Origin of the sequence: Cedecea sp. VD22, assembly GCF_037150195.1 — a bacterium.
Lineage (GTDB): Bacteria > Pseudomonadota > Gammaproteobacteria > Enterobacterales > Enterobacteriaceae > Cedecea.
In genome coordinates this window covers 1-113,042 of sequence record NZ_JBBCPX010000014.1, presented here as the reverse complement: position 1 = coordinate 113,042, position 113,042 = coordinate 1, and the positions used below count along the sequence as shown (strand labels likewise).

Sequence of the window (113,042 nt, the reverse complement as noted above, 5' to 3'; positions counted from 1 at the left end):
GCGTTTATTTTTGCTTTCGTCTGACTGACTACCGGGTTGTGAAGCCGCTTTCGAAGCCGCTTCGCCGTGTCAGTGGAGGCGCATTATAGGGAGTTCTCAGAGCCTGACAACCCCTAATTTGAAAAAAACTTTCAAGCGTCGTTTTTTTACTCAAAACGGCACTAAAGTGCCAGTTTTTCGAGCCTTTCAAAGCCGTAACGTTGTAAAACGGGCATTAATTGCGCAGTTTCAGGCGTGAATGCCATACAATAGGCAATATTCGGATCTGCAGACGCCGCTTCAGGCGCTTCATGTTCCAGTAACCAAACGGTACGCCTTGCAATCGCGGCACCGGAATCGATCAGCCTCGTCCCCTCAGGTAACACTTCCAACAGTTCTTCCTGTAATAAAGGGAAATGCGTGCAGCCTAATACAACAGTATCCGGCGGCTCCGACATCCGTAACCACGGCCGCAGGATTTTACGCAGCTCGTCCAGCGGTACAGGCTCACCATGAAGCTTCGCCTCCGCCAGCTCCACCAGTTCGGCAGACCCCAGCATCTCAATTTTGCATTCGGTAGCAAATCGGGAGATAAGCTCGTGGGTATAAGGACGCTTGACCGTGCCGCGTGTTGCCAACAGACCCACAACCCCATTTGTCGTCAAACGCGCAGCCGGTTTAATCGCAGGCACAACGCCAACAACAGGGAAGTCGAACTTTTCGCGTAAAGCAGGGAGGGAAACAGTGCTTGCGGTATTACAGGCAATAACAGCGAGGGCTAAAGGATAATGCTGCTGGACAGCAGTCACTATTGAGACCACCCGGTCGACGATAAACTCTTCGCTCTTTTCGCCGTATGGAAACGCCACGTTATCGAAGGCGTAGATGTAATGAAGATCCGGCAGAAGCTGCCGAATCTCATTGTAGACGGACAGCCCACCAACGCCGGAGTCAAAAACCAGCACGGTGGGATGTGCATCAGAAGGTGTAGCTGCCAGACAAGTAGTATTCCCGTCCTGCAGTATGGTAGCCATAAACCGTCTCGTAATCTTTATCGAACAGGTTAGCTATTCTACCACGAACGGTCAGCTGTGACGTGACTGGATACGACAAGGCAACATCCCACAGGCTGACACCGCCCATTTTCACGGTTTGATAGGTATTGAAATCGGTGTCGTAGCGTGAGCCCAGGTAATGATAAGTTACGCTCCAGTCCAGATCGTAGAGCGCCCAGTCAAGCTGGTACTTCACCTGTTGCTTAGCGCGACGCGCCAGCGGTGCATCGGTCAGGCCATTGCGAGCGTCAACATAGTCATAGCTAACGCTGTGCTGTACTGGCCCGGTATCAAAGGAAGCCGTCCCTTCAATGCCTTTGATATTGGCCTTGCCTACGTTGTAATAGCTGTTCGTCCCGCTGTTGAAGTCGATCAGGTTATCAACAAGGTTGCGGTAACCCGAAACGCGCCAGTTCACACCGGAAGTTAACCCTTCAAATGCGCCTTCCCACTGACGGCTTTCTTCTGGATTCAGATCTCTGTTCCCGTAGAAGCCAAACAGCTGCCCCTGGTTTGGCGCCTTAAACGCCGTACCGTAGGAGGCAATAAAGCGATACCCCTCAACAAATTCCCATGCCGCACTACTCTGCCAGGTGCCGTGATTACCGAACTCTGAGTTGTTATCGTTACGCGCGGCGCCTTCAAAGGTGAAATCACCCAGCTTTTGCAGCGCTGTCAGATAGACGCCGGTATTACGCTGGTCGTAGCCGTCAGTTACATAGTTAGTACCCGGTTCAGTGCTTTGCTTCTGCCAGTCAACGCCCGCCCCAACATTTCCTGCACCGAGATCAACAGAGTTAGTCCACTGCAGGTTGTACTGCTTAATTTCATCCAGGGTAGCGCTTGAGTCGTAGCGCCCGAGGCGTGGATCGAAATTGTAATCTTTGCTGTGGCCGTAGCTGGAAATCAGCTGTGAGTGGAAGATATCGTTATTAAAGCGCAGTCCCGCGTCCCATGTCTGACTGTAGAGCTGACGGGTGTCCACCAGTTGGTTTGGCGTAAAGCTGCTATAAAGGCCGTCATAGGCCGTACGGTTATCGTAGCCGTAGCCACGCACAAAGCCGCTCCATTGCTCAGAAAAGCTGTGCTCAAGTGCTCCGTAAAGAGATTTACTCATAAAGCCGTCGCGATCGGGCTGACGCAGGCCGCCGGTATTACCCTCAGCCACAACGTCAAAACCTTTGGTGTACTCATAGTTGCCAGCCAGAGTCACGCGAGTGCTATCCCCCAGCTTTTGCTGCGTGCTGGCGTCATAGTTCTGGTAGCCGTTTGAGCCCACTCCCGCCGTCAGCGTTGTGCCGTCTTTATCTCGGGTGGTGATAATGTTGATGACACCGCCGATAGCATCAGAGCCATAGACAGCTGAACGAGGCCCACGGATGTACTCTACGCGCTGAACAAGAGAGACTGGAATCTGGCTGAGGTCGGAAGAGCCGGTCACGCCGGCCTGATTAAGGCGGATGCCGTCAATCAGCACCAGCACATGGCTGGAATTAGTCCCGCGAATAAACACTGAGGAGAGCTGACCAAGGCCACCATTTTGCGCAATATCTACCCCCGGCAGGCGGCGCATCACGTCAGTCAGAGATTTTGACTGCCAGCGATCGATATCTTCACGCGTGACCACCGAAGTCGGCGCCAGAACGCTATTCACCGGCTGCTGAAAACGATTCGCAGTCACTACCAGGGTATTGTCAGTGTTGCTGTCCTGCGCCCAAACTGAAAAAGCCGTTGCGGACAGAGCCGTCAACAGCGAAACCTTCTTTATCATCATTTATATAAGCACCCGCTTTCGACCAGGATGCCGCAGACATGGCAAATAGCACGCGATAGCCATATCACTTGCGACGTCGTTCCGGCAGGTCTTCGGGCTTGGGGGCTTAATTAAGATGAGGACTTCCCGCTTATATAAGAAAGCAGTGTCTGCTGAGTGCGTTCATCTTGCCGTTCCTTACCGCTGCGCGTCAGCCCCAGAATCACACTGGGTTCCCTTTTAACTCTCAGGAGGCCGGAAAAGCCATGCTACCGTTAGGCTTATACGGATGTCCAGACTTCCGGCCGAACTTCTTAAAGCGATCGGGCTGGACATCCCGGGTCGAATCCCTACAATCGCCGCGTAGTTTGTATTCATTGACCGACTGGATGGCTAGCCATGACCCCTGAACACCTCCCGACAGATCAGTACGACGCGCAACTGGCGGAAAAAGTCACTCGCCTCGAAGGCATGATGGCGCCTTTTGCCGCACCGGCCCCGGAGGTATTCCGCTCACCGGTAAGTCACTACCGCATGCGAGCTGAGTTCCGCATCTGGCATGAAGGTGATGACCTGTATCACATCATGTTCGATCAGCAGACTAAAAGCCGTATCCGGGTCAACAGCTTCCCGGCGGCCAGCGAGCTGATTAACGCCCTGATGCCAGCTATGCTGGATGGCGTCCGCGATATTCCAGCCCTGCGCCACAAGCTGTTCCAGATTGACTACCTGACTACCCTGAGCAATCAGGCCGTGGTGTCTTTGCTCTACCACCGCAAGCTGGATGATGAATGGCAGCAGCATGCCGAGGCGCTGCGCGACAGCCTGCGCGCCCGCGGCTTTAACGTGCATTTGATTGGCCGTGCAACAAAAACCAAGATTGAGCTGGACCAGGATTTTATCGACGAACGCCTGCCGGTTGCCGGAAAAGAGATGATTTACCGCCAGGTTGAGAACAGCTTCACTCAGCCAAACGCGGCCATGAACATTCAGATGCTGGAATGGGCGCTGAGCGCGACAGAAAATTCAAGCGGCGACCTGCTGGAGCTCTACTGCGGGAACGGCAACTTCTCGCTGGCTCTGGCCCGCAACTTCGACCGTGTGCTGGCGACCGAAATCGCTAAACCGTCCGTGGCTGCAGCGCAGTACAACATCGCAGCCAACAATATTGATAACGTGCAGATTATCCGCATGGCGGCGGAAGAGTTTACCCAGGCGATGAACGGCGTAAGGGAGTTTAACCGCCTGCAGGGAATCGATCTCAAAAGCTATCAGTGTGAAACCATTTTTGTCGATCCGCCTCGCAGCGGCCTGGATGCTGACACGGTAAAAATGGTTCAGGCCTACCCGCACATCCTTTATATCTCCTGCAATCCACAGACGCTGTGCGAGAACCTGGAAACATTATCCCAGACTCACAGCATTACCCGTCTGGCGCTGTTTGACCAGTTCCCGTACACGCATCACATGGAATGCGGCGTACTGCTCACGCGCAAATAGAAAAAGGACGCCTCGGCGTCCTTTTTGCTATTTATCGGGCTTACTCAGCCGCTTCTGATTTGCGGGAGCGAACTTTAAACAAAATCCAGAACAGCACAACCACCGACAGAATCGAAGGGATAAAGTTAGAGCCAATCGCCGGGTATTCAACGCGAACCACTGAACTATAAAGCAACACACCTAACACAAAACAGGCTGCAGCAAGGCTCGGTAACCCAACCGGCATCGTACGGTTCTGATAGCGCTGATGCAGGCAACAAACCGCCAGCACCAGAGCAATAATAGGAAATATCGAGAACGGAACAACCGAGCTGAACAGCGCAGCAAAAGATCCGTTAATCGACAGACCAGCGATTAACGCCAGCGCCAGCGTACCTCTATCTTGTAACTGTTTCATTGCTCGTTCCTTCACTCTTCGGATAAATGAGCCAGTGCCATTTTTTCTTGTTCCCGGCGATACCAGTAGTAAGCCCCTTTCGAGATCATGCGTAGCTGCAACACCAGTCGCTCTTCGAGCTGGCGACGCTGTTCAATATCAACGTCCAGCGCTTCGGCACCTGCACTAAAAACAATCGTGACCATCGCTTCCGCCTGCGCTTCGGTGAAGCTGCGAGGCATGCGATTTTCGAGTTCTAAATAGTCGGCAAGTTCCGCAATGAAGTGCTGAATTTCACGGGCAACCGCGGCACGAAACGCCGCAGACGTGCCTGAACGTTCACGCAACAACAGGCGGAAAGCGTTAGGGTTATTGCCGATAAACTCCATGAACGTTGACACTGAGGTACGGATCACGCTGCCGCCTTTGGCGATGCGCTGCCGCGCCTGCCGCATTAACTGCCGCAGCATCAGGCCACTTTCGTCTACCATTGTAAGACCGAGTTCATCAACATCGCGGAAATGGCGATAAAATGACGTTGGCGCAATACCGGCTTCGCGGGCAACTTCACGCAGGCTCAGGCTGGCAAAGCTTCTTTCGGCGCTTAGCTGGCTAAATGCTGCCTCGACTAAAGAACGCCTGGTTCTCTCTTTTTGTTGCGCTCTTACACCCATCATATTGCCTGAATCCTTCAAACAGAGCTGGAACTATATCAGAGAATCAAGCTACCGCTTTTATAGTGTATTGTGAATGATTGTTTACGGAACATTGACCTGCCCAGGCGGGAAAAAGCACAACGAGAATTGGGGAAATTCCTGGTTGATGTTACCATCGTGTTGCCTTTATGTATAAAAACAGGTAAGCCTTACCATGCCACAAACCTACGATTATGACGCAATAGTGATTGGTTCCGGTCCCGGAGGCGAAGGTGCCGCCATGGGGCTGGTGAAACAAGGAGCCAGGGTAGCGGTGATTGAGCGCTACCACAATGTCGGCGGCGGTTGCACCCATTGGGGCACCATCCCTTCGAAAGCCCTCCGCCACGCCGTCAGCCGCATTATTGAATTCAATCAAAACCCGCTATACAGCGACCACACTCACCTTCTCCGCTCCTCTTTTGCCGACATCCTGAACCACGCCGACAGCGTGATTAACCAGCAAACCCGCATGCGCCAGGGCTTTTACGAGCGTAACCGCTGCGAGATGCTGCAGGGCGATGCGCACTTTGTGGATGAGCACACTGTCGAGCTTCTGTGCCACGATGGGTCGGTCGAAACCTACACCGCCGAGAAGTTTGTCATTGCCTGCGGTTCTCGCCCTTACCGCCCGCCAGAAGTTGATTTTACCCACCCACGTATCTACGACAGCGACTCAATTCTCAGCCTGCATCACGAACCGCGCCACGTGATCATCTATGGTGCCGGGGTGATCGGCTGTGAGTACGCATCGATCTTCCGCGGGATGAACGTCAAAGTTGATCTGATCAACACTCGCGATCGCCTGCTGGCTTTCCTCGATCAGGAAATGTCGGATTCACTTTCCTATCACTTCTGGAACAGCGGCGTGGTAATTCGCCACAACGAAGAGTTTGAGAAGATTGAAGGCGTGGACGACGGCGTGATTGTCTCTCTGAAGTCCGGCAAAAAAGTGAAGGCGGATTGCCTGCTTTACGCCAACGGACGTACCGGGAATACGGATTCACTGGCGCTGGAAAATATCGGGCTCGAAGCCGACAGCCGTGGACTCATCAAGGTCAACAGCATGTACCAGACCGCGCTGCCGCATATTTACGCGGTGGGTGACGTGATCGGTTATCCAAGCCTGGCTTCAGCAGCCTACGATCAAGGCCGTATCGCCGCTCAGGCGCTGGTGAAAGGGGAAGCCACGGGGCATCTGATCGAAGACATTCCGACCGGCATCTACACCATTCCAGAAATCAGCTCCGTGGGCAAAACGGAACAACAGCTAACCTCGATGAAAGTACCTTACGAAGTGGGCCGGGCGCAGTTTAAACATCTCGCGCGGGCGCAAATCGTGGGTATGAACGTTGGGACGCTGAAAATTCTGTTCCACCGTGAGACGAAAGAAATTCTGGGGATCCACTGCTTTGGCGAGCGCGCGGCCGAAATCATTCACATCGGCCAGGCGATTATGGAACAGAAAGGTGGCGGTAACACCATTGAGTACTTCGTTAACACCACCTTTAACTACCCAACAATGGCGGAAGCCTATCGGGTAGCGGCGCTTAACGGCTTAAATCGCCTGTTTTAGCGCTGAGTCGAAATGGCCATCCATCTGCGTGCGGATGGCCTCTGCCAGCTGCTCATAGCGGCTGCGCAGCGGTGATCCCGGGCGATAAACCAGGCCGACGGTACGACGCGGTTCTGGTTTATAACACGGCAGATAAACTACGCCGTCTCGCTGGCGTTCATGCGGCACAGCGAGGGCTGGCAAAAGCGTGATGCCACTTCCTGCAGCCACCATGTTACGCAGCGTCTCTAAGCTTGTTGCCCGGAAATGGGTATCTTCATCCGCACCCGCTTCAAAGCAAAAGCCCATAGCCTGATCGCGCAGGCAGTGCCCGTCTTCCAGCATCAGCAGCTTTTCACCGGCCAGATCGGACATCGGCACGCGGTCACGGTTCGCCCACGGGTGATCCTGATAAACCGCCAGCACCATCGGCTCATCAAACAGCGGCACCTCGATAAACGCTTCGCTCTCTTTTACCAGCGCCAGAATGGCACAGTCCAGCTTGCCGCTGTCGAGCTGCGCCAGCAGCTGATGGGTCTGGGCTTCATGCAGATACATTTCCAGCTTAGGGAAAGTCTGATGCAGCATAGGAATAATTTGCGGCAGCAGGTAAGGCCCCACGGTTGGGATCAGGCCAATATGCAGCGGGCCGGACATGGCTTCGCCCTGCTGGCTTGCCATCTCTTTCAGTACTTTGACTTCACGCAGCACCGTCCGCGCCTGATCCACCAGCAGCAACCCCGCCTGGGTGAACAGCACTTTACGGCTGGTACGCTCCAGCAGCATAACGCCCAGTTCATCTTCCAGCTTGCGAATCTGGCCGCTCAGGGTCGGCTGGCTAACGTGACAGGCATCCGCTGCCCGACGAAAATGGCGGTGCTCGGCCAGCGCCACCAGGTATTCAAGATCTCGAATATTCATTCTCTATCCTCCTGCGCCACGATAGTTCATGGCGATAGATAGCATAGCAACGAACGATTATCCCTATCAAGCAATGTTGGTGAATAATAGCCAGCAACAGCAAGGCGCATCGCTCTGACTTACCCCAGAACGACGCGCGGCTGCAGAGACTCTCTGTTCTCTGAACCTGACGAATTATTAAAGCCAACGTGAACTTTTAGCGGACAGTATGTCCGCTTTTTTTTGTTCAAATTTCGAGGGGATTAGACCAGGCGCTGTTTCGCGTCGGCGATAGCCTGAGCAACCTGCTTAGGTGAAACACCGCCTTTCGCGGCGCGCTTGTCGAGGCAGGATTGCAACGACAGAATCGGATAAACGTCGTCGCCAATAACCGCGCTGAATTTCTGCAGGTCGGCCAGGGTTAAGGCTTCCAGCGCTTTACCTTGTTTAATTGCTTCCACGACAGCCTCGCCGACAATGTGGTGAGCTTCACGGAACGGCACGCCTTTAGCAACAAGGTAATCCGCCAGCTCGGTGGCGTTGGCATAGCCTTGCTCAGCGGCTTCCTGGCAGCGAGGACGTTTAACCTGAATGCCGTCCAGCACCAGCACGGACATATGCAGACAGTCAAGCCAGGTATCGAGGGCGTCGAACAGGCCTTCTTTGTCTTCCTGCATATCTTTGTTATACGCCAGCGGCAGGCCTTTGAGGGTCATCATCATGCCGGTCAGGGCGCCCTGCACTCGGCCGCACTTGCCGCGGATCAGCTCCAGCGCATCCGGGTTTTTCTTCTGCGGCATCAGGGAGGAACCAGAAGTCACGCGATCGGACAGCTCAACAAAACCGGCTTCCCCGGTGTTGAAGAAGATCAGATCTTCTGCAAAACGGGACAGGTGAACCATGCCGATAGAAGCGTTGGACAGCAGTTCCAGCACATGATCGCGGTCAGAAACGCTGTCGAGGCTATTGCGCGTCGCGGAAGCAAAACCTAACCAGCCGGCAAGCTGTTCGCGGTCAATTTCATAGGCGGTGCCTGCCAGCGCGCCGCTGCCCAGCGGGCTGACGTCCAGGCGCTGCAGAGTGCTTTGTAAACGGCTTTCATCGCGCGCCAGCATCTCGACGTACGCCAGGCACCAGTGAGCAAAAGTGACCGGCTGCGCGCGCTGCAGGTGTGTATAACCCGGCATCACCGCATCCTGATTGGCTTCGGCTGTTTCAATTAATGCTTGCTGTACCTGGCGGGTGGCAGCCAGCAGCTCGCTGATTTGCATTTTGCACCACAGCTTCAGGTCGGTGGCGACCTGATCGTTGCGGCTACGGCCAGTGTGGAGTTTTTTACCCAGCGCACCGACTTTATCGATCAGCTTGCCTTCCACCCAGCTGTGAATATCTTCCGCGTCGCTTTCCAGAATAGCCTGCGGGTTAACCTGCACTTCTTCCAGCAAGACTTTCAGGGCCTGCTCAAGCTGCTGTTGCTCAGCTTCAGTCAGCACGCCCACGGTGACCAACGCTTTGGACCAGGCGACAGAACCTACGATGTCTTGCTCAGCCAGGCGATAGTCAAAGCGTAAAGAGTCATTGAATTGCTTAAACCGTTGATCGGCTGCCTGAGTAAAACGCCCACCCCAAAGTGCCATAGTCATGCTCCATTCATCATATTGATATTCGTTTGCCCCTCACGCATTCCCGGCCTGGGAACACGTGAGGGTAAAAAATTACTTCTTAAGTTCGTTCAGCGCACGGATACGGGAAGAGAGCGAGAACAGACGGATAAAGCCGCCCGCGTGGCTGTGATCGTAAACTTCATCTTCGCCAAAGGTCGCAAACTCTTCGCTGTAGAGGCTGTTCGGGGATTTTTTCTGAATCGCCGTCACCTGGCCTTTATACAGCTGCAGCACAACTTCGCCGTTCACTTCTTCCGCCAGCGACTCGGCAGATGCCTGCAGAGATTTACGCAGAGGTGCAAACCAGCGGCCATCGTACACAACGTAGGACATTTCGAGACCCAACTGCTCACGCCATTTGAAAGAGTCACGATCCAGCACCAGTTGCTCAACGCCACGCAGAGCAGCCATCATAATGGTGCCCCCTGGGGTTTCATAGCAACCACGAGACTTAATACCCACCAGACGGTTTTCAACGATATCGATACGGCCAATACCGTGCCTGGCCCCGATAGCGTTCAGGGTTTCCAGACACTTGAATGGACTCATCGCTTCGCCGTTCACGGCCACAACCTTGCCGTGCTTAACGGTCACAGTGACCTGTTCAGCCTGATCCGGCGCTTCCTGCGGGTCAACGGTCCACACCCAACAGTCTTTGTTCGGGGCATTCCACGGGCTTTCCAGCACGCCGCCTTCGGTAGAAATGTGCCAGGCGTTTTCGTCACGGCTGTAGATTTTTTCCAGTGAGGCAGTCGTCGGGATATCACGCTCTTTCAGGTAATCGAGCAGCGCTTCACGGGAACGCAGGTTCCACTCACGCCACGGAGCAACAACCTTCAGATGCGGAGCCAGCGCGGCCCAGGTAGATTCAAAACGCACCTGGTCGTTACCTTTACCGGTTGCACCGTGGCACAGCGCATCTGCGCCCACTTTATTCGCCACATCCACCAGCGCTTTAGCGATCAGCGGACGCGCCATAGAAGTGCCGAGCAGATAGCTGCCTTCATACAGCGCCCCGGTCTGCAGCACAGGGTAAACATAGTCGCTGATAAACTCTTCACGCGCATCGACCACGTAGCACTCAGACGCCCCGGAGCGCAGCGCTTTTTGCTCAACGCCTTTCAGATCTTCACGATCCTGGCCGATATCCACCACGCAGGCGACCACTTCGCAGCCGCCGTAGTTTTCTTTCAGCCATGGAATGATGGCTGAAGTGTCGAGGCCGCCAGAGTATGCGAGAACGATTTTTTTGATGCCGTGATTTTGCATTGTCTTGTCCTTGTTAAAACTATTCTTTGTCTATGCCAGAATCCGGGTGCCGATAGCCACACCGTTGAATAAAGAGGGTAGCTGATCCGCGTGGCGCCATGAGGCAATATCCACCGGGCGTCCCAGGGTACGGGCCGCATCCAGCGCCGCGTTCACTTTCACAATCATGCCGTCGGTGATAATGCCTTGCTCAATCAGCTGTTCGGCTTTGGCCGCCGTCATCTCAGCGATGCGCTGACCTTTACCGTCCAGGATACCGCTCACGTCGGACAACAGAATCAAATCCGCGCCGAGCGTTGCGGCCAGCGCCGTTGCCGCCTGATCCGCATTGACGTTCATCAGCTCGCCTTCAGTGGTCACACCGATGGAGCTAACAATCGGCAGGAAGCCGTTTTCCAGCAGCGTATTAATCAGTTTTGGCGAACCCGGTTTAGCCAGGCCGACGTGGCCAAGCGCTTCGTCAAGCTGAGTCACCGTAACGCTATCCCCGTCCCCGAGGCTCAAGCCAACGCCGTTAATGCCATGCTTCTTCGCCCAGGCCAGCAGCGTCTTGTTGGCCGTGCCCGCCAGCGCACCGGTAATAATGTCAATCTGGTCGGCAGGCGTCACACGCAGGCCGTTTTTCTTTTGTACCGGCAGCGCCAGCTTCTTCATCAGCTCATCCACCAGGCAACCGCCGCCGTGAACAATCACCAGCGGACGCTGATGGGACTGGCGATAGTTCACCAGCGCGGTAAACAGGCGCTCCAACGCCTCTTCGCTATCCAGCAGCACGCCGCCCAATTTGATAATTAAAGGATTCATCATTTCACCCGACCGACGGTTAAATAAGGGACTGCGTTTCGGCGAAGCCAAAACGAATATTAAGACACTGTACTGCCTGAGCCGCGGCACCTTTCAGCAGGTTATCCTCGGTGGCAACAACAATTAGGTGCTCATCCTGCACGGCAAAGCCGATGTCGCAGAACGGCAGGCCAACCACATTTTTCAGCGCCGGAACGCCTTTTTCGTACAGGCGAACCAGCGGCTTGTCGCCGTAAGCCTGGCTAAACGTCTCCGCAATCTGCTGCTGCGTAACGCCAGCTTTCAGGCGACAGGTAATCGTCGCCAAAATGCCACGCGGGAAATTGCCGAGGTGCGGGGTGAAAATCACCGACGCGCCAAGATGGGTAGCGATTTCTGGTTGATGGCGATGATTAAACACGCCGTAAGGCTGCAGGCTAACTTCGCAGAAGCTGTTGGAAATCGCGGCCTTGCGCCCGGCACCGCTGACGCCGCTGGTGGCGTTGATCACCGGCCACTGGTTCAAATCCAGCAGATCGGCATCAATCAGCGGCTTCAGCGCCAGCTGAGACGCCGTCGGATAGCAGCCCGGCACGGCAATTAAATTGCTCTCTTTGAGCGCAGCACCCTGCCATTCGGCCAGGCCATAAACCGCTTTTTCCAGCAGCTCAGGATGCTGATGGGTAAAACCGTAATAACGTTCATAGAACGCCGGGTCGTTAACGCGGAACGCGCCTGAGAGATCGATCACCACGCAGCCTGCCGCCAGGAACTGCGGAGCCAGATCGTGGCTGACTTCGTGGGCGGTGGCGAGGAACACCACATCCACACCCTCGCTGAACTCGCTGATGTCGGACATCGCCTGCAGCGGCAGATCAACAATGCCCTTTAACTGCGGATGCAAATCAGATATCAATTTTCCTGCATCTGAACTTTGCGCTGAAACCGTCAAAGCGGTTATGTTCATATCAGGATGGCGATTCAAATAGCTTACAAGCTCTGCGCCTGCATAACCGCTTGCACCCACAATCAGCGTATTCAACATCTGGGTCGTTCACCTTGTCTTTTCGGTCTGCTCAGAGTGCCAGCCTGACGCTTTCACCCACGTCCGTTAGCGTGGTTTTTTATTCACCGGAACGCTTAACTGTTCCTTTACGCTCAACGTTATTGTATTTTTATTCACAATTAATGCATGAATATTGATACTATCCTAACCTAAGGCCTGTCAACAGTGAAGATGAAATTACCGCCTTTTATCGAGATCTACCGCGCCCTGATCGCGACACCTTCCATCAGCGCCACCGACAGCGCGCTGGATCAAAGCAATGAGTCTTTAATCAATTTACTGGCGGGCTGGTTCCGCGACCTCGGTTTTAACGTCGAAATTCAGCCTGTGCCAGGCACTCGCAATAAATTCAATATGCTGGCGAGCAGCGGCCAGGGCGCTGGCGGCCTGTTACTGGCAGGGCACACCGATACTGTGCCGTTCGACGATGGCCGCTGGACGCGGGACCCGTTTACCCTGACCGAGCACGACAACAAGCTTTACGGCCTGGGTACCGCCGACATGAAAGGGTTCTTCGCGTTCATTCTGGATGCCCTGCGCGACGTGGATGTGACAACCCTGAAAAAGCCGCTCTACATATTGGCCACCGCCGATGAAGAGACCACCATGGCAGGTGCACGCTATTTCGCTGAAACAACCTCGCTTCGCCCGGACTGTGCGATCATCGGTGAACCGACATCGCTACAGCCGGTACGTGCGCACAAAGGACACTTGTCTAACGCCATTCGTATTCTGGGGCAGTCCGGCCACTCGAGCGATCCGGCGCGAGGCGTTAACGCCATTGAACTGATGCATGATGCCATCGGCCACATTCTCACGCTGCGCAATACGCTGAAAGATCGCTATCACCATGACGCCTTCACCGTGCCGTATCCAACCCTCAACTTAGGGCACATTAACGGCGGCGACGCGGCAAACCGCATTTGTGCATGTTGCGAACTTCACATGGACATTCGCCCGCTGCCGGGTATGACATTAAACGATCTGAACGGTTTACTGACCGAAGCATTAGAACCGGTAAGCCAGCGCTGGCCTGGTCGCCTGACGGTCTCTGAACTTCATCCGCCGATCCCAGGCTACGAATGCCCGCCGGACCACCCGCTCGTGCAGGTCGTTGAGAAACTGCTCGGCGCGCAAACGGAAGTGGTGAACTACTGCACCGAAGCACCGTTTATCCAGACCGTATGCCCAACGCTGGTGCTTGGTCCTGGCTCCATCAACCAGGCTCACCAGCCGGATGAATACATCGATACCCGCTTCATCAAGCCAACCCGGGAGTTAATCACTCAGGTAGTGCATCATTTTTGTTGGCATTAATTAATCGCGGTAAAAGGGGGTTTTACCCCCTTTTTAATCTGGAATAATCAGTATTCCTATAAGAAATGCTTATATGCGAAGTTGGTAATTAAATTTCATAAATTCGCGTCATTTCCTCGTTTGCTGAAACGATTTCGTAGCAATTGACGAATGGTTTATGACGTGGCTTTATAAAAGGCGGTGTTGAACCTTCACGGGTGAAATTAAGTTACATAATAGATTGGGCTGGAGTCATATGAACGAACGCTATTCTGCTTTGCGAAGTAATGTCAGCATGCTCGGAAAACTGCTCGGAGATACCATCAAAGATGCGCTGGGAGAAAATATCCTCGACCGCGTAGAAACGATCCGTAAGTTATCCAAGTCCTCCCGCGCCGGTAATGAAGCCAATCGTCAGGAGCTGCTGAGCACGCTGCAGAACCTCTCAAATGATGAACTGCTCCCCGTCGCCCGCGCCTTTAGCCAGTTTCTTAATCTTGCCAACACCGCAGAGCAGTACCACAGCATCTCCGCGACGGGCGAAGCGGCCAGCAACCCAGAAGTCATCGCTAAAACGCTGCAAAAACTGAAAAGTCAGCCGGGCATCAGCGAAGCAGACATTCGGGCAGCCGTTGAGTCTCTCTCTCTGGAGCTGGTGCTCACCGCTCACCCTACCGAGATCACTCGCCGTACCCTGATTCATAAACTGGTCGAAGTGAACAGCTGTCTGAAGCAGCTCGACCACAGCGATCTCGCCGACTACGAGCGCAACCAAATCATGCGCCGCCTGCGTCAGCTGGTTGCTCAGGCATGGCATACCGACGAAATTCGTAAGCATCGCCCTTCCCCGGTCGACGAAGCCAAATGGGGCTTCGCGGTGGTAGAAAACAGTCTGTGGGAAGGGGTGCCAAACTACCTGCGTGAGCTTAACGAACAGCTCGAAGAGAATCTGAATTACAAACTGCCCGTGGACTTCGTCCCGGTACGCTTTACCTCCTGGATGGGCGGCGACCGCGACGGCAACCCGAACGTAACGTCCGAAATCACCCGTCACGTCCTGCTTCTCAGCCGCTGGAAAGCCACCGACCTGTTCCTGCGCGATATCGCGGTCCTGGTTTCCGAGCTGTCGATGGTGGAATGCACGGCGGAGCTTAGCGAACTGGCAGGGCCGGATGCGGGCCAGGAACCTTACCGCCACATCATGAAAGGCCTGCGCCAGCAGCTGCTCTCCACCCAGGCCTGGCTTGAAGCCCGCCTGAAAGGCCAGCGTCTGCCGAAGCCGGAAGGTCTGCTCATTCAAAACGAGCAGCTTTGGGATCCGCTCTACGCCTGTTATCAATCCCTGCAGGCCTGCGGCATGGGCATCATCGCTAACGGGCAGTTGCTGGACACCCTGCGCCGCGTGAAATGCTTCGGCGTGCCGCTGGTACGCATTGATATTCGCCAGGAAAGCACCCGCCACAGCGAAGCGCTGGGCGAAATGACCCGCTATCTTGGCATCGGCGACTACGAAAGCTGGTCAGAGGCTGATAAACAAGCCTTCCTGATCCGCGAACTGAACTCCAAGCGCCCTCTGCTGCCTCGCCAGTGGGAGCCAAGCGCTGACACTCAGGAAGTGCTGGAAACCTGCAAAGTGGTAGCCGAAGCGCCACGCGGTTCCATTGCTGCCTACGTTATTTCGATGGCCAAGACGCCGTCAGACGTGCTGGCCGTTCACCTGCTGCTGAAAGAAGCGGGCTGTACCTTCGCCCTGCCGGTTGCTCCGCTGTTTGAAACCCTCGACGACCTGAATAACGCCGACGACGTCATGACCCAGTTGCTGAATATCGACTGGTACCGTGGCTTTATCCAGGGCAAACAGATGGTGATGATTGGCTATTCCGACTCGGCGAAAGATGCTGGCGTGATGGCTGCATCCTGGGCGCAATATGAAGCGCAAGATGCGCTGATCAAAACCTGTGAGAAAGCCGGTATCGCCCTGACGTTATTCCACGGGCGCGGCGGCTCCATTGGCCGTGGCGGTGCGCCAGCGCACGCAGCTCTGCTTTCTCAGCCACCAGGCAGCCTGAAAGGTGGCCTGCGCGTCACCGAGCAAGGTGAGATGATTCGCTTTAAATACGGCCTGCCAGAAATCACCATCAGCAGCCTGTCGCTCTACACCAGCGCGATCCTTGAAGCTAACCTGCTGCCGCCGCCAGAGCCGAAGAAAGAGTGGATTCAGATCATGAACTCACTTTCTGCGACGTCCTGCGAGATGTATCGCGGCTATATTCGCGAGAACACAGACTTCGTGCCGTATTTCCGTTCCGCCACGCCGGAGCTGGAATTGGGCAAACTGCCGTTGGGCTCTCGCCCAGCTAAACGTCGTCCAAACGGCGGGGTAGAATCTTTACGTGCGATCCCGTGGATCTTCGCCTGGACCCAAAACCGCCTGATGCTGCCGGCCTGGCTGGGCGCAGGCGCGGCGCTGCAAAAGGTCGTGGAAGAAGGCAAGCAAAGCGAGCTGGAAACAATGTGCCGCGACTGGCCGTTCTTCTCCACTCGCCTTGGCATGCTGGAGATGGTGTTTGCCAAAGCCGACCTTTGGCTGGCGGAATACTACGATCAGCGCCTGGTGAAGCCAGAGCTGTGGAAACTGGGCAAACAACTACGTGACCAGTTGGAAGCCGACATCAAAGTCGTGCTGGATATCGCCAACGACTCACACCTGATGGAAGATTTACCGTGGATTGCCGAGTCGATTACCCTGCGTAATATCTATACCGATCCGCTGAACGTCCTGCAGGCCGAACTGCTGCACCGCTCGCGCCAGTCGGAAGAGAAAGGCGAAGCGCCTGATGCCCGCGTAGAGCAAGCCCTGATGGTCACCATCGCCGGGGTTGCCGCCGGGATGCGTAATACCGGCTAAGATTTTTTAGCTTCGTCATTTCCCCCGCAAACGCGGGGGTTTTTATTTCTAACTAGTGAAAACGCTCATCGCCACTCAACGTACTTAACACGTTTATTGCCCCCGCCATCTTCAACAAATAAACAACAAAAAACCAAAAGCATTGGCCGTATAAATATCCCCGGAACAAGCCTGAAATTACGCTGTCATTATTCCGACACATTTTCTATATTGTGCGCAAAAGTCATCCAGCAATGGGTGACTTTTTTCGTGAGTACAAGCCACCGTAGCGTTCATAACTAAGGCTTACTTAAGGTTTTCTCATTACGGTTAATGATAATTTAATAGCACAGGCAAGAGTATGCACTTCACATTGAAACAGTCTGAACGTAAGTTCAGCATTAAAGCCCTTGGATGGGTTTTACTCTACTTTTGGTATTTTTCCTCGGTTTTGCAGATTGCCATCTTAACAACAGGCTACAGCGGTACAACAGGGCTGCGTGACTCCTTACTGTTTAGCTCTCTGTGGTTTATTCCTGTATTTCTGTTTCCACAGCGTACGCGCATTATTGCCGCCTTTATTGGCGTTATCCTTTGGGCAGCCTCAATCGCCGCCCTGGGTTACTACGTCGTCTACGGGCAGGAGTTCTCGCAAAGCGTTCTGTTTGTGATGTTCGAAACAAACGCCAGCGAGGCCAGCGAATACCTGAGTCAGTATTTCAGCCTGAAGCTGCTGCTCATTGCGGTTGCCTATACGCTGGGTGCCATCTTTCTTTGGACCCGTCTGCGCCCGGTTTATATTCCAAACCCGTGGCGCTGGTTGGTTTCCTTCGCCATCCTGTTCGGCCTGGTGCTCAATCCGGTGGGTAAAGAGTGGCTTATCAACAAACGCAGCCTTGGCGAATCCTTCTCCAGTATTTCTTATCGCCTTGAGCCTGCGGCCCCCTGGCAGTTTATCGTCGCCTATACCGAATATCGCCAGCAGTTGGACAGCCTGAATAACCTGCTAACGTCCAACAATGCGCTGCCGCCGTTGGCTAACCTGAAAGACGCCTCTGGTAATGCGCCGCGCACTTTGGTACTGGTTATTGGTGAGTCAACGCAGCGTGGCCGCATGAGCCTGTACGGCTACCACCGCCAGACAACGCCAGAGCTGGATGAGCTGCATAAAACTGACCCGCAAATGACGGTGTTTAATGACGTCGTCACTTCACGTCCTTACACCATTGAAATTCTGCAGCAGGCGCTGACGTTTGCAGACGAGAAAGATCCGGACCTCTACCTGACTAAGCCTTCGCTGATGAACCTGATGAAGCAGGCCGGGTACAAAACCTTCTGGATCACTAACCAGCAGACCATGACCGAACGCAACACCATGCTGGCCGTATTCTCGAAGCAGACCGACAAACAATATTATATGAACCAGCAGCGTACCCAGAGCGCGCGCGAATACGACACGAACGTCCTCGCGCCGTTTAAAGAGGTTCTGGCCGACCCTGCACCGAAAAAATTCATTATTGTGCACCTGCTCGGCACACATATTCGGTATGACTTCCGCTACCCGGAAAACTGGAACAAGTTTGATGGTAAAACGGACGATTTACCGGCTGGATTAACCAAAGATCAGCAAGAATCCTACAACAGTTACGATAACGCCAACCTGTTTAACGACCACGTGGTTTCCACGCTGATCAAAGACTACAAGGCCAGCGATCCTAACGGCTTCCTGCTCTATTTCTCTGACCACGGGGAAGAGGTTTACGACACACCGCCGCATCAGACCCAGGGGCGTAACGAAAACAAACCTACGCGTCATATGTACACCATCCCGTTCATCGTCTGGACGTCACCGACCTGGCAGCAGGCCCACCCGCGTGACTTCTCGGGAGATATAAACCGCAAATACAGCAGCTCAGAACTGATTCATACCTGGTCTGATTTAGCCGGTTTAAGCTATGACGGCTACGACGCAACACGGGCCATCACCAGCCCGCAGTTTGTCGAAGCGACCCGCTGGATTGGTAACCCGTATGATAAAAATGCGCTGCGGGATTACGATGCGCTGCCTTACGGCGATAGCGGCAGTAATCAGTAACGCTTTTAGCCCGTAAAGTAAAAAGCCCCGCTCACAGTTGAACGGGGCTTTTTTTATGTGAAATCAATGTCTACAGCTTGGGTCGAACGCCTAAAGTGTGGCAGATCGCATAGCTCATTTCCGCCCGGTTAAGCGTGTAGAAGTGGAAATCCTTCACGCCTTCCCGGCTCAGGATTTTCACCATATCCATGGCAATGTTCGCGCCCACCAACTGGCGGGTTTCGGCATCGTTATCCAGGCCTTCAAACATTTGTGCCATCCACGACGGAATACGCACGTTAGTCATATCGGCAAATTTCTTCGCCTGCCGGAAGTTTGAGACAGGCAGAATACCCGGGATTATCTCGACATCAATGCCTGTGGCCGCGCAGCGATCGCGGAAGCGAAGATAGCTTTCAACATCAAAGAAGAATTGAGTAATCGCGCGGTTAGCACCGGCTTCAATTTTACGGCGCAGGCTGAGTAAATCCGCCTGGGCGCTTTTGGCTTCGGGATGGACTTCCGGATAGGCCGCAACGGAAATATCAAAGTCGCCGACTTCCTTGAGCAGCCCCACCAGGTCAGAAGCATACATATCCGGCTTACCGCTGCCAGGCGGTAGATCACCACGCAATGCAACGATATGGCGGATGCCGTTATTCCAGTAGTCCTGCGCAATCGCCTGCAGTTCATCTCGCGTTGCATCGACACAGGTCAGATGCGGGGCTGCTTCAAGGCCGGTACGCTCTTTGATGCCTTTGATGATGCTGTGGGTACGGTCACGCTCGCCGGAGTTCGCCCCGTAGGTCACGGAAACAAACGTTGGTTTCAGGATGCTTAGCCTGTCGATAGACTTCCACAGGGTTTGTTCCATTTCACTGCTGCGCGGCGGGAAAAACTCAAAGGAAACATGAATATGCCCGGCCACTTCGGCCAGACTCTGGTTCAGCGCTTCCCGCTGATTCGCGTGAAAAAAGCTCATACCCTTACCTCGTCAATCGCATCGTTATCGTGTGGTGGCGTTTTATTGCTATCCAGACGTTTAGACGTCCAGATAGAAAGATGACCGAAAAGGCGAAAGGCGTCAATGAAAATGTCACCACAAAATGTGGAGGAATTCTCACATAAGATGAATTTTTTTCAGGAGAAACGGAGAAAGGGACATGCAGGAAAACGCACTCTCTTCCAAAGAAAGAGAGTGCGGGAAAGAAACTACAGCAGTTGTGCCAGGCGGTTCAGATCGGACTGAATGGCCCCGGCGGTAACATCGCGCCCGGCGCCAGGCCCGCGGATCACCAGCGGGTTGTCACGGTACCAGCGGCTTTCAATCGCGAAGACGTTGTCACACGGCAGCAGAGCGGCAAGCGGATGCTCTGCCCGCACGGCTTCAACCCCCACGCGAGCCTTGCCGTTCGCATCAAACCGGGCCACATAACGCAGCACCAGCCCCATCTCCTGGGCCGCCTCGAGCCGCTGCAGCATTTGCTCGTTCAGCTCATCACCGTTTTCAAAGAAATGGTCAATGGAGCCGCCTTCACAACCTGCGGGCACCAGAGATTCCACACGAACCTGATCCGGCTCGATGTCATAACCCGCCTCACGGGCCAGGATCACCAGCTTACGCATGACGTCTTTACCGGACAGGTCCACGCGCGGATCTGGCTCGGTTAGCCCCTGCTGCCAGGCCTGATCAACCAGTTCTGTAAACGGCACTGTGCCGTCAAACTGCAGGAACAGCCATGAAAGCGTCCCCGAGAAAATACCGCTGATAGCCAGAATAGCATCGCCGCTGTCACGCAGGTCGCGAACCGTATGGTTAACCGGCAGCCCTGCGCCCACCGTGGCGTTATACAGCCAGTGCCGGCCCGTTTTCTCAAACGCATCACGAATCTGGCGATACTTCTGGCCGTTCCCTGCGCCGGCAAGCTTATTGGCGCTGATCACATGGAAGCCATGGCTGGCGAAGTCCAGGTATTGATCGGCGAGCTGCTCGCTGGCGGTCACGTCCAGTACCACTAAATCATCATACGGATGAGCCCGCATCCACAGGAACAGCGACTCTTCGTCCTGCTGAACTGCCTCATCATTGAAGAAGGCCAACGCGCGACTGGCATCCAGACCGTCGTAATTCAGCAAGCTACGGCTGCTGTCCACCACGCCAGCCAGCACAAATTCAAACCCGGTACGGGCGGAGAGAATTTCCTGTTCGCGGGCAAACAGCTCAAGCCAGCGGGAACCGATGTTGCCTTTGCCGAACAGCATCAGACCGATACGCTTCTCAGCACGAAACAGCGACTTGTGTAGCCCCTGAATCAGGCTTTCCGTTGGGCCTACGCGCAGCACGGCCACCAGGCTAATGCCGTCTTCCGACTGCCAGATAAACTCCACGGGATGATCTTTCAACTGCTGCCAGAAACGGTGGCTATGCAGCGGGTTACGGCAAACGCCGGCCCCGACCATTGCCACCAGCGCCAGGCCTTCACGCAGACGAAGCTCGCCCTGCAGGCTGGCATTCTGGAGAAGTTGCAGCACGCTGTTGGCGACTTCCGAGGTGTAGCAGAGCTGCAGCAAATTACGGTCGGGATGCACGCCAATCGACAGTGGACGCACCTGACCGCGCTTGAGGATCATATCCAGCTCTTTTTGCGCCAGCTTGAAATCCTGATGCGACGGCACCTGATATTCGATCAGGCAAACATCGTCGTGACTGGTGACAATCCGGGCACCCGTGCCGGACGCCAGAACGCGCTCAATACGGGTCGAACCTTGCTCTGGTGAATAGCTGCAGCGCAGTTGCAGGTCGATATCGCTGCCGGATACGGGCTGTAATGTACGAGCGTGTAGCACCGGCGCGGCAAGACGAGCCAGCTCGCTGGCTTCATCCAGGCGTAGCAGAGGCAACAGGCAGGCATCTTTCACTTTACGCGGATCCGCGCTGTAAACCCCGGCCACGTCGCTCCAGATAGTTACGCGAGAAACGCCAGCCAGCGCGCCAATCTGCGTCGCTGAATAGTCAGAACCGTTACGCCCCAGCAGCACAGTTTCACCCGCTTCATTGCTGCAGATAAAACCGGTCACAACCAGGCGTTTATTCGGGTGCTGGGCAAGCAAGTTTTGCAGCAGCGGCCAGGAACGGCCTTCGTCAACCTGTGGCTGGGCCGCACGTTCAGCACGCATAAAATCGCGGGCGTCCAGCCAGGCGGCTTCAACGCCCTGCTGATTCAGCACCGCAGCCATCAAACGCGCCGACCAGACTTCCCCGTGACCAACAACCTCTGCATAAACGGCATCGGTCATTTTACCGTCCAGCAGAACAGCAAGGCGCTCAAGGTCGTGGATAAACCCGGCAATCAGGCCATCCGCCACTTCCGGCGGCAATAAACCGCTAATAAGGTCGCTCTGATAGCGGCGCAGCGTTTGCTGAACCTGATGCGCGGAAAGCCTGTCGCTCTGGCTCAGCTTAAGCCAGTTAATCAACTGGTTAGTGGTACTGCCGGCGGCCGAAACCACCATCATGTCACCCGGTCTGGAATATTCGGTCATGATATCCGCCACGCGCAGGTAACATTTCACATCGGCAAGACTGCTGCCCCCAAACTTGTGCAGTTGACGAACCGGCGTCCCTGCTGGTGCTGAAACACTCATGCTTACCCCTCGGCAGCGACCCGGAAGGCATTTTCCAGATCAGCAATTAAATCTTCACTATCTTCTATACCTGTTGAAACGCGCAGCAGCGTTTCAGAAATGCCGGCGGCAGCTCGTGCCTCCGGCGCCATGCCCGCATGTGTCATGGTTGCGGCGTGAGAAATCAAGCTTTCAACGCCCCCCAGCGATTCCGCCAGGGTAAACAGCGACAGCGCCCCCAGGAAACGACGCAGCGTTTGCTCGTCACCGTCGAGCTCAAAGCTCAGCATCGCGCCAAACCCTTTTTGCTGACGGGCCGCAATCTCGTGGCCCTGGTTTTCCGGCAGTGAAGGATGATACAGCTTTTTCACCAACGGTTGCTGCTTGAGAAACTCAACAATGGCCTGAGCATTACGTTGAGCCACTTCCATACGTGGCGACAGAGTGCGCAGGCCACGCAACAGCAGGTAGCTGTCAAATGCGCTGCCGGTGACGCCAATGTTATTCGCCCACCATGCCAGTTCGGTGACCGTGGCAGGATCTTTTGCAATAACAACGCCCGCAACCACATCCGAATGGCCGTTGAGGTACTTGGTGCAAGAGTGCAGAACCAGATCGGCCCCCAGCGCCAGCGGGTTTTGCAGTGCCGGGCTCAGGAAGGTGTTATCCACCACGCTAATCGCACCCGCTTCACGCGCTGCGGCACAGATTTTCGCAATATCCACGACGCGCAACAATGGGTTACTTGGACTTTCTACCAGTACCAGCTTTGGTTTTTCCGCCAGCGCAGAGTTTAAAGCCTCTTCATCATTCTGATCGACGAATAAAACGCGGTAAGCCCCACGTTTTGCCAGACTATCGAACAGGCGGTAGCTGCCCCCATAGCAGTCGTGAGGCGCCACCAGCAGGTCGCCAGGTTTCAGGAATACGGTGGTGACCAGATGAATGGCCGACATGCCGGTATTGGTCATTACTGCCCCAGCCCCGCCTTCCAGCTCCGCTAACGCCCGCTGTACTACGTCGCGCGTTGGGTTACCCCGGCGTGAATAATCATGGGCACGCGGTTCATTAAAGCCGGTAAAGTTATAGGTGCTGGACAGGTGAATAGGTGGAACGACGCAGCCGTATTGCTCGTCATCATTCAAACCGCTACGAACTGCGATGGTTGCCTGTTTACGCGTCATGGTGTGCCCGATCCTTGCTGGTCGAATAAAAGTCAGGCCTCAGAGTAAACAACCGCAGTATAGACGTCAATACATCTGGACATCTAAACCTCTTTGCGTATAGATTGAGCAAAAGGCAAATAGCCGTTAAAATTATGCGTTTTAGAGTGTATATGTCTGAGTTTCGCGCTCAGGAAAGGGTTATCCTGTGCTGTACACTAAAAGAGATAATCGTCAACGCCGCGGATTTACCCGGCTTTGGCACGTTTTCATAGATTAAGAGGATTAAGGTATCTCATGGCTGAATGGAGCGGCGAATATATCAGCCCCTACGCTGAGCACGGTAAGAAGAGTGAACAAGTAAAGAAAATTACGGTTTCCATTCCTCTGAAAGTGTTGAAGATCCTCACCGACGAGCGCACGCGTCGCCAGGTGAATAACCTGCGTCATGCGACCAACAGTGAATTGCTGTGTGAAGCTTTTTTGCACGCCTTCACCGGCCAGCCGCTGCCGAACGATGCTGACCTGCGTAAAGAACGCAGCGATGAAATCCCGGAAGATGCGAAGGTCATTATGCGTGAACTGGGGATCGATCCGGATACGTGGGAATATTAAGATCTGATGTTAAGGCGTCTGCGGGCGCCTTTTCTTATTGCGTTACCGGATAACAGACACAAAAAAGGCGCCTTCAGGCGCCTTTCTCTTTCCAGAGTGCGAAACTTATTTCTTCGCGCCTGGTACGCTGAAGCGCTTGTTGAAGCGATCAACACGGCCGCCGGTAGCAACATCACGCTGTTTACCAGTGTAGAACGGGTGGCACTGACCACATACGTCCAGGTTCAGATCGTGACCTACGGTGGAGCGGATCTTGATAACATTACCGCAAGAGCAGTTTGCAGTAATTTCTTCGTATTTAGGATGGATATCTTTTTTCATGGTAAACCTCGGTAAAGGCCGCGTCGCTCTTCCAGCCCTAACGCCAGACACCACGCGATGTTAATAAATTAGGTTTTTTGATACCAAAACTGCGCATCAAAGGCGGCGAATCATACAGAAATTGCTCACCCGGTGCAAACTGATCCGCAATTTTGCAAGCGCTCAGTGTACACTAATACGTCATTTTTTTCAGCCTGGATGCTTTCATGCCCGTAGCCCACGTTGCACTGCCGGTTCCGCTGGCCCGTACCTTCGACTATCTGCTGCCAGAAGGCGTGCAGGTTAGCGCAGGCTGCCGCGTACAGGTGCCGTTTGGCAAGCAACGCGAAGCTGTCGGTATCGTCATGTCGGTCAGCCAGTCGAGCGATCTGCCGCTGGAAAAACTCAAGCCCGTTGGTGAAGTTCTCGATGGGCGCTCGCTGTTCACGCCGTCACTCTGGCGTGTGCTGCTGTGGGCTGCGGAGTATTATCATCACCCGATTTGCGAAGTGCTCTTTCACGCTCTGCCAATTCTTCTTCGCCAGGGGAAACCTGCGCACCATGCTCCGCTCTGGTACTGGTATGCTACGGAAGAAGGAAAAGCCGTTGATCTGAACAGTCTCAAACGCGCGCCTAAACAGCAGCAGGCACTGGCGGCGCTGCGGCACAATATCGTCTGGCGGCATCAAATCGGCGAGCTGGAAATCAGTGAGCCGGGGTTACAGGCGCTGAGAACAAAAGGCCTGTGTGATTTAAAAAGCGCGGCGCCTGCGGAAGAAGACTGGCGGGCAAGCTATGCCGTTGCCGGTGAGCGGCTGAGACTGAATACGGAACAGGCCACCGCCGTGGGGGCTATCCACAGCGAATCTGACCATTTCTCCGCCTGGCTGCTCGCCGGCATCACCGGCTCCGGCAAAACTGAGGTTTACCTCAGTGTGCTTGAAAATGTGCTGGCGCAGGGCAAGCAGGCTTTAGTGCTGGTGCCCGAAATTGGCCTGACTCCGCAAACTATCGCCCGCTTCCGGGAGCGTTTTAACGCGCCGGTTGAAGTCCTGCACTCCGGGCTGAATGACAGTGAAAGGCTCAGCGTGTGGCTAAAAGCACGCAGCGGTGAGGCGGCCATCGTCATTGGTACTCGTTCTTCTCTGTTCACGCCGTTCTGCCGTCTCGGCGTCATCGTCATCGATGAGGAACATGACAGCTCCTATAAACAGCAAGAAGGCTGGCGCTATCACGCTCGCGATTTAGCCGTTTATCGGGCGCATGCCGAAAACATTCCGATCATTCTCGGCTCGGCAACGCCAGCATTAGAAACTCTGCACAATGTTCAGGTGGGAAAATATCGCCAGCTACGCCTGACTAAACGTGCCGGAAATGCACGCCCGGCTCACCAGCAGGTTGTCGACCTGAAAGGGCAGCAGCTCAAAGCCGGCTTAGCCCCTGCACTGCTCAAAAAGATAGGCGAGCATCTTGCCGCAGATAACCAGGTGATCCTTTTCCTTAACCGCCGCGGCTTCGCACCTGCCCTGCTCTGCCACGAATGCGGCTGGATTGCGGAATGCGCACGGTGCGATCATTACTACACGCTGCACCAGGGCCAGCGCCATCTGCGTTGCCACCATTGCGACAGCCAGCGCGCGATCCCGCAGCAGTGCCCGCAGTGCGGCTCCACGCATCTGGTTCCGGTGGGAATGGGGACCGAACAGCTTGAACACAGCCTTGAGCCGCTGTTCCCGAACGTACCGATTTCCCGCATCGACCGCGATACCACCAGCCGCAAAGGCGCACTGGAACAGCAGCTGGCCGAAGTGCACCGGGGTGGCGCGAGAATTCTTATCGGCACACAAATGCTGGCTAAAGGGCACCACTTCCCTGATGTCACGCTGGTCGCCTTACTCGACGTAGACGGCGCGCTTTTCTCCGCAGATTTCCGTGCCGCCGAACGCTTTGCCCAGCTTTACGTCCAGGTTTCTGGTCGAGCGGGGCGAGCCGGTAAGCAAGGTGAAGTCCTGCTGCAAACGCACCATCCTGAACACCCTTTGCTGCAAACTCTGCTGACCAAAGGCTACGATGCGTTTTCCAGCCAGGCATTGAGCGAGCGCCAAACGGTATTTTTGCCGCCGTACACCAGCCATGTATTGATTCGGGCCGAAGATCAGAACAACCACCAGGCCCCGCTATTTTTGCAGCAATTGCGTAATCTGCTGGAGGCCAGCCCGCTGCGCGATGAGCAGCTCTGGATCATGGGGCCAGTTCCCTCGCTGCAGCCCAAACGCGGCGGGCGTTTTCGCTGGCAAATCTTGTTGCAGCATCCATCGCGCGGGCGCCTGCAAAAACTGGTCAGCCATTCACTCACGCTGATCAACACACTCCCCGAAGCCCGGAAAGTGAAATGGATGCTGGATGTTGACCCTATCGACGGGTAGCACAATCGGGCTGGTTATGCGAAGCCGATCGAAAAATCTAATACTCATCACATTTCTTGTGAAAAATTTGTAACCGCTTACAGCCAACTTCTGCTAAGAATGTGATGACTGTCAGACACACAGGAGTGTTGACGATAGCGGCGTGCATGTGAGGAGAAGAAGTGAAGCCGAAGAAACCGGTGGTGAATGCCACCATGAAAGATGTCGCCGTGCAGGCAAAAGTGTCTACTGCAACGGTATCCCGCGCCTTAATGAACCCGGACAAAGTTTCACAAAGTACCCGTAATCGCGTGGAACAGGCGGCGATTGAAGTGGGGTATTTGCCTCATTCTCTGGGGCGTAACATCAAACGCAGCGAATCACGCACTATTCTGGTCATCGTGCCGGATATCTGCGATCCGTTTTTCAGCGAAATCATTCGCGGTATTGAAGTTACCGCAGCTTCACACGGCTATCTCGTGCTGATTGGCGATTGCGCCCACCAAAATCAGCAGGAAAAAACCTTCATCGACCTGATAATCACAAAACAAATTGATGGCATGCTGCTGCTGGGCTCACGCCTGCCGTTTGACGCCAGCAAAGAAGAGCAACGCAATCTGCCGCCGATGGTCATGGCCAATGAGTTTGCCCCTGAGCTGGAACTGCCCACGGTGCATATCGACAATCTGACCGCCGCCTTTAACGCCGTTTACTATCTGCAAGAGCTCGGGCATCAGCGCATTGCCTGTATTGCCGGGCCTGAAGAAATGCCGCTTTGCCATTATCGCTTACAGGGATACGTTCAGGCGCTTCGCCGCAACGGCATCGTCGTCGATCCTCACTATATTGCGCGCGGTGATTTTACCTATGAAGCAGGCGCCGCAGCGCTGGCACAGCTTATTGCCCTGCCCGAACCCCCAACCGCCATTTTCTGCCATAGCGACGTGATGGCGCTAGGGGCGCTTTCTCAGGCAAAGCGCAGCGGGCTTAAAGTCCCGGAAGATTTATCGATTATGGGCTTCGACGATATTGCCCTGTCGCAGTTCTGTGACCCGCCCCTCACCACCGTCGCACAACCCCGTTTCGATATTGGTAAGGAAGCTATGCTGCTATTGCTGGACAACATGAACGGCCAAAACGTTAACAGCGGCTCACGCCTGCTGGACTGCGATCTTATTGAGCGAGGCAGCACTGCCGCGCCCGGCAGCAGAAATTGAGCCGTTTTTAAGACTGCATAAACTGGTCAAAGCCCCGCCCCTTAAGTAACATGGCGGACTGATAAACGAATAAAGACAGCGAAACGATAGTGGCACAACGAGATTATGTAAGCCGCGGGCAATCGGCAGGGACGCGGCGCAAAAAAAGTACACCCCGCAAAAAGCAACGTAGTCTGCCCTCCGTCTCTCCAACGATGGTTGCCATTGCGGCCGCAGTCGTGGTGGCCTTTGTCGGCGCTCTTTACTTTATTACTCACCATAAGAAAGAAGAGATTGACGCGCTCCCTGGCCACAAAGTGACCGGCAATGGCCTGCCGCCAAAACCGGAAGAGCGCTGGCGTTACATTAAAGAGCTGGAAAACCGCCAGCCTGGCGTACGTGCGCCTACCGAACCGACAGCCGGCGGCGAAGTCATGAATCAAAGCCAGCTAACCAACGAACAGCGCCAGTTGCTGGAGCAAATGCAGGCGGATATGCGCCAGCAGCCTACGCAGCTGAATGAAGTCCCGTGGAATGAGCAAACCCCTGCCCAGCGCCAGCAAACGCTGCAGCGCCAGAAACAGATTGTGCAGCAAACTCAGCCTGTGCAACAGCAGCAGTGGAACACGCAGACGCAGCAGCCTCGCGTTCAGCAGCGTGTAGCGGAACAGCCATACCAGCAGCCGCGTAACACGCAACAAACCACGCAGCCTTATCAACAGCCAAAAACTGTGCCGCAGCAACAGCCGAAAACCTCTACGGCAAATAATCAGCAGCCGTATCAGGATCTGCTGCAAACGCCACCGCACAGCCAGCAAAAAGCGCCACAGCAAACCAAACCGGTTCAGCGTGAAGCTCAGCCTGCACCAATTACGCGTGAGCCAGAAGTGGCTAAGCAGGCTCCTGCTGCTCAGGAGAAAAAAGATGAAAAACGCTGGATGGTGCAGTGTGGTTCATTTAAAGGCAGCGAGCAGGCGGAAACCGTTCGTGCTCAGTTGGCGTTTGAAGGCTTTGACTCCCGCATTACCACCAACAACGGCTGGAACCGCGTCGTTATTGGGCCAATCAAAGGTAAAGACAATGCCGATGGCACCATCAATCGGCTGAAGATGGCTGGGCATACCAGCTGTATTCGTCTTGCCGCCGGGGGTTGAAACCCCAAAATTGCCCCCCATTTATAATGGCATTAGGCCCTGCGCACCGCGCAGGGCTCCTGTTTAGCTGATGCAAAAGGGGTCCGATCGTGACAACAATAGTAAGTGTACGTCGTAACGGCCATGTGGTTATTGCCGGCGATGGCCAGGCCACGCTGGGTAATACCGTCATGAAAGGTAACGTCAAAAAAGTACGTCGCCTGTACAACGATAAAGTGATCGCGGGTTTTGCCGGCGGTACTGCGGATGCCTTCACGCTGTTCGAACTGTTTGAGCGCAAGCTGGAAATGCATCAGGGTCACCTGGTGAAAGCCGCCGTTGAGCTGGCGAAAGACTGGCGTACCGACCGCATGCTGCGCAAGCTTGAAGCGCTGCTGGCCGTGGCCGACGAAAGCGCGTCGCTGATCATCACCGGTAACGGGGACGTCATCCAGCCTGAAAACGATCTGATTGCCATTGGCTCCGGCGGCCCATACGCCCAGGCCGCAGCCCGTGCCCTTCTGGAAAATACCGAAATGGGCGCGCGCGATATCGCTGTGAAAGCGTTGGATATTGCAGGTGATATCTGCGTTTATACCAACCACTTCCATACCATCGAAGAATTACCGTCTAAAGCGTAAGGATCTCCCATGTCTGAAATGACCCCACGCGAAATTGTTAGCGAGCTGAATAAACACATTATCGGCCAGGACAACGCTAAGCGCTCCGTCGCTATCGCCTTACGTAACCGCTGGCGCCGTATGCAGCTTGATGAAGAGCTGCGCCATGAAGTTACCCCTAAAAACATTCTGATGATCGGCCCAACCGGCGTGGGTAAAACCGAAATTGCCCGCCGCCTGGCAAAACTGGCCAACGCGCCGTTCATCAAAGTTGAAGCGACCAAATTCACCGAAGTCGGCTATGTGGGCAAAGAAGTGGACTCCATTATCCGCGATCTGACCGATGCCGCAGTCAAAATGGTGCGCATGCAGTCTATCGAGAAGAACCGCTACCGCGCTGAAGAAATGGCCGAAGAGCGTATTCTCGACGTGCTGATCCCACCGGCGAAGAACAACTGGGGTCAGGCGGAAGCCCAGCAGGAGCCATCGGCTGCTCGCCAGTCGTTCCGCAAGAAACTGCGCGAAGGCCAACTGGATGATAAAGAGATCGAAATCGATCTCGCTGCTGCACCGATGGGCGTAGAAATCATGGCACCTCCTGGCATGGAAGAGATGACCAGCCAGCTGCAATCCATGTTCCAGAACCTGGGCGGCCAGAAGCAAAAGCCACGCAAGCTGAAAATCAAAGATGCGATGAAGCTGCTGGTGGAAGAAGAAGCGGCGAAGCTGGTGAACCCGGAAGAGCTGAAGCAGGACGCCATCGACGCAGTTGAGCAGCACGGGATCGTGTTTATCGATGAAATCGACAAAATTTGTAAGCGCGGCGGCAACAGCTCCGGCCCGGATGTGTCCCGCGAAGGCGTACAGCGTGACCTGCTGCCGCTGGTAGAAGGCTGCACCGTATCCACCAAGCACGGCATGGTAAAAACTGACCACATCCTGTTTATCGCTTCCGGCGCATTCCAGGTTGCGAGCCCGTCAGACCTGATTCCTGAGCTGCAGGGGCGTTTGCCTATCCGCGTTGAGCTGCAGGCGCTGACCGTAGATGATTTCGAGCGCATCCTGACCGAACCTAACGCCTCCGTGACCGTACAGTACAAAGCGCTGATGGCAACCGAAGGCGTGAACATCGACTTTACCGAGGACGGTATTCGTCGTATTGCTCAGGCTGCCTGGCAGGTAAACGAATCTACCGAAAACATCGGGGCACGTCGCCTTCACACCGTGCTTGAACGTCTGATGGAAGATATCTCCTATGACGCCAGCGAGTTAGATGGTCAGTCCATCCTGATCGATGCCGAATACGTCGGTAAACATCTGGATGAGCTGGTTGCAGATGAAGACCTGAGCCGTTTTATCCTATAATCCGGCTAACGCATTTTCTTCATTTGAAATGGAGGGCTTATGCCCTCCATTTTTTTATCTAAACTGGCAACCAAATAATGAGCGATTCGCAACCTACAAGTGTCACCCAGGCCTGGCTGGAAAGCCTTCGCCCACGCACGCTACCTCTGGCGTTTGCTTCAATCGTCTGCGGTTCGGCCCTGACTTACTGGCAAGGTGTCTTTGACCCGGCTGTGGCGCTGCTGGCGCTGCTGACCGCCGGACTTTTGCAGATCCTGTCTAACCTCGCCAATGACTATGGCGACGCGGTCAAAGGCAGCGACAAAGAAGACCGTCTCGGGCCACTACGCGGGATGCAAAAAGGAATGATTACTCAGGCGCAGATGAAACGTGCGCTGGTCATCACCGTCATCCTCATTTGTTTGTCGGGTCTGTCGCTGGTCGCCCTTGCCTGCCATACCTTCTCCGATTTCATGGGCTTCTTGCTACTTGGGCTGCTGTCTATCGTCGCCGCCATTACCTACACCGTCGGCACCCGTCCTTATGGCTACATGGGGCTGGGAGATATCTCAGTGCTGGTGTTCTTCGGCTGGATTAGCGTGGCGGGTACCTGGTATCTGCAGGCTAATTCGCTGGCGGCGCTGGTGATTCTGCCGGCCACGGCCTGTGGGTTACTCGCCACCGCAGTGCTGAATATCAATAACCTGCGTGATATCGATAGCGATCGTGAGAACGGTAAAAATACCCTTGCTGTACGTCTTGGGCCCATTGTTGCACGCCGCTATCATGCCGCTCTGCTCATCGGGGCTTTGGCCTGTCTCGCCCTGTTTAACCTTATCTGGCTCAAGAGCCTGTGGGGATGGTTATTTGTTCTGGCCGCGCCGCTGCTGCTCAAGCAGGTTACCTACGTCATGCGGGAGCAAGATCCCGTGGCGATGCGCCCGATGCTGGAACGCACCGTCAAAGCCGCGTTGCTGACGAATCTGCTGTTTGCACTGGGCGTCGTCCTCAGTACCGTTGTGTGATGACTGACAAATATCAATTAACAATTGATGATTTTGCCAACAGTTAACAGAACGCGATATACTGACAACTCCTGCAGCAAATGAACCTTAATCCTATGAAATACGATACTTCTGAGCTTTGTGACATCTACCAGGAAGAGGTCAACGTCGTTGAGCCGTTGTTCTCCAACTTTGGTGGCCGCTCGTCATTTGGTGGGCAAATCATCACGGTGAAATGTTTCGAGGACAACGGGTTGCTGTACGATCTGCTCGAAGAGAATGGCCGTGGGCGAGTCCTGCTGGTAGACGGCGGTGGTTCAGTACGCCGCGCGCTGATTGATGCGGAACTGGCTCGTCTTGCGCTGCAAAACGAGTGGGAAGGCATTGTGGTTTACGGCGCGGTGCGCCAGGTGGATGACCTGGAAGAGCTGGACATTGGCATCCAGGCGATTGCCGCCATCCCGGCTGGCTCCGCGGGAGAAGGCATCGGCGAAAGCGATGTGCGCGTCAATTTTGGTGGCGTGACCTTCTTCTCAGGCGACCATCTGTATGCCGATAACACCGGCATCATTCTCTCCGAAGATCCGCTGGATATTGAGTAATCCGGTCGATGAATAGCAAAACGGGCGCCTCAGGCGCCCGTTTTTTTGTCGGAAGCAGGAATTACACTTCTTCCATTTTGCCCAGCAGCGCGTGTAAACGCTCCTGCCAGACATGCTGTTGTTCTTTCAGGCTGCTGTTTTCACGCACCAGCTCTTCATGGTTGCTTTGCGCCTGCTGAACTTCCTGAGCCAGACCGTTATTTTTCTCTTTCAGCTCTTCGATTTCCATCTGTAACAACGTAATCGTGTCAACCGCCTGCTGAACTTTTGCTTCCAGTTTCTCAAACACTTCAAATGACATTTCGAACTCTCCTGAATGGCAAGGCGTTGATGGATGGCTATCCTCGTCCCGATTCTACGGCGACGCCTTTATGAACGTATGCACAACACGTAGCGTAACTCGATTGTAAGTAGCCCGGATGCCCGTGTCCAGCGGCTTACCGCGCTCTTTGCGTAACATGACGTTTTTCAGCCTATGCTGAAAGCCAGGGTTCACGGTCGATTCGAATTGTTAAAAAACACGTTAACAAAACGCGTAATTCCCCCTTCTTTCCCATGAGGCACCGCTCATTTTTTAGCGCGAAAACGCTCATTTTCTTGACGCACCACGCACATTTTAAGTTCGATATTTCTCGTTTGTGCTCGTTAACGATAAATTAACACCATGCCTACATGGCATAAAGGTGACAAGGATGCTCGACAACAATAATCATCAATTTGCCTTCAGGACCCCACTATGAGTCAGACCGCTACAACAACCTTAAAAGGCCAGTGCATCGCCGAATTCATGGGTACCGCGTTGTTGATCTTCTTCGGTGTGGGATGTGTTGCTGCATTGAAAGTGGCCGGTGCCACGTTCGGGCAGTGGGAAATCAGCATAATCTGGGGCTTAGGGGTGGCAATGGCCATCTATATGACCGCAGGGGTTTCCGGCGCACATCTTAACCCGGCAGTAACGATCGCACTCTGGCTGTTCGCTTGTTTTGACGGACGCAAAGTCGTGCCGTTTATTATTTCACAGTTCCTTGGCGCATTCTGCGCCGCCGCGTTGGTTTATGGCTTATATTACAATCTGTTCCTCGACTACGAACAAACGCACCATATGGTGCGCGGCAGCGTAGAAAGCCTGGATTTGGCGGGCATCTTCTCCACCTATCCGAACCCACACATTAACTTCGTCCAGGCATTCGCCGTAGAAATGGTGATCACTGCCATTCTGATGGGCGTCATTCTGGCGCTGACCGACGATGGCAACGGCGTGCCGCGTGGCCCACTGGCTCCGCTGCTGATTGGCCTGCTGATTGCGGTGATCGGCGCGTCCATGGGACCACTGACCGGGTTTGCGATGAACCCAGCGCGTGACCTTGGGCCGAAGACCTTTGCGTGGCTGGCTGGCTGGGGCGACGTCGCCTTCACCGGCGGGAAAGATATTCCTTACTTCCTGGTGCCGCTGTTTGCGCCTATTCTCGGCGCTTCCCTCGGCGCATTCGGCTACCGTAAATTGATTGGTCGCCACCTGCCATGCGACGTCTGCGTTGTCGAAGAAGACAAGCCGGACAGCAAGGTGACCTCTCAGCAAAAAGCACTGTAATACTGACTTCAGGACTTGATTATGACTACAGAAAAAAAGTACATCGTCGCTCTCGACCAGGGAACAACCAGCTCGCGTGCCGTCGTCCTGGATCATGACGCCAACATCATTAGCGTTGCACAGCGTGAATTTGAGCAAATCTATCCTAAGCCAGGCTGGGTAGAGCATGACCCGATGGAAATCTGGGCCACCCAAAGCTCCACGCTGGTAGAAGTGCTGGCGAAAGCCGACATCAACTCCGACGAAATCGCGGCCATCGGCATCACCAACCAGCGTGAAACCACAGTAGTTTGGGAGCGCGAAACCGGTAAGCCAATTTACAACGCTATCGTCTGGCAGTGCCGCCGTACCGCTGATATCTGTGAAGAGTTGAAGCGCAACGGCATGGAAGAATACGTGCGTCACAACACCGGCCTCGTGGTGGACCCGTACTTCTCCGGCACTAAAGTTAAATGGATCCTCGACCACGTCGAAGGCTCCCGCGAGCGTGCTCGCCGTGGTGAACTGCTGTTCGGTACCGTGGATACCTGGCTCATCTGGAAGATGACTCAGGGGCGTGTACACGTCACCGACTACACCAACGCTTCTCGTACCATGCTGTTTAACATCCACGAGCTGGACTGGGATGACCGCATGCTGGAAGCGCTGGACATTCCTCGCGCTATGCTGCCGGAAGTGCGCAAGTCTTCCGAAGTCTATGGCCAGACCAACATCGGCGGTAAGGGCGGCACGCGTATTCCTATTGCCGGGATCGCGGGTGACCAGCAGGCCGCGCTGTTTGGCCAGCTGTGCGTGAAAGAAGGGATGGCGAAGAACACCTACGGAACCGGCTGCTTTATGCTGATGAACACCGGTGAGAAAGCCGTGGCCTCCACCAATGGCCTGCTGACGACTATCGCCTGCGGCCCGAAAGGTGAAGTGAACTACGCGCTGGAAGGCGCCGTATTCATGGCGGGGGCATCCATTCAGTGGCTGCGTGACGAAATGAAGCTGATTGGCGATGCGTTCGACTCCGAGTACTTCGCCAACAAGGTGAAGGATACCAACGGCGTCTACGTTGTGCCTGCGTTCACCGGCCTCGGCGCACCTTACTGGGACCCGTATGCACGTGGGGCTATTTTCGGCCTGACCCGCGGCGTGAACTCTAACCACATCATTCGCGCCACTCTGGAATCAATCGCCTACCAGACCCGTGACGTGCTGGAAGCAATGCAGGCAGACTCCGGTATTCGTCTGCACGCGCTGCGCGTTGACGGCGGTGCGGTAGCCAACAACTTCCTGATGCAGTTCCAGTCCGACATTCTGGGTACCCGTGTTGAGCGTCCTGAAGTTCGCGAAGTCACTGCGTTGGGTGCGGCTTACCTGGCCGGTCTGGCCGTGGGCTTCTGGCAGAACCTCGATGAGCTGCAGGAGAAATCCGTCATCGAGAAAGAGTTCCGCCCTGGTATCGAAACCACCGAGCGTAATTACCGCTACGCCGGCTGGCAGAAGGCGGTTAAACGCGCCCTTGCCTGGGAAGATCACGAAGAGAAATAATCCCTACAAGGCCCCTGAAAAGGGGCCTTTCAGTCTCTGCCTTTCCCGCCCCTTTTCTCGCCTGTGCTAAACTCCCCGGCAATTCTGTTTGCTAAATGAGTCTGCTATGAAACGAGAACTTGCCATCGAATTTTCCCGCGTGACCGAAGCCGCCGCCCTTGCTGGCTACAAATGGCTTGGCCGCGGCGATAAAAATGTCGCCGACGGTGCAGCGGTAAACGCCATGCGTATCGTCCTTAACCAAATCAATATCGACGGTGAGATCGTCATTGGCGAAGGCGAAATTGACGAAGCGCCGATGCTCTACATTGGTGAAAAAGTCGGGACCGGGAAAGGCGACGCGGTAGATATTGCCGTTGACCCCATCGAAGGTACGCGCATGACGGCGATGGGCCAGGCCAACGCTCTGGCTGTGCTCGCGGTGGGAGATAAAGGCACGTTCCTCAATGCGCCCGATATGTATATGGAAAAACTGATTGTTGGGCCTGGAGCCAAAGGCGTCATCGACCTTAATCTCAGCCTCGAGGACAATCTTCGCCGCATCGCCGCTGCGCTGGAAAAACCGCTTAGCGAATTGACCGTAACCATTCTGGCCAAGCCACGTCACGACGAAACGATCAAAGAGATGCAAAAGCTTGGCGTGCGCGTGTTCGCTATTCCGGATGGCGACGTAGCGGCTTCTATTTTGACCTGCATGCCGGACAGCGAAGTGGATGTCCTCTACGGCATCGGCGGTGCGCCGGAAGGTGTGGTTTCAGCGGCAGTAATCCGCGCGCTGGACGGCGACATGCAGGGCCGCCTGCTGGCTCGCCACCACGTAAAAGGCGGCAGTGAAGAAAACCGCCGCATCGGCGAACAGGAACTGGCGCGCTGCAAAGCAATGGGCATTGAGGCTGAACGCGTGCTGAAGCTCGATGAAATGGCGCGTAACGACAACGTTATTTTCTCCGCTACCGGCATCACCAAAGGCGATCTGCTGGAAGGGATCACCCGTAAAGGCAATATGGCCACCACGGAGACGCTGCTGATTCGCGGTAAATCCCGTACGATCCGCCGCATTCAGTCTATTCATTATCTCGATCGTAAAGATACCGAGGTACAGAAGCATATTCTGTAACGTTTCTCGTTTGTTGGTTCGAGCTTTCCGGCTCGTTTGGGCTGGAAATGCTGCCACATTCTGGTGAAGATAGGTAAAAAGCAACGACGGGAGTACAACATGGCGGAGTGGGTTACAGGTAAAGTTACCAGAGTTCAAAACTGGACGGATTCTCTCTTCAGCCTGACGGTTCATGCGCCGGTGCATGCGTTTACCGCCGGGCAATTTACCAAGCTTGGGCTGGAAATTGACGGCGAACGCGTACAGCGTGCCTACTCCTACGTGAATGCCCCCAGTAATCCCGATCTCGAGTTCTATCTGGTCACCGTTCCCGAAGGGAAACTCAGCCCACGTCTGCATGCGCTCAAGCCTGGCGATGAAGTGCAGCTGGTAAGCGAAGCCGCCGGGTTCTTTGTTCTGGAAGAAATTCCTGAGTGCAAAACACTCTGGATGCTGGCGACCGGCACCGCGCTGGGGCCTTATCTTTCAATCCTGCAGGAAGGCAAAGACCTTGAACGTTTTGAGAATATCGTGCTGCTCCATGCGGTCCGCTATGCCAACGATTTAAGCTATCTGCCGCTGATGCTTGAACTACAAGAACGCTACCAGGGCAAACTGCGTATTCAAACCGTGGTCAGCCGCGAAACGGTCGCAGGTTCGCTCACCGGGCGTGTTCCGGCGCTGATAGAAAGCGGTGAGCTGGAGGCCGCCGTTGGTTTACCGATGGATATTGAAACCAGCCATGTGATGCTATGCGGTAATCCGCAAATGGTGCGTGACACGCAACAGCTCTTGAAAGATACCCGGCAGATGGCCAAACATCTGCGCCGCAGGCCTGGCCACATGACCGCCGAGCATTACTGGTAAATCAGCGGAATTTAACTTCGCTGGTCTCTTTCCCGAAACGGTTTTCACCCTGGGTGCCAACAAAAGCGCCCAGGTCCATCAGCACCATGACGAAAATCAGCGTCGGGATAAAACGCCCCAATCCCCACTGCCACAAGGTGCCAAAGGTTTCCCAGTTTCCCGCCACCAGCAGCCAGGCAGGAATAAAGAGCAACGCCCACCAGCCTTTTTTATCCCTGTCATGCAGGCGCTTCACAATCACCGCCGCGGTTGGAATCAGCGAGCCGGTGAGGAAGAAGCCCGCCGTGGAATACGGCATGATTTCGGCCCCGGCCAGGGTAAACAGAATAATCAGCCCGACTATCCACGCGCCGATCCAAATCCAAAAATCGCGGCGTCCAATACGCCCTTTAAAAGAGAACAACCATTGCTGTATGGTCATGGGTAAGGTCCTTATTATTTTATCGCGGCGTAGTGTACCCTGGTCACCGCCCGTTTTGACAAGCCAACGGATTGCCGATTTAATCGGGATGATGAACCCATCAGGAGAAGTGTGTCGATGAAATACCTGCTGCCTGCCCTCGTGCTGCTGGCGCTGCCTTTGGCGGTGAGCCGGGCAGATCCTGCGTCAGACGCAGTTTCTCAGCTTCCGGCGGCGCCTTATCTGCTGCCCGGCGCACCCACTTTCGATCTGACCATTACCCAGTTTCGTGGCAAATTTGATATTGATAATCCGTCGCTACCGCTGAACGAATTTCGCGCCGTGGAGAAGAGCCGTGACAAAGCCAATCTGACCCGCGCCGCTACCAAGATCAACGAAAACCTTTATGCTTCTGTGGCACTGGAACTCGGCACCCTAAAAATTAAGTCGATGCAGATAACCTGGCTCCCCATTCAGGGGCCGGAGCAAAAAGCCGCCCGTGGCAAAGCGCTGGAATACATGGCTGCGATCATCCGCAGCTTCACGCCAACGCTTTCCAAAGCGCAAAGCCAGCAGAAGCTGACCAAACTACTCAACGACGGCAAAAATAAACGCTATTTCGCGCAGAACGACGGTGCTATTCGCTATGTCGTGGCAGATAACGGCGAAAAGGGGCTAACTTTCGCCGTTGAACCGATTAAGCTAACGCTATCTGAGACGCTAAACAGCGGCGAATAAATGACAAAAAGCAAAGCCTTTCGCCCGCCGACTCTCTATACTGTTTCACAGACCAAGCTGCCCGACGGGCAGTGATTCTTTTTATTGCTTACCGCGTGGAGAATTAAAATGCGACATCCTTTAGTGATGGGTAACTGGAAACTGAACGGCAGCAAACACATGGTTAACGAGCTTGTTGCTAACCTGCGTAAAGAGCTGTCTGGCGTGGAAGGCTGCGGCGTGGCTATCGCCCCACCAACCATGTACCTGGACCTGGCGAAACACGCTGCTTCCGGTAGCCACATCATTCTTGGCGCGCAGAACGTAGACGTTAACCTGTCCGGCGCGTTTACCGGTGAAGTTTCTGCAGAGATGCTGAAAGATATCGGTGCTAAATACATCATCATCGGTCACTCTGAGCGTCGTACCTATCACGCTGAGTCTGATGAGTTCATCGCTAAGAAATTCGCCGTGCTGAAAGCAGCAGGCCTGGTGCCAGTTCTGTGCATCGGTGAAAGCGAAGCTGAAAACGAAGCGGGCAAAACCGAAGAAGTTTGTGCACGCCAGATCGACGCCGTGCTGAAAACTCAGGGCGCAGCAGCATTCGAAGGTGCGGTAATCGCTTACGAACCAATCTGGGCTATCGGTACCGGTAAATCTGCAACCCCAGCTCAGGCTCAGGCGGTACACAAATTTATCCGTGATCACATTGCTAAAGCTGACGCGAAAGTGGCTGAGCAAGTGATCATCCAGTACGGCGGCTCCGTTAACGATAAAAACGCTGCAGAGCTGTTTGCTCAGCCAGACATTGACGGCGCGCTGGTTGGCGGTGCATCCCTGAAAGCTGACGCTTTCGCGGTTATCGTTAAAGCAGCAGCTGAAGCGAAAAAAGCGTAATCACGCCAATAATATTGATGAACGGCTCCGCTTGCGGAGCCGTTTTTTTTTAGAGTTTGTGCAGCAGTTGGAACCAGCCATAGTCCAGCGGCAGCAAAATCGAAAACGTCACCACGGCCAGCGCCAGGCAAAGCTTCATCCCTTCCCTTGCCGGGACTTTTCCCAACCCCATCGCCACCACAATCGGCGACGCCATATACGGCAGAAGCGGCGTTGAGTAACCCAGCACCTGAATCATAATCACCGACAAAAGTGGAAAACCGGTCGCCTGTGAGAAGCTTTCGGCAAAAGTGGTATAGAGCGCCGGAACGCCGTTCGCAGTGACGATGAAGTTGAGCAGGCTGGTGATACCGGTTAGCGCGGCAAAGCTGGTGAACGGCCTGCTGGCCTCCAGGGGCATAATCGCCATTAGCTTCTCACCCACAAGTGCCCCAAGACCGATATGCGTCACAGTCGTGGCCAGCGCTAAAATGCCCGCCACATAGAAGCAGGTACGCACATTCACCCCGCTGGCAAACTCCTCGCCGGAGATAAACCCCACTCGCGGTAACAGCGTCATACAGGCGGCAATCAGCCCTATCCATGCAGGACCAATACCGTGCCAGCTTTCCGTCACCCACAGCCCGAGCACAACGACCAGCAGCCACGCCAGCCGTTTTTCTTCAGGGCTCATCGGTCCTGGACTCTCAATTTGCTTTGGCGGCTGCGGTTTGCCAGGAAATAGCCAGACAATCAGGCCTATCAGCACTAATCCTTTCAGAATGCCAAGCACCGGAGTGTGCAGCAGCAAATAAGGCAGATAGTTAAGATGCAGGCCATAAGACCCTTCCGCCGCTCCGCTCATCACCAGATTCGGCACATTCGCCGGTAAGATCGTCGCCGAGAGCTGGAAAGTGCCAAACCCCACGGCCAGCGCCAGACCGTACCAGGCGCGGGTGCCGTCGCCGATGGACGCTCTTTTCGCCATCGCCGCAACAATCGGCATCAACAGGGCAATGCGCCCCATATTTGAAGGCATAACAAATGCCAGCGCATAGCTTAGAAGCACGACGCTGCCGACCATATGTAGCCAGGAGTCGGTCAGCCGGGCGGACAGCGCCCGCGCAACTCGATCGGCCAAACCCGTTTTGCGAATCGCAATCCCCAGCACAAAACCGCTGAACACCAGCCAGAAGGCCGACGAGGCAAAACCACTAAAAATCACCTCGGCCGGGGCTATCTTTGCCACCATCGCCGCGGCAAAAAATAACAGTGCAGTCAGGTATTCCGGGAGGGCAGAAGTGGCCCAAAGGACAATGGTGATAAGGATAATAATGCCGGGCAGGATTAGAGGGTCCGACAACCAGAGCGACATACCTGTCTCCTGTAGAGTTTTTCAGCACTCTACGGGAAGATATTCTGCGAGTAAATGTCAGACCGTGGAAACAAAAATGGCCCCGTAGGGCCATTTAACGTTAACGCTTGCTGATTTGGTCGAAACTGCCGCCGTTGGAGAAGTGATCCTGCTGTGCTTTTGCCCAGCCGCCAAACTCTTCATCTATCGTGTAGAGCTTCAGTTTCGGGAATTCTTTTTCGTATTTCTTCGCGACTTCAGGATCGCGCGGACGATAGTAATTCTTCGCCGCAATCTCCTGGCCTTCAGGTGAGTAGAGATACTTCAGGTATGCTTCTGCCACGGCCTGAGTCCCTTTCTTCTCAACAACCTTGTCCACAACGGACACAGTCGGTTCCGCAAGAATAGATTCGCTCGGGGTCACAATCTCAAATTTGTCTTTGCCCAACTCATTGGTAGCCAGTAACGCCTCGTTTTCCCACGCAATCAGCACATCACCAATGCCGCGCTCAACAAAGGTGTTGGTCGAACCACGGGCACCGGAGTCCAACACCTCTACGTTTTTGAATAAGGCTTTTACGAAGTCCTGTGCTTTCGCCTGATCGTTATTGTTGTGGTGCAGCGCATAACCCCACGCCGCTAAATAGTTCCAACGTGCGCCGCCGGAGCTTTTCGGGTTTGGCGTGATGACAGACACACCCGGTTTGATCAGGTCGTTCCAGTCATGAATTTGTTTAGGGTTGCCTTTGCGCACCAGGAATACGATGGTGGATGTATATGGCGCAGAGTTGTCTGGCAGGCGCTTGATCCAGTTTTTATCAATGCGCCCGCGCTCGGCGATGGCATCAACGTCATAGGCCAGCGCCAGGGTTACGACGTCGGCTTCAATGCCATTAATGACCGACGTTGCCTGCTTCCCGGATCCGCCGTGCGACTGGCGCACGGTGACCGTATCACCGGTTTGCTGCTTCCAGTGAGCACTGAACGCTTTGTTGTATTCTTCATACAGTTCACGAGTCGGATCGTAAGACACGTTGAGTAACTGAATATCCTTCGCTAATACGCCACCAGAAGCCAAAAGTAATGTTAAACCCACGCCCCACTTGTTCATCGCACGCTCTCTTTATGAAGTTTGATGCGACCAGCCTGCCAGAAACTATTTCAAGGATTAAAGAATAAAAAAAGATTGGCTATAACTTTTGGCGATATAACAGGCAATAAAAAACCGGGCCATGCCCGGTTTTTACTGACAGCTATCTGGATTAATACAGCTTTTTAGCGCAATCCAGCCAGTCACCTTTGAACGGACGCTTCATGTTTTCAATCGCGTCGATGATGTCATGGTGAACCAGTTTTTCGTTCTGAATACCGACGCAGCGGCCGCCAAAGCCCTGTAGCAGCAGCTCGATGGAGTAAGCCCCCATACGGGATGCCAGAATACGGTCATACGCTACCGGGGAACCACCGCGCTGGATGTGGCCCAGAACGGTAGCACGGGTTTCGCGTTTGGTTTCGGTTTCGATGTATTTAGCCAGTTCATCAACATCGCAAATGTGCTCGGTAATAGCCACAATGGCGTGTTTCTTACCTTTCGCAATCCCGGCTTTGATTTCTGCCACCAGATCTTCACGGCTGAATTCAACTTCCGGCAGCACCACAAACTCACAGCCGCCGGCGATAGCCGCAGCCAGGGTCAGGTCGCCGCAGTAACGCCCCATCACTTCAACGATGGAGATACGCTGGTGTGAAGAGGAGGTATCGCGCAGGCGGTCAATCGCTTCAACCACGGTTTCCAGCGCAGTGAAGTAACCGATGGTGTAATCGGTACCTTTAATATCGTTATCGATGGTGCCCGGCAGGCCGATGCAAGGGAAGCCCATTTCGGTCAGGCGCATCGCCCCCATGTAAGAACCGTCACCGCCAATAACCACCAGCGCATCAATGCCGCGTTTTTTCAGGTTTTCGATAGCCACGGCGCGAATGTTTTCATCGCGGAACTCAGGGAAGCGAGCGGAGCCGAGGAATGTACCGCCACGGTTGATCATGTCGGACACGCTGTAGCGGTCCAGCTGCACCATGCGATCTTCGTACAGACCCAGGTAGCCATCATAGACACCCATGACTTCCAAACCTTCTGACAGCGCTGCACGCACCACACCGCGGATAGCCGCGTTCATGCCCGGCGCATCACCGCCACTCGTCAACACACCAATTTTTTTGATCATGACTACCTCTGAACTTTGAAAGCAAAATTAATCCTGTTGCCGGAAAACGCTGCGGGCAATCCGAAACTTCGACGCTGCCCAAATAGTATAACAACGGCTCCCAGCTGAATTGATTCAGGTCAGGCCAAATGGCGGTACATTATGCAAAAACTGCCAGTCAGCGCCAACTTTCCAACGTAAAACTAAAGCTCGAAATGCCCCTGCCGTCCCGTCGGAACAACAGAGCAAGGATCCTGGTGGATAATCACATCCGATCCTGGGAAACGCTGCAGAATCGCCTGCTCCACCTGTTCAGCCACAACATGCGCCTGAACCAGCGGTAAATTATCTTCCATCTCAATATGAAGCTGTATAAAGCGGGTCGGCCCTGACTGCCGCGTTCGGAGATCGTGAGCCCCTCTGACACCGGGCCACGCGTTCACGATATCAATAATAGCCTGACGTTCCTCGTCTGGTAACGCCCGATCAAGCAGCGATTGCACGGCTTCATAACCCATTCGCAGCGCGCTATACAAAATGTACACGCCAATACCCAAAGCAAACAGCGAATCAGCACGATGCCAACCGTACCAGGAAAGGGCCAGCGCAATAAGAATTGCGCCATTCATCATAACATCAGACTGATAATGAAGCATATCGGCCCGGACGGCCTGGCTTTGTGTTTTTCGTACCACCCAGCGCTGGAAGGTCACCAAAACTAAGGTGCTTATCAGTGCCACAATCGTCACCGCCACGCCAATGCCAGGATCTTTCATCGGTGAAGGGTCAGCCAGATGCTGAATACCGGTTAAAAACAGGAACAGGGCCGAGCCTGAGATGAACATGCTTTGTGCGAGAGCGGCCAGCGATTCCGCTTTGCCGTGACCGAATGTATGTTCTTCGTCTGCTGGCTGGAGTGAATAACGCACCACAAGCAAGTTCGTCAATGAAGCTGCGATATCGACCAGTGAGTCCACCAGCGCCGCCAGAATACTGACCGAGCCGGTATACCACCAGGCGAAAATTTTTATTAACAGTAGCAACGACGCCATGACGGTCGCCGCGATTGCAGCCCGGCTAACCAGCTGCCCATATTGTTGATTCATGGGGGCTCCCGCAGGTGAATGCCGGTAGTATAGCGGATCAGACCTGAGCGTCAGGCAAAAAAAACCCGCCTGGTGAGGCGGGGAAGACAGGGATGGTGTCTATGGCAAGGAAAACAGGGTTTGTTACTGGTTACTACGGGTACTGCTACTACTCATGGCCTGCAGCGAAACCCCCTGCTGCAGTTCCGACAGTTCACGGAGATGGTCCATGCGCTGCTGGTGTTTCTCATTTAAAGCGGCTTGCTGTTCAGGACTGAGTAAGTGGTACATTTGGTTGCGTACTTTTGCCATCTCGACCTGGCGGGCAACCTGTTCTTGTGCCATTTTTTCAGCCTGAGCTTTCACTGCCACTTCATCAAATTTATCGGCGGTGATCAGACGATGCATGATCTCCATTTCGCTAACATTAACGGGTGGGCTATCATGCCTTGCCCGGTGCATAAGATCTCGCATCTGTTGGCGCTGTTGCTCAGTCAAACTTATGCCGTCAAACATGTGGTTCTGAGCGTTGTTTCGTTTTGCCAGATTATCGCTTTGTGGCCAGTTAACGCCGGTCGGCAAATCATCGGCCGAGCTGGCTAAAGAGATAAATGCCAGTGTTGAGGCCATGACGACAGCGGTAACATTGCGCATCACTTGCTCCCGAAATCTGTGTGTGCTGCGATTCAACGAGAGCCAGTCTACGATTCCCGCTGCAAACTAGCGTCAGGGGGTGTAAAACAACGTAAAGTCATGGATTAGCGCGCCTTGATGACGTAATTTCTGCCTCGGAGGTAATTTCACAATGAATAAAATCCTGTTAGTTGATGATGACCGAGAGCTGACTTCCCTGCTAAAGGAATTGCTCGACATGGAAGGTTTTGACGTGATTGTTGCTCACGATGGTGAGCAAGCGTTGACGCTTCTGGACGACAGCATCGACCTGTTATTGCTTGACGTAATGATGCCCAAGAAAAACGGTATTGATACGTTGAAAGAACTTCGCCAGACACACCAGACACCCGTCATTATGCTTACCGCTCGCGGTAGCGAACTTGACCGTGTACTCGGCCTTGAGCTGGGTGCCGATGACTACTTACCAAAACCCTTTAACGATCGTGAGCTGGTCGCCCGTATTCGCGCCATCCTGCGTCGTTCACACTGGAGCGAGCAGCAACAAAACAGCGACAGCAGTTCACCGACGGTAGAAGTCGATGGGCTGAGCCTCAATCCAGGCCGCCAGGAAGCGAGTTTCGACGGACAAGCGCTGGACTTAACCGGCACAGAGTTTACGCTGCTGTATCTCCTCGCTCAGCATCTGGGCCAGGTGGTTTCTCGTGAACATCTGAGCCAGGAAGTATTGGGTAAACGCTTAACACCGTTCGACCGCGCCATAGACATGCATATTTCCAACTTGCGTCGTAAATTGCCGGATCGCAAAGACGGTCATCCGTGGTTTAAAACCTTACGTGGTCGCGGCTATCTGATGGTTTCCGCTTCATGATAAGTAGCCTTACCGCGCGCATTTTTGCCATCTTCTGGCTGACACTGGCTCTGGTACTGATGTTAGTTTTGATGCTGCCGAAGCTGGATTCACGCCAGATGACCGAGCTGATGGAAAATGAGCAACGTCAGGGCTACATGATTGAGCAACACGTCGAAGCTGAACTGGCAACCGATCCACCGAATGATTTGATGTGGTGGCGGCGTCTGTTCCGCGCCATCGACAAATGGGCACCTCCAGGCCAGCGTTTGCTGCTGGTCACCAGCGAAGGGCGCGTCATTGGCGCCCAACGCAACGAAATGCAGATCATCCGTAACTTTATCGGCCAGTCCGATAACGCCGATCATCCCCAGAAAAAGAAATATGGGCGAGTTGAGCTGGTTGGCCCATTTTCGGTGCGAGATGGTGAAGATAACTACCAACTTTACCTGATTCGCCCGGCCAGCAGCTCTCAATCTGACTTTATCAACCTGCTGTTCGACCGGCCTTTACTACTGCTAATTGTCACCATGCTGGTAAGTTCTCCGCTATTACTTTGGCTGGCCTGGAGCCTCGCGAAACCTGCCCGCAAGCTCAAGAATGCAGCAGATGAAGTCGCCCAGGGCAACCTACGCCAGCATCCAGAACTCGAGGCTGGGCCACAGGAATTCCAGGCCGCGGGCGCGAGCTTCAACCAAATGGTGACTGCGTTGGAGCGAATGATGACGGCGCAGCAGAGGTTGTTGTCGGATATCTCCCATGAACTCCGCACGCCGCTGACCCGCCTGCAGCTTGGAACCGCGCTACTGCGTCGCCGCAGCGGTGAGAGCAAAGAGTTGGGGCGCATAGAAACAGAAGCCCAGCGCCTGGACGGCATGATTAATGACCTGCTGGTGATGTCGCGCAATCAGCAAAAAAATGCGCTGGTCAGCGAAACAATGAAAGCGAACCAAATCTGGGCAGAAATGCTGGATAACGCTGCGTTTGAAGCCGAGCAAATGGGTAAGTCGTTGGAAGTCACCTACCCGCCGGGTCCGTGGCTGATGTACGGTAACCCAAACGCCCTGGAAAGTGCGCTGGAGAATATTGTTCGCAATGCTCTGCGTTACTCGCACACCAAGATAGCTGTGAATTTCTCCGTCGATAATCAGGGCATTACCGTCACCGTTGACGATGACGGTCCGGGTGTCAGCCCGGAAGACAGAGAGCAGATTTTCCGTCCTTTTTATCGTACGGATGAAGCACGCGATCGCGAGTCGGGGGGGACAGGTCTCGGTCTGGCTATCGTGGAAACCGCCGTGCAGCAGCATCGTGGCTGGGTAAAAGCTGACGACAGCCCGCTGGGCGGCCTGCGCCTGACGCTCTGGCTGCCGCTTTATCACCGCTGACAAACAGGATAAACATTCGCAATACCAGGCTCTACGGAGCCTGTTTTCATTTCTGCTCAGGCGCTATTTTGCTATTCTGCGCCCCTAGTTGATGGGGGTTGTATGTTAAATATCGTTTTGTTTGAGCCAGAAATTCCGCCCAATACCGGGAACATTATCCGCCTGTGCGCCAACACTGGTTTCCGCCTGCACATCATCGAGCCAATGGGCTTTCCCTGGGATGATAAACGCCTGCGTCGCGCCGGGCTGGATTATCACGAATTTACGACAGTGCTGCGCCATCGCGACTATAACGCCTTTCTGGAAGCCGAAAACCCTCAGCGCCTGTTTGCTTTAACAACCAAAGGAACACCCGCCCACAGTGCTGTGAGCTATCAGGCTGGAGATTATTTGATGTTTGGCCCGGAAACTCGCGGGCTACCCGCTGAGATACTGAACGCCATGCCGCCAGAACAAAAGATTCGCATTCCCATGATGCCGGACAGCCGCAGCATGAACCTCTCTAACTCGGTGTCCGTAGTGGTCTATGAAGCCTGGCGCCAGCTAGGGTATCAAGGCGCTGTTCTCAGAAGCTAAATGCCGTCGCCGTATTCAAAGCCTGCGCCGTTGAAGTGCTGATCCATATCTATCGCTGGCTTGTCACTTCCCGGCGTACCCACGATTCGCGCCGGCACGCCAGCTGCCGTTGTATGCGGCGGAACAGGCTGTAGCACGACGGAGCCTGCGCCAATTTTTGCGCCGGTTCCAACCTCAATATTGCCGAGGATCTTGGCACCCGCACCAATCATTACGCCTTCGCGGATTTTCGGATGGCGATCGCCACTGGTTTTACCGGTACCGCCCAGCGTGACTGATTGCAGAATAGACACATCGTTTTCGACGACCGCAGTCTCACCAATGACAATCCCGGTGGCATGGTCAAGCATAATCCCGCACCCAATTTTTGCCGCAGGGTGAATATCAACCTGGAAAGAGACGGAGACCTGGTTCTGCAAGAAGATAGCCAGCGCCTGTCGCCCCTGCAGCCAAAGCCAATGGCCAATGCGATACGCCTGCAGCGCATGGAAGCCTTTAAGATAAAGCAGCGGCGTTGAATACTTGTCTACCGCAGGGTCACGCGTACGCACCGCCTGGATGTCGCAAGCGGCAGAGGCAATCATCTGCGGATCGGCAGCGTAGGCCTCTTCAACCACTTCGCGAATGGCAATGGCCGGCATAATCGGTGAAGCCAGCTTATTGGCCAACATGTAGCTGAGCGCGTTTCCAAGATTATCGTGCTTGAGGAGCGTCGCATGATAAAAACTGGCCAACATGGGTTCACAATCCGCAAGCGCTCGCGCTTCGGCTTTAATATTGCTCCACACCAAATCCAGTTCTTCAGACGACATTGCTCTCTCCAGACAGAAAAACAACGCCCGACACCAGGGTCGGGACGTTTCAGTTATTGCGGTGTATTAGGCGATCCTTCATTTGCCGCTTCGTTCATCCTTACGAGTACGACCAAGCAACGTTAATGCTGCCTCGCGCGCATTTTTTCCGCAATACAATACCTGATAAATTTCCTCGGTTATTGGCATTTCGACGCCTACCCGAGCCGCCAGCTCGCGAACTTCTTTGGTATTGCGATAGCCTTCAACCACCTGGCCAATCTTTTGCTGTGCTCCATCTACATCCATTCCCTGACCGAGCATCATGCCAAAGCGACGGTTGCGGGACTGGTTGTCGGTACAGGTCAGTACCAGATCGCCCAAGCCGGCCATGCCCATAAAGGTTTCCGGCGAAGCACCGAGCGCGCAGCCAAGGCGAGTCATCTCCGCGAGACCACGGGTGATAAGCGCGGTACGCGCATTGGCGCCAAACCCGATGCCGTCCGACATCCCTGCGCCAATAGCGATAACGTTTTTAACCGCACCGCCAAGCTGAACGCCGATGAAATCAGGATTGCTGTAGACACGGAAGCTTTTACCGCAGTGCAGAAGATGTTGGAGGTCATCCGCAAACTGGTCATCGGTTGCCGCAAGCGAAATCGCCGTCGGTAAACCTGCTGCCAGCTCTTTCGCGAATGTTGGGCCAGAAATGACGGCCAGGGGAACATCATCCCCCAGCGCCTCACGGGCAACATCCTGCAGTAGACGACCCGTTTCAGCTTCCAGCCCTTTTGTCGCCCACACAATACGTGCATCCGGGCGCATCAGCGGCTTGATTTGGCGCAACACTTGCCCAAACACATGGCTCGGTACAACCACCAGAATATTACGGCTGGCGGCCAACGCTACGGCTAAATCACTCTCAAGATGTAAAGTGTCGGGAAAAGGGACATCGGGCAGGAAAGCCGCATTGCAGCGATCGGCCTGCAGCGTGGCAATATGTTTGGCATCATGACCCCACAACACAACGTGGTGGCCATTTCTCGCAAGGGTGATTGCGAGAGCGGTGCCGTAAGAGCCGGCACCGATAACAGTCATTGAAGCATTAAGGCTGTTCATCAGGCATCCTGATGGTTTTCAGCACCTTCGCCAGCTTGCTGCTGCAGATAATTCATGAACAACGCATCGAAGTTAACCGGTGCAAGGTTCAGCTGCGGGAAAGTGCCGCGAGAAACCAGGCTAGTGATACATTCACGCGCATATGGGAACAGAATGTTCGGGCAGTATGCGCCCAGGCAATGCGCCAGCTGCGTGCCTTCGATACCGTCAACGGAGAAGATACCCGCCTGCTGAACTTCACACAGGAAAGCGGTGTCTTCACCCAGCGTAGCGGTCACGGTTACGCGCAGCACAACTTCATAAACATTTTCAGCCAGTTGGCTGGATGCAGTATCCAGATCCAGTTTTACTTCCGGCTGCCAGTCTTTCTGGAAAACGTGCGGTGCGTTAGGTGCTTCGAAAGAGACATCCTTGGTGTAAACACGCTGAATCTGGAAACCCATTTCTGTATTGTTTTGTTCTGACATTGTTAACCCTTAAATTTAAACGTCCTTACTCTGCGATACACGGCAGACAAACCGCACTAGCTCAGCAGGGGATCGAGTCCACCACGCGCATCCAGTGCGTACAAGTCATCGCAACCGCCAATGTGCTGTGCGTCAATAAAAATCTGCGGTACCGTGGTGCGACCACTGCGTTTGATCATCTCTTCCCGCTTAGCGGCATCACCATCAATAGGTAATTCCTGAAACGCCACGCCTTTTTCGTTCAGCAGGGCTTTTGCACGGTGGCAAAAAGGACAAGTCGCTTTGGTATAGATCTCAATATTCGCCATGGTTTACCTCAGTTTTCCAGATTATTTACCGCGAACCAGCGGCAGGTTTTCCCCGCTCCAGCCGGCAATACCTTCTTTTAGCAGCGCAACCTGCTCAAAACCAGCCTTGTGCAACAAAGCCGCTGATTCTTGTGAAGAAACACCGTTAGCGCATACCACAATAATGGGCTTCGCTTTATGCTTTTCAAGTTCACCCAAGTTGCCGTTTTTGATTTCAGTTGGCAGCACGTTCAGTGAATTTGCAATGTGGCCTTTACGGAAGTCGTCACGCTGGCGCACATCAACCACCACCGCATCTTCTTTGTTAATTAAGCGAGTAGCTTCACCACGAGTGATCACTTTAACTTTAGAGGCCAGGCCTTTAAAGGTCATGAAAAGTACCGCGGCCAGCAGGCCAACCCACGCCAGACTAAGTATGGGGTGGCGACCAACGAATTGCATAATTTCTTGCATGGGGGGTAATAACTCCCGACTAAGTAATGATGAGAAAACCAGGTGGGGAGTATACCTTCGCGTTGTGGCAATTACAGCCAGTCTGAATAATGTTATGTGGATTCTGCGGGCTGTTACGGAAAAAAAGAACCAGACTGATGAAATCCGATCGCCATCCAACCTCTTTCTTTGATCTTCTGCGGCTATTCGCCCGGATCGGCTGTAGTAAAATTACGCAAATTTTGTCTTAGACTCAGAGGTTGTTGCAATGTCGGTTACTAAAAAACCTATGGTCCTGGTCATTCTCGATGGCTATGGCCACCGCGAAGAGCAGCAGGATAACGCGATTCTTAATGCTAAAACGCCGGTGATGGATAGCCTGTGGGCCCAGCGCCCGCATACCCTGATCAACGCATCAGGCCTGGAAGTCGGCCTGCCAGACGGGCAAATGGGTAACTCCGAAGTGGGCCACGTCAACCTCGGTGCCGGCCGCATCGTCTACCAGGATCTGACTCGCCTGGACGTTGAAATTAAAGAACGTGCTTTCTTTGCTAACCCGGTCCTGACCTGTGCGGTAGACAAAGCCGTTGCCGCCGGTAAAGCGGTACATATCATGGGTCTGGTTTCTCCCGGTGGCGTTCACAGCCATGAAGACCATATTCTGGCGATGATCGAGCTGGCGGCCGAGCGAGGCGCTGAAGCTATTTATCTGCATGCTTTCCTTGATGGCCGTGACACGCCGCCACGCAGCGCAGAGTCTTCCCTGAAGAAATTTGCCGACAAGTTCGCTGAGCTGGGCAAAGGCCGCGTTGCCACCCTGATTGGCCGTTACTACGCTATGGACCGCGACAACCGCTGGGATCGCGTTGAGCTGGCTTACGACCTGATGACTCAGGCCAAAGGGGAATTCCAGGCAGACAATGCGGTTGCTGGTCTGGAAGCCGCTTACGCTCGTGACGAAAACGATGAATTCGTTAAGCCAACCGTGATTCGCGCCGCAGGTGAAGCCGAATCTGCTATGAACGACGGCGATGCATTAATCTTCATGAACTTCCGTGCTGACCGTGCCCGCCAGATCACTCGCGCCTTTGTTAACGGCGATTTCGACGGCTTCAGCCGCAAAAAAGTGGTGCAGTTTGGCGACTTCGTGATGCTGACTGAATATGCCGCAGACATTAAAACGGCCTGCGCTTACCCACCAGCGTCACTGACCAATACTTTCGGTGAGTGGATGGCGAAACACAATAAAACTCAGTTACGCATCTCCGAAACCGAGAAATACGCTCACGTGACCTTCTTCTACAACGGCGGCGTTGAAGAGCCGTTCGCGGGTGAAGATCGCGTCCTGGTGAATTCTCCGAAAGTGGCGACCTACGATTTGCAGCCTGAAATGAGCTCTGCTGAACTGACCGATAAGCTGCTGAGTGCCATCAACAGCGGCAAGTACGACACCATCATCTGCAACTACCCGAACGGTGACATGGTTGGCCACACCGGCGTCTATGATGCTGCGATTTCCGCCGTTGAAGCCCTCGACAACTGTGTCGCTCAGGTGGTTAAAGCCGTTGAGGCCGTTGGCGGTCAGCTGTTGATCACTGCAGATCACGGTAACGCTGAGCAAATGCGCGACCCGGCTACCGGCCAGGCCCATACCGCGCACACCAGCCTGCCGGTCCCGCTGATCTATGTGGGTGAAAAAAACCTGAAAGCTGTCGCTGGCGGCAAGCTTTCGGACATCGCGCCAACCATGTTGAGCCTGATGGGAATGGAAATCCCGCACGAGATGACTGGCAAGCCGCTGTTCATCGTGGAATAATCCCTCCCCATGAGGGGAAAGGCGATTTTTTCAAAGACATGGGCTGTGAAGCCCGTTATCTACGCCAGCGTGTTTAGCGCTGGCGTGTTGTTATGGCCTTTTTCCAGCCACGCTGACGACAAGCAGCAGCTGCAATCCATTCAACAGGATATCGCTGCCAAAGAGCGTGCGGTGCGTCAGCAGCAGCAGCAACGTTCCGTTTTACTCGCTCAGCTCAAAGCTCAGGAAGAAGCGATTTCCGCGGCCAGCCGTAAGCTGCGCGAAACCCAGAACACCCTCGCCGATTTAAACAATCAAATCGCGACGCTGAACAACTCCCTCGCCAAACTGCAAAAACAGCAGGCAACCCAGGAACGTAACCTGGCTGCTCAGCTAGATGCGGCGTTTCGTCAGGGTCAGCATACTGGTATTCAGTTGATTCTTAGCGGCGAAGAAAGCGAGCGTGGCCAGCGCCTGCAGGCCTATTTCGGTTACCTTAATGCTGCGCGTCAGCAGACTATCGAAGCGTTAAAACAGACCAAAGCAGAAGCCGCACAGCAGAAAACCGAGCTGGAAAGTAAGCAAAGCGAGCAGCAAACCTTGCTGTATGACCAGCAGGCGCAACAGGCCAAGCTGGAGAGCGCCCGCAACGAACGCAAAAAGACGCTGGCAGGCCTGGAATCCTCCATTCAGCAGGATCAGCAGAAGCTGAGTGAGATGCGCCAGAACCAGACGCGCTTACAAAATCAGATAGCCCGTGCAGAAGCAGCGGCAAAAGCTCGAGCCGAGCGTGAGGCACGCGAAGCAGAGCAGGTTCGTAATAAACAGCAGGAAGCCTCCAACAAAGGCACAACATACAAGCCAACCGAAAGCGAACGTTCATTAATGTCGAGAACAGGTGGCCTGGGTGCGCCACGTGGGCAGGCATACTGGCCGGTTCGCGGTTCGTTACTGCATCGCTATGGCGAACAGCTGCAAGGTGAACTACGTTGGAAAGGTATCGTTATTGCGGCGTCAGAAGGCACAGAAGTTAAAGCCATTGCCGACGGACGCGTGATCCTTGCCGACTGGCTTCAGGGCTATGGTCTTGTTGTCGTCATTGAACACGGTAAAGGCGATATGAGTCTCTACGGCTACAACCAGAGCGCGTTGGTCAGCGTCGGCACCCAGGTACGTGCCGGACAACCTATTGCACTGGTCGGTAGCAGTGGCGGCCAGGGCCGTCCGTCACTCTATTTCGAAATTCGTCGCCAGGGCCAGGCAGTGAATCCACAACCGTGGTTGGGAAGATAAGTTTTGCCTCAGTTCCGCACCGTTTTTTTCGCCGCCGCCAGCGGGCTAATGCTGGCAACCTCCGCGTGGGCCGGTAAGCTCTCAATCGTCATCGACGACTTCGGCTATCGTCCTCAACAGGAAAACCAGGTTCTGGCCCTGCCGACTAACGTCTCTGTCGCCGTGCTACCCAACGCACCACACGCTCGCGAAATGGCCACTAAAGCCCATAATGCCGGGCACGAAGTTCTGATCCATCTGCCGATGGCGCCACTTAGCAAACAACCGCTAGAGAAAGATACGCTCCGCCCGGACATGAGCAGTAGCGAAATCGAGAGAATTATCCGCGACGCGGTGAACAAAGTCCCTTATGCAGTTGGGATGAATAACCATATGGGCAGCGCGATGACCTCCAGCCTGTTCGGTATGCAAAAAGTGATGCTGTCGCTGGAGCAGTACAATCTCTATTTCCTGGACAGCATGACCATCGGTAACAGCCAGGCCACGCGCGCCGCGGCCGGCACTCGCGTCAAAGTGATTAAGCGGAAAGTATTCCTCGACGATACTCAGAACGAAGCGGATATCCGCTTTCAGTTCAATCGCGCTATCCAGCTTGCTCGCAAAACCGGGTCAGCAATCGCCATCGGTCACCCCCATCCTTCAACGGTTCGTGTCCTCCAGCAGATGGTGTACAACCTGCCGCCGGACATCACGCTGGTGCGGCCGAGCAGCCTGCTTAATGAGCCACAGGTAGATACCTCAACGCCGAATAATACTCAGCCGGGGAAACTGCCACCGCCGCGTAACCCGTTCCGTGGCGTGAAGGTGTGTAAACCGAAACAGCCTCTTGAGCCGGTGTATGCCACCACCTACTTTAAAGTCATCAGTGAAAGTATTGCCGAGAGCGCGCTGGTGAAGTATCTCCAGCATCAGTGGCAGGGTTGGCCTAAACAGGCCTGATTGAAAAACCAGAGGGCGCGATGCCCTCTGGTTCAATGATTAATCCCAGCTCAGGATAACTTTGCCTGACTGCCCGGAGCGCATCGCGTCAAAGCCTTTCTGGAACTCATCAATAGAGAAGCGGTGGGTGATAATCGGGGACAGATCCAGGCCAGACTGAATCAGGGCGGCCATCTTGTACCAGGTTTCAAACATCTCGCGGCCATAGATACCTTTAATAAACAACCCCTTAAAGATAACTTTGGTCCAGTCGATAGACATATCTGACGGCGGGATCCCCAGCATCGCAATACGGCCACCGTGATTCATGGTGTCAAGCATGGTGCGGAACGCCGGTGGTGCGCCGGACATCTCCAGACCCACGTCAAACCCTTCGGTCATCCCCAGCTCGCTCATCACGTCCTGCAGGCTTTCTTTGCTGACGTTGACCGCACGAGTGATTCCCATTTCACGCGCCAGCTCGAGGCGGTATTCGTTCACGTCGGTAATCACTACGTTACGCGCACCGACATGCTTTGCTACTGCCGCCGCCATGATCCCGATAGGGCCCGCGCCGGAGACCAGCACATCTTCGCCCACCAGGTCGAACGAAAGTGCCGTGTGCACTGCGTTGCCGAACGGGTCGAAGATGGAAGCCAGGTCGTCTGAGATATTGTCCGGGATCTTGAACGCATTAAACGCCGGGATAACCAAATACTCAGCAAAACAGCCAGGGCGGTTCACACCCACGCCGGTAGTGTTACGGCACAGGTGGGTACGCCCACCACGGCAGTTACGACAGTGTCCACAGGTGATGTGCCCTTCGCCGGAAACGCGATCGCCAATCTTGAAGCCTTTCACTTCCTGGCCTATGCCGACCACTTCACCCACGTATTCGTGGCCCACAACCATAGGAACAGGAATGGTTTTTTGCGACCATTCGTCCCAGTTGTAAATATGGACGTCGGTCCCGCAAATCGCCGTTTTACGAATTTTGATCAGCAGATCGTTATGACCCATTTCCGGCTTGGGAGCATCCGTCATCCAGATGCCTTCTTCCGCCTTCAGTTTTGCTAATGCTTTCATGACCGCTCCCTTAAGCGATAACGCCTAATTGCTTACCGATGCGCGTAAACGCATCTACCGCACGTTCAATTTGCTCAGGAGTATGCGCCGCCGACATTTGGGTGCGAATACGCGCCTGACCTTTTGGCACCACCGGGTAGAAGAAACCGGTGACATAAATACCTTCTTTTTGCAGCTCGCGCGCAAAGTTTTGCGCCACAACTGCTTCACCAAGCATCACTGGAATAATGGCGTGATCTGCACCTGCAAGCGTAAATCCGGCAGCGCTCATTTTTTCACGGAACAGACGAGCGTTTGACCACAGACGCTCACGCAGCTCTTCGCCTGACTCCAGCATTTCCAGTACCTTGATAGAGGCGGAAACAATGGCTGGCGCGAGTGAATTTGAGAAAAGGTAAGGACGGGAACGCTGGCGAAGCCATTCGATAACTTCTTTGCGACCTGCGGTATAGCCACCAGAAGCACCGCCCAGCGCTTTACCCAGCGTGCCGGTAATAATATCAACCCGGTCCATGACATCGCAGTATTCGTGCGTACCGCGCCCATTGGCACCAACAAAGCCCACGGCGTGGGAGTCATCGACCATAACCAGCGCATTGTACTTATCCGCCAGATCGCAAACGCCCTGCAGGTTGGCAATCACACCGTCCATTGAGAACACGCCATCGGTGGCAATCATCACATTGCGAGCACCGGCCGCACGAGCCTCTTTCAGGCGAGCTTCCAGTTCCTGCATATCGTTGTTGGCATAGCGATAACGCTGTGCTTTACACAGGCGCACACCGTCGATAATTGAGGCATGGTTCAGTGCGTCAGAAATGATGGCATCTTCCGGCCCGAGCAGCGTCTCAAACAGGCCGCCATTGGCGTCGAAGCAGGAAGAGTAAAGAATCGCATCGTCCGTTCCCAGGAAATCGGCCAGCTTGCTTTCCAACTGTTTATGGCTGTCCTGAGTACCGCAAATAAAGCGGACCGAAGCCATCCCAAAACCGTGTTTATCCATCCCCTGTTTAGCCGCTTCAATCAGCTGCGGATGGTTAGCAAGACCCAGATAGTTGTTGGCGCAGAAGTTAATAACGTGGCTACCGTCCGCGACGGTGATGTCCGCCTGCTGGGCGGAGGTGATAATACGTTCTTCTTTAAAAAGCCCTTCTGCTCGAGCGGTTTCGAGTTGGGAAGTCAGCTGTTGGTAAAAATCTTCGCGCATCGCGATTCTCCAGGCATGGCAAGTTTTGGCACATCTTACCCAAACCTATATCACCAGGCGAGATGACGCTTCAGGGATTCTTAATTTTGCAGGATAAATCACGCTAGAATGCGAGGCGGACAGGGGCTTTAAGCGGTATGAAGACCGTGCAGGAATTATCATTAACACATTGAATAATAATAAAAATATTGAAATCATTAAAATCCTGACAGGTCAGATAGATTCCCGTATATCTGACCTGTTGAAATCATCTTCAGATGATTTATTCCCTCAGCAGGGGCTACTTCCTCGAGAGAAAAATTCTAAGCGCCTGCAGTCTGGCGCCTAAAGCGGAGTGCCTGAAGCAACGGAACAGGTCGAACCATTTTCCTTTCCCAAGATAATTCAGGGTGAATAATTCAGGGCGTTTGTAATAACAGAGAACAAATATACCCTGATCATCATCCACGATATTATTTTTCAGCGTAATTTTCTGGCTTTCCGTTACCAGAGAATAAAACTCTTGCCATTTACTCTGAGAACCGACAATAGCACCGCCGATAATATAAACATGGTTGCCAATCATAAAGTCAAATGCCTGTTTCAACGACGTAACATTTAGCCCTTTCTTGATGGTAAAAAGATGCATGGTATTTTTATTAAATGGAAAATCCCACACTTTTAAACCACGAATTACTTTAGATTCCCGGCAATAGCCAAAATCAACCCATGCAACCAGTGGTGTTTTTATTAACCCATCATTAATGGCTTTGTTAACAAAGTAGGATTTTAAATTACAGACTAGCACGTACTCTGGCGACCAATATTCAGGGTTTTTTAACTGATGGGTCTCTAATTGATTGATAAAACTCTCGTCCTGCTGAACCCTCTCAATAAGACGCCGAATATGTTTAAATTTGTTTTTTATATCAATGGCAATAACCGTAGTAGGCTTTCCCTGTCGAATGGCTTCAACTCTTTCCTTGAGATCGGGTGAAGTGAATACCACCATATCATTTTCTAAAGCGGCCAATCGCTCGAAGTAATTAAAATAAACATCTACAGAGCGGGCAAGATTATCACGGAACCCTTTATTAGCAGTCCACTCCCCTCTACCGAGGTCAAAATAAGCCGTTACAATTGTGGTAGATGATTTCATCGCTAATAAAAACCATTAATATAAATAAATATTATATCACAATCATTTACCTTCTGTACACAGTACGCTTTGCGTTCAGTTCGGCCTTAACGAATACAATAATTCCCCGGCAAACATTAAAATAAAAATAATATGAAATTAAATAGCAGGTAAACCCAGGAAAAGTCAATCGGGCTTAAACCACCTGGATGACAAACCTGGCGCATTGTGTAAATGGCTGAAGCGATGCAAATGTAATGGTATGATTATGCACATTCATGTCTGAGATTGTCTCTGACTCCATAATTTTAAGGCTACAGTTATGATCATCGTTACTGGCGGCGCCGGCATGATCGGCAGCAACATTGTTAAGTCACTGAACGAACAAGGCTATCGCGATATCCTGGTGGTAGATAACCTGAAGGATGGGACTAAATTTGTTAACCTGGTTGATCTGGACATCACCGACTACATGGATAAGGAAGACTTCCTGATCCAAATTATGGCCGGGGAAGAGTTCGGTGATATCGACGCCATCTTCCATGAAGGGGCCTGCTCGTCCACGACCGAGTGGGACGGCAAGTACATGATGGACAACAACTATCAGTACTCTAAAGAAATCCTGCACTACTGCCTGGAGCGCGAAATTCCGTTCCTGTATGCCTCTTCTGCCGCCACCTACGGCGGGCGCAATGCAGATTTCATCGAATCCCGCGAATATGAACAGCCGCTGAACGTGTACGGTTACTCAAAATTCCTGTTTGATGAATATGTTCGCCAGATCCTGCCAGAAGCAAACTCTCAGGTGACCGGCTTCCGCTACTTTAACGTCTACGGGCCGCGCGAAGGCCACAAAGGCAGCATGGCGAGCGTGGCATTCCATCTCAATACTCAGTTGAATAACGGTGAGAACCCAAAACTGTTTGAAGGCAGCGACGGCTTCAAGCGTGACTTCATCTATGTGGGTGATGTTGCCGCCGTTAACCTCTGGTTCTGGCAAAATGGCGTTTCCGGTATTTTCAACTGCGGTACCGGTCGTGCGGAATCCTTCCAGGCCGTGGCAGACGCAGCGCTGGCGTATCACAACAAAGGCAGCATCGAGTACATTCCTTTCCCGGAAAAGCTAAAAGGTCGCTATCAGGCTTATACTGAAGCTGACTTAACCAATCTGCGCGCTGCGGGTTACGACAAGCCGTTCAAAACCGTTGCCCAAGGGGTTGCGGAATACATGAAATGGTTAAATCGCGACGCATAAGCTGCACAGGAAAAGCATGAAAATTCTGGTGATTGGCCCGTCATGGGTGGGCGACATGATGATGTCGCAAAGTCTTTATCGCACGCTCAAGGCGCGTTATCCCCAGGCGATCATTGACGTGATGGCACCCGCGTGGTGCCGTCCGCTATTATCGCGTATGCAGGAAGTGAACGAAGCCATCGCCATGCCTTTGGGCCACGGTGCGTTGCAAATCGCAGAGCGTCGTCGCCTTGGACGCAGCCTGCGGGACAAACGCTATGACCATGCGTACGTTCTGCCAAACTCGTTTAAGTCCGCGCTGGTGCCTTTTTTTGCCAACATACCTCACCGTACGGGTTGGTTGGGCGAGATGCGTTACGGCCTGCTGAATGACAGCCGTAAGCTGGACAAACAAGCCTGGCCATTGATGGTAGAGCGCTACGTCGCCCTGGGTTATGAAAAAGGCATAATGCAGTCGGCTAAAGACCTCCCGCAGCCGCTCCTGTGGCCTCAACTACATGTTAGTGAAGGTGAAAAAACACAGACTTGCGCTGCTTTTAATCTTGATCCACAGCGTCCGATGATTGGTTTCTGCCCTGGAGCAGAGTTCGGCCCGGCAAAACGTTGGCCGCACTATCATTACGCCGCGCTCGCAGCAAAACTCATCGATGCGGGCTATCAGGTTGTGCTCTTCGGCTCAGCCAAGGATAAGGACGCAGGTAAAGAGATTCTTGCTGCTCTCACCACTGAACAGCAGGCATGGTGCCGTAACCTTGCCGGGGATACCCAGCTTGAACAGGCCGTGATATTGCTTGCCGCTTGCGAGGGTGTGGTCACCAATGATTCCGGCCTGATGCATGTCGCAGCTGCGCTCAACCGTCCTCTGGTCGCACTTTATGGTCCCAGCAGCCCGGATTTCACCCCACCACTTTCCCACAAAGCGAGAGTTATTCGCTTGATCAGCGGCTACCATAAAGTGCGTAAAGGCGATGCTGCTGAGGGCTATCATCAAAGCCTGATCGATATCACACCAGAAAGCGTGCTGGTTACATTGACTGAACTGCTAACCAGCAGCAAGGAAGACTAATGCGCGTCCTTCTCGTTAAAACGTCTTCGATGGGCGATGTTCTCCACTCTCTTCCTGCGCTTACAGACGCGATGCTGGCAATGCCGGGAATTTCGTTCGATTGGGTGGTAGAAGAAGGTTTCGCACAGATACCAGGCTGGCACCCCGCCGTAGATAAAGTGATTCCCGTCGCGATCCGTCGCTGGCGTAAAAGCTGGTTCTCCGCTGAAACCCGCGCGGAACGAAAAGCTTTTTATTATCAGCTTGAAGCAAGAAAGTACGACTGCGTCATTGATGCTCAGGGCCTGGTAAAAAGCGCAGCGTTGGTGACTCGAAAAGCACATGGCATCAAGCATGGCATGGACTGGAACAGTGCCCGTGAACCTCTGGCAAGCCTGTTTTATAACAAACGCCATAATGTGGCCAGGCAGCAGCACGCCGTGGAACGTACTCGTGAACTTTTTGCCAAAAGTTTGGGTTACGCAAAACCGCAATCTCAGGGTGATTATGCGATTTCAGGGCATTTTCTTACTAATCCGAAAGAAAGTGCGGAAAAGTATGCGATATTTTTACACGCAACAACTCGAGATGATAAACACTGGCCAGAAGAAAATTGGCGGGAGCTGATTGAGCTATTGAAGGCAACCGGACTGCGGATAAAACTCCCTTGGGGGGCACCGCACGAAGAAGAACGAGCCAAACGACTGGCGGCAGGATTTAGCTTTGTGGATGTTCTGCCAAAATTAACGCTTGAAGAAGTCGCCAAAGTTCTGGCGAATGCCAAATTTGTGGTTTCTGTTGATACAGGATTAAGCCATCTTACGGCAGCATTGGACCGACCGAATGTGACGCTTTACGGACCTACAGATCCGGGCCTCATTGGCGGGTATGGAAAAAATCAGGTCGTGTGCCGCGCACCGGGTAACAGACTTGAAAATTTGACTGCCTTTACAGTCTTGAATCAACTTACGACAAGCCTGTAAGTACGCGAATTTCGATATCGGAGAAGAGATGGCCCTCACATTATTTTTTTCTAATGAGAAAAAAAACTGGACCTTATACTGGAATAGAACGCTTGTATTCTTATTTATTGCCACTTATTTTTTAGGTGGCATAACGCGTTATAAACACCTCATTGTTATATTGATGACGCTCACAACTCTTGTATATCTGTGTAAGCAGCCTAGACAATTTCTGCCAGAATTCAAAAATTTTCTATTTTTTAGCATAGCTGTTTTGACTTTCGCCGTGTTTCTTTCGCTGTTTCAGACACCTGATTTCAAAGCAACCCTGAAGGAAATCAGCAAGTCTGTCCTGGAAAACACTCTTTTATGTACAATTTCCATTCCCGTACTGCTGAGAAATGAAAGCAAAGAGTTAATTTCAAAAATAATTTTCTTTTCATTTATTACAGCGCTGAGTCTACGTTGCATATCAGAGATCGTGCTTTACTACCAAGAGTACACACAGGGTGTCATGCCATTTATCGATTTCAGACATCGTGGTATATCCGACTCGTTGGTATTCCTTTTCCCTGCCTTATTGAGCATGTGGTTAATAAAATCTGTTAAGTATAAGGTTGCCTTTGTTCTGCTAAGCGCGGTCTATCTGTTTCTTATTTTAGGCACACTTTCCCGTGGCGCTTGGCTTTCTGTATTAACTGTTGGCTTACTGTGGGTTGTGTTAAACCGGCAATGGAAATTATTGATTGCCGGGATTTTAATTTCTACCTTGACACTCGGCGCAATTTTGACGCAAGAAAAAATACCAACAACTTTAATGACTAAACTTCAGCAGACAGACAGCTCCAATCGTTATTCAAATGGTGTGCAAGGTAGCGCAATGAATCTTATCATGGAAAATCCTTTGCTGGGATACGGCTTTGGAAATACAGCCTATAAAGATGTCTATAACAAACGTGTGGTTGATTATCCCAACTGGACCTTTAGAGAGTCTCCCGGGCCACACAACCTGGCATTGTTTGTCTGGTTTGGCGCCGGCTTACTCGGATTCGCAGGCCTGCTACTCACCTATGCAGCGATAATTAAAGAATGTACTTCCAACGCCTTCAAGAAAAGCTCGTCCTTCCCGGTAAATGCACACATGATAATCTTGTTATCATTTATCGGCTATTTCCTCATTCGAGGAAATGTTGAACAAATACAGCTAGACCTGCTTGGCGTATTGGTTGGGTTATTGATAGCACTGAATAAAAAATAACAAAAAAAAGGCTACATCACGTAGCCTTTTTTATGCTTAAACTAAAGCAAGTATGTAAGAGAAATTTTAGTTAGTGAAACCAATTATTAATCACGTCTTCAAATCTCTGAGTGACTCCGGCCCAACTAAAATGATTATAAACAAAGTGTTGCCCACATTTTGCCATGTCATTTATATCCGGACTTTGCAGTGTGCTCATGATATCTTGAGCAATAGAGTCTGCAGTCATGGGCTCTCGCAGATGAAAACCTGTCTCTTTTTCCCTGACGAATTCAACCATGCCGCCACGGGTGCTGACCAATACCGGCTTGCCTGCCCCCATTGCCTCAATAGCCACCATGCAAAATGGTTCCTGAAACTGAGAAGGAATGACAACCAGGTCAGCCAGAGGATAGTAACGGTGCATATTTTCCGGCGCTATGCTTCCTAACATAATACATCGCCCCTGCAAACGCTCGGCAATCTCTCTGACCTCACGCTGATAAGCGCCATTATCCGCTTTGTTCACCTCCAGGTGATCGCCAACCACTACGAGTTTCATATCGTCATGTTCTCTGGCCAACTTTTCAAACGCCTGCATGAGCAATAAAATCCCCTTATCCGGAACAATACGCCCCGCATAGAAGAGGACTTTATCATTCTCAGAAATGCCCAGATCTGCTTTAGAAACAGGGGTATAAGCAGATTGATAAACATCCAAATCAATGCCATTAGCAACCACTTTAATATCGGCTTTCGGCAAAAGATTCTGATAAAAATCTCTTAAGAAATTGCTCGGCACAATCATTTTTACATCCTGGTCCAACCCTTTGGGTTCGAACGCATTATGCATATGGATGACGATTTTCTGCTGAGGAGCACGTTGTCTGATTTGCCGATAAAGCTTCATGCTGTTATGCACAACGACAATGCTGTCATCCGTAATATGAAAATCTTTCGCAATATTCAGTATTCGCTGCGAATACGGCAGTGGATCAAGGCGAGTCCACTTCTGGAAGATGCGCTTATAAATGCGGCTGAATCCAATGCGATGGATACTACAGTTATCGTTTACAGGGGTAAAATCTGTATACCCTTCATTTTTAATGCATACCAAGCGATTGGGAATAGACGTTCTCTGTGCGACCTGGTACATCCACGTTTCAACTGCAGCGGCACCGCGCGGAGGAATAGAAAATATAGGTGTGACAGTAAATATAATTTTATCAGCCATATAATTTTCAACCCTGCATTAAATTATATTTAATCGCAGCGCAAAGGCCACCAAAAACTTTGCCTTGATAAAGCAAATGTTTATATTTCTCTCTATACTCATGCTTTTTAACTGCACTTTGATAAGGTATATTCTGCCACGGGGAAACATCATAAACGTTACGGAAAAACTGTGCTGACGGATAATTAGCCCAGTCATGCCAGGGTTTTGTCACGCCCGTATAATGTATAAACACCGTGCTTTCCTTAATGAACTCACTGTAATATTTACTGTTTTTATTCTCAAACTCAGATTTTAGAGAGTAGATGGTATTGTATTCCCGGGGCAGTATTCTTGCGTGATGAAGGAATATAATATTAAGAATATCCTGGTCCGGATACTTTAATTTTCCAACCACACTCTCATCTGAAAGTAAGTTGAAAAATCTTTCCGTTAAGCTTGATTTTAGCCATTGATTTAAGTTTATGTACATTACCCCAGAATTGAAGTAATTCCCTTCGAATTCTGGATTTTGTAGACGCACAGCACTTTTCTTTTGCATAGTGTCAACATCAATAACCACTGCGCCGTACTCTTCATTAAATTCTAAAGAAGCTAAAGATTGCAATGAGCCTTTACATATAACATCGGCATCCAGATATAAAAGACTATCAAGACGCTCAGAGAAATAATCAAAAGAAAGCAAGCGATAGTATATTGATACTGGCCAAATGTTTGTTTTCGGCAAAGACCTTAGCGGGGCAGAATCAATGTGATAGATTTTTATAACCGTCTTATATTGCTCGGCTAACTGTGTTAAAAGCTCAACATACTCATTATCTAAGTAATCAGCGATAATATGAAAGGTAAAATCAATATCACCCTTTTTATTATTCTCAAGAATGGAAGCAATCGATATCGCGGCACCTATCTGATAATTTTTATCGATACCCCATGAAATATTGAATGTTTCCCGATCATCACACTTTACAAGGCGCCGATCCAGAACAATGATTTCGTTAAATTGTGTGATTTGTTTAAAGTTCAATGTCAATTACCTTCCATCACCATTAGTCGTGTAGCATGATTATTTTCATAATATCCCATGCCAGCAATACTGTCGCGAGCACAACTATTCTTTAAATTTAGCCACATAATAGTTAAAGTAGTTCGATAGCCCCTGCAGATAAAGCTTTTGATTGAACTTATGTTTTGCAGAGTATCGATATTGGTGACTATTAATTGGCTTTAGAAGTTCGACATTACGCCAGGGTGAAGCCTCTTTCGCCGTTAAGAAGCTCTGAGAGACGGGATAAGTGCCCCAGTCATGCCACGGTTTTGTCGGACCGACATAATGAATAAAAACAGTTTCATCATTGACAGGATTCACTACGTTGTCTTTAAGCTCATAATTAATACTGAAACGAGTGTTATATTTCCCTTCAATGAATTTAACTTTCCCTACCAGCAAGACATTCAGCACATCCTGGTCAAGGTGAGTGATTTTTTCTGCCCACTGAGGATCCCGCAGCATCTCGATTGCTTTATAAGAAATATTGTTGATATTCCATTCATTGATGTTTATAAGCAAAAAACCCGCATTGAAGTAACCAGACACTAACTCCGGTGTTGAAAGTGTTGCAGCCCGGTTCGACCACCACTCAATGTCCCTTTCCACAACCACAGCGGCAATTTCGTTCTCTGCAAAAACATAATCAACTAACGGCTGAATACTTCCTTTGCAGGCGATATCCGCATCCAGATAAAGAAGTTTATCAACTTTGTGATACAGATAATCTGCAATAATAAAACGGAAGTATGTCGCGTAACTCCAGTTTTTTGTACTCGGTAATGATTTTAGCTTCTCACAGTTAATGACATAGATATTAATATGTGTTTTATATTGTTTAGCTAATGCTTCGAATCGAGCCTTATCGGCTTCACTGAATGAATCAGTGAACACATGAAACTCAAAAGATGCAGATGCATTACTCAACAAGACTGAGGAGATAGCAACGCCACAGCCGAAAAGGAAATTCTTATCAATACCAAATGCTATATTGAGAACATTGGCAGCTTTCTTTTCCTGGTAGTTAAAATCGAAAACAGAGAGGATGATATCTTCATCACTGAATTGAGACATGTTGATTCTTATCCGACTAAGATGAATAGACGACTGTAACCGGCAATGATGCCCCTTACAGGCTACTACAACGATTTTCTAATCGTTCGTTCTTTGATTTTTTCCGCTTTATCTTCTGCTTTAGCCAGCAATGCATGTTCCGTTTCTAGCACACCTCTAAGTGGCTGATTAGAATACGTCATCATAAAGCGCCAAATATCACGCTGTGTCAGCCCAATGTTCATCGATGAAAAATAGAGTCCAATGAGATCTTTATCCCGCCAGCGTCGAGGAACTTTTGTTCGAATCTGCGCACGATGCAGGTCAATCACCGAAACCTTCAGTTCGCTTTCCCGACCAGAAAAGGGGAGATGCAATAAGAAATGGCAAATATAACAATCCCGATGATTTACGCCACCACCGTGCATTTTACGTACCATTGTGGCTACACGCTCAATCAGCATCCGCTTGATTTTTACGTCAGGTGGATTCGTCGCCCAATCAGCACAGTAATCTTCGAGACTGATCGTAGGCGTTAAATCTTCAGTAATGATGAACGACGTTTTGTTGATTGGGTTTAACCCCTTTTCACCAAAACCAACGCCCTGCATCGTGTCGACATCCAGAGTTTTCAGCCGGTGAATCGCCTTCCACTCGCGATCGGCCCCTAAAACCGGCATTCGCAGCGAAATAAGATTTTTTATCACTTCGTTGATAGACGTTCCCTGGTGCCATTTTAAGAAATAGCTTTTTCCTGCGGCCTCGAAACGTAGCGTGCGGCGTGTTTCCAGTTCGCGGAAAATTTCCCCCTGAAGTTTTCTGACTTCAGCAAAAACGTCCTTTCCTTTCCAAAGAGAGGTAAAAGGTTCTTTTAACTCAACCATGCGGCTCTCCCACAATGATATCTGCTGCCTTTTCGGCCAGGCTATAAATATCCTGGGTTGAGGCATAATGACGAGCGTGACTCGCCCAGCTCAGGCGCTGCTCTGCATTACCCAGAACGTCAGATAAAGCCGCATTAAGCGATGTCTGGCTAAACGGTTCTTTGATAACAACCCCACACTCAGCGTCTGCAATATAATGTGCATAGCCGCAAACTTCCGTCACAAGGATTGGCAATCCGGCAGCTATCGCCTCAAGCAAGACAATACCGGCAGCTTCCTGGTAGGCAGGATGAATCAAAACATCCGCAGCCATCATCAGTTCAGAGACGTCATCTCTTCCGGAGAAGAAACTAACCCGGCTCTCTACGCCACGTTTCTGCGCTAATGTCTTAAACCGCCCGGGTTTATCCTGCCCGACAACAAACAAAGTGGTTCGACTACGGATGGCCTCAGGCAAAGCAGCCAACGCTTCAATAGAGCGATCAACGCCTTTACGCGAGAAATCGGAGCCTACCTGCAAAACGAGGTAGTCATTCACACCAATGCCGTTTTTTTCTCTGTAACGCTCCCGGCTACCCTGCGGATGGTTGTCGAATCGACGATCGGGGTAAATACCTGGAGGCAGGATCAGAAAACGCGAAGATTCCGTACCATAGTGTTTTTCAAAATCAGCAATTTGCTTATCAGTCAGCATCAGCAACTTGGTTGATTTTCCTTGCTCGAATGTGGCTTTTTCAAACTGTGAATAATGCCGATATCGGGCGGTCAGGCGATAAAAGAAACCTTTCTCTTGTGCTACTTTTTCGGCGTAACAAACGTCTGCTGCATAATAAACATCGAGACCCGGCATTTTATTAAAACCCACTACGCGGTCTACCGGATGCTGACTCAGATGAGCCTTCACCCATTGATAATATTCAGCATTACGACCGTGGTTCGTTTTTGACCGCACAGGAACGATGACGATATCAAAGGCATCAGGTTTCTCGCCCTGCCAGGACTGCACATAAACCCGGACGTTATGCCCACGCGATGCAACAGCCCCGGCAATACGCATAAAATCGCGCTGCAGGCCGCCAAAGGGAAAATATTTATACAGACAAAAAGCAACTGTCATCATGCTTCGTCTCTTGGTGATAGCGCCGCAGCGGCAGGAAGCATTTTAGAAATGGCGGTAATCACATCCTCAGCAGGGATCACCGACATATATTTTTTATTGCGGTCGAGTTGAGCACGGGACGGCATAGATTGATAGTTACCTGCCCAGAATTGCGTAATTTGCTCTGTCCATGGACGCCAGTAAACATGGTCCGTTGCACCAAACAGGCTAATGACAGGCGTTTTTACCGCCGCAGCAATATGCCCAGGCGCTGAGTCCACCCCAATAAACAATGCTGCATGATCGATTAAAGCGCCCAACTCCGGGAAGGTTGTTTTGCCGGCAAGCGCCACAACGGGCATTATTTTGCATCCTTGAGCTATCTCATTAACGCAGGCGAGATCGTCCCGACCCGGTCCAGAGGTCAATACAACCGGAAATCCTTCATCCTGCAAGTAATCAATGATCTGAGAAAACTTATCGTTGTCCCAACACTTAAAGAGCTGTCGGGCCGTGGGCTGAATGACAACATACTTGTCAGCAACGCTTTCAGCATCAAGCACTTCACGGATCTTTTGCCAATCGGCCTCAGTGTAGTACAGCGTTGTTTCTGTAAAAAAATCCGTAATTCCTAAAGGAGAGAGCACTGAGAGGCTAGCTTCAACGACATGCTTACCAACGACAGGGGCAACGTGAGTGAAGCTTTTTTTCCAGAATGAAGACTGCCGGTGAGCGTAATCCTGGGAAATTTTTACTGTCGGCCCAAGGCAGCGAACCATCCATGCCACGCTCCGCTGATCGGTCAGATTAACAATCAGGTCATAATGATTGCTCCGCAAGCGGCGAATCAAGGAAAGAAAATTACTGATTTTCTTTCCTGTTTTAACGCCTTTGTTGCTTATACCGTAGCGCGCATTTATTTCTGGATTTCCAGAAAGAATGGGAAGGGTATCCTGATACTGCAGGACATCTATTTTTGCTTCAGGATAGTTGCGCTTAAGGGTACTGATCACAGGCGTTGTCAGCAACATGTCGCCGTGAAAGCGCATTTTAATCACTAAAATTCTTTTAAATGTCGTATTCACCGTCAGCTCTTAATATCAGCAATACCGAAAAATAAAAAACACGCTACCGCCCCAGGCTCCACAGCTACCTGTTCACTGACAACGTGTTCATTTTTACGTGTAGTGTACCACTTATCGCTCCCATTCCGAAGGATACGCAAGCCAAGACAATTCATTGATAAATATATGAATTAAAATAATTTATTTTCCTTAAACTCAAAGACCATTCACTTTTGACTTTTGCACAACTGCTCAATCCAACCATTGCCTGGCAATACATACCTTTGATGCACGCCATCAACTTGGTTTTCGCCCAATTTCCGCAAAAGTAATGGCAAAGCTCAGGTTAAATACATAGAATCCCCAGCACATTCATAATGCCAGCCGTGTCCTATGCTCCAATTGCTTTACACCGTACTGCTTTACCTCATACAGCCACTCATCTGGCTGCGATTATGGGTGCGCGGTCGTAAAGCTCCTGCATACCGCAAACGCATTGGCGAGCGCTACGGTTTCTATAAAAAGCCGCTCAAGCCAGGTGGTATTATGTTGCATTCGGTTTCCGTTGGGGAAACTCTGGCCGCCATACCTCTGGTTCGCGCGCTTCGCCACCGCTATCCAGAATTGCCGATTACCGTCACGACAATGACACCAACCGGCTCAGAAAGGGTCATGTCCGCTTTCGGAGAAGACGTCCAGCACGTCTATCTGCCTTACGATTTGCCGTGTGCGCTCAACCGCTTCCTGGATAAAGTCGATCCAAAGCTGGTGCTTATTATGGAAACCGAACTTTGGCCAAACCTGATAGCCGCGCTGCACAAACGCTATATCCCATTAGTGATTGCCAATGCCAGGCTTTCCGCACGCTCGGCAAAGGGCTACGCAAAACTTGGTGACTTTGTCAGAACGCTGCTGCAGCGCATTACGCTTATCGCCGCACAGAACGAAGAAGATGGTGAACGCTTCATCTCACTAGGTGCAAAACGGAGCCAATTGACGGTTACCGGTAGCCTTAAGTTTGATATTTCGGTGACACCACAGCTGGCCGCTCGAGCCGTGACGCTGCGCCGGCAGTGGGCGCCGCACCGCCCGGTCTGGATAGCTACCAGCACGCACGAAGGCGAAGAAAGCATCGTCGTGCAAGCTCATCAGTCGCTTTTAAAGCAGTTTCCTAACTTACTGCTGATCCTTGTACCACGCCACCCGGAACGCTTCCCGGATGCCATCAATCTGGTCAGAAATGCTGGATTAAGCTACATAACTCGCTCTTCTGGAGAGGTACCGTCTTCCAGTACGCAGGTCGTCATTGGCGATACTATGGGTGAGTTAATGTTACTGTACGGGATTGCCGATCTGGCTTTTGTTGGCGGCTCGTTAGTTGAGCGTGGTGGCCATAATCCCCTCGAACCAGCCGCACACGCTATTCCAGTGTTAATGGGTCCACATACCTTTAACTTCAAAGATATCTGCGCGCGCCTGTCGCAGGCAGATGGCCTAATCACCGTGACGGACGAGCAGTCATTAGTAAAAGAGATTGCGTCTTTGCTCACAGATGAGGATTATCGTAACTTCTACGGGCGCCATGCTGTGGAAGTGCTTTACCAGAACCAGGGTGCATTGCAGCGCCTGTTACAGCTACTGGAACCTTATCTCCCCCCTAAAACACACTAAGGTCAGATATGCAAAAGCGGGCAATCTATCCGGGGACTTTCGATCCCATCACCAACGGCCATATTGATATCGTTACCCGTGCAGCCAGTATGTTTGACCAGGTGATCCTTGCGATTGCAGCAAGCCCCAGCAAGAATGCCTTGTTCACCCTGGATGAACGCGTTGCGCTGGCGCAGCAGGCACTTGCGCATTTACCCAACGTTCAGGTTCTCGGTTTCAGCGATTTAATGGCAAGCTTTGCACGTAACCAGCAGGCGAACGTGCTGGTGCGTGGGTTGCGTACCGCGGCTGATTTTGAATATGAAATGCAGCTGGCCCACATGAACCGCCATCTCATGCCTGAACTGGAAAGCGTGTTCCTGATGCCATCTAAAGAGTGGTCGTTTGTCTCTTCTTCCCTTGTCAAAGAAGTGGCGCGCCATCACGGAGATGTCGCCCACTTCCTGCCAGAGCATGTCTGTAAAGCGCTTATCGAAAGGCTTAAATAGCTATCGCTGACAGCGGCGACAATAGTAAGTGCTACGCTGGGCGTGCTTAGCAGCGGAAATCGGCGTACCGCATACCCTGCAAGGCTCTCCTTCCCGGCCATATACCTGCAGCTCCTGAGCAAAATAGCCGGGTTTGCCATCGGACTGAAGGAAGTCTTTTAAAGTGGTTCCACCTTGTTCTATTGAGCGTTGCAATACAGCTTTGATAGCTGCGACCAGAGTTTCAGACTCTTTTTTTGATAGCGACTGCGCGCTACGGTCGGGATGGATCCCCGCTGCGAACAAGGATTCGCTGGCATAGATATTCCCCACCCCAACAACCAGTTTGTTATCCATTAGCCAGGGCTTGATAGCCGTTTTCTTTTTGGCCGATTTTTCGCGCAGGTATTCTGCACTGAATGTGTCGCTCAAAGGCTCCGGACCAAGGTGAGACAATACATTGCTCCCTTCCAGCTCTTTGACCCACAGCCAGGCGCCAAAGCGGCGGGGATCGGTATAGCGCAGAACTTTGCCGTTACTCATGATCAGATCGACATGATCGTGCTTTTCCGCAGGAAGTTCTTCCGCGAGGATCCTCAGGCTGCCGGACATTCCCAGATGAATGATGATCCAGCCATCCGGTAGCTCCAGCAGCAAATACTTCGCCCGCCGCTGTACGCTCAACACCGGCTTATCGCTCAGAGCATGTATTTCATCAGAAACCGGCCAGCGCAGTCGAGCATTGCGCACAACGGCATACAGGATGGTTTCACCCACCAGGTGCGGCTCAATACCGCGACGACTGGTTTCTACCTCTGGTAATTCAGGCATCTCTCCTCCGGGAAGCAGGCATAAAAAAACCCGGCCTGAGCCGGGTTTCTTCAACAAAGTTACCAGAATTATTTAATTTTGGCTTCTTTGTATACAACGTGCTGACGGACAACTGGATCGAACTTTTTCAGTTCCAGTTTTTCCGGCTTAGTACGTTTGTTCTTCGTGGTGGTATAGAAGTGACCAGTACCAGCAGAAGAAACCAGCTTGATTTTCTCACGAATACCTTTAGCCATGATTTATTTCCTCTAAGTACTTAGTACTTTTCGCCACGGGCACGCAGTTCGGACAGAACTGTATCGATGCCTTTCTTATCGATTACACGCATACCTTTAGCAGATACACGCAGGGTGACAAAACGCTTCTCGCTCTCAACCCAGAAACGGTGAGAGTGCAGGTTCGGCAGGAAACGGCGTTTAGTCGCGTTCAGTGCGTGGGAACGGTTATTACCGGTCGCCGGACGCTTGCCAGTAACTTGGCAGACTCGGGACATGTCTATTCTCCAAAAATCAAATTAGCTCGAGCTTCGTATAGGGTTAGGCGCCTCGTCAGGCTGCAAGCCTGGTCCCTGGCGGTTCAATGTGAACCACAGTGCCAGGCGCATAATGCCAAACCCGAGATTCTCAAAGGTGGCGTAGTATACGCTGTGTGAGGCATGTGCTCAAGTCCCGAACAGACAAAGATCCCAATGGATCGCGCCTGATGGCTTAAATCCACCCTCGTTCAGCGAAAGAAACGTATTCTCCGTGACCAATAACCAGATGATCAAGCACTCGAATTTCCATAAACAGGCAAACTTTCACGATGCGTTCCGTAATAGCCCGGTCTGCTTTACTGGGTTCGGCCTTACCTGACGGGTGGTTGTGCGCCAGTATAATGGCACCGGCGTTGCATTTCATCGCTTCACGGACAATTTCTCTCGGGTGAACTTCAACGTGACTTAGCGTTCCGGCAAACAACCGCTCACATTTAATAACCTGATGCTGATTATTCAAAAATAGCACCATAAAGATTTCACGCTGCTCGGTCGTCAACTGACTCTGCACATACTCCCGCACCTTTCCAGGCGTAAGCAATGAGAGTTCTTTGATACCCTGAGACGAGTAATAACGCCTCGCCAGCTCGGCAATCGCGTTTAGTTGAGTGTATTTCGCTTCACCAATCCCCTTCACGCCCTTGAAATGGGAATAATCTGCCGACAACAAGCGGTGCAGGGAACCAAACTCACGCAGCAGCATATTGGCAAAAACCAAAACGTGCATTCCCTGGTGGCCCGTACGTAAAAAGAGCGCAAGCAGCTCAGTATCGGTGAGAGCACCCACACCGAATTGCAGCAGCTTTTCCCTGGGTAAATACGCGTTTTCAATCTCATTATCCCTGTCCATCGCACCTCTCCCTCTCTTAATACTCTCATGATGCGGCCTTTTTTATTATCAGGCGATGAGCGGGTTTTGGTCTTGCGTAGTGCCTCGCAAACTGCAAAAAGTCGCCTGTCAGGGATTGTGATAAAATGGCCATTCGACTGTGACTTCCAACGGATAAAAATCATGATGGGACTTTCCGGCAAGAAAATTGTTCTTGGTGTGAGCGGCGGTATTGCTGCCTATAAAACACCTGAGCTGGTTCGTCGTCTGCGCGATCGCGGAGCGGATGTACGAGTGGTAATGACCGAGGCGGCGAAGGCCTTCATCACGCCACTAAGTTTGCAAGCAGTGTCCGGTTATCCTGTGTCCGACAGTTTGCTAGACCCCGCAGCAGAAGCCGCCATGGGCCACATCGAACTCGGCAAATGGGCAGATTTAGTGATACTCGCACCTGCGACAGCAGACCTGATTGCGCGCGTGACTGCAGGCATGGCAAACGACCTGGTCAGCACTATTTGCCTGGCAACCGCCGCACCGGTTGCCGTTGTTCCGGCAATGAACCAACAAATGTTCCGCGCGGCCGCCACTCAACATAATTTGGACGTGCTAAGCGCTCGTGGTCTCCTGATTTGGGGCCCGGATAGCGGAAGCCAGGCCTGCGGCGATACTGGACCAGGCCGAATGTTAGATCCGCTAACGCTGGTTGATATGGCCGTTGAACATTTCTCCGTAGTCAAAGATCTGCAACATCTGAACGTCATGATTACCGCCGGCCCAACGCGCGAACGCCTGGATCCCGTCAGATACATTACTAACGACAGCTCAGGAAAGATGGGGTTTTCTATAGCCGCCGCAGCGGCAGCTCGCGGGGCAAACGTAACCCTGATTTCAGGCCCGGTAAATCTGCCTACTCCGGCATGGGTCAACCGCATTGACGTCACTACGGCGCTGGAAATGAATGAAGTGGTCCAAAAACGCGTCACCGGGCAGCATATATTCATTGGCTGTGCCGCCGTTGCCGACTATCGAGCAGCCGTGGTTGCTGACGAGAAAATTAAAAAGCAAGGCGATGAAATTACGCTAAAAATGGTCAAAAACCCGGATGTTGTTGCGGGTGTTGCGGCGCTTTCTGAAGGACGTCCCTATGTAGTAGGGTTTGCCGCCGAAACAAATAATGTGGAAGAATACGCCCGGAAAAAACGTGCCGCTAAAAACCTGGATCTGATCTGCGCTAATGACGTATCTCAGAATAATCAAGGGTTTAATAGCGATAATAACGCATTGTACCTTTTCTGGCAGGAGGGAGACAAAGTCTTACCGCTTGAGCGTAAAGCACTCCTTGGCCACCTTTTACTGGACGAGATCGTTACCCGCTATGATGAAAAAAATCGACGTTAAAATTCTGGACCCGCGAGTTGGTCAGCAATTCCCGTTACCAACTTACGCCACCTCCGGCTCTGCCGGTCTTGACCTGCGCGCTTGCCTGGATGACGCCGTAGAACTTGCACCTGGTGCAACAACGCTGCTGCCAACCGGCCTGGCTATTCACATTGCTGACGCCTCTCTGGCAGCGGTCATCCTGCCTCGTTCCGGCCTGGGCCACAAACACGGTGTTGTGCTGGGTAACCTGGTGGGGCTGATTGACTCCGATTATCAAGGCCAGCTGATGGTTTCTGTCTGGAACCGCGGCCAGGACAGCTTCACCATTCAGCCCGGCGAACGCATTGCGCAGATGGTCTTTGTACCTGTTGTGCAGGCCGAATTTAACCTGGTTGAAGATTTTGACGCCAGCGACCGTGGCGAAGGCGGATTTGGTCATTCAGGCCGCCAGTAATACCGTTTTATCAACGTAACCCTACCGCGTAGATAACGTTAAAACAGACCGCAAACCAAGCGTTTGTGGACGCGGTTCGGTGCTTGCCTGACAAGGTATTTTTCAGGGGTATTTTAGAACATGGCAGAAAAACAGACCGCGAAAAGGAATCGTCGCGAGGAAATACTTCAGTCTCTGGCTCAAATGCTCGAATCCAGCGACGGCAGCCAACGCATTACGACCGCTAAACTAGCGGCAACCGTTGGCGTATCCGAAGCCGCACTTTATCGGCATTTCCCCAGCAAAATGAAAATGTTCGATAGCCTGATTGAGTTTATCGAAGACAGCCTGATTACCCGCATTAACCTGATTCTAAAAGATGAAAAAGACACGCTGGCCCGCCTGCGGTTGATCGTACTTTTGGTGTTGGGTTTTGGTGAACGGAACCCTGGTCTGACGCGTATCCTCACCGGGCACGCGCTGATGTTTGAGCAAGATCGCCTGCAGGATCGCATCAACCAGCTTTTTGAACGCATTGAGGTTCAGCTGCGCCAGGTTATGCGTGAAAAGAAAATGCGCGAAGGCGAAGGGTTTAGCACCGATGAATCCTTGCTGGCGAGCCAGCTACTGGCTTTCTGTGAAGGAATGCTGTCACGATTTGTGAGAAGTGATTTCCGCTATCTGCCTACGGATGATTTTGATACCCGCTGGCCGCTCATTGCTGCTCAGCTTTACTAGTCAATAAGGGCCGGAAGGCCCTTATTTATTTTCCGACTTAGACGCCGAACTCTTCGCGATATTTACGCACTGCAGCCAGCTTGTCCGCCATTTCTGGCTTCTCTTCCAGGTAAGAAATCAGGTCTTTGAGCGTAATGATCGAAATGACTTTGCACTGATAGTCGCGCTCAACTTCCTGAATGGCGGAGATATCCGCACGGCCACGCTCCTGTCGGTCGAGAGAAATAAGCACCCCGGCAAGGCTCGCACCGTTCGCGGCAATGATCTCCATTGACTCACGAATAGCGGTCCCAGCCGTTATCACGTCGTCCACCAGCATAACGCGGCCCTGAAGCGCACTGCCCACCAAATTACCGCCTTCGCCATGATCTTTCGCTTCTTTGCGGTTAAAGCAGTAAGGCACATCGCGCTCGTGATGCTCAGCCAGTGCCACCGCGGTCGTTGTCGCGATAGGAATACCTTTATAAGCCGGGCCAAAGAGCAGATCAAAATCGATGCCGGAGTCCATCAGAGCGGCAGCATAGAAACGCCCTAATAACGCCAGATCGCGCCCGGTATTAAACAGCCCGGCGTTGAAGAAATAGGGGCTAGTGCGCCCGGATTTCAGCGTGAATTCGCCAAACTTGAGTACCTGTTTGTTAAGCGCAAACTCAATAAACTGGCGCTGATACGGTTTCATGGATTTGCTCCTTAGCATTGTGACACGGACATAAAAAAAGCGACTTCTCAGTCGCTTTTAAAAAATTAATTTTCTAACGCCGCCTTCTGCGACGCGATGATGGAATCAATGCCCCCTCGAGCCAACGCCAGTAGCGCCAGTAACTCTTCGTGGGAGAACGGCTCACCTTCCGCAGTACCCTGCACCTCAATCATGCGCCCGTCTTCCATCATGACAACATTCATGTCGGTTTCGGCTGCCGAGTCTTCGACATATTCCAGATCGCAGAGAGCTTCACCGTTGACGATACCAACGGAAACCGCCGCAACCATCCCTTTCATAGGATTAGTTTTCAGTTTGCCAGAAGCGACCAGACCGTTTAACGCATCGGCCAGCGCTACACAGGCACCGGTGATGGACGCGGTGCGAGTGCCGCCGTCGGCCTGCAGAACGTCGCAGTCCAGGGTGATGGTGAATTCACCCAATGCTTTTAGGTCCACCGCTGCGCGTAGTGAACGGGCGATGAGACGTTGAATCTCGAGAGTACGGCCACCTTGTTTGCCTTTTGCCGCTTCACGGGCATTACGGCTATGGGTTGCACGCGGCAGCATGCCGTATTCAGCGGTGATCCAGCCCTGACCCTGGCCTTTCAGAAAGCGAGGCACGCCTTCTTCAAGGGTCGCGGTGCACAACACTTTGGTATCACCGAACTCGACAAGCACGGAACCTTCAGCGTGTTTAGTGTAATGACGGGTCAGGGTAACTGGGCGCACTTGTTCGGCGCTACGACCTGATGGACGCATGGGCTTTTCTCCGGCTAAAACGAATGTGGCTGCGCATTATACGGACTTCAGGCGCTTATTCCTATCCTGCAAGACCCCTGATGGCTATAATCCCCCCATACATTAGCTGAAAACGGGTACGTACTATGATCCGCAGTATGACCGCCTACGCCCGGCGTGAAGTAAAAGGTGAATGGGGCTCCGCCTCCTGGGAATTACGCTCGGTAAACCAGCGCTATCTCGAAACGTATATCCGCATGCCGGAACAGTTCCGCAGTCTTGAGCCTGTTGCTCGTGAGCGAATTCGCAACCGCCTCACCCGCGGAAAAATTGAGTGCAACCTGCGCTTTGAGCCCGATGCCCGTTCACAAGGATCGCTGATTCTTAATGAAAAGCTGGCTAAGCAGCTGGTTGAGGCCGCTAACTGGGTCAAAATGCAAAGCGATGAAGGTGAAATCAACCCGGTTGATATTCTACGCTGGCCAGGCGTGATGGCCGCTCAGGAGCAGGATCTTGATGCGATTACCGCTGAAATCCTTTCCGCCCTTGATGGCGCCCTGGACGACTTTATTGTTGCCCGTGAAACCGAAGGTCAGGCCCTGAAAGGGCTGATTGAACAACGCCTGGAAGGCGTCAGCGCCGAAGTGGTTAAAGTCCGTGCTCAAATGCCAGAAGTAGTGAAATGGCAGCGCGAGCGCCTGGTTAACAAGCTGGAAGAGGCCGAAGTTCAGCTTGAGAACAACCGCCTTGAACAAGAACTGGTGCTGATGGCACAGCGCATTGACGTCGCGGAAGAGCTGGACCGTCTGGAAGCCCACGTCAAAGAGACCTACAACATCCTGAAAAAGAAAGAAGCCGTTGGTCGTCGCCTCGACTTTATGATGCAGGAGTTTAACCGCGAGTCGAATACTCTGGCCTCCAAGTCTATCAATGCCGACGTGACCAATTCAGCTATCGAGCTGAAAGTTCTGATCGAGCAGATGCGCGAACAGATTCAGAATATCGAATAGCGTGACATAAGCCTGCGTTCAGCAGGCTTTTTCTTTTGATGCGTACTAGGTATACGCCAATAGCTGCTCCGCAGTGATAAGCCTCATCTTTTCAAGCTGAATAGCTACCGCTCTCGGAGAACGTTCAAACTCATCCCCCAGGGTTTCGATAGCGCCAGTTTGCTCAAATCGCTCTGCAAGAATCAGTTTCTCTTCTTCGGCCCAGGGAAAGTGAGACTTAGCCGGACGTCCTTCGGCAAGGTTACGCTGCTGTCTCTCCTCAGGGGTTAGCCTGGGCTTTTTCTGTTTTTCCGGGCTCACCGACAGCTCCTCAGCCAGGGCAAACAGCGCTCTTATCGCTTCCGGCTTATTGGCTGTTGATTTAGCGCCAAGCACCTCTCCAGTTTCTGGATTGACGCCATTTGCTAGCGCTTTTAACATCGCCGATATTTTCATTGCGCCTCCTTAAATACTTCTACTAATCCATTTAATTTGAAAAGAACCTGACAACCCATAAATATAAAGGACAAGTTTTATATTTTGGATAAATAAAACTAATCCATATTCATTCAGCTTAGAAAATCTCAATCGTGACATAGTGCACAAAACGTTACCCTCTGCCGGTATTCTGAGGGGACAAATATGCTTCTACACATTCTTTATTTGATTGGTATTACGGCGGAAGCCATGACCGGGGCCCTGGCCGCCGGGCGTCGTCGCATGGATACGTTTGGCGTCATTATTATCGCCACTGCCACGGCGCTGGGCGGCGGTTCTGTTCGCGATATTCTGCTGGGCCACTATCCCCTCGGCTGGGTGAAACACCCTGAGTACGTAGTGATTGTTGCCGTTGCGGCAGTACTCACAACCATCATGGCTCCCGTAATGCCGCACCTACGCAAACTCTTTTTGGTACTGGATGCGCTGGGTCTCGTTGTCTTTTCTATTATCGGTGCGCAGGTTGCTTTGGATATGGGCGAAGGCCCAATCATTGCGACCATTGCCGCCGTTGTCACCGGCGTCTTTGGCGGTGTGCTGAGAGATATGTTCTGCAAACGAATTCCCCTCGTGTTCCAGAAAGAACTGTACGCTGGTATCGCCTTTGCTTCAGCCGTGCTGTATATCGCGCTGCAGCACTACGTCAGCAGCCATGACGTCGTGGTTATAGCAACCTTATTGTTCGGCTTTAGCTCTCGGCTACTGGCACTGCGTCTGCGGCTTGGTCTACCTGTATTCCATTACAAACACGCCGATCACTGATGACCAAAACCCGGGATGTTATGCTGGCCAAGGAAGGCGGCCAGGGCAATCACCTGTGGATGCTTCATAAAATCGACTAACTGACTTGCCCGCTTAGCTCCCACACCGGGTAAAGTTTGCCATCGGGATTGATCCCAGTCGCCAAGCTGCTGCCAGTGCTTGTCTTTAAGAACGGCATGCGAACTTCGCGGCAGCGGCATCCCTAAGGCCAATACCCAGCGGATAAACGGCTGTTTTCGGGACAGAGAAAACTGATGCCATAACAGCTCGGCTTTTTTCACTGAAATTCCCGGTAAACCAGACAGAATTGTCTTGTTCAAATCCAGCCATGAAAAAACGTGCTGAAAGCGTGACGTCATGTGTAAATGGCGCCAGGTGCTTTGACTAACGCCAGCCAAATCCAGAACTTGCTTTTGGCTCATCCCCGTCAGACGGGCAATAAATTGTTCTGCGCATTCAGATGAAGCATAAAGACAAGTCACCGGTGTAAAAGCCACCATTTCCGGTATGGATGAGTCTCGCTGGCTGACGCGCCAGACGACTTCGTCTATCCGAGGTATTCCCTGTCCCGCCAGACTTATTTTTACTTTATCACCGGCCACAACATCCCATTCCTGCCAGCGCTTTAGTGAACCGATATTCACTCGTCGAACACGTTTATCGTCGAGCTGAACCTCTTCCAATTCAAGCACGACGGACACCTTACCCGTTCGCCCTACGGCAAAATCAACGTTATGGACCACGGCGATTTGCTCAGCAGGAGGATATTTCCACGCGATGGCCCACTCCCCCTGCCCCGGCTGCCAGAATTTAGCCTCGGGTTCACGTTCCTGACGAATCACAATGCCATCCGTGACAAAGGGAAGAGACTGGCGAAACCACCCCTCACGTAAGCGGGCAATTTCATCAATGTTTGTTACAGGCCGGGACCATAGAGCCGTCAGAGAAAACCCGGCATCACGCAATATACTGCCTTTTTCAGCATGGCTTTTGGGGCCATCTGGCCATGCCCAGATAAAAATGCCCAGCGCGTCTGGATCGCTAACCACCCCGGTACGAAGCATTTCCCCGGCAACTTTAGATCTCGCATTCACACCTCCAGCCAGGCTTTGAATATGGCCTTCCCGTTTCAGGAAAAGCTCGCCTTGCAGCACGCTGTTCGCAAGAGGTCCGGCAAGATGAAGGGGTATGGCATCAATACCGGCAGCTTTATGCGTCCAGTCCTCTCCTTTAATGCCATTGCCACGGCTTAGCATTTTCACCAGCCGCCCTTGTTGATAGACCAGTGTGATAGCCACCCCATCTACTTTGGGCTGTACCCATAAGTTCTGTCGGCCTGCAGCCCATAGCTCGACTGCACGTTTATCCGGTAACTTTTTCAGCCCTGTATGCGCAACAGGATGAGACGAGTTTCCTGCTGCTCCCATCCTTGCAGACTCTGCCTCTTGCCCCTGTTTAATGCAGCGCCTCCAGACAGACAGTGTCTCCTTTAAGTCATCGTAAACGGCATCGCTCACCAAACTTTTTCCCCGCTGGTAATAGGCGTCATCCCAGAGGGATAGCTGGTGCGTAAGGCGTTCAATCTCCTTCTGTGTTCTGACATCAGACCATGCTGGACACGATGCCATTACCGTTGATGAAACCCCCAGTAAAATGACAAAAACTGCTAACGCGACCCCTTTCATACCACCCTCCATTTCCTTTCTCCGGGGAGGTATAACCGTGTCCAGCATCAATCGCGAGCATGAAAGATCCTGCGTACGAGATACGTCCCTAAAAACTAATCTCGTTGCATCGAGAATGACAAAAAGGTGGAAAACATCGCGTAAAACACGAGAAAAAACGTACCTGGCAATGACAAAACCTACGTACTGGGGCAGCGGTGTGTATAATATGCCGGTAGACGCTCTTCCCTTTATGCATACCGATTAAGTTAGAACTCATGGCTCAAGGCACGCTTTATATTGTTTCCGCTCCAAGTGGCGCGGGTAAATCCAGCCTCATCCAGGCTTTGTTAAAGACGCAACCGCTGTATGACACCCAGGTTTCCATCTCGCACACCACTCGCGGTGAACGCCCAGGTGAAAATCACGGGGAACATTACTTCTTTGTCAGCAAAGACGAATTCCAGCAGATGATCGCTGAAGACGCTTTTCTTGAGCACGCGGAAGTATTTGGTAACTACTACGGTACATCCCGCCAGGCGATCGAAAATGTGCTGGCGACCGGCGTAGATGTGTTTTTAGATATCGACTGGCAGGGTGCAGAGCAAATTCGTAAGAAAATGCCGCAATCCCGCAGTATCTTTATTCTGCCGCCGTCAAAAGACGAGCTGGACCGGCGCCTGCGTGGTCGCGGTCAGGATAGCGAAGAGGTGATTGCAAAACGCATGGCGCAAGCCGTTGCAGAAATGAGTCACTATGCGGAGTATGATTACCTTATCGTTAATGATGACTTCGACACTGCCCTGTCTGATTTAAAGATAATCATTCGTGCCGAGCGTCTACGAATGGGTCGCCAAAAGATGCGACATGACGCTTTAATCAGCAAACTATTGGCAGACTGACACCAGTTTCAGTATCATGCCCAGTCATTTCTTCACCTGTGGAGCATTTTAATTATGGCACGCGTAACCGTTCAGGACGCTGTAGAGAAAATTGGTAACCGTTTTGACCTGGTACTTGTGGCCGCGCGTCGCGCTCGTCAGATGCAGGTTGGCGGTAAAGATCCGCTGGTACCGGAAGAAAACGATAAAACGACCGTTATCGCACTGCGTGAAATCGAAGAAGGGTTGATCACCAACCAGATTCTCGATGTTCGTGAGCGCCAGGAACAGCAAGAGCAGGAAGCCGCAGAACTGCAGGCCGTGACTGCTATTGCTGAAGGTCGTCGTTAATTAGCCTGCGGGTAGCCCTTGTATCTGTTTGAAAGCCTGAATCAGCTGATTCAAAACTATCTGCCAGAGGAGCAAATTAAGCGCCTCCGGCAGGCATACCTTGTCGCACGTGATGCTCACGAGGGACAAACACGTTCAAGCGGTGAACCCTATATCACCCATCCCGTCGCCGTTGCCTGTATCCTGGCCGAGATGAAACTCGACCATGAAACGCTAATGGCAGCGCTTCTGCATGACGTGATTGAAGACACCCCGGCCACCTACCAGGATATGGAACAGCTGTTTGGCAAAAGCGTTGCCGAACTGGTGGAAGGGGTTTCTAAGCTAGATAAACTGAAGTTCCGCGATAAGAAAGAGGCTCAGGCCGAAAACTTCCGCAAAATGATCATGGCGATGGTGCAGGATATTCGCGTCATTTTGATCAAGCTTGCCGACCGCACGCACAATATGCGCACGCTTGGGTCATTGCGCCCAGATAAACGCCGCCGTATTGCCCGTGAAACCCTCGAAATTTATAGCCCACTCGCTCACCGTCTCGGTATTCATCACCTGAAAACCGAACTGGAAGAGCTTGGCTTTGAAGCGCTTTATCCGAACCGCTACCGCGTTATTAAAGAAGTGGTAAAAGCGGCGCGAGGTAACCGCAAAGAGATGATTCAAAAAATCCTCTCTGAAATCGACGGGCGTCTTCAGGAGGCAGGCATTGCCTGCCGCGTTAGCGGTCGCGAAAAGCACCTTTACTCCATTTACTGCAAGATGACGCTCAAAGAACAGCGTTTCCATTCGATCATGGATATCTACGCGTTTCGCGTCATTGTCCATGACATGGATACCTGCTATCGCGTCCTCGGGCAGATGCACAGCCTCTATAAACCTCGTCCAGGGCGGGTGAAAGACTATATCGCCATCCCGAAAGCGAACGGCTATCAGTCCCTGCACACCTCAATGATTGGGCCGCACGGCGTCCCGGTTGAAGTGCAAATCCGTACTGAAGACATGGATCAGATGGCGGAAATGGGGGTTGCTGCGCACTGGGCTTATAAAGAGCAAGGCGAAAGCAGCACGACGGCACAAATCCGCGCTCAGCGCTGGATGCAAAGCCTGCTGGAGCTACAGCAAAGCGCCGGTAGTTCATTTGAATTCATCGAGAGCGTAAAATCCGATCTGTTCCCGGATGAGATTTACGTTTTCACCCCGGAAGGCCGCATTGTAGAGCTGCCCGCAGGTGCAACGCCGGTGGACTTCGCCTACGCGGTACATACCGATATCGGTCACGCCTGCGTAGGCGCTCGCGTCGATCGCCAGCCTTACCCGCTTTCACAGTCGTTGACCAGCGGGCAGACTATCGAAATCATCACCGCACCCGGGGCGCGTCCAAACGCCGCATGGCTTAATTTTGTTGTCAGTTCCAAAGCTCGCGCCAAAATTCGCCAAATGCTGAAAAATCTGAAGCGTGATGATTCCGTCAGTTTAGGGCGTCGCCTGCTCAACCATGCGCTCGGTGGCAGCCGTAAACTGGCTGAAATTCCTGCCGAAAATCTCCAGCGTGAACTGGACCGCATGAAGCTTGCGTCACTTGACGACCTGCTGGCCGAAATTGGCCTCGGGAACGCAATGAGCGTCGTCGTGGCGAAAAACCTGCAAGGGGAATCACCGGTTGCTGCTCAGTCAGGCACAGCGCCTTCAGCAAATCACAGCAACTTGCCAATCAAAGGTGCAGACGGCGTTCTGATTACCTTTGCCAAGTGCTGCCGCCCAATTCCGGGAGATCCTATCGTCGCTCACGTCAGCCCAGGTAAAGGGCTGGTTATCCACCATGAGTCTTGTCGAAACATTCGTGGCTACCAGAAAGAGCCCGAGAAGTTTATGGCCGTGGAATGGGATAAAGAGATCGAGCAAGAGTTTATCACCGAGATCAAGGTGGACATGTTTAACCACCAGGGTGCGCTGGCAAACCTGACCGCGGCAATAAACACTGCGGGCTCTAACATCCAGAGCCTGAACACCGAAGAGAAAGACGGCCGCGTATACAGCGCCTTCATTCGCCTGACAGCCCGGGATCGCGTCCATCTGGCGAACATCATGCGCAAGATTCGCGTGATGCCGGATGTGATTAAAGTGACCCGCAACAGAAACTAGAGTTATGAATCCTCAACGTTATGCGCGTATTTGCGAGATGCTCGCCAGACGCCAGCCGGACCTGACCGTTTGTATGGAGCAGGTGCACAAGCCCCATAACGTCTCCGCCATCATCCGTACCGCCGACGCCGTAGGCGTGCATGAAGTGCACGCCGTTTGGCCAGGAAGCCGTATGCGCACCATGGCGTCTTCCGCCGCAGGAAGTAATTCCTGGGTTCAAGTCAAAACACACAAAACTATCGGCGAAGCCGTCCGGCAGCTCAAAAGCGGCGGCATGCAAATTCTGGCGACTCATCTTTCCGATAAAGCCGTCGACTTCCGTGAGATAGATTACACTCGCCCCACCTGCATTCTGATGGGTCAGGAAAAAACCGGCATTACCGAAGAGGCGCTCGCGCTTGCCGATCAGGACATCATTATTCCTATGATCGGTATGGTGCAATCCCTGAACGTGTCCGTCGCCTCGGCGCTGATTTTGTACGAAGCCCAGCGCCAGCGCCAAAACGCAGGCATGTATCAGCGTGAAAACAGTACGTTACCGGAAGCTGAGCAGCAGAGACTGCTGTTTGAAGGTGGTTATCCTGTGCTGGCGAACGTTTCCCGCCGGAAAGGCTTACCGTACCCACATGTGAATCAGCAGGGTGAGATAGAAGCTGATGCCGCATGGTGGGCCACGATGCAGTCGGCGAAATAAGCCATGAAAGGCCGCCTGCTGGATGCCATACCGCTAAGCACGCTTGCCGGAGTAGGCGCCAGCCAGAGCGGAAAGCTGGCCAAAATAGGCCTGCATACCATCCAGGATCTGCTGCTGCACCTGCCGCTTCGCTACGAAGACCGTACCCATCTTTACCCCATTAACGACCTTCAGGCGGGCCTGTACGCCACGGTGGAAGGCGAAGTGCTGAACAGCAATATCACCTTCGGCGGACGCCGGATGATGACCTGCCAGATTAGCGACGGCACCGGCATTCTCACGATGCGTTTCTTCAATTTCAACGCCGCGATGAAAAACAGCCTTTCTGCCGGCAAGCGCGTGCTCGCCTACGGTGAAGCCAAACGTGGCAAATACGGTGCCGAGATGTTCCACCCTGAATACCGCATTCAGGGCGACCTCAGTACGCCGGATCTGCAGGAAACGCTCACGCCGGTTTACCCGACGACCGAGGGAATCCGCCAGGCTACGCTACGTAAGTTGACCGATCAGGCACTCGAGCTGCTGGATACCTGCGCAATTACCGAACTTCTGCCCGCCGAACTGAGTCAGGGCATGATGAGCCTGCCGGAGGCATTACGCACCTTGCACAGGCCGCCGCCGGACATGAAACTGGCCGATCTGGATACCGGTAAACACCCGGCTCAGCAGAGATTAATCCTCGAAGAGCTACTTGCCCATAATCTGAGTATGCTGGCGCTACGAGCCGGGGCACAGCGCTATCATGCGCTACCGCTGGTTAATCACGACGCACTAAAAAACCAGTTACTTGCTGCCCTGCCCTTTAAGCCTACCGGAGCTCAGGAGCGAGTCGTCGCAGAAATAGAACGAGATATGGCGCTGGACGTACCTATGATGCGTCTGGTGCAGGGCGACGTAGGTTCCGGTAAAACGCTGGTTGCCGCCCTGGCAGCCCTTCGTGCTATCGCACACGGTAGGCAGGTTGGCCTGATGGCCCCCACAGAATTGCTGGCTGAGCAACACGCCAATAACTTCCGTCAGTGGTTTGAACCATTAGGTATCGAGGTAGGCTGGCTGGCCGGGAAGCAAAAAGGCAAAGCCCGGATTGCGCAACAGGAAGCCATTGCCAGCGGCCAGGTTTCGATGGTGGTTGGCACTCACGCTATTTTCCAGGAGCAGGTTCAGTTTGCCGGGCTGGCGCTGGTTATCATTGATGAGCAGCACCGTTTTGGCGTGCATCAACGCCTGGCGCTGTGGGAAAAAGGTCAGATTCAGGGCTTCCATCCTCATCAGCTGATCATGACCGCAACGCCGATTCCACGCACGCTGGCGATGACTGCCTATGCTGACCTCGATACCTCAGTCATCGATGAATTGCCGCCGGGACGAACGCCAGTCACTACCGTGGCAATAGCGGACACCCGCCGCAGCGAGATAATTGAGCGAGTACGCAACGCCTGCCGCGACGAAAAACGTCAGGCATACTGGGTTTGTACGCTGATTGAAGAGTCTGAACTGCTGGAAGCCCAGGCTGCGGAAGTGACCTGGGAAGAGCTAAAAACCGCCCTCCCGGAGCTTAACGTTGGTCTGGTACACGGACGCATGAAGCCACAGGAAAAACAGGCGGTAATGCAGGCCTTCAAGCAGGGCGAACTGCATCTTCTGGTCGCCACCACGGTGATTGAAGTCGGCGTGGATGTGCCCAACGCCAGCCTGATGATCATCGAAAATCCTGAGCGTTTAGGGCTTGCGCAACTCCACCAGCTCCGCGGCCGTGTTGGCCGTGGCGCCGTGGCCTCTCACTGCGTGCTGCTGTATAAATCCCCGCTATCCAAAACGGCACAGCTTCGCCTGCAGGTGCTGAGAGACAGTAATGATGGTTTTGTGATCGCGCAAAAAGACCTGGAGATCCGCGGGCCTGGCGAGCTGCTAGGAACTCGCCAGACGGGTAACGCAGAATTCAAAGTGGCCGATCTGCTGCGGGACCAGGGAATGATCCCGCAGGTTCAGCGCCTGGCGCGCCACATCCACGAACGCTATCCTGAACAGGCTAAGGCGCTGATCGAACGCTGGATGCCGGAAACCGAGCGTTACTCCAACGCTTAAGCAAACAGCGGTAGCATCAGGAACAGCTTGATCACCACCGCATTCACGATGTCGATAAAGAACGCCCCCACCATCGGCACCACCAAAAATGCCATATGCGACGGACCAAATCGCTCGGTAATCGCCTGCATATTAGCAATCGCCGTCGGTGTGGCGCCCATGCCAAAACCACAGTGACCGGCGGCCAGCACCGCCGCATCGTAGTTTTTGCCCATCAAACGCCAGGTAACAAAGATAGCGTACAGCGCCATAAACAACGTTTGTACGGCCAGAATAGCCAGCATCGGTAACGCCAGAGAGGCCAGTTCCCAAAGTTTAAGGCTCATTAACGCCATTGCCAGGAACAGCGAAAGGCTGACGTTGCCCAGTACGGAAACCGCCCGTTCGAAGACACGATAGAAACCCACGGCCGCGAGCAAATTACTGAGAATCACGCCAATAAACAGCACGCAGACAAACGTCGGCAGCTCAAAAGGTGTGCCCTGCAATAACCCAGCAACGACACGCCCTATCGTCAGGCAGATAGCAATCAGGGCGATGGTTTCAATCATCACCAAAGAGGTAATGACCCGCCCGACATCTGGCTTTTCAAACGCGCCTGGGATCTCGTTGTCTTCAGGCGCACCATTCGGCGTAGACGAATGTTTAACCAGGTAGCGGGCAACCGGGCCACCAATTAAACCGCCCAGCACCAGGCCAAAAGTCGCACAGGCCATAGCGACTTCCGTCGCATTCTGGAAACCATAGCGTTCGGTAAAGAGTTTGCCCCAGGCTGCACCGGTACCGTGCCCGCCGGACAACGTTATCGAACCTGCCAGCAGCCCCATCAGCGGATCGAGCCCCAACATGCTGGCCATACCGATGCCAATGGCGTTCTGCATGACCAGTAGCCCAACGACGATAAACAGGAAAATCCCCACCACTTTCCCGCCTTTGCGCAAACTGGCGATATTCGCATTCAGGCCGATTGTGGCAAAGAAAGCGAGCATCAAAGGATCTTTGAGGCTCATATCAAACTCAATTTCCCAGCCCATGCTCTTTTTCAGGACAAGCAGGGCTATCGCCACCAGCAGCCCACCGGCCACGGGTTCAGGAATAGTGTATTTTTTGAGGAAAGGGACCGAGTGGACCATTTTACGCCCCAGAAGCAGCACTAACGTGGCGGCCACCAGGGTAGAAAGGGTATCAAGATGAAACATTGCAGGGCTCCTTTTATTGCGCATCCATCATTCGCGCTTAATTATCCTTCGCTGTTATTTCCTTCATGGATGAAATCAGCCGGCGCATTTTAACCAAAAAATGCGCCTTCGTTATAACTAATGCTCAATTCATGACATTTCGCTCTTATCCCATCAGGCTAGCAATCGTTTGCTTTTGCCGTTCAGTCCGTTAAAATCAGCGCTTTTCCAGCCATGAGATCGTCACTGATGTCCGTGAATGCCGTAGAGTCAGATAATGCGCAACCGGTTGCGCAGACTCGCCCGAGCGAACTAATTTATCGCCTTGAAGACCGCCCGCCGCTGCCACAAACCCTTTTTGCCGCCTGCCAACACCTGCTGGCGATGTTTGTGGCTGTGATTACACCGGCATTGTTAATTTGCCAGGCGTTGGGGTTACCGGCATCGGACACACAGCACATTATCAGCATGTCTTTGTTTGCCTCTGGCGTGGCTTCGATTATTCAAATCAAAGCCTGGGGTCCAGTAGGTTCAGGTTTGCTGTCGATTCAGGGCACCAGCTTTAACTTTGTCTCTCCGCTGATTATGGGCGGCATGGCGCTGAAAAATGGCGGTGCGGACGTGCCGACGATGATGGCGGCACTCTTTGGCACGCTGATGCTTGCCAGCTGCACGGAAATGCTGATTTCACGCGTGCTGCATCTTGCTCGTCGTATCATCACTCCTCTGGTTTCCGGCGTGGTGGTCATGATTATCGGTCTGTCCCTGATTCAGGTTGGGCTGACCTCTATCGGCGGTGGCTATGGCGCCATGGCCGATCACACTTTCGGCGCACCGAAAAATCTGCTGCTGGCAGGCGCAGTTCTGCTGGTTATTATCCTGCTGAACCGCCAGCGTAATCCTTACCTGCGCGTAGCGTCCCTGGTCATCGCGATGGCCGTGGGCTATCTGCTCGCCTGGGCTCTGGACATGCTGCCAGCCACGACTCAGGCCGCGAACACCGACCTCATCATGGTTCCTACGCCGCTGTATTACGGACTTGGCATCGACTGGAGCCTGCTGATCCCGCTGATGCTGGTGTTTATGGTGACTTCGCTGGAAACCATCGGCGACATCACAGCCACCTCCGACGTCTCCGAACAGCCCGTTTCCGGCCCGCTGTACATGAAACGCCTGAAGGGCGGCGTACTGGCTAACGGTCTGAATTCCTGCGTTTCTGCCGTGTTCAATACCTTTCCGAATTCCTGCTTTGGCCAGAACAACGGGGTTATTCAATTGACCGGCGTTGCCAGCCGCTATGTGGGCTTTGTTGTCGCCCTGATGCTGATCGTGCTGGGCCTGTTCCCGGCAGTAAGCGGCTTTGTACAGCATATTCCTGAACCTGTTCTCGGCGGCGCAACGATTGTGATGTTCGGCACCATTGCCGCTTCCGGGGTGCGTATCGTCTCCCGCGAGCCGCTGAACCGCCGCGCGATTATGATCATCGCCCTGTCGCTCGCCGTTGGCCTTGGCGTGTCCCAGCAGCCACTGATCCTTCAGTTCGCGCCTGACTGGCTGAAAACCCTACTCTCTTCGGGCATTGCTGCCGGTGGGATCACGGCCATCGTGCTTAATCTGATTTTCCCGCCAGAAAAAGAGTAACGCCCATACGCGCCGGCAATGATTTTTTGCCGGCGCGAAATCTCCTTTGACAATCCCCTCCTTGAGCTACAGCGGTAAATCGGGCATAACACCCTTAGCGAAACTGAAAGGGGTGGAAGGCAATGAAATTCCTCGGAAAGCTGGTTCTTATCCTGTTGGGCCTTGTGATACTGGCGCTGGTTGCCTTTTACATCCTGCTGCAAACCCGCTGGGGCGCGGGCCAAATCAGCAGTTGGGTGAATGAAAAAACGAGCTACCACCTCTCTTTCAATGAGATGGCGCATGACTGGTCTTCGCCCACCCATCTGGTGTTCCATAACGTTACTTTTGGCCGCACCGGCCAGCCCGCGACTCTGGTCGCGAAGAGCGTGGATATTGGCCTGAGTACGCGCCAGTTTTCTCAGCCTCTCTATGTCGACACTATTTTGCTCCAGCAAGGGACGTTAAATCTCAGCGCAAATGCGGTTCCACTCCCGCTTGAGGCAGATAAGCTGCAGTTGCAGGATATGGCGATTAACAGCCCGGATAGCGAGTGGAATCTCAGCGCCCAGCGCGTTGAAGGCGGCGTGGCCCCCTGGCTGCCGCAGGCCGGAAAAGTGCTGGGTAACAAGGCCACTATCGCTTTCAGCGCAGGTTCTCTGACGCTCAACGGGATTAACGCCAGCAACGTCCTGCTGCAAGGGACGCTGGATAATGAACAGGTCACGCTGACCACTATCGGGGCGGACGTTGCTCGCGGCTCGCTGACGGGTAATGCCCACCGCAACGCCGACGGCTCATGGCAGGTGGGCAGCCTGCGCCTCAATGACATTCGCCTTCAAACGGCAAAATCACTCACCGATTTTCTTGCGCCAGTAACATCTGTTCCCTCGTTAACTATCGATCGCCTTGAAATAACCGATGCACGACTGGAAGGGAAAGAGTGGGCGGTAAGCGACCTTGCCCTTAGCCTGCGGAATCTGTCGCTGGCGAACGGGGGATGGCAAAGCGATGACGGCCAGCTGTCGATGAACGCCAGCGAATTCATTAACGGTTCGCTGCATTTGCAGGATCCGATCGTGAACGTCGATTTTGCCCCGGCAGGTGCCACGCTCCGGCAATTTAGTTCGCGCTGGGAGGGAGGCCTGGTTCGAGCTTCCGGGCAATGGTTGCGCGACGGTAATCAAGCGGTGATGGATGAAGTGGTCGTAGGCGGGCTGGAATACACGCTCCCGTCCAACTGGAAGGCCCTGTGGATGGAGAAACTGCCTGACTGGTTGAACAGCGTTACGGTGAAAAAGTTTTCGGCAAACCGTAATCTGGTTATCGATATCGACCCAGACTGGCCATTCCAGTTCACCGGGCTGGATGGCACCGCCACGAATATCCAGCTGGCACGAGATCATCAGTGGGGTATTTGGTCCGGCAATGCCTCGTTTAATGCCGCGGCGGCCACCTTTAACCGCATTGACGTGCGGCGCCCGTCGCTGTCGCTGACGGCGAACCAGAGCCAGATCGCGATCACGGAGCTAAGTGCGTTCGCGGGTGAAGGCTTACTGGAAGCCAGGGCAAACGTAAGCCAGACGCCTCTGCGTGCGGTGAGCGTTAGCCTGAAGGGCCAGAGCGTGCCGGTGAATGTGTTGCACGCCTGGGGCTGGCCTGCTCTGCCGCTCGAGGGGAACGGAAATCTGCAGCTTTCGGCGACCGGGCAGGTGGCCGCAGGCACTGCGCTGAAGCCCACCGTAAATGGCACCTTGCAGGCCACCAGCGCCAGTGGGCAACAGATTCAACAGACTATGCGTAACGGAGATGTGCCCGGCGCGTAGCTTGTATCCTAACCTATTCCTCTTCGTTTCCGCCCTCTTCCAGAGGGCCGAACGGCTTAGCTGGCAGCACCAGATAGACGCCTTCAAACACCGCGCCGGGCGTGTCATTGCCGTAAAGCTCGACTTCAAGCGCTACGCGAGCTTTGCGGCCCCGGGCCAGCCTGTCCAGATCGCCACTCAGCGACCCCAGGTCAGCCGTAGCCCCCGGTTTTCCGGTGATCGGTTTGCTATAACGGATATGGGCATCGGCCAGAATAATCGTCCCGCCGAGATGCCGCTCACGCAGCATCAGCCAGATAAGCCCCCAGCCGGTTAACGTGGCCAGCGAGAACAAACTCCCCGCGAAGAGCGTGTGGTGCGGGTTTTGGTTGCCCGTTTCCGGCATCGTGGTGATAAATTTTTGCCCAGTGTACTGCTGAATACGCACGCCCATTTTCTCGCTCAGAGGAATATGTTCGTACCAGGCCTGTTGAAGCTGCCCGCACCAGTCGCCCCGATGCAAGATGTCATCAAGCGTAGCGACCGGCTTAATCATCAGGAAGTGGCGTACCGGCGTGGTTTGCGGGGTGGTGATTTCCCCTTGATTCACAAAGCCAAGCTTGGCAAAAAATGGAACGGCATCTTCACGTGCGCTACAGGTCACGCGCTTAACGCCTTCCTGGCGCGCCACGGACTCCAGCGCCATCGCCACCAGCGTCCCTAAGCCTTTATCCTGAACCGACGGGTGCACCGCCATAAAGCGAATCGCGGCTTCGTTATCGGCATTGATATAGAGGCGGCCCACGGCAACGGTATTGCCCTCTTCATCGACCACCATCTGATGATGCGCCATTGCATCCCAGGCATCGCGCTCGGAACCTTTTGGCTGATGCAGCGGTTTGCGCAACATTTCCCAGCGGAACTGGTAATAACGATCTAGTTCTTCTTCTGTTTGTGGCACACGAAGGTGATACATACATTGTTCTCTCGTTGCGCGAGCCGGATGGCGAGGGTTACACCTGCAGCCAGAACGTCACCGGCCCGTCATTAATTAGCGAAACCTGCATATCGGCGGCGAAACGCCCGGTTGGGGCGTCGATACCTTGTTGTTTGCAGCGCTCGACAAAATATTCATAAAGGGCTTCAGCCTGCTGTGGCGCTGCGCCACCGGAGAAGCTCGGACGCATCCCGCGTTCCGTGTCCGCCGCCAGCGTAAATTGAGACACCACCAGCAGGCTGCCGCCCGCCTGCTGGACGTTCAGGTTCATCTTGCCCTGCTCGTCGCTGAAAATTCGATACCCTAATACACGCTCGCACAGGCGATTGGCTTTCTGTTCGTTGTCTTCTTTTTCGACACCCAGCAACACCAAAAGTCCGGGACCAATTTCACCCGTCACTTCACCCTCCACGGTGACGCTGGCACGGGTAACACGCTGAATTAATGCAATCATTGTTCTTCCAGTTCTTCCTGCTCTGCAGCCTGTTGCAATTTACGGTAGTCGCCCAACGAAGCGGTGATTTCCGCCCCCAGCAACACGATACACCAGGTCCAGTAGACCCAGACAAATAATATGGGGATCACCGCCAGCACGCCGTAAATCAACTGGTAAGAGGGGAACATGGTGATATAGAGGGCAAACCCCTTCTTACCCAGTTCAAACAGCAGCGCGGCAACCAGCGAGCCTATCATGGCGTCCTTTGCCCGCACGCTGGTCGTCGGCACCAGGCTGTAGAGCAGCCAGAACGCAAGCCAGGAAAGCAGCAGAGGAAAAATACGCAGGACTTCATCAAGCATGCTGTTGAGTTCTGAGGCCCAGCGTAGAGAAAGGAGGTAAGAGCTTATCGCCAGGCTGGCCCCGGCCAGCAGCGGCCCGAGCGTCAGGATCATCCAGTAAATGGCAAAGGAGTACACCTTTGGCCTCGCGCGCTTACTGCGCCAGATAGTGTTCAACGCGCTATCTACCGCATACATCAGCAGTAGCGAGGTGACGATCAGACCAATGGCCCCCACCGCCGTCATTCTGTTGGAGTTCGCGACAAACTGTTCGATGTAGCGCTGAATTACATCGCCAGTGGCGGGCATAAAATTGGCAAAAATGAAGTGGCGCAGCTGAACGCTGATATCGGCAAACATCGGGAAGGCGGCAAACAGCGCAAAGACAACCGCCACCAGCGGCACCAGAGACAGCAATGACACATAGGCAAGGTTACCCGCCAGGGTCGTCATGTTGTCCTGGTCGATACGCTGCCACAGCAGTTTGCCCCAGGCCCAGAGAGGCCTGAGGCGATGCACAGTTTTACGGGGCACGCTTTTAATCATCCTTGTTTAGCAAACCAGTCGGGGATAGTTTGCTTGTCGATCACCTGAATGCTGGTGATGCCCAACGCTCGTGCACCGTGAATATTGTCGGCATTATCATCGAAGAATACGGCCTGATCGGCAGAGAAGCCTTCTTCCTCTAGCACCTTAAGGTAGATTTCCGCGTCCGGCTTGCGCATCCCCATTTCCTGGGAGAGGTAGATTTTATCGGCCGACTGCGCCACTTCCGGGTATTCATCAGGCCAGAAACCCGTATGCAGGCGGTTGGTGTTGGAAAGCACCACCACGCGATGCCCCTGCTCGCGCAGCTTCTGCATGACGCCAATGGTCTCTTTGCGCAGGCCAATGAAAATCGCCTGCCAGCCCGCGGCAAACTGCTCGTAGCTCAGCGCCACGTCCATCTCGTGGCATAAGCGTTCGGCAAACACTTCGTCCGTTATCTGCCCACGTTCATGCTGATGGAAGGTTTCTCCCATCGCGAAACTTTTCTGCAGGTTGGCTAACGGCACCCGGCTGTAATCGCTCCAGACGCCGAGCACGCGATTAAAGTCGATATCAACGATGACGTTACCTAAATCAAAGATATACAGCATGCGCACCTCCTTTCCGACATGGAGAAATAACTGTAGCGGGAAAGGCTGACTTTGACTATCAGAGGAAGGCGAGGTTGCGCATTCTAAGGCAGAAATAAAAAAGCCCCGCCTTTACAGGCAGGGCTTCAGCAGACTGCAGAAAAGAAACTTAAGCTTCTTTGCTACCACGACCCGCACGTTTACGGTCGTTTTCAGTCAGGTGGCGCTTACGGATACGCACGGACAGCGGGGTCACTTCAACCAGTTCGTCGTCATCGATGAACTCCAGAGCTTGCTCCAGGGTCATTTTCTGCGCAGGAACCAGGGTGGTCGCTTCGTCAGTACCGGAAGCACGCATGTTGGTCAGCTTCTTACCGGTCAGGCAGTTTACGGTCAGGTCGTTAGAACGACTGTGAATACCGATGATCTGGCCTTCGTAAACTTCAGCCCCGTGGCCCAGGAACAGCTTGCCGCGATCCTGCAGACCGAACAGCGCAAACGCAACCGCTTTACCCTGACCGTTGGAGATCAGTACGCCGTTCTGGCGCTGACCCACTTCGCCCTGACGAATATCGTCATAATGGCTGAAGGTGGAGTACAGCAGACCGGTACCGGAGGTCATGGTCATGAATTCGTTACGGAAGCCGATCAGACCACGGCTTGGGATAACGTAGTCAAGACGCACGCGACCTTTGCCGTCTGGATTCATGTTTTTCAGGTCGCCTTTACGCTCACCGAGCGCCTGCATCACGGAGCCCTGATGCTGCTCTTCGATATCCAGCGTCACGTTTTCGAACGGCTCTTGTTTACGGCCGTCGATTTCGCGGAAGATAACTTTCGGACGGGATACCGCCAGCTCGAAACCTTCACGACGCATGTTTTCGATCAGAACGGAGAGGTGCAGTTCACCACGACCGGAAACGCGGAATGCGTCCGCATCTTCGGTTTCTTCAACACGCAGCGCAACGTTGTGAACCAGCTCTTTGTTCAGACGATCCAGAATCTGACGAGAGGTCACGAACTTACCTTCTTTACCGCAGAACGGAGAGGTGTTGACGTTGAAGAACATGGAAACGGTTGGTTCATCAACGGACAGCGCCGGCAGCGCTTCAACATTTTGCGGGTCGCAAATGGTGTCGGAGATGTTCAGCTCGCCCAGGCCGGTGATAGCAATGATGTCGCCAGCTTCAGCTTCGGTAGACTCGATACGCTCCAGACCCAGGTGGGTCAGCACTTTACCGACTTTACCGTTACGGGTTTTCCCTTCGCTATCAATGATAGTGATCTGCTGGTTTGGCTTCACTTTACCGCGTTTGATACGGCCGATGCCGATAACACCAACGTAGTTGTTGTAGTCCAGCTGGGAAATTTGCATCTGCAGTGGACCGTCGAGGTCAACGTTCGGTGCCGGTACGCGATCGACAATGGCCTGGTACAGTGGCGTCATGTCCGCCGCCATATCATTGTGATCCATACCCGCGATGCCGTTCAGTGCGGATGCATAGATGATTGGGAAGTCGAGCTGTTCGTCGGTCGCATCAAGGTTAACGAACAGGTCGAAGACCTGATCCACAACCCAGTCAGGACGCGCGCCAGGGCGGTCAACTTTGTTGATAACCACGATCGGCTTCAAACCATGGGCAAACGCCTTCTTGGTTACGAAGCGCGTCTGCGGCATTGGGCCATCCATTGCGTCAACCACCAGCAGAACGGAGTCAACCATTGACATTACGCGCTCAACTTCACCACCGAAGTCGGCGTGTCCTGGGGTATCAACGATGTTGATACGATAGTCATTCCATTTGATGGCGGTGTTTTTAGCGAGGATGGTAATCCCACGCTCTTTCTCCAGGTCATTGGAGTCCATCACGCGTTCAGTGGCTTCAGCACGTTCGTTACTGAAAGTACCAGATTGCTGCAGCAGCTTATCAACCAGGGTAGTTTTACCATGGTCAACGTGCGCGATGATGGCGATATTACGCAGATTTTCGATCACAACTTTGCCTCAGGCATTAGAAATAGCGCGTTATTGTACACGTATTAATCGAAGGACAGAACAGGATCACAAAGAACCTTTACAAACAATGCAGAAAGTAAGGGTTTGTGATCGCTTTCACGGAGCTAAAAAGGGAGCCATAACGTAAATTGCACCAATATGGTGCTCAGGTTTCACACTGAAGCACTATATTGGTGCAAATTATTCATCCTGGTGCAGCCCTTTTGCACTATGGTGCGCATGATAGCGCCTTTTTAGGGTGATTTAAAAGTTGGCACAGATTTCGCTTTAAACATTTTATGGCGAAAAGCCACATTAAGAAGTGTTTGATTACCTCGTTACCACGACGACTACACCAATCCGGGAGAGTTTAAGTATGTCCGCTGAACACGTTTTGACGATGCTGAATGAGCATGAAGTTAAGTTTGTTGATCTGCGCTTTACCGACACTAAAGGTAAAGAACAGCACGTCACTATTCCTGCTCATCAGGTAAATGCTGACTTCTTCGAAGAAGGCAAAATGTTTGACGGCTCCTCGATTGGTGGCTGGAAAGGTATCAACGAATCCGACATGGTGCTGATGCCAGACCCAACGACGGCGGTAATCGACCCGTTCTTCGCGGACTCTACCCTGATTATCCGCTGTGACATTCTCGAGCCAGGCACTATGCAGGGCTACGACCGTGACCCGCGTTCTATTGCAAAACGCGCTGAAGACTACCTGCGCTCTACCGGCATCGCAGACACCGTTCTGTTCGGGCCAGAGCCAGAATTCTTCCTGTTCGACGACATTCGCTTCGGCAGCTCTATCTCCGGCTCCCACGTAGCTATCGATGATATCGAAGGCGCATGGAACACCGGCACCAAATACGAAGGCGGTAACAAAGGCCACCGTCCAGCGGTGAAAGGCGGTTACTTCCCAGTGCCACCGGTCGACTCTTCTCAGGACCTGCGTTCTGCTATGTGTCTGACCATGGAGCAGATGGGCCTGGTTGTTGAAGCTCATCACCACGAAGTGGCGACCGCTGGTCAGAACGAAGTGGCAACCCGCTTCAACACCATGACCAAAAAAGCTGATGAAATTCAGATCTACAAATACGTTGTACACAACGTGGCTCACGCTTACGGCAAAACCGCGACCTTTATGCCAAAACCAATGTTTGGCGATAACGGTTCCGGCATGCACTGCCACATGTCCCTGTCCAAGAACGGCGTAAACCTGTTCTCCGGTGACAAATATGCTGGCCTGTCTGAGCAAGCGCTGTACTACATCGGGGGTGTTATCAAACACGCTAAAGCGATCAACGCCCTGGCGAACCCAACCACCAACTCCTACAAGCGTCTGGTCCCAGGCTACGAAGCTCCAGTTATGCTGGCTTACTCTGCCCGTAACCGTTCTGCTTCTATCCGTATCCCGGTGGTTGCGTCTCCGAAAGCACGTCGTATCGAAGTGCGCTTCCCGGACCCAGCGGCTAACCCATACCTGTGCTTCGCAGCGATGCTGATGGCCGGTCTGGACGGTATTAAGAACAAGATCCACCCAGGCGAAGCCATGGATAAAAACCTGTATGACCTGCCGCCAGAAGAAGCGAAAGAGATCCCACAGGTTGCTGGCTCTCTGGAAGAAGCACTGAATGCACTGAGCGAAGACCGTGAGTTCCTGACGGCGGGTGGCGTATTCACCGACGACGCTATCGATGCTTATATCGCGCTGCGCACTGAAGAAAACGACCGCGTGCGCATGACTCCACATCCGGTAGAGTTCGAGCTGTACTACAGCGTCTAATTGAAGTTGTTTTTTGTTGCCGTGGAAACTTTGGCCCATCTTCGGATGGGCTTTTTTCTCCATCGGATCCTCCTGTGACGCTGTTTTTTGTCACTCAAAGACTATAATGCACTAAAACGGTGCACGGAGACTGCTGTATGGCAACTGGCGCGCTGCCCGATGCTGGGCAGATTCTGAATTCTCTCATCAACAGCATCCTGCTCGTGGATGACGAGCTGGCGGTTCACTACGCCAACCCTGCGGCTCAGCAGCTGCTGGCGCAGAGTTCACGCAAGCTGTACGGCACACCTTTGCCGGATCTATTGAGTTATTTCTCGTTGAATATTGGCGTCATGCAGGAAAGCCTGATGGCAGGCCAGGGGTTTACCGACAACGAAGTAACGCTGGTCATTGATGGCCGATCGCACATTCTTTCTCTGACGGCACAAAAGCTGCCGGAAGGGTACATCCTGATGGAAATGGCGCCGATGGATAATCAGCGTCGATTGAGTCAGGAACAGCTGCAACACGCGCAGCAGATTGCTGCCCGAGATTTAGTTCGTGGCCTTGCGCATGAGATTAAAAACCCGTTAGGCGGCTTACGTGGCGCGGCGCAACTGCTGAGTAAAGCGCTCCCCGACCCGTCGCTGACGGAGTACACCAAAGTCATTATTGAGCAGGCGGACCGCCTACGTAATCTGGTGGATCGTCTGCTAGGGCCTCAGCAGCCGGGCATGCACGTCACCGAAAGCATTCATAAAGTTGCCGAACGCGTGGTGAAACTCGTGTCGATGGAGCTGCCGGATAACGTCACTCTTGTGCGGGATTACGATCCGAGTTTGCCGGAGTTTGCGCACGACCCTGACCAAATTGAGCAAGTTTTACTGAATATCGTACGCAATGCGCTGCAGGCGCTGGGTAGCGAAGGGGGCGAGATTATCTTGCGAACCCGTACCGCTTTCCAGCTGACGCTGCACGGTTCTCGCTACCGCCTCGCGGCACGCATAGATATTGAAGATAACGGCCCGGGTATCCCGGCACATTTGCAGGACACGTTGTTCTACCCGATGGTCAGTGGGAGAGAAGGCGGCACCGGGCTGGGTCTTTCCATCGCGCGTAGCCTGATCGACCAGCATTCGGGGAAAATCGAATTCAACAGTTGGCCTGGTCATACCGAATTTTCGGTTTACCTGCCTATTCGGAAGTAGAGGTCATTATGCAACGAGGGATAGTTTGGGTCGTTGACGACGATAGCTCCATCCGCTGGGTCCTTGAGCGCGCGTTAACCGGAGCCGGATTAAGCTGCACCACCTTTGAGAGTGGCAATGAGGTGCTGGACGCGCTGGCGACCAAAACCCCGGACGTGTTGCTGTCGGACATTCGTATGCCCGGCATGGACGGTCTTGCCCTGTTAAAGCAGATTAAGCAGCGCCACCCGATGCTGCCGGTCATTATCATGACCGCGCATTCGGATTTAGACGCAGCCGTTAGCGCCTATCAGCAAGGGGCTTTCGATTATCTGCCAAAACCGTTTGATATCGACGAGGCGGTAGCGCTGGTTGAACGCGCGATCAGCCACTATCAGGAACAGCAGCAGCCGCGAAATGCGCCGGATAACGGGCCAACGACCGACATCATCGGCGAAGCCCCGGCGATGCAGGACGTGTTTCGTATTATTGGCCGTCTGTCGCGCTCCTCCATCAGCGTACTGATTAACGGCGAATCCGGGACCGGTAAAGAGCTTGTGGCGCACGCGCTGCACCGCCACAGCCCACGGGTTAAATCGCCGTTTATCGCGCTCAATATGGCGGCTATTCCCAAAGATTTAATCGAGTCAGAGCTGTTCGGGCATGAAAAAGGGGCTTTCACCGGCGCCAACCAGATTCGCCAGGGGCGCTTCGAACAGGCTGACGGCGGCACGCTGTTTCTCGACGAAATAGGTGATATGCCGCTGGACGTTCAGACTCGTTTGCTGCGCGTGCTGGCCGACGGACAGTTTTACCGCGTGGGCGGCTACGCGGCGGTAAAAGTGGATGTCCGCATCATTGCGGCAACCCACCAGAACCTTGAGCAGCGGGTACAGGAAGGCAAGTTTCGTGAGGACTTGTTCCACCGTCTGAACGTCATCCGCGTGCACCTGCCTCCGCTTCGCGAGCGTCGGGAAGATATTCCGCGTCTGGCACGCCATTTCCTGCAAGTGGCCGCGCGCGAACTGGGCGTGGAAGCAAAGCTGCTGCATCCGGAAACGGAAAACGCCTTAACGCGTCTCGCCTGGCCAGGCAACGTGCGCCAATTGGAAAATACCTGTCGCTGGTTGACGGTCATGGCAGCGGGTCAGGAAGTGCTTATTCAGGATCTCCCGAGCGAGCTGTTTGAAACGACAGTGACCGAAAGCGGCGGGGTCACGCAGACTAACCCGGACAGCTGGGCCATGCTGTTGGCACAGTGGGCGGAACGAGCGTTGCGCTCCGGCCATCAGGATCTGCTTTCCGAGGCTCAGCCGGAAATGGAACGCACGCTGCTAACCACTGCGCTGAGACATACTCAGGGGCATAAACAAGAAGCAGCTCGCCTGCTGGGATGGGGCCGAAACACGCTGACTCGTAAGCTAAAAGAGTTGGGTATGGAGTAACGTTCGGCCATTTTGTAAAGAAGCAAATCAGCCCGCAAATTGCTGCTATTTTGTACTTTACTGCCGCGCCGGGTTAAGTATGATCGGGCGCGTTCAGGCAGGAGAGTCAGTTATGTTGGAATCCGTAATTCATATGGTCACGCGCGGCGCCGAAGCTGGTGCAGCCGCTGGCCATTCGCCACAGACGGCAGTAGCCGCGGTGATGTGCGCGTTACTGGTGAGCTTCTTTAGCTAAAAGAGAAGGCGGGGAAACCCCGCCTTTTTTATATCACTCTGGAAAACTGCTGCAAGCGCGCCTTTTGCCTCAGATAGGCATCAAAACACATGCAAATGTTGCGAATAAGCAGGCGTCCCTTGCCGGTCACCTGAATCCCCTGCTCACTGACCTCCACCAGCCCATCTTTCGCCAGCGGCGCCAGCAGGCCTAAGTCCTCGGCAAAGTAATCCGCAAACGTCAGCGACCATACCTGCTCAATGTCGGCGAAGTTAAGCTGGAAGTTGCAGATCAGCGCCTTGATAACATCGCGGCGAATGCAATCGTCCCGCGTGAGCGCCAGGCCACGCCACAGCGCATTGCCCTGCTCATCCACCTGCTGATAATAGCGCTTTAGCTCTTTCTGGTTCTGCGCGTAACAGTCGCCAATCATGCTAATTGCCGACACGCCAAGCCCCAGCAGATCGGTATCCCCTTGAGTGGTATACCCCTGGAAATTACGGTGTAGTTTGCCTTCCCGCTGGGCAATCGCCAGTTCATCGTCCGGGCGGGCAAAGTGATCCATCCCGATAAACTGGTAACCAGACCCCGTCAGCGAGTCGATGGTTTCCTGCAGGATATCCAGCTTCTGCTGCGCGCTCGGTAAATCAGCGTCTTTAATCTTGCGCTGGGCGGCGAATAGCGTCGGCAGGTGCGCATAGTTGAAAACGCTAAGGCGATGCGGGCTTAGCTCGGCTACGCGCTTGAGCGTGAAGGCAAAGCTTTCCGGCGTTTGCTTTGGCAGGCCGTAAATCAGGTCAATGTTGGTGGAAGTAAACCCCAGTGCCCGCGCACGCTCGATCAGCGCGAAGATAAACGCTTCGTCCTGCTCGCGGTTGACGAGGCGCTGCACTTCTTTATTGAAGTCCTGAACGCCCATACTAAGGCGGGTAAAGCCTTCCTGCCGAAGATGGTCGAGCACATCCAGTTCAATTTCACGCGGGTCAACTTCAATAGACAGTTCCGCGTCATCATTAAAATGGAAATTGCCACGCAGCAGCGCCATCAGGCGGCTTATTTGCGCTTTGCTCAGATAAGTTGGCGTCCCGCCGCCCCAGTGCAGCTGGCTAACCTGCCGGCCCGCAAACAGCGGCGCGCGGTGGATGATTTCCTGCTCCAGAGCATCGAGATACTGGTCGGCCTTGTGCTGCTGGCGGGTCACAATTTTATTGCAGCCACAGAAATAGCAAAGCTTGTGGCAGAACGGGATATGCACATAAAGCGACAGCGGCCGCTCCGGGTAACGGGCAACCGCCTGCAAAAATGCCGGTTCGCCAAAGGCTTCAGAAAATTCCAGTGCGGTTGGATAAGAGGTGTAACGCGGCCCTGAATAATTATATTTCTGGATCAGAGCCAGATCCCAGTCGATTAACTGCTCAGACATACTCACTCCTTGCGGTATTGTCGCCGGCGCCGACGAGGCGAAGCTGGCCCGCTCATTCCACGAGCCATAACCCTTCGCCGCAGCGAATTCTGCAGCCGCGACAGCCGCCGTAGTTTAACGAATAACCACAGCAGATAACACACCAGCGGAATAACCATAATAAGAACAGGTAATCCCATAGGAGTAAACGTCAGTTACCGCCCTTCAGCAGACGCATCAAATCATCCGCTTTTTCTTCTTCTTCCTCTTCATCGTCTTCCCAGGCGATGCCGAGCTGTTCCATTAGTGCATCGATGCGGTCGAGCTTCGCATCCACCCAGGACTGCTCTTCCTTGCTAAGGGTTTCGCCTGCTTCCAGACGCTCCAGCAGCCCATCCAGGCGCTCATCGTTTTCCAGCATATCCAGCTCAGCCTGTGGTGTTAGCATAGGTTTCTCGCTCTTCGGTTTGTGCTGTTTAGCGACCGGTGCTGCATCGGTTACGCCCAGTTGAATAGGTTTTTTACTGCCAATGCGAGGGTCTTTCGCCTGACCCGATGATTTGCCGCCTTTCGCCTGATTGCCACCATTCGCGCGGCTCCCCGCTGCGTGGCCGCTGTGTTTTTTCTGGCGCTTACGCTCACGCGCTTCCTGGTCAAGCTCTTCGCGTGATTTACGGCGTGCTTTTGCCGGTTTTTTACCTTGTGGTGCCGAGTTTGGTTGCTTCATGATAAGTCGTCTTAAGCCATTTTATTCAGTATAGAATTGCGGCGGAATCTAGCAGAAAGCAAGCAAAGAAAAAAGGCGACAGGTTAACCCGTCGCCTTTTTCTTATTCTGGCCCCCGTAAAGGAGCAAATATTCCATGTTAGCTTGAGACAACCCTGTCCTTCCTTCGCCGACACACTCACTTTACCGCTACGCTTGTTATTAACAAGGTGGCCGCCCACGTTCACGGCTTCCCCCACAATGAACTAATCAGTTAATTATTTGAAAATAAAGCACTCTTGAATAAATCGTTGCCAATATTCACCGGGATATCTGCCATTTACCATAGCAAATGACTTACAAAATCAATCCACTTCGCTGTAAGCCTTCTGCTTCTGGCGAGAAACACGGCGTTTTCTGCTCGTTCAGGTATAATCCCCGGCAAATGATTACCTGACGGAGACAACCGTTTTGAAAAACTGGAACTATCAACTGACTAAGTTCGTGCTCAGCGCACCGGACATTCGCCATCTGCCTTCTGATACCGGTATTGAGGTTGCTTTCGCAGGCCGCTCTAACGCGGGGAAATCCAGCTCGCTGAACACGCTGACCAATCAGAAAAGCCTGGCGCGTACCAGTAAAACCCCTGGCCGTACGCAGCTCATCAACCTGTTTGAAGTTGCCGAAGGCAAACGCCTGGTAGATTTACCTGGCTACGGCTATGCCGAAGTCCCGGAAGAGGTGAAACACAAATGGCAGCGCGCGCTGGGGGAATACCTGCAAAAGCGTAACAGTCTGAAAGGCCTGGTCGTGCTGATGGATATCCGTCATCCACTGAAAGATCTCGATCAGCAGATGATTGAGTGGGCAGTAGCCAGCAATATCGAAGTCATGCTGCTGCTGACCAAAGCCGATAAGCTCGCATCAGGCGCGCGTAAAGCACAGCTGAATATGGTGCGTGAAGCGATTCTGGCGTTTGGCGGAAATATCGAGGTCGAGGCGTTCTCTTCCCTGAAGAAAACCGGCGTTGATAAACTGCGCCTGAAGCTGGATAGCTGGTACAACGATCTTCCGCCGGCGGTGGAAGAGGAAGCGGCTGAAGAGTAATTCGTCCCTTCAAGGATCGTCTGCTCACTCTCAGTTCACAACGCGGCCCTGGCCGCGTTTTTCTTTTCTTTCGCGCAATAAAAAACGCCCCAGTCATTTCTGACTGGGGCGGCTAAATATTCAGCCAAATCCGATTACGTGAAGTAAAAGGTCTGAAAGATAGAACATCTTACCTCTGTACCCTACGCGAATAACTTTACTCCTTTTTAATCGCTCAAAAAAGCATTTTTTGTAGTTTTTTTTCACTTTTTGCATCACATTCTTGAATCATCATCACAAAAAGCTATGACTTATGTTGCTTAGTTACAAAAACATGACCTGAGCAATTGTCGATTAATGCGCCTCATCCCAGTTTTTGCCACTGCCGACTTCCACCAGCAACGGCACGTCGAGCTTCATGCTGCTTTCCATCAGCTCATGCACCTTTTTAGACACCGCTTCCACGTCGTCTTTGTGCACTTCGAACACCAGTTCATCGTGCACCTGCATGATCATTTTTACACGTGGCTTTTCTGTCTCCAGCCAGCCGTCGACTGCAATCATCGCGCGCTTGATAATATCGGCGGCAGTACCCTGCATAGGGGCGTTAATCGCAGCACGTTCCGCGCCGGCGCGGCGAGCACCGTTGCTGGAGTTGATATCCGGCAGATAGAGACGGCGGCCATCCAGCGTCTCAACATAACCCTGATCTTTCGCCTGAGCACGCGTACGCTCCATATACTCCAGCACACCCGGATAACGCTCGAAGTAGAGATCCATATACTTCTGGGACTCTTTCCGCGGAATATTGAGCTGGCGGGAAAGGCCAAAGGCGCTCATGCCGTAGATCAGACCAAAGTTAATTGCCTTCGCACTGCGACGCTGTTCGCCGGTGACGCTTTCTAGCGGCAGACCAAACACTTCCGCAGCGGTGGCGCGGTGGATATCTTTGCCTTCGGCAAAGGCGCTTAACAGGCCTTTATCGCGGGAGAGGTGGGCCATGATACGCAGTTCAATTTGCGAGTAGTCCGCAGAAAGAATCACGTAGTCCTCAGGCGCAATAAAGGCCTGGCGAATACGGCGCCCTTCTTCGTTGCGAACAGGAATGTTCTGCAGGTTAGGATCGGTAGAAGATAAACGCCCGGTGGCCGTAACTGCCTGGTGATAAGACGTATGCACGCGCCCGGTTATCGGGCTAATCATCAGCGGTAGCTTGTCGGTATAGGTGGATTTCAGCTTCGCAAGGCCACGGTATTCCAGGATCACTTTCGGCAGCGGATAGTCCAGCGCCAGCTCTTCAAGCACCTCTTCGGACGTAGAAGGCGCTCCGCCCGGCGTTTTCTTCAGCGGCTTAATGCCCTGCTTTTCAAAGAGAATGGTTTGCAGCTGCTTTGTAGAAGAGAGATTAAATTCTTCTCCGGCGATTTCATGAGCTTTGCGTTCAAGCTCGGCCAGGCGCTTAGTCAGCTCACCAGAATGCGCGTGCAAAATAGCCGGATCGATTTTCACGCCGTTGCGTTCAATGCGCGAAATTACCGGCACCAGCGGCATTTCAACGTTTTTAAAGATGCTTAATGGGCCTGCAACCTTCTCAAGTTTCGGCCACATCTTCAGGTGCAGCTGCAGGGTGACATCCGCATCTTCTGCCGCATAGCGCCCGGCAGTTTCCAAATCGATCTGGTTAAAGGTCAGCTGTTTTTTGCCTTTGCCGGCAATCTCTTCAAACGAGATGGTTTGGTGCTTCAGCCAGCGATCGGCCAGGCTGTCCATATCATGGCGGCCTGCGACGCTGTCCAGCGTGTAGGATTCCAGCATGGTGTCAAAAGCGATACCCCGCAGTTCAATGCCATAGTTCTGCATGATGCCACGGTCGTATTTCAGGTTTTGCCCGACTTTCAGCGCCTTCTCATCTTCCAGCAGCGGCTTAAGTAGTTCCAGCGCACGTTCGCGAGAAATTTGCTCCGGCGCATCGAGATAGTCATGCGCAACGGGGATATAGCAGGCCACACCCGGTTCTGTCGCAAAGGAAAGCCCGACCAGATTGGCACTGACGTTGTCCAGGCTGTCGGTCTCGGTATCAAACGCAAACAGCGGTGCTTTTTTCAGCCGCTCAATCCATTCAAGCAATACGTGCTCGTCCAGGATAGTGACGTAGTTGTCATAAGAGAGCTGGCTGGCTGGCACTTCAGGTTCGGCTTCAACCTCACCGGCTTTCTGCGGTTGTGCGGCCGGCTTAGCCCCTTTAGCCTGCATCCATTTCCCGGCCTCTACGTCGGTTATCCAGCGTTTGAATTCATACTGCTTGAAGAGTGTCAGCAGTTCGTCTGCCGCCGGCTGCTGGACTTCAAGCTGCTCGCAGCCCAGTTCCAGCTCAACGTCGGTCTTAATGGTGGCGAGCTTATAGGAGAGGTAGGCCAGCTCTTTGCTTTGCTCCAGCTTAGCGGCCATCGTTTTCGCGCCACGGAAGGTGAGTTCGGCAATTTTTTCAGGATTGGCGTAAAGCGTATCCAGCCCACCCAGCCCCTGAAGCAGCGCCTGAGCCGTTTTTTCACCCACGCCCGGTACGCCAGGGATGTTGTCCGAAGAGTCACCCATCAGCGCAAGGAAGTCGATAATCAGCTCCGGAGGTACGCCGTATTTGGTCAGTACCTCTTCCGGCCCAAGGATGGTATTGGTCATGGTGTTAATCAGCGTCACGCCCGGCGTCACCAACTGCGCCATGTCTTTATCACCGGTACTGATCAATACCGGGCGGCCGGCTTTTTCAGCCTCCAGCGCCAGCGTACCGATAACATCATCAGCTTCAACACCTGAGACGGCCAGTAAAGGCAGGCCCATCGCTTTAACCATCGCATGCAGCGGCTCAATCTGCGCTCTGAGATCGTCCGGCATTGGGGGACGGTGCGATTTATAGTCCTCAAACAGCTCATCACGGAACGTTTTGCCTTTGGCATCAAACACTACGGCAGCGTGCGTCGGCTGGTATTGCAAAATCAGGCTACGCAGCATGTTCAGCACACCGTACATCGCCCCTGTTGGCTCGCCACGGCTGTTCGTCAACGGTGGGAAGGCATGATATGCCCGATAAAGATAGGAAGAGCCATCAACGAGGATAAGCGGGTTGTCTGCGATCTGGACCATAATGTTCCGTTCCATGCCTGTGATTAATGTATTGCTAAAGGATGCCATAGCCTGGCCAAAAACATGAACTATTGGGCGCAATATGCTGAAAAGAATTCCAGGATTGGGGGATCCTGTGTGAGATCGTTTTTGTGGATAACTTTGTGTATATTTTTTTAACTAACTAATTTCACGGCATTATTTTTATTGATCCTTTATTAAATACATTTTAATTTCAGTAAGTTAAATGAATGTGAGTTTAGCCTTACTGAATTAACCAACGATCGTTTGATGTGGATATATACTCAGGCGAGTAAGAAAAACGGGCCACTGTTCTCCCCATAAATGCGAACGGTGAAAATCCTGTTCATTTGGCGAGTCGCCATTATCGGTTTTCTGGTAAGATCCGCCCCTTATTGCCGCTAATATCAGCATTCCATACACCCTAACCAGCAAAAACATTACCTATGTCGAGATTACTCGCCGCGATCACATTGGTGTTAAGCATTGCACTGACTATTCTGGTCACGGTTGCCTGCTCTGTTCCTATCATTTTAGCCGGGATCGTTAAGCTGACGCTGCCCGTTCCGTCTATCTGGCGCTCGATCTCGGTATTCGCTGATTTCATGATGTACTGCTGGTGCGAAGGGCTCGCATTGCTGCTGCGCCTCAATCCTTATTTGAAATGGGATGTCGAGGGATTAGAAGGCCTGAATAAAAAGAACTGGTATCTGTTAATCAGCAACCATCAGAGCTGGGCAGATATCGTGATCCTTTGCGTGTTATTCCGCAAACATATCCCCATGAACAAGTATTTTCTTAAGCAGCAGCTTGCCTGGGTTCCTTTTATGGGGCTGGCCTGCTGGGCGCTGGATATGCCGTTTATGAAACGTTATTCAAGAGCTTATTTGCTGCGTCATCCTGAACGCAGGGGTAAAGATGTCGAAACGACCCGTCGTTCATGCATGAAGTTTCGTGCTCACCCCACCACTATTGTGAATTTCGTTGAGGGCTCGCGCTTCACTGCTGAGAAAAAGAAGCAGACCCGTTCACCGTTTAACTACCTGTTACCGCCGAAAGCGGCAGGTATAGCGATGGCGATGAATGTGCTGGGCAAACAGTTTGATAAGATGCTGAACGTTACGCTGTGTTACCCGGACAATAGTCTTCTGCCGTTCTACGATATGCTTTCAGGCAAAATGACAAAAATCGTTGTGCGGGTTTCTTTGGTGCCGATTACCGAAGAGCTTCACGGAGATTATGTTAACGATAAAAGCTTTAAGCGCCGTTTTCAGCTCTGGCTGAATATGCTGTGGAGCGAGAAAGATAAGCAGCTGGAAACGCTACTCTCTGGGGATAAAAAAGCCGGTCAATGACCGGCTTTTTTAATCTTATTTCTTCTCAACCAGGTATTTCACGGTGTCAGCATACTGCTGCACGAAGATATCCATGCTGCTGGTGTCCATGCCCTGCATATTCAGCTGATATTTGCCGTTAACGTACATAGCCGGGACGCCCTGCAGCTGGAGATCGGCTGCCGCTTTTTCTTGCTGAGCAACCAGAGATTTCACCACAAAGCTGTTCCAGGCCGCATCGTACTCTTCCGGTTTCACGCCCGCATCGATGAACACTTTGCGGATATCGGCATCATTCTGCACGGTTTGAGTTTTCTGAACGGCTTCAAACATTGGGGAGGTGATTTTATCTTCTACGCCCAGCGCCATAGCAACAGCCCAGGCCTGAGTCAGATCTTTACCTAATGGGCCAAGGAACTCAACGTGATACTTGGTCATTTTGGTGCCTTCAGGCAGTTTTTTCTTCACGTTATCAGACACATGAAGAACCTGTTCAAACTGGTAGCAGTGTGGGCAGTAGAATGAGAAAAACTCTAATACCTGTGGTTCACCAGCCACCGGTTTATCCAGGGTGATGTACTGCTTACCGTCGGTAAACTGCGCCGCAGAGGCGCTAAATGCCAGGATCATGCCTGCCAGCGCCAGCCAAATCTTCTTCATAATCAACTCTCTCCTGAATTTTACTGATTAATACATTGGCGTTAATTGTAATGGAGGTTCTCGTAGAACCCGGACCTGCTCTGTAAAGCTTACAGTCTGTCTTCTCCAGAAATCTTCTTCACTAAACCACGGGAAATTTCGGGGGAATGCGGGGTCATCCCAGCGTCGCATTAGCCACGCGAGATAATAGACGATGCGCATAGCGCGCAACGGTTCAATCAGGGTTAGCTCGCTGGTATCAAATGACGAAAACTCTTCGTAAGCTTCAATAATGGTTTCTAACTGCATCCGCTGTTCGGCTTTATCTCCATTAAGCAGCATCCAGATATCCTGCACCGCTGGGCCATTACGAGCATCATCAAGGTCAACAAACAGCGGTCCGTCGCGCCAGAGGATATTGCCAGGATGGCAATCGCCGTGCAGGCGCAGTGGTTCAAAATCGGTGTGCCAGATGCGTTTAACTTCCTCTATCAACGCATCCGTTGCAGTCAGAAAATCTTTCTTAAGAGCGCGGGGAATAAGCTCGCTATTTTCAAATAGCTCGCGCGGCTGGAAGAGATATTCATCCAGACCAAAGGTTGGACGATGCTGAAAGAGCTGCCGACGACCCGTTTGATGAATGCGGCCAAGATAGCGGCCCACCCATTCCATCTGGTCGATGTTATCAGTTTCATATTGCCGCCCTCCCAGGCTTGGGAACACGGCAAACATAAAGCCCTGATGCTGCAGAAGAGTGTTTCCAGCAAAACAAAGAGGTGCAGCCATAGGCACTTCATCGGCTAGCAGTTCCAGTGCAAAGTGATGTTCTTCTTCAATTTGCGCCGCGGACCAGCGATGTGGGCGATAAAACTTGACCACAAAACGCTGGCGTTCTTCATCCTGGAATTGATAAACGCGGTTTTCAAAACTGTTTAACGGTGTCAGTCCCGAATCCACCCGAATGCCTTGTTCAAAAAGAGCATCGAGGATTGTATCCGGATGTAGGGTCTGGAAATTAAATGCGTTGTCTGTCATCCCGGCAACCGGAAGTAAATACGAATGCTTCAGGATAACATTTCAAAACCGCTTAAGTGTTTCGACTTACAAGCTTTTACTCTTTTATTCCTTAATGACACCGCGAGCGCGCAGCAGTGCCGTTTTGAAGTCTTCTTCATAATCTTTTTTAAGGCCAGGGATCGCATCATCTTTTGCAGAATCACGCATTTTCAGGTGATAGATCAGTACATCGTCAGTGAGCTCAGCCAGTTCACCGCGATAGCCTGACTCAGCGGCCAATTTCTGCAAGAATTGTATCAGGTTCAGATCTGGCTCTTTTTGCCATGCAGGCTGAAGCAGCTCAAGAAGTTCGTTAAGGCGCTTACATTTCATGTTGGTGTCCCTTATCACATGTGAAAGACAACACGTTAGCAGGCTCAAACCCACATTAAAAGAGGCGATATTCGTGCAGCGATTAACAGAAGTCACCGGCGTTGTGCTAGCCGGTGGCAGGGGAAGCAGAATGGGCGGCAATGATAAGGGATTAGCCCTGCTTAACGGCCAGCCACTTTTCCAGCACGTCCTCAATGTATTAAAACCACAGGTAGGCGATGTTGTCATCAGTGCCAACAGAAACCTTGAGATCTATCAGCAAAGCGGGATTTCGGTTATTCAGGACTCAATGAGTGGTTACCAGGGACCATTGGCCGGTATGTTAGCCGTAATGGAACAAACTGAAAGTGAGTGGCTGCTATTCTGCCCTTGCGATACACCCAATATTCCTGCCGATGTTGCACGCAGGCTTTGGCAAGCGCGTGGGAGCGCGTTGGCAATATGGGCAAATGATGGGCTACGGGATCACCCCGGCGTAGCTTTGCTTCATCATTCGCTTTGTTTGCCATTGAGAGAATATCTGCTCGCTGGCGAAAGGAGAGTGATGCATTTCTTACTGAGCGCAGGAGGACATTCAGTCTCTTTTGATGGCCAGGCTGCTTGTTTTACCAATATAAATACTCTCGATGAGCTTTCACAATGGCAGAAAAAAGGATAACGCCGCCTTTACTGGCTATTTCAGCCTGGAGCGGAACAGGAAAAACCACATTACTGAAGCAGCTAATCCCACTGCTATTGGATAAAGGCATCAGGCCCGGACTCATTAAGCACACGCATCATGATATGGATGTGGACAAACCCGGGAAGGATAGCTATGAACTCCGTAAAGCTGGCGCCGCGCAGACCATTGTTGCCAGCCAGAAGCGCTGGGCACTAATGACTGAAACCCCCGAAGAGCCTAATCTGGATTTACATTATCTCGCCTCAAGAATGGATAACCGCAAACTGGATTTAATTCTGGTCGAAGGTTTCAAACACGAAGCCGTGGCTAAGATCCTTTTATTCAGGCAGGAAACTGGCCATAAAGCTGAAGCATTAGAGATCGATCGGCATGTCATTGCTATAGCCAGCGATGTGCCGCTCACCGCTTCTGTCCCTGTATTGGATCTTAATAATGCAGAGGAGATCGCTGATTTTATCTATGAATGGGTAGAACTGCAGTAATACGGAGAAAATATGCGGCTTATGGTCTGTTTTAATCTTTAAAAAGCAAAAAACCCCGGCCTTTCGGTCGGGGTTAATGCTGATTTGATGCCTGGCAGTTCCCTACTCTCGCATGGGGAGGCCCCACACTACCATCGGCGCTACGGCGTTTCACTTCTGAGTTCGGCATGGGGTCAGGTGGGACCACCGCGCTACGGCCGCCAGGCAAATTCTGTTATTGACCGTTATATCTCCATATAACCATCAAT

Annotated in this window: 106 protein-coding genes, 1 rRNA gene and 1 riboswitch; of the genes, 51 read left to right on the top strand and 56 right to left on the bottom strand. The window is 52.8% G+C overall.

What is annotated here, in order from left to right; translation table 11 throughout:
• Nucleotides 1-161 precede the first annotated feature (161 nt).
• Nucleotides 162-1,013 carry a glutamate racemase gene (gene murI / locus WFK85_RS19780; RefSeq protein WP_166879262.1) on the bottom strand — a complete coding sequence of 284 codons (852 nt, stop codon included), beginning with the start codon at nt 1,011-1,013 and terminating at the stop codon, nt 162-164.
• On the bottom strand, nt 958-2,805 hold the full coding sequence (gene btuB / locus WFK85_RS19775) for a TonB-dependent vitamin B12 receptor BtuB (RefSeq protein ID WP_166995830.1): 1,848 nt from the start codon (nt 2,803-2,805) through the stop codon (nt 958-960). The genes murI and btuB overlap by 56 nt, the downstream gene beginning before the upstream one ends.
• Nucleotides 2,806-2,874: 69 nt before the next feature.
• Nucleotides 2,875-3,062: riboswitch (cobalamin riboswitch) on the bottom strand.
• Nucleotides 3,063-3,186: 124 nt separating this feature from the next.
• On the opposite strand from btuB, the gene trmA reads away from it, so the two are divergent.
• Complete coding sequence (trmA, locus tag WFK85_RS19770) at nt 3,187-4,287, top strand: tRNA (uridine(54)-C5)-methyltransferase TrmA (protein WP_008457579.1); 1,101 nt, start codon at nt 3,187-3,189, stop codon at nt 4,285-4,287.
• A gap of 40 nt (nt 4,288-4,327) precedes the next feature.
• On the opposite strand, the gene WFK85_RS19765 is transcribed toward trmA, so the two are convergent.
• Together WFK85_RS19765 and fabR are read right to left on the bottom strand one after the other, a co-directional pair.
• The gene (locus WFK85_RS19765; RefSeq protein WP_008457577.1) at nt 4,328-4,684 is read right to left on the bottom strand and encodes a YijD family membrane protein; all 357 of its coding nucleotides are present in this window, start codon (nt 4,682-4,684) and stop codon (nt 4,328-4,330) included.
• An 11-nt stretch (nt 4,685-4,695) separates the two neighbouring features.
• Nucleotides 4,696-5,337: an HTH-type transcriptional repressor FabR gene (gene fabR / locus WFK85_RS19760; RefSeq protein WP_039289193.1), complete on the bottom strand. Its 642-nt coding sequence runs from the start codon at nt 5,335-5,337 to the stop codon at nt 4,696-4,698.
• Nucleotides 5,338-5,533: 196 nt separating this feature from the next.
• Between fabR and sthA the strand changes: the two genes are divergently transcribed.
• On the top strand, nt 5,534-6,934 hold the full coding sequence (gene sthA / locus WFK85_RS19755) for a Si-specific NAD(P)(+) transhydrogenase (RefSeq protein WP_008457573.1): 1,401 nt from the start codon (nt 5,534-5,536) through the stop codon (nt 6,932-6,934).
• On the opposite strand, the gene oxyR is transcribed toward sthA, so the two are convergent.
• The 5 genes from oxyR to argC form a co-directional block, all read right to left on the bottom strand.
• The gene (gene oxyR / locus WFK85_RS19750; RefSeq protein WP_008457571.1) at nt 6,917-7,834 is read right to left on the bottom strand and encodes a DNA-binding transcriptional regulator OxyR; all 918 of its coding nucleotides are present in this window, start codon (nt 7,832-7,834) and stop codon (nt 6,917-6,919) included. The genes sthA and oxyR overlap by 18 nt on opposite strands.
• Before the next feature lie 242 nt (nt 7,835-8,076).
• Nucleotides 8,077-9,450 carry an argininosuccinate lyase gene (argH, locus tag WFK85_RS19745; RefSeq protein ID WP_008457569.1) on the bottom strand — a complete coding sequence of 458 codons (1,374 nt, stop codon included), beginning with the start codon at nt 9,448-9,450 and terminating at the stop codon, nt 8,077-8,079.
• Between the two features lie 78 nt (nt 9,451-9,528).
• On the bottom strand, nt 9,529-10,746 hold the full coding sequence (locus WFK85_RS19740) for an argininosuccinate synthase (protein WP_336709064.1): 1,218 nt from the start codon (nt 10,744-10,746) through the stop codon (nt 9,529-9,531).
• A gap of 30 nt (nt 10,747-10,776) precedes the next feature.
• Nucleotides 10,777-11,553, bottom strand: a complete 777-nt coding sequence (gene argB, locus WFK85_RS19735; protein WP_156107012.1) for an acetylglutamate kinase — start codon at nt 11,551-11,553, stop codon at nt 10,777-10,779.
• Between the two features lie 16 nt (nt 11,554-11,569).
• A complete protein-coding gene (gene argC, locus WFK85_RS19730; protein WP_166995753.1) occupies nt 11,570-12,574 on the bottom strand; it encodes an N-acetyl-gamma-glutamyl-phosphate reductase in 1,005 nt (334 codons plus the stop codon).
• Nucleotides 12,575-12,760: 186 nt separating this feature from the next.
• On the opposite strand from argC, the gene argE reads away from it, so the two are divergent.
• From argE to WFK85_RS19715, 3 genes are all read left to right on the top strand, one after another.
• Entirely contained in the window at nt 12,761-13,912 is a 1,152-nt protein-coding gene (argE, locus tag WFK85_RS19725; protein WP_336709065.1) for an acetylornithine deacetylase, read from the top strand.
• A 235-nt stretch (nt 13,913-14,147) separates the two neighbouring features.
• Complete coding sequence (gene ppc / locus WFK85_RS19720; RefSeq protein WP_166879269.1) at nt 14,148-16,799, top strand: phosphoenolpyruvate carboxylase; 2,652 nt, start codon at nt 14,148-14,150, stop codon at nt 16,797-16,799.
• Nucleotides 16,800-17,139: 340 nt separating this feature from the next.
• Nucleotides 17,140-18,873, top strand: coding sequence for a phosphoethanolamine transferase CptA (locus WFK85_RS19715; protein ID WP_008457558.1), 1,734 nt, complete (start codon nt 17,140-17,142; stop codon nt 18,871-18,873).
• Between the two features lie 70 nt (nt 18,874-18,943).
• On the opposite strand, the gene metF is transcribed toward WFK85_RS19715, so the two are convergent.
• From metF to metB, 3 genes are all read right to left on the bottom strand, one after another.
• Nucleotides 18,944-19,834, bottom strand: a complete 891-nt coding sequence (metF, locus tag WFK85_RS19710) for a methylenetetrahydrofolate reductase (protein ID WP_008457556.1) — start codon at nt 19,832-19,834, stop codon at nt 18,944-18,946.
• Between the two features lie 230 nt (nt 19,835-20,064).
• Nucleotides 20,065-22,497, bottom strand: coding sequence for a bifunctional aspartate kinase/homoserine dehydrogenase II (locus WFK85_RS19705; RefSeq protein WP_336709066.1), 2,433 nt, complete (start codon nt 22,495-22,497; stop codon nt 20,065-20,067).
• 2 nt (nt 22,498-22,499) lie between these two features.
• Nucleotides 22,500-23,660 (bottom strand): cystathionine gamma-synthase, encoded by a 1,161-nt coding sequence (gene metB, locus WFK85_RS19700; protein ID WP_039289182.1) that lies wholly within the window; start codon nt 23,658-23,660, stop codon nt 22,500-22,502.
• Nucleotides 23,661-23,936: 276 nt separating this feature from the next.
• On the opposite strand from metB, the gene metJ reads away from it, so the two are divergent.
• Nucleotides 23,937-24,254, top strand: coding sequence for a met regulon transcriptional regulator MetJ (gene metJ / locus WFK85_RS19695; protein ID WP_008457553.1), 318 nt, complete (start codon nt 23,937-23,939; stop codon nt 24,252-24,254).
• A gap of 105 nt (nt 24,255-24,359) precedes the next feature.
• Here metJ and rpmE read toward each other — a convergent pair whose 3' ends face one another.
• On the bottom strand, nt 24,360-24,575 hold the full coding sequence (gene rpmE, locus WFK85_RS19690; protein WP_008457552.1) for a 50S ribosomal protein L31: 216 nt from the start codon (nt 24,573-24,575) through the stop codon (nt 24,360-24,362).
• Nucleotides 24,576-24,781: 206 nt separating this feature from the next.
• Here rpmE and priA point away from each other — a divergent pair, with 206 nt between their 5' ends.
• From priA to rraA, 7 genes are all read left to right on the top strand, one after another.
• Nucleotides 24,782-26,980: a primosomal protein N' gene (gene priA / locus WFK85_RS19685; RefSeq protein ID WP_336709067.1), complete on the top strand. Its 2,199-nt coding sequence runs from the start codon at nt 24,782-24,784 to the stop codon at nt 26,978-26,980.
• Nucleotides 26,981-27,141: 161 nt separating this feature from the next.
• On the top strand, nt 27,142-28,176 hold the full coding sequence (gene cytR, locus WFK85_RS19680; protein ID WP_008457548.1) for a DNA-binding transcriptional regulator CytR: 1,035 nt from the start codon (nt 27,142-27,144) through the stop codon (nt 28,174-28,176).
• Between the two features lie 89 nt (nt 28,177-28,265).
• The gene (gene ftsN, locus WFK85_RS19675) at nt 28,266-29,309 is read left to right on the top strand and encodes a cell division protein FtsN (RefSeq protein WP_166879279.1); all 1,044 of its coding nucleotides are present in this window, start codon (nt 28,266-28,268) and stop codon (nt 29,307-29,309) included.
• Nucleotides 29,310-29,398: 89 nt separating this feature from the next.
• Nucleotides 29,399-29,929, top strand: coding sequence for an ATP-dependent protease subunit HslV (gene hslV, locus WFK85_RS19670; protein WP_008457544.1), 531 nt, complete (start codon nt 29,399-29,401; stop codon nt 29,927-29,929).
• 9 nt (nt 29,930-29,938) lie between these two features.
• Complete coding sequence (hslU, locus tag WFK85_RS19665) at nt 29,939-31,273, top strand: HslU--HslV peptidase ATPase subunit (protein WP_008457542.1); 1,335 nt, start codon at nt 29,939-29,941, stop codon at nt 31,271-31,273.
• A gap of 77 nt (nt 31,274-31,350) precedes the next feature.
• Complete coding sequence (gene menA / locus WFK85_RS19660) at nt 31,351-32,277, top strand: 1,4-dihydroxy-2-naphthoate polyprenyltransferase (RefSeq protein WP_008457540.1); 927 nt, start codon at nt 31,351-31,353, stop codon at nt 32,275-32,277.
• Nucleotides 32,278-32,372: 95 nt separating this feature from the next.
• Complete coding sequence (rraA, locus tag WFK85_RS19655) at nt 32,373-32,858, top strand: ribonuclease E activity regulator RraA (protein WP_008457535.1); 486 nt, start codon at nt 32,373-32,375, stop codon at nt 32,856-32,858.
• A gap of 61 nt (nt 32,859-32,919) precedes the next feature.
• Here the strand turns inward: rraA and zapB are convergent, their stop codons facing one another.
• The gene (zapB, locus tag WFK85_RS19650) at nt 32,920-33,159 is read right to left on the bottom strand and encodes a septal ring assembly protein ZapB (protein ID WP_008457532.1); all 240 of its coding nucleotides are present in this window, start codon (nt 33,157-33,159) and stop codon (nt 32,920-32,922) included.
• Nucleotides 33,160-33,594: 435 nt separating this feature from the next.
• Between zapB and WFK85_RS19645 the strand changes: the two genes are divergently transcribed.
• The 4 genes from WFK85_RS19645 to fpr all read left to right on the top strand — a co-directional run bounded on the left by WFK85_RS19645 (nt 33,595) and on the right by fpr (nt 37,948).
• Nucleotides 33,595-34,449: an MIP/aquaporin family protein gene (locus WFK85_RS19645; protein ID WP_008457530.1), complete on the top strand. Its 855-nt coding sequence runs from the start codon at nt 33,595-33,597 to the stop codon at nt 34,447-34,449.
• 21 nt (nt 34,450-34,470) lie between these two features.
• On the top strand, nt 34,471-35,985 hold the full coding sequence (gene glpK / locus WFK85_RS19640) for a glycerol kinase GlpK (protein WP_008457520.1): 1,515 nt from the start codon (nt 34,471-34,473) through the stop codon (nt 35,983-35,985).
• Nucleotides 35,986-36,091: 106 nt separating this feature from the next.
• Nucleotides 36,092-37,102 carry a class II fructose-bisphosphatase gene (gene glpX, locus WFK85_RS19635; protein ID WP_336709068.1) on the top strand — a complete coding sequence of 337 codons (1,011 nt, stop codon included), beginning with the start codon at nt 36,092-36,094 and terminating at the stop codon, nt 37,100-37,102.
• Nucleotides 37,103-37,201: 99 nt separating this feature from the next.
• Nucleotides 37,202-37,948, top strand: coding sequence for a ferredoxin--NADP(+) reductase (gene fpr, locus WFK85_RS19630; RefSeq protein WP_008457514.1), 747 nt, complete (start codon nt 37,202-37,204; stop codon nt 37,946-37,948).
• A 1-nt stretch (nt 37,949) separates the two neighbouring features.
• On the opposite strand, the gene WFK85_RS19625 is transcribed toward fpr, so the two are convergent.
• A complete protein-coding gene (locus tag WFK85_RS19625; protein ID WP_008457512.1) occupies nt 37,950-38,369 on the bottom strand; it encodes a DUF805 domain-containing protein in 420 nt (139 codons plus the stop codon).
• A 117-nt stretch (nt 38,370-38,486) separates the two neighbouring features.
• On the opposite strand from WFK85_RS19625, the gene WFK85_RS19620 reads away from it, so the two are divergent.
• Nucleotides 38,487-39,086 carry a DUF1454 family protein gene (locus tag WFK85_RS19620; RefSeq protein ID WP_166995832.1) on the top strand — a complete coding sequence of 200 codons (600 nt, stop codon included), beginning with the start codon at nt 38,487-38,489 and terminating at the stop codon, nt 39,084-39,086.
• Between the two features lie 108 nt (nt 39,087-39,194).
• Nucleotides 39,195-39,962, top strand: coding sequence for a triose-phosphate isomerase (tpiA, locus tag WFK85_RS19615; RefSeq protein WP_008457509.1), 768 nt, complete (start codon nt 39,195-39,197; stop codon nt 39,960-39,962).
• Between the two features lie 49 nt (nt 39,963-40,011).
• Here the strand turns inward: tpiA and WFK85_RS19610 are convergent, their stop codons facing one another.
• The 5 genes from WFK85_RS19610 to cpxP form a co-directional block, all read right to left on the bottom strand.
• On the bottom strand, nt 40,012-41,316 hold the full coding sequence (locus WFK85_RS19610) for an SLC13 family permease (protein WP_166995764.1): 1,305 nt from the start codon (nt 41,314-41,316) through the stop codon (nt 40,012-40,014).
• A 100-nt stretch (nt 41,317-41,416) separates the two neighbouring features.
• Nucleotides 41,417-42,406 carry a sulfate ABC transporter substrate-binding protein gene (locus tag WFK85_RS19605; protein ID WP_008457502.1) on the bottom strand — a complete coding sequence of 330 codons (990 nt, stop codon included), beginning with the start codon at nt 42,404-42,406 and terminating at the stop codon, nt 41,417-41,419.
• Nucleotides 42,407-42,557: 151 nt separating this feature from the next.
• Nucleotides 42,558-43,520, bottom strand: a complete 963-nt coding sequence (pfkA, locus tag WFK85_RS19600; protein ID WP_008457500.1) for a 6-phosphofructokinase — start codon at nt 43,518-43,520, stop codon at nt 42,558-42,560.
• Between the two features lie 182 nt (nt 43,521-43,702).
• Nucleotides 43,703-44,605, bottom strand: a complete 903-nt coding sequence (fieF, locus tag WFK85_RS19595) for a CDF family cation-efflux transporter FieF (RefSeq protein ID WP_008457498.1) — start codon at nt 44,603-44,605, stop codon at nt 43,703-43,705.
• 123 nt (nt 44,606-44,728) lie between these two features.
• Complete coding sequence (gene cpxP, locus WFK85_RS19590; protein WP_008457489.1) at nt 44,729-45,238, bottom strand: cell-envelope stress modulator CpxP; 510 nt, start codon at nt 45,236-45,238, stop codon at nt 44,729-44,731.
• 151 nt (nt 45,239-45,389) lie between these two features.
• Between cpxP and cpxR the strand changes: the two genes are divergently transcribed.
• The 3 genes from cpxR to trmL all read left to right on the top strand — a co-directional run bounded on the left by cpxR (nt 45,390) and on the right by trmL (nt 48,031).
• Nucleotides 45,390-46,088 carry an envelope stress response regulator transcription factor CpxR gene (gene cpxR / locus WFK85_RS19585; RefSeq protein WP_008457487.1) on the top strand — a complete coding sequence of 233 codons (699 nt, stop codon included), beginning with the start codon at nt 45,390-45,392 and terminating at the stop codon, nt 46,086-46,088.
• Complete coding sequence (cpxA, locus tag WFK85_RS19580) at nt 46,085-47,455, top strand: envelope stress sensor histidine kinase CpxA (protein WP_008457485.1); 1,371 nt, start codon at nt 46,085-46,087, stop codon at nt 47,453-47,455. The genes cpxR and cpxA overlap by 4 nt, the downstream gene beginning before the upstream one ends.
• A 102-nt stretch (nt 47,456-47,557) precedes the next feature.
• On the top strand, nt 47,558-48,031 hold the full coding sequence (gene trmL / locus WFK85_RS19575) for a tRNA (uridine(34)/cytosine(34)/5-carboxymethylaminomethyluridine(34)-2'-O)-methyltransferase TrmL (RefSeq protein WP_008457484.1): 474 nt from the start codon (nt 47,558-47,560) through the stop codon (nt 48,029-48,031).
• On the opposite strand, the gene cysE is transcribed toward trmL, so the two are convergent.
• The 5 genes from cysE to WFK85_RS19550 form a co-directional block, all read right to left on the bottom strand.
• Nucleotides 48,028-48,843, bottom strand: coding sequence for a serine O-acetyltransferase (gene cysE / locus WFK85_RS19570; RefSeq protein ID WP_008457483.1), 816 nt, complete (start codon nt 48,841-48,843; stop codon nt 48,028-48,030). The two genes, trmL and cysE, sit on opposite strands and share 4 nt — an antisense overlap.
• Before the next feature lie 78 nt (nt 48,844-48,921).
• Complete coding sequence (gpsA, locus tag WFK85_RS19565; protein ID WP_336709069.1) at nt 48,922-49,941, bottom strand: NAD(P)H-dependent glycerol-3-phosphate dehydrogenase; 1,020 nt, start codon at nt 49,939-49,941, stop codon at nt 48,922-48,924.
• Nucleotides 49,941-50,408, bottom strand: a complete 468-nt coding sequence (secB, locus tag WFK85_RS19560) for a protein-export chaperone SecB (RefSeq protein WP_008457481.1) — start codon at nt 50,406-50,408, stop codon at nt 49,941-49,943. The genes gpsA and secB overlap by 1 nt, the downstream gene beginning before the upstream one ends.
• Before the next feature lie 56 nt (nt 50,409-50,464).
• A complete protein-coding gene (gene grxC, locus WFK85_RS19555; RefSeq protein ID WP_008457480.1) occupies nt 50,465-50,716 on the bottom strand; it encodes a glutaredoxin 3 in 252 nt (83 codons plus the stop codon).
• Between the two features lie 21 nt (nt 50,717-50,737).
• Nucleotides 50,738-51,169, bottom strand: coding sequence for a rhodanese-like domain-containing protein (locus tag WFK85_RS19550; RefSeq protein ID WP_166995768.1), 432 nt, complete (start codon nt 51,167-51,169; stop codon nt 50,738-50,740).
• A 247-nt stretch (nt 51,170-51,416) separates the two neighbouring features.
• Between WFK85_RS19550 and gpmM the strand changes: the two genes are divergently transcribed.
• From gpmM to WFK85_RS19535, 3 genes are read left to right on the top strand one after another with little or no spacing between them, the layout of a single operon-like run.
• Nucleotides 51,417-52,964 carry a 2,3-bisphosphoglycerate-independent phosphoglycerate mutase gene (gpmM, locus tag WFK85_RS19545; RefSeq protein WP_336709070.1) on the top strand — a complete coding sequence of 516 codons (1,548 nt, stop codon included), beginning with the start codon at nt 51,417-51,419 and terminating at the stop codon, nt 52,962-52,964.
• A gap of 9 nt (nt 52,965-52,973) precedes the next feature.
• On the top strand, nt 52,974-54,236 hold the full coding sequence (gene envC / locus WFK85_RS19540) for a murein hydrolase activator EnvC (RefSeq protein WP_336709071.1): 1,263 nt from the start codon (nt 52,974-52,976) through the stop codon (nt 54,234-54,236).
• A 48-nt stretch (nt 54,237-54,284) separates the two neighbouring features.
• A complete protein-coding gene (locus tag WFK85_RS19535) occupies nt 54,285-55,175 on the top strand; it encodes a divergent polysaccharide deacetylase family protein (RefSeq protein ID WP_336709086.1) in 891 nt (296 codons plus the stop codon).
• Nucleotides 55,176-55,214: 39 nt separating this feature from the next.
• On the opposite strand, the gene tdh is transcribed toward WFK85_RS19535, so the two are convergent.
• From tdh to yibB, 3 genes are all read right to left on the bottom strand, one after another.
• Nucleotides 55,215-56,240: an L-threonine 3-dehydrogenase gene (gene tdh / locus WFK85_RS19530; protein WP_008457475.1), complete on the bottom strand. Its 1,026-nt coding sequence runs from the start codon at nt 56,238-56,240 to the stop codon at nt 55,215-55,217.
• A gap of 10 nt (nt 56,241-56,250) precedes the next feature.
• Nucleotides 56,251-57,447, bottom strand: a complete 1,197-nt coding sequence (gene kbl, locus WFK85_RS19525; RefSeq protein ID WP_166995775.1) for a glycine C-acetyltransferase — start codon at nt 57,445-57,447, stop codon at nt 56,251-56,253.
• A 280-nt stretch (nt 57,448-57,727) separates the two neighbouring features.
• Entirely contained in the window at nt 57,728-58,585 is an 858-nt protein-coding gene (gene yibB / locus WFK85_RS19520; RefSeq protein WP_336709072.1) for a protein YibB, read from the bottom strand.
• A gap of 301 nt (nt 58,586-58,886) precedes the next feature.
• On the opposite strand from yibB, the gene rfaD reads away from it, so the two are divergent.
• From rfaD to rfaL, 4 genes are read left to right on the top strand one after another with little or no spacing between them, the layout of a single operon-like run.
• Nucleotides 58,887-59,819 carry an ADP-glyceromanno-heptose 6-epimerase gene (rfaD, locus tag WFK85_RS19515; RefSeq protein WP_008457465.1) on the top strand — a complete coding sequence of 311 codons (933 nt, stop codon included), beginning with the start codon at nt 58,887-58,889 and terminating at the stop codon, nt 59,817-59,819.
• Between the two features lie 16 nt (nt 59,820-59,835).
• A complete protein-coding gene (gene rfaF, locus WFK85_RS19510; protein WP_166995779.1) occupies nt 59,836-60,885 on the top strand; it encodes an ADP-heptose--LPS heptosyltransferase RfaF in 1,050 nt (349 codons plus the stop codon).
• On the top strand, nt 60,885-61,847 hold the full coding sequence (gene rfaC / locus WFK85_RS19505) for a lipopolysaccharide heptosyltransferase RfaC (protein WP_336709073.1): 963 nt from the start codon (nt 60,885-60,887) through the stop codon (nt 61,845-61,847). The genes rfaF and rfaC overlap by 1 nt, the downstream gene beginning before the upstream one ends.
• A 28-nt stretch (nt 61,848-61,875) precedes the next feature.
• Complete coding sequence (rfaL, locus tag WFK85_RS19500) at nt 61,876-63,084, top strand: O-antigen ligase RfaL (protein WP_166995783.1); 1,209 nt, start codon at nt 61,876-61,878, stop codon at nt 63,082-63,084.
• 70 nt (nt 63,085-63,154) lie between these two features.
• Here rfaL and WFK85_RS19495 read toward each other — a convergent pair whose 3' ends face one another.
• The 6 genes from WFK85_RS19495 to rfaQ all read right to left on the bottom strand — a co-directional run bounded on the left by WFK85_RS19495 (nt 63,155) and on the right by rfaQ (nt 69,466).
• A complete protein-coding gene (locus WFK85_RS19495; RefSeq protein ID WP_336709074.1) occupies nt 63,155-64,297 on the bottom strand; it encodes a lipopolysaccharide N-acetylglucosaminyltransferase in 1,143 nt (380 codons plus the stop codon).
• 7 nt (nt 64,298-64,304) lie between these two features.
• On the bottom strand, nt 64,305-65,324 hold the full coding sequence (locus WFK85_RS19490) for a glycosyltransferase family 8 protein (RefSeq protein WP_336709075.1): 1,020 nt from the start codon (nt 65,322-65,324) through the stop codon (nt 64,305-64,307).
• Between the two features lie 84 nt (nt 65,325-65,408).
• Nucleotides 65,409-66,419, bottom strand: a complete 1,011-nt coding sequence (gene waaO, locus WFK85_RS19485) for a lipopolysaccharide 3-alpha-galactosyltransferase (RefSeq protein ID WP_166995790.1) — start codon at nt 66,417-66,419, stop codon at nt 65,409-65,411.
• A gap of 65 nt (nt 66,420-66,484) precedes the next feature.
• The gene (gene rfaP, locus WFK85_RS19480) at nt 66,485-67,282 is read right to left on the bottom strand and encodes a lipopolysaccharide core heptose(I) kinase RfaP (protein WP_166995792.1); all 798 of its coding nucleotides are present in this window, start codon (nt 67,280-67,282) and stop codon (nt 66,485-66,487) included.
• Nucleotides 67,275-68,399 carry a glycosyltransferase gene (locus tag WFK85_RS19475; protein WP_166995834.1) on the bottom strand — a complete coding sequence of 375 codons (1,125 nt, stop codon included), beginning with the start codon at nt 68,397-68,399 and terminating at the stop codon, nt 67,275-67,277. The genes rfaP and WFK85_RS19475 overlap by 8 nt, the downstream gene beginning before the upstream one ends.
• Nucleotides 68,399-69,466, bottom strand: a complete 1,068-nt coding sequence (gene rfaQ / locus WFK85_RS19470) for a lipopolysaccharide core heptosyltransferase RfaQ (protein ID WP_336709076.1) — start codon at nt 69,464-69,466, stop codon at nt 68,399-68,401. The genes WFK85_RS19475 and rfaQ overlap by 1 nt, the downstream gene beginning before the upstream one ends.
• 372 nt (nt 69,467-69,838) lie before the next feature.
• Between rfaQ and waaA the strand changes: the two genes are divergently transcribed.
• Both waaA and coaD read left to right on the top strand, forming a co-directional pair.
• Nucleotides 69,839-71,116, top strand: a complete 1,278-nt coding sequence (waaA, locus tag WFK85_RS19465) for a lipid IV(A) 3-deoxy-D-manno-octulosonic acid transferase (protein ID WP_166879358.1) — start codon at nt 69,839-69,841, stop codon at nt 71,114-71,116.
• An 8-nt stretch (nt 71,117-71,124) separates the two neighbouring features.
• Nucleotides 71,125-71,604 carry a pantetheine-phosphate adenylyltransferase gene (gene coaD, locus WFK85_RS19460; protein ID WP_008457448.1) on the top strand — a complete coding sequence of 160 codons (480 nt, stop codon included), beginning with the start codon at nt 71,125-71,127 and terminating at the stop codon, nt 71,602-71,604.
• Here the strand turns inward: coaD and mutM are convergent, their stop codons facing one another.
• The 4 genes from mutM to radC all read right to left on the bottom strand — a co-directional run bounded on the left by mutM (nt 71,605) and on the right by radC (nt 73,799).
• Nucleotides 71,605-72,414, bottom strand: a complete 810-nt coding sequence (mutM, locus tag WFK85_RS19455) for a bifunctional DNA-formamidopyrimidine glycosylase/DNA-(apurinic or apyrimidinic site) lyase (RefSeq protein WP_166995796.1) — start codon at nt 72,412-72,414, stop codon at nt 71,605-71,607.
• 68 nt (nt 72,415-72,482) lie between these two features.
• Nucleotides 72,483-72,650 carry a 50S ribosomal protein L33 gene (gene rpmG / locus WFK85_RS19450; protein ID WP_002436700.1) on the bottom strand — a complete coding sequence of 56 codons (168 nt, stop codon included), beginning with the start codon at nt 72,648-72,650 and terminating at the stop codon, nt 72,483-72,485.
• 20 nt (nt 72,651-72,670) lie between these two features.
• Nucleotides 72,671-72,907, bottom strand: coding sequence for a 50S ribosomal protein L28 (rpmB, locus tag WFK85_RS19445; RefSeq protein ID WP_008457442.1), 237 nt, complete (start codon nt 72,905-72,907; stop codon nt 72,671-72,673).
• Between the two features lie 214 nt (nt 72,908-73,121).
• Nucleotides 73,122-73,799, bottom strand: a complete 678-nt coding sequence (gene radC, locus WFK85_RS19440; protein ID WP_336709077.1) for a RadC family protein — start codon at nt 73,797-73,799, stop codon at nt 73,122-73,124.
• Between the two features lie 165 nt (nt 73,800-73,964).
• On the opposite strand from radC, the gene coaBC reads away from it, so the two are divergent.
• The 3 genes from coaBC to slmA all read left to right on the top strand — a co-directional run bounded on the left by coaBC (nt 73,965) and on the right by slmA (nt 76,329).
• On the top strand, nt 73,965-75,176 hold the full coding sequence (gene coaBC, locus WFK85_RS19435; RefSeq protein ID WP_336709087.1) for a bifunctional phosphopantothenoylcysteine decarboxylase/phosphopantothenate--cysteine ligase CoaBC: 1,212 nt from the start codon (nt 73,965-73,967) through the stop codon (nt 75,174-75,176).
• Nucleotides 75,154-75,612: a dUTP diphosphatase gene (dut, locus tag WFK85_RS19430; protein ID WP_034808728.1), complete on the top strand. Its 459-nt coding sequence runs from the start codon at nt 75,154-75,156 to the stop codon at nt 75,610-75,612. The genes coaBC and dut overlap by 23 nt, the downstream gene beginning before the upstream one ends.
• Nucleotides 75,613-75,732: 120 nt before the next feature.
• On the top strand, nt 75,733-76,329 hold the full coding sequence (gene slmA / locus WFK85_RS19425) for a nucleoid occlusion factor SlmA (protein ID WP_008457430.1): 597 nt from the start codon (nt 75,733-75,735) through the stop codon (nt 76,327-76,329).
• A gap of 37 nt (nt 76,330-76,366) precedes the next feature.
• On the opposite strand, the gene pyrE is transcribed toward slmA, so the two are convergent.
• Together pyrE and rph are read right to left on the bottom strand one after the other, a co-directional pair.
• Nucleotides 76,367-77,008, bottom strand: coding sequence for an orotate phosphoribosyltransferase (gene pyrE, locus WFK85_RS19420; RefSeq protein WP_008457428.1), 642 nt, complete (start codon nt 77,006-77,008; stop codon nt 76,367-76,369).
• A 65-nt stretch (nt 77,009-77,073) separates the two neighbouring features.
• Nucleotides 77,074-77,790 carry a ribonuclease PH gene (rph, locus tag WFK85_RS19415; RefSeq protein ID WP_008457427.1) on the bottom strand — a complete coding sequence of 239 codons (717 nt, stop codon included), beginning with the start codon at nt 77,788-77,790 and terminating at the stop codon, nt 77,074-77,076.
• 125 nt (nt 77,791-77,915) lie between these two features.
• On the opposite strand from rph, the gene WFK85_RS19410 reads away from it, so the two are divergent.
• Nucleotides 77,916-78,779: a YicC/YloC family endoribonuclease gene (locus tag WFK85_RS19410; protein ID WP_008457425.1), complete on the top strand. Its 864-nt coding sequence runs from the start codon at nt 77,916-77,918 to the stop codon at nt 78,777-78,779.
• A 45-nt stretch (nt 78,780-78,824) separates the two neighbouring features.
• On the opposite strand, the gene WFK85_RS19405 is transcribed toward WFK85_RS19410, so the two are convergent.
• Complete coding sequence (locus WFK85_RS19405) at nt 78,825-79,214, bottom strand: hypothetical protein (RefSeq protein ID WP_008457423.1); 390 nt, start codon at nt 79,212-79,214, stop codon at nt 78,825-78,827.
• A gap of 186 nt (nt 79,215-79,400) precedes the next feature.
• On the opposite strand from WFK85_RS19405, the gene WFK85_RS19400 reads away from it, so the two are divergent.
• Nucleotides 79,401-80,018: a trimeric intracellular cation channel family protein gene (locus WFK85_RS19400; RefSeq protein ID WP_008457422.1), complete on the top strand. Its 618-nt coding sequence runs from the start codon at nt 79,401-79,403 to the stop codon at nt 80,016-80,018.
• Here WFK85_RS19400 and ligB read toward each other — a convergent pair.
• Nucleotides 80,012-81,715 (bottom strand): NAD-dependent DNA ligase LigB, encoded by a 1,704-nt coding sequence (gene ligB, locus WFK85_RS19395; RefSeq protein ID WP_442892323.1) that lies wholly within the window; start codon nt 81,713-81,715, stop codon nt 80,012-80,014. The two genes, WFK85_RS19400 and ligB, sit on opposite strands and share 7 nt — an antisense overlap.
• A 245-nt stretch (nt 81,716-81,960) precedes the next feature.
• Between ligB and gmk the strand changes: the two genes are divergently transcribed.
• From gmk to recG, 5 genes are read left to right on the top strand one after another with little or no spacing between them, the layout of a single operon-like run.
• The gene (gene gmk / locus WFK85_RS19390; RefSeq protein ID WP_008457418.1) at nt 81,961-82,584 is read left to right on the top strand and encodes a guanylate kinase; all 624 of its coding nucleotides are present in this window, start codon (nt 81,961-81,963) and stop codon (nt 82,582-82,584) included.
• A gap of 54 nt (nt 82,585-82,638) precedes the next feature.
• Nucleotides 82,639-82,914, top strand: a complete 276-nt coding sequence (gene rpoZ, locus WFK85_RS19385; protein WP_008457417.1) for a DNA-directed RNA polymerase subunit omega — start codon at nt 82,639-82,641, stop codon at nt 82,912-82,914.
• An 18-nt stretch (nt 82,915-82,932) separates the two neighbouring features.
• Nucleotides 82,933-85,053 (top strand): bifunctional GTP diphosphokinase/guanosine-3',5'-bis pyrophosphate 3'-pyrophosphohydrolase, encoded by a 2,121-nt coding sequence (gene spoT, locus WFK85_RS19380; protein WP_166995804.1) that lies wholly within the window; start codon nt 82,933-82,935, stop codon nt 85,051-85,053.
• Nucleotides 85,054-85,057: 4 nt separating this feature from the next.
• Nucleotides 85,058-85,747, top strand: coding sequence for a tRNA (guanosine(18)-2'-O)-methyltransferase TrmH (gene trmH / locus WFK85_RS19375; RefSeq protein WP_008457409.1), 690 nt, complete (start codon nt 85,058-85,060; stop codon nt 85,745-85,747).
• Between the two features lie 3 nt (nt 85,748-85,750).
• A complete protein-coding gene (recG, locus tag WFK85_RS19370) occupies nt 85,751-87,832 on the top strand; it encodes an ATP-dependent DNA helicase RecG (protein ID WP_166995808.1) in 2,082 nt (693 codons plus the stop codon).
• On the opposite strand, the gene gltS is transcribed toward recG, so the two are convergent.
• Nucleotides 87,829-89,031, bottom strand: a complete 1,203-nt coding sequence (gltS, locus tag WFK85_RS19365) for a sodium/glutamate symporter (protein ID WP_166995811.1) — start codon at nt 89,029-89,031, stop codon at nt 87,829-87,831. The two genes, recG and gltS, sit on opposite strands and share 4 nt — an antisense overlap.
• Nucleotides 89,032-89,259: 228 nt before the next feature.
• Between gltS and WFK85_RS19360 the strand changes: the two genes are divergently transcribed.
• Entirely contained in the window at nt 89,260-90,651 is a 1,392-nt protein-coding gene (locus tag WFK85_RS19360; protein ID WP_008457403.1) for a nucleobase:cation symporter-2 family protein, read from the top strand.
• 122 nt (nt 90,652-90,773) lie between these two features.
• A complete protein-coding gene (locus tag WFK85_RS19355; protein WP_336709078.1) occupies nt 90,774-92,456 on the top strand; it encodes an AsmA family protein in 1,683 nt (560 codons plus the stop codon).
• Nucleotides 92,457-92,469: 13 nt separating this feature from the next.
• Here WFK85_RS19355 and fabY read toward each other — a convergent pair whose 3' ends face one another.
• The 5 genes from fabY to typA form a co-directional block, all read right to left on the bottom strand.
• A complete protein-coding gene (fabY, locus tag WFK85_RS19350) occupies nt 92,470-93,411 on the bottom strand; it encodes a fatty acid biosynthesis protein FabY (RefSeq protein ID WP_008457400.1) in 942 nt (313 codons plus the stop codon).
• A 37-nt stretch (nt 93,412-93,448) separates the two neighbouring features.
• A complete protein-coding gene (gene dtd, locus WFK85_RS19345) occupies nt 93,449-93,886 on the bottom strand; it encodes a D-aminoacyl-tRNA deacylase (RefSeq protein ID WP_008457399.1) in 438 nt (145 codons plus the stop codon).
• Entirely contained in the window at nt 93,883-94,755 is an 873-nt protein-coding gene (locus WFK85_RS19340; RefSeq protein WP_166995817.1) for a virulence factor BrkB family protein, read from the bottom strand. The genes dtd and WFK85_RS19340 overlap by 4 nt, the downstream gene beginning before the upstream one ends.
• On the bottom strand, nt 94,752-95,348 hold the full coding sequence (yihX, locus tag WFK85_RS19335) for a glucose-1-phosphatase (protein ID WP_166995819.1): 597 nt from the start codon (nt 95,346-95,348) through the stop codon (nt 94,752-94,754). The genes WFK85_RS19340 and yihX overlap by 4 nt, the downstream gene beginning before the upstream one ends.
• A gap of 148 nt (nt 95,349-95,496) precedes the next feature.
• Complete coding sequence (gene typA / locus WFK85_RS19330; RefSeq protein WP_008457395.1) at nt 95,497-97,323, bottom strand: ribosome-dependent GTPase TypA; 1,827 nt, start codon at nt 97,321-97,323, stop codon at nt 95,497-95,499.
• Between the two features lie 376 nt (nt 97,324-97,699).
• Here typA and glnA point away from each other — a divergent pair, with 376 nt between their 5' ends.
• The 4 genes from glnA (at nt 97,700) to WFK85_RS19310 (ending at nt 101,955) form a co-directional block, all read left to right on the top strand.
• Nucleotides 97,700-99,109, top strand: coding sequence for a glutamate--ammonia ligase (gene glnA, locus WFK85_RS19325; RefSeq protein ID WP_336709079.1), 1,410 nt, complete (start codon nt 97,700-97,702; stop codon nt 99,107-99,109).
• Nucleotides 99,110-99,246: 137 nt separating this feature from the next.
• Nucleotides 99,247-100,296, top strand: a complete 1,050-nt coding sequence (gene glnL / locus WFK85_RS19320; protein ID WP_008457392.1) for a nitrogen regulation protein NR(II) — start codon at nt 99,247-99,249, stop codon at nt 100,294-100,296.
• An 8-nt stretch (nt 100,297-100,304) separates the two neighbouring features.
• Nucleotides 100,305-101,720 (top strand): nitrogen regulation protein NR(I), encoded by a 1,416-nt coding sequence (gene glnG, locus WFK85_RS19315; protein ID WP_008457391.1) that lies wholly within the window; start codon nt 100,305-100,307, stop codon nt 101,718-101,720.
• Between the two features lie 112 nt (nt 101,721-101,832).
• Complete coding sequence (locus tag WFK85_RS19310; RefSeq protein ID WP_008457389.1) at nt 101,833-101,955, top strand: YshB family small membrane protein; 123 nt, start codon at nt 101,833-101,835, stop codon at nt 101,953-101,955.
• Nucleotides 101,956-101,983: 28 nt separating this feature from the next.
• Here WFK85_RS19310 and hemN read toward each other — a convergent pair whose 3' ends face one another.
• Both hemN and yihI read right to left on the bottom strand, forming a co-directional pair.
• Nucleotides 101,984-103,357: an oxygen-independent coproporphyrinogen III oxidase gene (gene hemN, locus WFK85_RS19305; protein ID WP_008457387.1), complete on the bottom strand. Its 1,374-nt coding sequence runs from the start codon at nt 103,355-103,357 to the stop codon at nt 101,984-101,986.
• A 190-nt stretch (nt 103,358-103,547) separates the two neighbouring features.
• Nucleotides 103,548-104,063 (bottom strand): Der GTPase-activating protein YihI, encoded by a 516-nt coding sequence (gene yihI, locus WFK85_RS19300; protein WP_008457385.1) that lies wholly within the window; start codon nt 104,061-104,063, stop codon nt 103,548-103,550.
• A 449-nt stretch (nt 104,064-104,512) separates the two neighbouring features.
• On the opposite strand from yihI, the gene yihA reads away from it, so the two are divergent.
• Entirely contained in the window at nt 104,513-105,148 is a 636-nt protein-coding gene (gene yihA / locus WFK85_RS19295) for a ribosome biogenesis GTP-binding protein YihA/YsxC (protein WP_008457383.1), read from the top strand.
• A gap of 120 nt (nt 105,149-105,268) precedes the next feature.
• On the opposite strand, the gene WFK85_RS23660 is transcribed toward yihA, so the two are convergent.
• Together WFK85_RS23660 and polA are read right to left on the bottom strand one after the other, a co-directional pair.
• Nucleotides 105,269-105,316, bottom strand: coding sequence for a spot 42 RNA, inhibition of DNA synthesis (locus WFK85_RS23660; protein WP_071892919.1), 48 nt, complete (start codon nt 105,314-105,316; stop codon nt 105,269-105,271).
• 165 nt (nt 105,317-105,481) lie between these two features.
• The gene (polA, locus tag WFK85_RS19290) at nt 105,482-108,268 is read right to left on the bottom strand and encodes a DNA polymerase I (protein ID WP_336709080.1); all 2,787 of its coding nucleotides are present in this window, start codon (nt 108,266-108,268) and stop codon (nt 105,482-105,484) included.
• Nucleotides 108,269-108,714: 446 nt separating this feature from the next.
• Here polA and WFK85_RS19285 point away from each other — a divergent pair, with 446 nt between their 5' ends.
• Nucleotides 108,715-109,623: an acyltransferase gene (locus WFK85_RS19285; RefSeq protein ID WP_336709081.1), complete on the top strand. Its 909-nt coding sequence runs from the start codon at nt 108,715-108,717 to the stop codon at nt 109,621-109,623.
• A gap of 15 nt (nt 109,624-109,638) precedes the next feature.
• Here the strand turns inward: WFK85_RS19285 and dsbA are convergent, their stop codons facing one another.
• From dsbA to WFK85_RS19270, 3 genes are all read right to left on the bottom strand, one after another.
• A complete protein-coding gene (gene dsbA, locus WFK85_RS19280) occupies nt 109,639-110,262 on the bottom strand; it encodes a thiol:disulfide interchange protein DsbA (protein ID WP_166995823.1) in 624 nt (207 codons plus the stop codon).
• A 27-nt stretch (nt 110,263-110,289) separates the two neighbouring features.
• Complete coding sequence (locus WFK85_RS19275) at nt 110,290-111,276, bottom strand: serine/threonine protein kinase (RefSeq protein ID WP_336709082.1); 987 nt, start codon at nt 111,274-111,276, stop codon at nt 110,290-110,292.
• 84 nt (nt 111,277-111,360) lie between these two features.
• Nucleotides 111,361-111,630, bottom strand: a complete 270-nt coding sequence (locus WFK85_RS19270) for a YihD family protein (protein ID WP_008457378.1) — start codon at nt 111,628-111,630, stop codon at nt 111,361-111,363.
• Between the two features lie 73 nt (nt 111,631-111,703).
• Between WFK85_RS19270 and mobA the strand changes: the two genes are divergently transcribed.
• Together mobA and mobB are read left to right on the top strand one after the other, a co-directional pair.
• Nucleotides 111,704-112,288 (top strand): molybdenum cofactor guanylyltransferase MobA, encoded by a 585-nt coding sequence (gene mobA, locus WFK85_RS19265; protein WP_166995836.1) that lies wholly within the window; start codon nt 111,704-111,706, stop codon nt 112,286-112,288.
• Complete coding sequence (mobB, locus tag WFK85_RS19260; protein WP_336709084.1) at nt 112,270-112,794, top strand: molybdopterin-guanine dinucleotide biosynthesis protein MobB; 525 nt, start codon at nt 112,270-112,272, stop codon at nt 112,792-112,794. Before mobA ends, mobB begins: the two co-directional genes overlap by 19 nt.
• A gap of 89 nt (nt 112,795-112,883) precedes the next feature.
• On the opposite strand, the gene rrf is transcribed toward mobB, so the two are convergent.
• Nucleotides 112,884-112,999, bottom strand: a 5S ribosomal RNA gene (gene rrf, locus WFK85_RS19255).
• Nucleotides 113,000-113,042 lie beyond the last annotated feature (43 nt).

Coding starts and splice junctions, on each gene's coding strand:
- metB (WP_039289182.1), bottom strand. CDS start 23,660: ATGACGCGTAAACAGGCAACCATCGCAGTTCGTAGCGGTTTGAATGAT.
- rpmG (WP_002436700.1), bottom strand. CDS start 72,650: ATGGCTAAAGGTATTCGTGAGAAAATCAAGCTGGTTTCTTCTGCTGGT.
- trmL (WP_008457484.1), top strand. CDS start 47,558: ATGTTAAATATCGTTTTGTTTGAGCCAGAAATTCCGCCCAATACCGGG.
- argC (WP_166995753.1), bottom strand. CDS start 12,574: ATGTTGAATACGCTGATTGTGGGTGCAAGCGGTTATGCAGGCGCAGAG.
- glnG (WP_008457391.1), top strand. CDS start 100,305: ATGCAACGAGGGATAGTTTGGGTCGTTGACGACGATAGCTCCATCCGC.
- WFK85_RS19610 (WP_166995764.1), bottom strand. CDS start 41,316: ATGTCGCTCTGGTTGTCGGACCCTCTAATCCTGCCCGGCATTATTATC.
- cpxP (WP_008457489.1), bottom strand. CDS start 45,238: ATGCGCAATGTTACCGCTGTCGTCATGGCCTCAACACTGGCATTTATC.
- WFK85_RS19550 (WP_166995768.1), bottom strand. CDS start 51,169: ATGCAAGAAATTATGCAATTCGTTGGTCGCCACCCCATACTTAGTCTG.
- WFK85_RS19765 (WP_008457577.1), bottom strand. CDS start 4,684: ATGAAACAGTTACAAGATAGAGGTACGCTGGCGCTGGCGTTAATCGCT.
- rph (WP_008457427.1), bottom strand. CDS start 77,790: ATGCGTCCATCAGGTCGTAGCGCCGAACAAGTGCGCCCAGTTACCCTG.
- grxC (WP_008457480.1), bottom strand. CDS start 50,716: ATGGCGAATATTGAGATCTATACCAAAGCGACTTGTCCTTTTTGCCAC.
- tpiA (WP_008457509.1), top strand. CDS start 39,195: ATGCGACATCCTTTAGTGATGGGTAACTGGAAACTGAACGGCAGCAAA.
- metJ (WP_008457553.1), top strand. CDS start 23,937: ATGGCTGAATGGAGCGGCGAATATATCAGCCCCTACGCTGAGCACGGT.
- radC (WP_336709077.1), bottom strand. CDS start 73,799: ATGGACAGGGATAATGAGATTGAAAACGCGTATTTACCCAGGGAAAAG.
- gpmM (WP_336709070.1), top strand. CDS start 51,417: ATGTCGGTTACTAAAAAACCTATGGTCCTGGTCATTCTCGATGGCTAT.
- rpmB (WP_008457442.1), bottom strand. CDS start 72,907: ATGTCCCGAGTCTGCCAAGTTACTGGCAAGCGTCCGGCGACCGGTAAT.
- WFK85_RS19405 (WP_008457423.1), bottom strand. CDS start 79,214: ATGAAAATATCGGCGATGTTAAAAGCGCTAGCAAATGGCGTCAATCCA.
- secB (WP_008457481.1), bottom strand. CDS start 50,408: ATGTCAGAACAAAACAATACAGAAATGGGTTTCCAGATTCAGCGTGTT.
- rfaP (WP_166995792.1), bottom strand. CDS start 67,282: ATGGTTGAGTTAAAAGAACCTTTTACCTCTCTTTGGAAAGGAAAGGAC.
- WFK85_RS19410 (WP_008457425.1), top strand. CDS start 77,916: ATGATCCGCAGTATGACCGCCTACGCCCGGCGTGAAGTAAAAGGTGAA.
- WFK85_RS19340 (WP_166995817.1), bottom strand. CDS start 94,755: ATGATTAAAAGCGTGCCCCGTAAAACTGTGCATCGCCTCAGGCCTCTC.
- WFK85_RS19535 (WP_336709086.1), top strand. CDS start 54,285: ATGCTGGCAACCTCCGCGTGGGCCGGTAAGCTCTCAATCGTCATCGAC.
- WFK85_RS19645 (WP_008457530.1), top strand. CDS start 33,595: ATGAGTCAGACCGCTACAACAACCTTAAAAGGCCAGTGCATCGCCGAA.
- WFK85_RS19705 (WP_336709066.1), bottom strand. CDS start 22,497: ATGAGTGTTTCAGCACCAGCAGGGACGCCGGTTCGTCAACTGCACAAG.
- WFK85_RS19285 (WP_336709081.1), top strand. CDS start 108,715: ATGTCGAGATTACTCGCCGCGATCACATTGGTGTTAAGCATTGCACTG.
- waaA (WP_166879358.1), top strand. CDS start 69,839: ATGCTCCAATTGCTTTACACCGTACTGCTTTACCTCATACAGCCACTC.
- yihI (WP_008457385.1), bottom strand. CDS start 104,063: ATGAAGCAACCAAACTCGGCACCACAAGGTAAAAAACCGGCAAAAGCA.
- mobB (WP_336709084.1), top strand. CDS start 112,270: ATGGCAGAAAAAAGGATAACGCCGCCTTTACTGGCTATTTCAGCCTGG.
- pyrE (WP_008457428.1), bottom strand. CDS start 77,008: ATGAAACCGTATCAGCGCCAGTTTATTGAGTTTGCGCTTAACAAACAG.
- fpr (WP_008457514.1), top strand. CDS start 37,202: ATGGCGGAGTGGGTTACAGGTAAAGTTACCAGAGTTCAAAACTGGACG.
- fabY (WP_008457400.1), bottom strand. CDS start 93,411: ATGTATCACCTTCGTGTGCCACAAACAGAAGAAGAACTAGATCGTTAT.
- rfaF (WP_166995779.1), top strand. CDS start 59,836: ATGAAAATTCTGGTGATTGGCCCGTCATGGGTGGGCGACATGATGATG.
- WFK85_RS19270 (WP_008457378.1), bottom strand. CDS start 111,630: ATGAAATGTAAGCGCCTTAACGAACTTCTTGAGCTGCTTCAGCCTGCA.
- rpoZ (WP_008457417.1), top strand. CDS start 82,639: ATGGCACGCGTAACCGTTCAGGACGCTGTAGAGAAAATTGGTAACCGT.
- rfaC (WP_336709073.1), top strand. CDS start 60,885: ATGCGCGTCCTTCTCGTTAAAACGTCTTCGATGGGCGATGTTCTCCAC.
- WFK85_RS19620 (WP_166995832.1), top strand. CDS start 38,487: ATGAAATACCTGCTGCCTGCCCTCGTGCTGCTGGCGCTGCCTTTGGCG.
- gpsA (WP_336709069.1), bottom strand. CDS start 49,941: ATGAACAGCCTTAATGCTTCAATGACTGTTATCGGTGCCGGCTCTTAC.
- mutM (WP_166995796.1), bottom strand. CDS start 72,414: ATGCCTGAATTACCAGAGGTAGAAACCAGTCGTCGCGGTATTGAGCCG.
- dtd (WP_008457399.1), bottom strand. CDS start 93,886: ATGATTGCATTAATTCAGCGTGTTACCCGTGCCAGCGTCACCGTGGAG.
- kbl (WP_166995775.1), bottom strand. CDS start 57,447: ATGCGCGAAGATTTTTACCAACAGCTGACTTCCCAACTCGAAACCGCT.
- yibB (WP_336709072.1), bottom strand. CDS start 58,585: ATGAAATCATCTACCACAATTGTAACGGCTTATTTTGACCTCGGTAGA.
- WFK85_RS19360 (WP_008457403.1), top strand. CDS start 89,260: ATGTCCGTGAATGCCGTAGAGTCAGATAATGCGCAACCGGTTGCGCAG.
- yihX (WP_166995819.1), bottom strand. CDS start 95,348: ATGCTGTATATCTTTGATTTAGGTAACGTCATCGTTGATATCGACTTT.
- argH (WP_008457569.1), bottom strand. CDS start 9,450: ATGGCACTTTGGGGTGGGCGTTTTACTCAGGCAGCCGATCAACGGTTT.
- WFK85_RS19495 (WP_336709074.1), bottom strand. CDS start 64,297: ATGGCTGATAAAATTATATTTACTGTCACACCTATATTTTCTATTCCT.
- glnA (WP_336709079.1), top strand. CDS start 97,700: ATGTCCGCTGAACACGTTTTGACGATGCTGAATGAGCATGAAGTTAAG.
- slmA (WP_008457430.1), top strand. CDS start 75,733: ATGGCAGAAAAACAGACCGCGAAAAGGAATCGTCGCGAGGAAATACTT.
- btuB (WP_166995830.1), bottom strand. CDS start 2,805: ATGATAAAGAAGGTTTCGCTGTTGACGGCTCTGTCCGCAACGGCTTTT.
- rraA (WP_008457535.1), top strand. CDS start 32,373: ATGAAATACGATACTTCTGAGCTTTGTGACATCTACCAGGAAGAGGTC.
- rfaD (WP_008457465.1), top strand. CDS start 58,887: ATGATCATCGTTACTGGCGGCGCCGGCATGATCGGCAGCAACATTGTT.
- zapB (WP_008457532.1), bottom strand. CDS start 33,159: ATGTCATTTGAAGTGTTTGAGAAACTGGAAGCAAAAGTTCAGCAGGCG.
- murI (WP_166879262.1), bottom strand. CDS start 1,013: ATGGCTACCATACTGCAGGACGGGAATACTACTTGTCTGGCAGCTACA.
- WFK85_RS19605 (WP_008457502.1), bottom strand. CDS start 42,406: ATGAACAAGTGGGGCGTGGGTTTAACATTACTTTTGGCTTCTGGTGGC.
- cysE (WP_008457483.1), bottom strand. CDS start 48,843: ATGTCGTCTGAAGAACTGGATTTGGTGTGGAGCAATATTAAAGCCGAA.
- trmH (WP_008457409.1), top strand. CDS start 85,058: ATGAATCCTCAACGTTATGCGCGTATTTGCGAGATGCTCGCCAGACGC.
- waaO (WP_166995790.1), bottom strand. CDS start 66,419: ATGTCTCAATTCAGTGATGAAGATATCATCCTCTCTGTTTTCGATTTT.
- WFK85_RS19740 (WP_336709064.1), bottom strand. CDS start 10,746: ATGCAAAATCACGGCATCAAAAAAATCGTTCTCGCATACTCTGGCGGC.
- polA (WP_336709080.1), bottom strand. CDS start 108,268: ATGGTCCAGATCGCAGACAACCCGCTTATCCTCGTTGATGGCTCTTCC.
- WFK85_RS19355 (WP_336709078.1), top strand. CDS start 90,774: ATGAAATTCCTCGGAAAGCTGGTTCTTATCCTGTTGGGCCTTGTGATA.
- fieF (WP_008457498.1), bottom strand. CDS start 44,605: ATGAATCAACAATATGGGCAGCTGGTTAGCCGGGCTGCAATCGCGGCG.
- glpK (WP_008457520.1), top strand. CDS start 34,471: ATGACTACAGAAAAAAAGTACATCGTCGCTCTCGACCAGGGAACAACC.
- tdh (WP_008457475.1), bottom strand. CDS start 56,240: ATGAAAGCATTAGCAAAACTGAAGGCGGAAGAAGGCATCTGGATGACG.
- hslU (WP_008457542.1), top strand. CDS start 29,939: ATGTCTGAAATGACCCCACGCGAAATTGTTAGCGAGCTGAATAAACAC.
- coaBC (WP_336709087.1), top strand. CDS start 73,965: ATGGGACTTTCCGGCAAGAAAATTGTTCTTGGTGTGAGCGGCGGTATT.
- cpxA (WP_008457485.1), top strand. CDS start 46,085: ATGATAAGTAGCCTTACCGCGCGCATTTTTGCCATCTTCTGGCTGACA.
- dsbA (WP_166995823.1), bottom strand. CDS start 110,262: ATGAAGAAGATTTGGCTGGCGCTGGCAGGCATGATCCTGGCATTTAGC.
- recG (WP_166995808.1), top strand. CDS start 85,751: ATGAAAGGCCGCCTGCTGGATGCCATACCGCTAAGCACGCTTGCCGGA.
- WFK85_RS19275 (WP_336709082.1), bottom strand. CDS start 111,276: ATGACAGACAACGCATTTAATTTCCAGACCCTACATCCGGATACAATC.
- ligB (WP_442892323.1), bottom strand. CDS start 81,715: ATGGAGGGTGGTATGAAAGGGGTCGCGTTAGCAGTTTTTGTCATTTTA.
- glnL (WP_008457392.1), top strand. CDS start 99,247: ATGGCAACTGGCGCGCTGCCCGATGCTGGGCAGATTCTGAATTCTCTC.
- glpX (WP_336709068.1), top strand. CDS start 36,092: ATGAAACGAGAACTTGCCATCGAATTTTCCCGCGTGACCGAAGCCGCC.
- hemN (WP_008457387.1), bottom strand. CDS start 103,357: ATGTCTGAGCAGTTAATCGACTGGGATCTGGCTCTGATCCAGAAATAT.
- rfaL (WP_166995783.1), top strand. CDS start 61,876: ATGGCCCTCACATTATTTTTTTCTAATGAGAAAAAAAACTGGACCTTA.
- metF (WP_008457556.1), bottom strand. CDS start 19,834: ATGAGCTTTTTTCACGCGAATCAGCGGGAAGCGCTGAACCAGAGTCTG.
- rpmE (WP_008457552.1), bottom strand. CDS start 24,575: ATGAAAAAAGATATCCATCCTAAATACGAAGAAATTACTGCAAACTGC.
- coaD (WP_008457448.1), top strand. CDS start 71,125: ATGCAAAAGCGGGCAATCTATCCGGGGACTTTCGATCCCATCACCAAC.
- priA (WP_336709067.1), top strand. CDS start 24,782: ATGCCCGTAGCCCACGTTGCACTGCCGGTTCCGCTGGCCCGTACCTTC.
- WFK85_RS19715 (WP_008457558.1), top strand. CDS start 17,140: ATGCACTTCACATTGAAACAGTCTGAACGTAAGTTCAGCATTAAAGCC.
- cpxR (WP_008457487.1), top strand. CDS start 45,390: ATGAATAAAATCCTGTTAGTTGATGATGACCGAGAGCTGACTTCCCTG.
- trmA (WP_008457579.1), top strand. CDS start 3,187: ATGACCCCTGAACACCTCCCGACAGATCAGTACGACGCGCAACTGGCG.
- fabR (WP_039289193.1), bottom strand. CDS start 5,337: ATGGGTGTAAGAGCGCAACAAAAAGAGAGAACCAGGCGTTCTTTAGTC.
- envC (WP_336709071.1), top strand. CDS start 52,974: ATGAGGGGAAAGGCGATTTTTTCAAAGACATGGGCTGTGAAGCCCGTT.
- argB (WP_156107012.1), bottom strand. CDS start 11,553: ATGATGAATCCTTTAATTATCAAATTGGGCGGCGTGCTGCTGGATAGC.
- pfkA (WP_008457500.1), bottom strand. CDS start 43,520: ATGATCAAAAAAATTGGTGTGTTGACGAGTGGCGGTGATGCGCCGGGC.
- dut (WP_034808728.1), top strand. CDS start 75,154: ATGATGAAAAAAATCGACGTTAAAATTCTGGACCCGCGAGTTGGTCAG.
- WFK85_RS19625 (WP_008457512.1), bottom strand. CDS start 38,369: ATGACCATACAGCAATGGTTGTTCTCTTTTAAAGGGCGTATTGGACGC.
- WFK85_RS19400 (WP_008457422.1), top strand. CDS start 79,401: ATGCTTCTACACATTCTTTATTTGATTGGTATTACGGCGGAAGCCATG.
- gltS (WP_166995811.1), bottom strand. CDS start 89,031: ATGTTTCATCTTGATACCCTTTCTACCCTGGTGGCCGCCACGTTAGTG.
- WFK85_RS19475 (WP_166995834.1), bottom strand. CDS start 68,399: ATGACAGTTGCTTTTTGTCTGTATAAATATTTTCCCTTTGGCGGCCTG.
- oxyR (WP_008457571.1), bottom strand. CDS start 7,834: ATGAATATTCGAGATCTTGAATACCTGGTGGCGCTGGCCGAGCACCGC.
- ppc (WP_166879269.1), top strand. CDS start 14,148: ATGAACGAACGCTATTCTGCTTTGCGAAGTAATGTCAGCATGCTCGGA.
- WFK85_RS19310 (WP_008457389.1), top strand. CDS start 101,833: ATGTTGGAATCCGTAATTCATATGGTCACGCGCGGCGCCGAAGCTGGT.
- menA (WP_008457540.1), top strand. CDS start 31,351: ATGAGCGATTCGCAACCTACAAGTGTCACCCAGGCCTGGCTGGAAAGC.
- sthA (WP_008457573.1), top strand. CDS start 5,534: ATGCCACAAACCTACGATTATGACGCAATAGTGATTGGTTCCGGTCCC.
- gmk (WP_008457418.1), top strand. CDS start 81,961: ATGGCTCAAGGCACGCTTTATATTGTTTCCGCTCCAAGTGGCGCGGGT.